The organism is Phytoactinopolyspora mesophila (assembly GCF_010122465.1).
GTDB classification, from domain to species: Bacteria; Actinomycetota; Actinomycetes; order Jiangellales; family Jiangellaceae; genus Phytoactinopolyspora; species Phytoactinopolyspora mesophila.
In genome coordinates this window covers 919,690-1,024,999 of sequence record NZ_WLZY01000001.1, presented here as the reverse complement: position 1 = coordinate 1,024,999, position 105,310 = coordinate 919,690, and the positions used below count along the sequence as shown (strand labels likewise).

The 105,310-nt window shown below is 66.8% G+C and carries 89 protein-coding genes (1 of these 89 cut by a window edge); 46 read left to right on the top strand and 43 right to left on the bottom strand.

Going from position 1 to position 105,310, the window contains the following annotated elements:
- Nucleotides 1–474: 474 nt before the first annotated feature.
- A complete protein-coding gene (locus F7O44_RS04600; RefSeq protein ID WP_222851057.1) occupies nucleotides 475–819 on the bottom strand; it encodes a DUF3099 domain-containing protein in 345 nt (114 codons plus the stop codon).
- A gap of 72 nt (nucleotides 820–891) precedes the next feature.
- Between F7O44_RS04600 and F7O44_RS04595 the strand changes: the two genes are divergently transcribed.
- From F7O44_RS04595 to fabI, 3 genes are all read left to right on the top strand, one after another.
- Entirely contained in the window at nucleotides 892–1,101 is a 210-nt protein-coding gene (locus F7O44_RS04595; RefSeq protein ID WP_162448941.1) for a dodecin, read from the top strand.
- 150 nt (nucleotides 1,102–1,251) lie between these two features.
- A complete protein-coding gene (gene fabG, locus F7O44_RS04590; protein WP_343073807.1) occupies nucleotides 1,252–1,956 on the top strand; it encodes a 3-oxoacyl-ACP reductase FabG in 705 nt (234 codons plus the stop codon).
- Between the two features lie 5 nt (nucleotides 1,957–1,961).
- Complete coding sequence (fabI, locus tag F7O44_RS04585) at nucleotides 1,962–2,726, top strand: enoyl-ACP reductase FabI (RefSeq protein ID WP_162449346.1); 765 nt, start codon at nucleotides 1,962–1,964, stop codon at nucleotides 2,724–2,726.
- A 75-nt stretch (nucleotides 2,727–2,801) separates the two neighbouring features.
- Here fabI and F7O44_RS04580 read toward each other — a convergent pair whose 3' ends face one another.
- A complete protein-coding gene (locus F7O44_RS04580; RefSeq protein WP_162449345.1) occupies nucleotides 2,802–3,887 on the bottom strand; it encodes a polyprenyl synthetase family protein in 1,086 nt (361 codons plus the stop codon).
- Nucleotides 3,888–3,996: 109 nt separating this feature from the next.
- Here F7O44_RS04580 and metF point away from each other — a divergent pair, with 109 nt between their 5' ends.
- Nucleotides 3,997–4,923, top strand: a complete 927-nt coding sequence (gene metF / locus F7O44_RS04575) for a methylenetetrahydrofolate reductase [NAD(P)H] (protein WP_162448939.1) — start codon at nucleotides 3,997–3,999, stop codon at nucleotides 4,921–4,923.
- Nucleotides 4,924–5,090: 167 nt separating this feature from the next.
- Here metF and F7O44_RS04570 read toward each other — a convergent pair whose 3' ends face one another.
- The gene (locus F7O44_RS04570; protein WP_162448938.1) at nucleotides 5,091–6,497 is read right to left on the bottom strand and encodes an FAD-dependent oxidoreductase; all 1,407 of its coding nucleotides are present in this window, start codon (nucleotides 6,495–6,497) and stop codon (nucleotides 5,091–5,093) included.
- A 101-nt stretch (nucleotides 6,498–6,598) separates the two neighbouring features.
- On the opposite strand from F7O44_RS04570, the gene F7O44_RS04565 reads away from it, so the two are divergent.
- From F7O44_RS04565 to F7O44_RS04555, 3 genes are all read left to right on the top strand, one after another.
- Nucleotides 6,599–7,126, top strand: a complete 528-nt coding sequence (locus F7O44_RS04565; protein ID WP_222851054.1) for an SAV_6107 family HEPN domain-containing protein — start codon at nucleotides 6,599–6,601, stop codon at nucleotides 7,124–7,126.
- Between the two features lie 90 nt (nucleotides 7,127–7,216).
- Nucleotides 7,217–8,125, top strand: coding sequence for a proteasome assembly chaperone family protein (locus F7O44_RS04560; RefSeq protein WP_162448937.1), 909 nt, complete (start codon nucleotides 7,217–7,219; stop codon nucleotides 8,123–8,125).
- A gap of 102 nt (nucleotides 8,126–8,227) precedes the next feature.
- Entirely contained in the window at nucleotides 8,228–8,539 is a 312-nt protein-coding gene (locus F7O44_RS04555; protein WP_222851053.1) for a DUF3817 domain-containing protein, read from the top strand.
- Here F7O44_RS04555 and F7O44_RS04550 read toward each other — a convergent pair.
- The gene (locus F7O44_RS04550) at nucleotides 8,505–9,383 is read right to left on the bottom strand and encodes an SURF1 family cytochrome oxidase biogenesis protein (protein ID WP_162448936.1); all 879 of its coding nucleotides are present in this window, start codon (nucleotides 9,381–9,383) and stop codon (nucleotides 8,505–8,507) included. The genes F7O44_RS04555 and F7O44_RS04550 overlap by 35 nt on opposite strands.
- A gap of 472 nt (nucleotides 9,384–9,855) precedes the next feature.
- Between F7O44_RS04550 and F7O44_RS04545 the strand changes: the two genes are divergently transcribed.
- Nucleotides 9,856–10,641 carry a hypothetical protein gene (locus tag F7O44_RS04545; protein ID WP_222851052.1) on the top strand — a complete coding sequence of 262 codons (786 nt, stop codon included), beginning with the start codon at nucleotides 9,856–9,858 and terminating at the stop codon, nucleotides 10,639–10,641.
- 55 nt (nucleotides 10,642–10,696) lie between these two features.
- Here the strand turns inward: F7O44_RS04545 and F7O44_RS04540 are convergent, their stop codons facing one another.
- The 5 genes from F7O44_RS04540 to F7O44_RS04520 all read right to left on the bottom strand — a co-directional run bounded on the left by F7O44_RS04540 (nucleotide 10,697) and on the right by F7O44_RS04520 (nucleotide 17,180).
- On the bottom strand, nucleotides 10,697–12,247 hold the full coding sequence (locus tag F7O44_RS04540; RefSeq protein ID WP_162448934.1) for an ATP-dependent DNA ligase: 1,551 nt from the start codon (nucleotides 12,245–12,247) through the stop codon (nucleotides 10,697–10,699).
- Between the two features lie 90 nt (nucleotides 12,248–12,337).
- Complete coding sequence (locus F7O44_RS04535) at nucleotides 12,338–13,585, bottom strand: S1C family serine protease (protein ID WP_222851051.1); 1,248 nt, start codon at nucleotides 13,583–13,585, stop codon at nucleotides 12,338–12,340.
- 40 nt (nucleotides 13,586–13,625) lie between these two features.
- Complete coding sequence (locus F7O44_RS04530; protein ID WP_187361017.1) at nucleotides 13,626–14,975, bottom strand: sensor histidine kinase; 1,350 nt, start codon at nucleotides 14,973–14,975, stop codon at nucleotides 13,626–13,628.
- 170 nt (nucleotides 14,976–15,145) lie between these two features.
- Entirely contained in the window at nucleotides 15,146–15,832 is a 687-nt protein-coding gene (locus F7O44_RS04525) for a response regulator transcription factor (protein ID WP_162448932.1), read from the bottom strand.
- Nucleotides 15,833–15,836: 4 nt separating this feature from the next.
- Nucleotides 15,837–17,180 carry a DNA polymerase IV gene (locus F7O44_RS04520; RefSeq protein ID WP_222851050.1) on the bottom strand — a complete coding sequence of 448 codons (1,344 nt, stop codon included), beginning with the start codon at nucleotides 17,178–17,180 and terminating at the stop codon, nucleotides 15,837–15,839.
- 155 nt (nucleotides 17,181–17,335) lie between these two features.
- Between F7O44_RS04520 and F7O44_RS04515 the strand changes: the two genes are divergently transcribed.
- The 5 genes from F7O44_RS04515 to F7O44_RS04495 all read left to right on the top strand — a co-directional run bounded on the left by F7O44_RS04515 (nucleotide 17,336) and on the right by F7O44_RS04495 (nucleotide 22,375).
- A complete protein-coding gene (locus F7O44_RS04515; protein WP_162448931.1) occupies nucleotides 17,336–17,785 on the top strand; it encodes a universal stress protein in 450 nt (149 codons plus the stop codon).
- The gene (locus tag F7O44_RS04510) at nucleotides 17,785–18,360 is read left to right on the top strand and encodes an HhH-GPD-type base excision DNA repair protein (RefSeq protein ID WP_162448930.1); all 576 of its coding nucleotides are present in this window, start codon (nucleotides 17,785–17,787) and stop codon (nucleotides 18,358–18,360) included. The genes F7O44_RS04515 and F7O44_RS04510 overlap by 1 nt, the downstream gene beginning before the upstream one ends.
- Before the next feature lie 47 nt (nucleotides 18,361–18,407).
- Nucleotides 18,408–19,991 carry a SpoIIE family protein phosphatase gene (locus tag F7O44_RS04505; RefSeq protein WP_162448929.1) on the top strand — a complete coding sequence of 528 codons (1,584 nt, stop codon included), beginning with the start codon at nucleotides 18,408–18,410 and terminating at the stop codon, nucleotides 19,989–19,991.
- Nucleotides 19,992–20,169: 178 nt separating this feature from the next.
- Nucleotides 20,170–21,699 (top strand): RNA polymerase sigma factor, encoded by a 1,530-nt coding sequence (locus F7O44_RS04500; protein ID WP_187361114.1) that lies wholly within the window; start codon nucleotides 20,170–20,172, stop codon nucleotides 21,697–21,699.
- A gap of 88 nt (nucleotides 21,700–21,787) precedes the next feature.
- Nucleotides 21,788–22,375 carry a rhomboid family intramembrane serine protease gene (locus F7O44_RS04495; protein ID WP_222851049.1) on the top strand — a complete coding sequence of 196 codons (588 nt, stop codon included), beginning with the start codon at nucleotides 21,788–21,790 and terminating at the stop codon, nucleotides 22,373–22,375.
- A 323-nt stretch (nucleotides 22,376–22,698) separates the two neighbouring features.
- On the opposite strand, the gene F7O44_RS04490 is transcribed toward F7O44_RS04495, so the two are convergent.
- Complete coding sequence (locus F7O44_RS04490) at nucleotides 22,699–22,914, bottom strand: DUF7455 domain-containing protein (RefSeq protein WP_174255876.1); 216 nt, start codon at nucleotides 22,912–22,914, stop codon at nucleotides 22,699–22,701.
- 382 nt (nucleotides 22,915–23,296) lie between these two features.
- Here F7O44_RS04490 and F7O44_RS04485 point away from each other — a divergent pair, with 382 nt between their 5' ends.
- Nucleotides 23,297–25,396 (top strand): DNA gyrase/topoisomerase IV subunit B, encoded by a 2,100-nt coding sequence (locus tag F7O44_RS04485; RefSeq protein WP_343073806.1) that lies wholly within the window; start codon nucleotides 23,297–23,299, stop codon nucleotides 25,394–25,396.
- Nucleotides 25,397–25,619: 223 nt separating this feature from the next.
- Here F7O44_RS04485 and F7O44_RS04480 read toward each other — a convergent pair whose 3' ends face one another.
- Nucleotides 25,620–27,059 (bottom strand): HNH endonuclease signature motif containing protein, encoded by a 1,440-nt coding sequence (locus F7O44_RS04480; RefSeq protein ID WP_162448926.1) that lies wholly within the window; start codon nucleotides 27,057–27,059, stop codon nucleotides 25,620–25,622.
- A gap of 219 nt (nucleotides 27,060–27,278) precedes the next feature.
- Here F7O44_RS04480 and F7O44_RS04475 point away from each other — a divergent pair, with 219 nt between their 5' ends.
- Nucleotides 27,279–28,400 carry a calcium/sodium antiporter gene (locus tag F7O44_RS04475; RefSeq protein ID WP_222851048.1) on the top strand — a complete coding sequence of 374 codons (1,122 nt, stop codon included), beginning with the start codon at nucleotides 27,279–27,281 and terminating at the stop codon, nucleotides 28,398–28,400.
- A gap of 26 nt (nucleotides 28,401–28,426) precedes the next feature.
- Here F7O44_RS04475 and F7O44_RS04470 read toward each other — a convergent pair whose 3' ends face one another.
- The 5 genes from F7O44_RS04470 to F7O44_RS04450 all read right to left on the bottom strand — a co-directional run bounded on the left by F7O44_RS04470 (nucleotide 28,427) and on the right by F7O44_RS04450 (nucleotide 34,284).
- On the bottom strand, nucleotides 28,427–28,933 hold the full coding sequence (locus tag F7O44_RS04470; RefSeq protein WP_222851047.1) for a beta-class carbonic anhydrase: 507 nt from the start codon (nucleotides 28,931–28,933) through the stop codon (nucleotides 28,427–28,429).
- Nucleotides 28,926–31,397, bottom strand: coding sequence for a DNA gyrase/topoisomerase IV subunit A (locus F7O44_RS04465; RefSeq protein WP_162448924.1), 2,472 nt, complete (start codon nucleotides 31,395–31,397; stop codon nucleotides 28,926–28,928). Before F7O44_RS04465 ends, F7O44_RS04470 begins: the two co-directional genes overlap by 8 nt.
- Before the next feature lie 125 nt (nucleotides 31,398–31,522).
- Entirely contained in the window at nucleotides 31,523–32,131 is a 609-nt protein-coding gene (locus tag F7O44_RS04460) for a hypothetical protein (protein ID WP_162448923.1), read from the bottom strand.
- 66 nt (nucleotides 32,132–32,197) lie between these two features.
- Complete coding sequence (locus F7O44_RS04455; RefSeq protein WP_162448922.1) at nucleotides 32,198–33,607, bottom strand: sensor histidine kinase; 1,410 nt, start codon at nucleotides 33,605–33,607, stop codon at nucleotides 32,198–32,200.
- The gene (locus F7O44_RS04450) at nucleotides 33,604–34,284 is read right to left on the bottom strand and encodes a response regulator transcription factor (RefSeq protein ID WP_162448921.1); all 681 of its coding nucleotides are present in this window, start codon (nucleotides 34,282–34,284) and stop codon (nucleotides 33,604–33,606) included. The genes F7O44_RS04455 and F7O44_RS04450 overlap by 4 nt, the downstream gene beginning before the upstream one ends.
- Before the next feature lie 197 nt (nucleotides 34,285–34,481).
- Here F7O44_RS04450 and F7O44_RS04445 point away from each other — a divergent pair, with 197 nt between their 5' ends.
- Genes F7O44_RS04445 through F7O44_RS04435 form a run of 3 tightly spaced genes read left to right on the top strand, consistent with a single transcriptional unit; the run spans nucleotide 34,482 to nucleotide 37,352 of the window.
- On the top strand, nucleotides 34,482–35,627 hold the full coding sequence (locus F7O44_RS04445) for a LolA family protein (RefSeq protein ID WP_162448920.1): 1,146 nt from the start codon (nucleotides 34,482–34,484) through the stop codon (nucleotides 35,625–35,627).
- Entirely contained in the window at nucleotides 35,624–36,553 is a 930-nt protein-coding gene (locus F7O44_RS04440; RefSeq protein WP_162448919.1) for an ATP-binding cassette domain-containing protein, read from the top strand. The genes F7O44_RS04445 and F7O44_RS04440 overlap by 4 nt, the downstream gene beginning before the upstream one ends.
- The gene (locus F7O44_RS04435) at nucleotides 36,540–37,352 is read left to right on the top strand and encodes an ABC transporter permease (protein WP_162448918.1); all 813 of its coding nucleotides are present in this window, start codon (nucleotides 36,540–36,542) and stop codon (nucleotides 37,350–37,352) included. Before F7O44_RS04440 ends, F7O44_RS04435 begins: the two co-directional genes overlap by 14 nt.
- Here the strand turns inward: F7O44_RS04435 and F7O44_RS04430 are convergent.
- From F7O44_RS04430 to F7O44_RS04420, 3 genes are all read right to left on the bottom strand, one after another.
- Nucleotides 37,349–38,212: an alpha/beta fold hydrolase gene (locus tag F7O44_RS04430; RefSeq protein ID WP_162448917.1), complete on the bottom strand. Its 864-nt coding sequence runs from the start codon at nucleotides 38,210–38,212 to the stop codon at nucleotides 37,349–37,351. The two genes, F7O44_RS04435 and F7O44_RS04430, sit on opposite strands and share 4 nt — an antisense overlap.
- Nucleotides 38,213–38,563: 351 nt before the next feature.
- Nucleotides 38,564–39,514 (bottom strand): hypothetical protein, encoded by a 951-nt coding sequence (locus F7O44_RS04425; RefSeq protein WP_162448916.1) that lies wholly within the window; start codon nucleotides 39,512–39,514, stop codon nucleotides 38,564–38,566.
- 464 nt (nucleotides 39,515–39,978) lie between these two features.
- Complete coding sequence (locus F7O44_RS04420) at nucleotides 39,979–40,158, bottom strand: hypothetical protein (protein WP_162448915.1); 180 nt, start codon at nucleotides 40,156–40,158, stop codon at nucleotides 39,979–39,981.
- 82 nt (nucleotides 40,159–40,240) lie between these two features.
- On the opposite strand from F7O44_RS04420, the gene F7O44_RS04415 reads away from it, so the two are divergent.
- The 3 genes from F7O44_RS04415 to F7O44_RS04405 are packed head-to-tail and all read left to right on the top strand — an operon-like array spanning nucleotide 40,241 to nucleotide 44,643.
- A complete protein-coding gene (locus tag F7O44_RS04415) occupies nucleotides 40,241–42,922 on the top strand; it encodes a GNAT family N-acetyltransferase (protein ID WP_162448914.1) in 2,682 nt (893 codons plus the stop codon).
- 37 nt (nucleotides 42,923–42,959) lie between these two features.
- A complete protein-coding gene (locus F7O44_RS04410; RefSeq protein WP_162448913.1) occupies nucleotides 42,960–43,541 on the top strand; it encodes a DUF5998 family protein in 582 nt (193 codons plus the stop codon).
- 4 nt (nucleotides 43,542–43,545) lie between these two features.
- Nucleotides 43,546–44,643, top strand: coding sequence for an alkaline phosphatase family protein (locus F7O44_RS04405; RefSeq protein ID WP_162448912.1), 1,098 nt, complete (start codon nucleotides 43,546–43,548; stop codon nucleotides 44,641–44,643).
- A gap of 19 nt (nucleotides 44,644–44,662) precedes the next feature.
- Here F7O44_RS04405 and F7O44_RS04400 read toward each other — a convergent pair whose 3' ends face one another.
- The 4 genes from F7O44_RS04400 to F7O44_RS31625 form a co-directional block, all read right to left on the bottom strand.
- Entirely contained in the window at nucleotides 44,663–45,157 is a 495-nt protein-coding gene (locus tag F7O44_RS04400; RefSeq protein ID WP_162448911.1) for a hypothetical protein, read from the bottom strand.
- Nucleotides 45,157–45,771, bottom strand: a complete 615-nt coding sequence (locus F7O44_RS04395) for an RNA polymerase sigma factor (protein ID WP_222851045.1) — start codon at nucleotides 45,769–45,771, stop codon at nucleotides 45,157–45,159. The genes F7O44_RS04400 and F7O44_RS04395 overlap by 1 nt, the downstream gene beginning before the upstream one ends.
- 668 nt (nucleotides 45,772–46,439) lie before the next feature.
- A complete protein-coding gene (sepH, locus tag F7O44_RS04390) occupies nucleotides 46,440–47,588 on the bottom strand; it encodes a septation protein SepH (protein WP_162448910.1) in 1,149 nt (382 codons plus the stop codon).
- A 226-nt stretch (nucleotides 47,589–47,814) separates the two neighbouring features.
- Nucleotides 47,815–48,717 carry a DUF6263 family protein gene (locus F7O44_RS31625; RefSeq protein WP_162448909.1) on the bottom strand — a complete coding sequence of 301 codons (903 nt, stop codon included), beginning with the start codon at nucleotides 48,715–48,717 and terminating at the stop codon, nucleotides 47,815–47,817.
- A 118-nt stretch (nucleotides 48,718–48,835) separates the two neighbouring features.
- On the opposite strand from F7O44_RS31625, the gene F7O44_RS04380 reads away from it, so the two are divergent.
- Entirely contained in the window at nucleotides 48,836–49,975 is a 1,140-nt protein-coding gene (locus tag F7O44_RS04380) for a ferrochelatase (RefSeq protein WP_222851044.1), read from the top strand.
- Nucleotides 49,976–50,069: 94 nt separating this feature from the next.
- Entirely contained in the window at nucleotides 50,070–50,882 is an 813-nt protein-coding gene (locus F7O44_RS04375; RefSeq protein WP_162448908.1) for an inositol monophosphatase family protein, read from the top strand.
- A 72-nt stretch (nucleotides 50,883–50,954) separates the two neighbouring features.
- Here F7O44_RS04375 and F7O44_RS04370 read toward each other — a convergent pair whose 3' ends face one another.
- Nucleotides 50,955–51,608: a DUF3159 domain-containing protein gene (locus F7O44_RS04370; RefSeq protein WP_162448907.1), complete on the bottom strand. Its 654-nt coding sequence runs from the start codon at nucleotides 51,606–51,608 to the stop codon at nucleotides 50,955–50,957.
- A 404-nt stretch (nucleotides 51,609–52,012) separates the two neighbouring features.
- Nucleotides 52,013–54,394, bottom strand: coding sequence for a tetratricopeptide repeat protein (locus F7O44_RS31620; RefSeq protein ID WP_162448906.1), 2,382 nt, complete (start codon nucleotides 54,392–54,394; stop codon nucleotides 52,013–52,015).
- Between the two features lie 105 nt (nucleotides 54,395–54,499).
- On the opposite strand from F7O44_RS31620, the gene F7O44_RS31615 reads away from it, so the two are divergent.
- The 5 genes from F7O44_RS31615 (at nucleotide 54,500) to F7O44_RS04340 (ending at nucleotide 60,974) form a co-directional block, all read left to right on the top strand.
- On the top strand, nucleotides 54,500–55,660 hold the full coding sequence (locus tag F7O44_RS31615; RefSeq protein WP_162448905.1) for a histidine kinase: 1,161 nt from the start codon (nucleotides 54,500–54,502) through the stop codon (nucleotides 55,658–55,660).
- Entirely contained in the window at nucleotides 55,657–56,322 is a 666-nt protein-coding gene (locus tag F7O44_RS04355; protein ID WP_162448904.1) for a response regulator, read from the top strand. The genes F7O44_RS31615 and F7O44_RS04355 overlap by 4 nt, the downstream gene beginning before the upstream one ends.
- A gap of 363 nt (nucleotides 56,323–56,685) precedes the next feature.
- Nucleotides 56,686–58,869: an MMPL family transporter gene (locus F7O44_RS04350; protein ID WP_174255874.1), complete on the top strand. Its 2,184-nt coding sequence runs from the start codon at nucleotides 56,686–56,688 to the stop codon at nucleotides 58,867–58,869.
- Entirely contained in the window at nucleotides 58,866–60,155 is a 1,290-nt protein-coding gene (locus F7O44_RS04345; RefSeq protein ID WP_162448903.1) for a cytochrome ubiquinol oxidase subunit I, read from the top strand. The genes F7O44_RS04350 and F7O44_RS04345 overlap by 4 nt, the downstream gene beginning before the upstream one ends.
- A 6-nt stretch (nucleotides 60,156–60,161) precedes the next feature.
- Nucleotides 60,162–60,974, top strand: a complete 813-nt coding sequence (locus F7O44_RS04340; RefSeq protein WP_162448902.1) for a cytochrome d ubiquinol oxidase subunit II — start codon at nucleotides 60,162–60,164, stop codon at nucleotides 60,972–60,974.
- Nucleotides 60,975–61,029: 55 nt separating this feature from the next.
- On the opposite strand, the gene F7O44_RS31610 is transcribed toward F7O44_RS04340, so the two are convergent.
- The 5 genes from F7O44_RS31610 to F7O44_RS04315 form a co-directional block, all read right to left on the bottom strand.
- Nucleotides 61,030–62,286 carry a histidine kinase gene (locus F7O44_RS31610; RefSeq protein ID WP_162448901.1) on the bottom strand — a complete coding sequence of 419 codons (1,257 nt, stop codon included), beginning with the start codon at nucleotides 62,284–62,286 and terminating at the stop codon, nucleotides 61,030–61,032.
- Between the two features lie 28 nt (nucleotides 62,287–62,314).
- On the bottom strand, nucleotides 62,315–62,689 hold the full coding sequence (locus F7O44_RS04330; protein ID WP_162448900.1) for a winged helix-turn-helix domain-containing protein: 375 nt from the start codon (nucleotides 62,687–62,689) through the stop codon (nucleotides 62,315–62,317).
- 86 nt (nucleotides 62,690–62,775) lie between these two features.
- Nucleotides 62,776–63,192, bottom strand: coding sequence for a peptide-methionine (R)-S-oxide reductase MsrB (msrB, locus tag F7O44_RS04325; protein WP_162448899.1), 417 nt, complete (start codon nucleotides 63,190–63,192; stop codon nucleotides 62,776–62,778).
- A 54-nt stretch (nucleotides 63,193–63,246) separates the two neighbouring features.
- Nucleotides 63,247–64,353: a non-homologous end-joining DNA ligase gene (gene ligD, locus F7O44_RS04320; protein WP_162448898.1), complete on the bottom strand. Its 1,107-nt coding sequence runs from the start codon at nucleotides 64,351–64,353 to the stop codon at nucleotides 63,247–63,249.
- Nucleotides 64,340–64,876: a hypothetical protein gene (locus F7O44_RS04315; RefSeq protein WP_162448897.1), complete on the bottom strand. Its 537-nt coding sequence runs from the start codon at nucleotides 64,874–64,876 to the stop codon at nucleotides 64,340–64,342. Before F7O44_RS04315 ends, ligD begins: the two co-directional genes overlap by 14 nt.
- 216 nt (nucleotides 64,877–65,092) lie before the next feature.
- On the opposite strand from F7O44_RS04315, the gene F7O44_RS04310 reads away from it, so the two are divergent.
- From F7O44_RS04310 to F7O44_RS04280, 7 genes are all read left to right on the top strand, one after another.
- Entirely contained in the window at nucleotides 65,093–66,163 is a 1,071-nt protein-coding gene (locus tag F7O44_RS04310) for an ATP-dependent DNA ligase (protein WP_162448896.1), read from the top strand.
- Between the two features lie 100 nt (nucleotides 66,164–66,263).
- The gene (locus tag F7O44_RS04305) at nucleotides 66,264–66,674 is read left to right on the top strand and encodes an excisionase family DNA-binding protein (RefSeq protein WP_162448895.1); all 411 of its coding nucleotides are present in this window, start codon (nucleotides 66,264–66,266) and stop codon (nucleotides 66,672–66,674) included.
- A 253-nt stretch (nucleotides 66,675–66,927) separates the two neighbouring features.
- Nucleotides 66,928–67,266, top strand: coding sequence for a hypothetical protein (locus tag F7O44_RS29550; RefSeq protein ID WP_222851042.1), 339 nt, complete (start codon nucleotides 66,928–66,930; stop codon nucleotides 67,264–67,266).
- 103 nt (nucleotides 67,267–67,369) lie between these two features.
- A complete protein-coding gene (locus F7O44_RS04295; RefSeq protein ID WP_162448894.1) occupies nucleotides 67,370–69,133 on the top strand; it encodes an ABC transporter ATP-binding protein in 1,764 nt (587 codons plus the stop codon).
- Nucleotides 69,130–70,944 carry an ABC transporter ATP-binding protein gene (locus tag F7O44_RS04290; protein ID WP_222851041.1) on the top strand — a complete coding sequence of 605 codons (1,815 nt, stop codon included), beginning with the start codon at nucleotides 69,130–69,132 and terminating at the stop codon, nucleotides 70,942–70,944. The genes F7O44_RS04295 and F7O44_RS04290 overlap by 4 nt, the downstream gene beginning before the upstream one ends.
- A gap of 308 nt (nucleotides 70,945–71,252) precedes the next feature.
- Nucleotides 71,253–72,284 carry a cell division protein ZapE gene (gene zapE, locus F7O44_RS04285; RefSeq protein ID WP_222851040.1) on the top strand — a complete coding sequence of 344 codons (1,032 nt, stop codon included), beginning with the start codon at nucleotides 71,253–71,255 and terminating at the stop codon, nucleotides 72,282–72,284.
- Nucleotides 72,285–72,708: 424 nt separating this feature from the next.
- The gene (locus F7O44_RS04280; RefSeq protein WP_222851039.1) at nucleotides 72,709–73,746 is read left to right on the top strand and encodes a LacI family DNA-binding transcriptional regulator; all 1,038 of its coding nucleotides are present in this window, start codon (nucleotides 72,709–72,711) and stop codon (nucleotides 73,744–73,746) included.
- Between the two features lie 9 nt (nucleotides 73,747–73,755).
- On the opposite strand, the gene F7O44_RS04275 is transcribed toward F7O44_RS04280, so the two are convergent.
- The 8 genes from F7O44_RS04275 to F7O44_RS04235 form a co-directional block, all read right to left on the bottom strand.
- Entirely contained in the window at nucleotides 73,756–76,041 is a 2,286-nt protein-coding gene (locus F7O44_RS04275) for a HelD family protein (RefSeq protein WP_162449333.1), read from the bottom strand.
- A gap of 321 nt (nucleotides 76,042–76,362) precedes the next feature.
- Nucleotides 76,363–77,175: an IclR family transcriptional regulator domain-containing protein gene (locus tag F7O44_RS04270; RefSeq protein WP_162448891.1), complete on the bottom strand. Its 813-nt coding sequence runs from the start codon at nucleotides 77,173–77,175 to the stop codon at nucleotides 76,363–76,365.
- 86 nt (nucleotides 77,176–77,261) lie between these two features.
- A complete protein-coding gene (locus F7O44_RS04265; protein WP_162448890.1) occupies nucleotides 77,262–78,281 on the bottom strand; it encodes an electron transfer flavoprotein subunit alpha/FixB family protein in 1,020 nt (339 codons plus the stop codon).
- Between the two features lie 91 nt (nucleotides 78,282–78,372).
- Nucleotides 78,373–79,125 carry an electron transfer flavoprotein subunit beta/FixA family protein gene (locus tag F7O44_RS04260; RefSeq protein WP_222851038.1) on the bottom strand — a complete coding sequence of 251 codons (753 nt, stop codon included), beginning with the start codon at nucleotides 79,123–79,125 and terminating at the stop codon, nucleotides 78,373–78,375.
- A 32-nt stretch (nucleotides 79,126–79,157) separates the two neighbouring features.
- Nucleotides 79,158–81,674, bottom strand: coding sequence for a GcvT family protein (locus F7O44_RS04255; RefSeq protein WP_162448888.1), 2,517 nt, complete (start codon nucleotides 81,672–81,674; stop codon nucleotides 79,158–79,160).
- A 32-nt stretch (nucleotides 81,675–81,706) separates the two neighbouring features.
- The gene (locus F7O44_RS04250) at nucleotides 81,707–83,404 is read right to left on the bottom strand and encodes a formate--tetrahydrofolate ligase (RefSeq protein ID WP_174255873.1); all 1,698 of its coding nucleotides are present in this window, start codon (nucleotides 83,402–83,404) and stop codon (nucleotides 81,707–81,709) included.
- Nucleotides 83,388–84,518, bottom strand: a complete 1,131-nt coding sequence (locus F7O44_RS04245) for a methylenetetrahydrofolate reductase (protein ID WP_222851037.1) — start codon at nucleotides 84,516–84,518, stop codon at nucleotides 83,388–83,390. The genes F7O44_RS04250 and F7O44_RS04245 overlap by 17 nt, the downstream gene beginning before the upstream one ends.
- Before the next feature lie 46 nt (nucleotides 84,519–84,564).
- Entirely contained in the window at nucleotides 84,565–85,803 is a 1,239-nt protein-coding gene (locus F7O44_RS04235) for a glycine cleavage T C-terminal barrel domain-containing protein (protein ID WP_162448887.1), read from the bottom strand.
- A gap of 488 nt (nucleotides 85,804–86,291) precedes the next feature.
- On the opposite strand from F7O44_RS04235, the gene F7O44_RS04230 reads away from it, so the two are divergent.
- The 9 genes from F7O44_RS04230 to F7O44_RS04190 all read left to right on the top strand — a co-directional run bounded on the left by F7O44_RS04230 (nucleotide 86,292) and on the right by F7O44_RS04190 (nucleotide 95,833).
- Nucleotides 86,292–86,546 carry a Smr/MutS family protein gene (locus F7O44_RS04230; RefSeq protein ID WP_162448886.1) on the top strand — a complete coding sequence of 85 codons (255 nt, stop codon included), beginning with the start codon at nucleotides 86,292–86,294 and terminating at the stop codon, nucleotides 86,544–86,546.
- A gap of 287 nt (nucleotides 86,547–86,833) precedes the next feature.
- Nucleotides 86,834–87,619: an ATP-binding cassette domain-containing protein gene (locus F7O44_RS04225; protein ID WP_162448885.1), complete on the top strand. Its 786-nt coding sequence runs from the start codon at nucleotides 86,834–86,836 to the stop codon at nucleotides 87,617–87,619.
- On the top strand, nucleotides 87,616–88,389 hold the full coding sequence (locus tag F7O44_RS04220; protein ID WP_162448884.1) for an ABC transporter ATP-binding protein: 774 nt from the start codon (nucleotides 87,616–87,618) through the stop codon (nucleotides 88,387–88,389). The genes F7O44_RS04225 and F7O44_RS04220 overlap by 4 nt, the downstream gene beginning before the upstream one ends.
- On the top strand, nucleotides 88,386–90,281 hold the full coding sequence (locus F7O44_RS04215; protein ID WP_162448883.1) for an AMP-dependent synthetase/ligase: 1,896 nt from the start codon (nucleotides 88,386–88,388) through the stop codon (nucleotides 90,279–90,281). Before F7O44_RS04220 ends, F7O44_RS04215 begins: the two co-directional genes overlap by 4 nt.
- A complete protein-coding gene (locus F7O44_RS04210; RefSeq protein ID WP_162448882.1) occupies nucleotides 90,278–91,177 on the top strand; it encodes an ABC transporter permease subunit in 900 nt (299 codons plus the stop codon). The genes F7O44_RS04215 and F7O44_RS04210 overlap by 4 nt, the downstream gene beginning before the upstream one ends.
- Nucleotides 91,174–92,385 carry a branched-chain amino acid ABC transporter permease gene (locus F7O44_RS04205; protein WP_162448881.1) on the top strand — a complete coding sequence of 404 codons (1,212 nt, stop codon included), beginning with the start codon at nucleotides 91,174–91,176 and terminating at the stop codon, nucleotides 92,383–92,385. The genes F7O44_RS04210 and F7O44_RS04205 overlap by 4 nt, the downstream gene beginning before the upstream one ends.
- 45 nt (nucleotides 92,386–92,430) lie before the next feature.
- Nucleotides 92,431–93,807 (top strand): ABC transporter substrate-binding protein, encoded by a 1,377-nt coding sequence (locus tag F7O44_RS04200; RefSeq protein WP_162448880.1) that lies wholly within the window; start codon nucleotides 92,431–92,433, stop codon nucleotides 93,805–93,807.
- A 395-nt stretch (nucleotides 93,808–94,202) separates the two neighbouring features.
- Nucleotides 94,203–95,339 carry a M14 family zinc carboxypeptidase gene (locus tag F7O44_RS04195; RefSeq protein WP_162448879.1) on the top strand — a complete coding sequence of 379 codons (1,137 nt, stop codon included), beginning with the start codon at nucleotides 94,203–94,205 and terminating at the stop codon, nucleotides 95,337–95,339.
- A 152-nt stretch (nucleotides 95,340–95,491) separates the two neighbouring features.
- Nucleotides 95,492–95,833: a MazG nucleotide pyrophosphohydrolase domain-containing protein gene (locus tag F7O44_RS04190; RefSeq protein WP_222851036.1), complete on the top strand. Its 342-nt coding sequence runs from the start codon at nucleotides 95,492–95,494 to the stop codon at nucleotides 95,831–95,833.
- Nucleotides 95,834–95,902: 69 nt separating this feature from the next.
- Here F7O44_RS04190 and cobA read toward each other — a convergent pair whose 3' ends face one another.
- The 3 genes from cobA to F7O44_RS04175 all read right to left on the bottom strand — a co-directional run bounded on the left by cobA (nucleotide 95,903) and on the right by F7O44_RS04175 (nucleotide 99,725).
- A complete protein-coding gene (gene cobA / locus F7O44_RS04185) occupies nucleotides 95,903–97,087 on the bottom strand; it encodes a uroporphyrinogen-III C-methyltransferase (RefSeq protein WP_187361104.1) in 1,185 nt (394 codons plus the stop codon).
- A gap of 131 nt (nucleotides 97,088–97,218) precedes the next feature.
- Nucleotides 97,219–97,914: a phosphoadenylyl-sulfate reductase gene (locus F7O44_RS04180; protein ID WP_162448878.1), complete on the bottom strand. Its 696-nt coding sequence runs from the start codon at nucleotides 97,912–97,914 to the stop codon at nucleotides 97,219–97,221.
- 146 nt (nucleotides 97,915–98,060) lie between these two features.
- Nucleotides 98,061–99,725 (bottom strand): nitrite/sulfite reductase, encoded by a 1,665-nt coding sequence (locus tag F7O44_RS04175; RefSeq protein WP_162448877.1) that lies wholly within the window; start codon nucleotides 99,723–99,725, stop codon nucleotides 98,061–98,063.
- 321 nt (nucleotides 99,726–100,046) lie between these two features.
- On the opposite strand from F7O44_RS04175, the gene F7O44_RS04170 reads away from it, so the two are divergent.
- The gene (locus F7O44_RS04170) at nucleotides 100,047–100,421 is read left to right on the top strand and encodes a hypothetical protein (RefSeq protein WP_162448876.1); all 375 of its coding nucleotides are present in this window, start codon (nucleotides 100,047–100,049) and stop codon (nucleotides 100,419–100,421) included.
- 261 nt (nucleotides 100,422–100,682) lie between these two features.
- Here F7O44_RS04170 and F7O44_RS04165 read toward each other — a convergent pair whose 3' ends face one another.
- Nucleotides 100,683–102,329: an acyl-CoA dehydrogenase family protein gene (locus tag F7O44_RS04165; protein WP_162448875.1), complete on the bottom strand. Its 1,647-nt coding sequence runs from the start codon at nucleotides 102,327–102,329 to the stop codon at nucleotides 100,683–100,685.
- A 106-nt stretch (nucleotides 102,330–102,435) separates the two neighbouring features.
- Entirely contained in the window at nucleotides 102,436–103,623 is a 1,188-nt protein-coding gene (locus tag F7O44_RS04160) for a PucR family transcriptional regulator (protein ID WP_162448874.1), read from the bottom strand.
- A gap of 231 nt (nucleotides 103,624–103,854) precedes the next feature.
- Between F7O44_RS04160 and pruA the strand changes: the two genes are divergently transcribed.
- Nucleotides 103,855–105,310: the 5' portion of an L-glutamate gamma-semialdehyde dehydrogenase gene (gene pruA, locus F7O44_RS04155; protein ID WP_162448873.1), read on the top strand. 164 nt of this gene lie beyond the right edge of the window; the window shows 1,456 of its 1,620 coding nt (coding positions 1–1,456); its start codon is at nucleotides 103,855–103,857; its stop codon lies beyond the right edge, outside the window.

Sequence of the window (105,310 nt, the reverse complement as noted above, 5' to 3'; positions counted from 1 at the left end):
GTGGTGGTCGGGACGCGGTGATGGTCCGTGGTTTGGGGTGGCGGTTCCGCGACCACAACCCACTGACGATCACCGAGAAAGGTGAGGGTGAAGGCGGGGGAGCGGGGGTTGGGGGGAGCGGGGGTTGGGGGGAGCGGTCCCATCCGGGGTGTGGCGGGCATCGGTGAGGACGAGCGCCAGCGAGGACGAGCAAGTAATAGTTAGAAGCCGCCATCGCCGCCGAGCGGGGACGAGGAGCTTGGGGCAGAAGTCCCATCCATGGTGCGGTGGGCATCAGCGAGCGAGGAACGAGCGAGCCGCGGGCAAGGATGGGATTTCTTCGCCGACCGCCACCCGAGAAAACCCCGAGAAGGCGGCGACGCCGGGCAGCCACGGGGGAAGCCGCCCGACGTCGTCGCTACGCAGCGCACCGACGGGGGAATGCGGAACGTGCGCGTGGGGAGTATTACACGTGAACGGAGCCCACCGGAAGAGCTAACTGCGGTGTTTTTGATCATTTAGTTTTCGGTTCGGCGTCGTTGCTGGTAATTGAGCACGTTGCGGAGGCGTTACCTCCTGGATGATCCCAGGAGCCGGCCGGCTCGCGGCATTGGCGATGACGACGGCGATATACGGCAGGACCACTGCGCCGGCGATGAAGAACCAACGCACCCAGCCGGTGGTGATCACTGCCAGTGGCAGGCAGGCGATCCGGATCCCCATCATCCACAGGTAGCGGTTCCGCCGGGAGCGCAGGTCGTGGCTGCGTCCCTGCGCTGCCGTGGTGACGGATTGCACTGGCTCGTCACGACGGCCGTGGGTTCGGTGAATCCGGTTCACACCTGCCACGGTAGGAGGAGAATCACCGTAGGGCCACTATTGGTCCGCCGTGCGAGCATGAGGAGGACGGACATGAACCGGACCTACCGGGTCACCGAGATCGTCGGAACCTCTCCGGAGGGAATCGACCACGCGATTCGCAACGGGATCGAGCGAGCTTCACAGACGTTGCGTCATCTGGATTGGTTCGAGGTCACGGAGATTCGTGGTCAACTCGTCGATGGCGAGGTCGAACACATCCAGGTTGGTATGAAGGTGGGCTTCCGCCTCGAGGATTCCTGACCCGAAAAGTCCTGATGTGAAGGCGGTGAGCGGCCTCGGCCGATGACCCGTTCTCGGGCGGGCCGGCACGCGTCGGCCCGCCCACCCACGTGGACCCACGGGTGCCATCAGGTAGCGTCGGCGCGTCTGGATGTGAGAGGAGCGCCAAACGTGAGTCGGTCTGTACTGGTCACCGGTGGCAACCGGGGAATCGGCCTCGCCATCGCCCGTGCCTTCGCCGAGAACGGCGACGCTGTCACCATCACCCATCGGTCAGGGGAGCCTCCCGAGGGCCTGACCGGAGTGCGCTGCGACGTGACGGACGGGGCCTCTGTCGATGAGGCGTTCGACACGGTGGAAGCCGCCCAGGGCCCGGTCGAGGTACTGGTTGCCAACGCAGGCATCACGCGCGACATGCTGCTGCTGCGGATGGGCGAACAGGACTTCACCGACGTCGTCGACACCAATCTGACCGGTGCCTACCGGGTCGCGAAGCGTGCCTCCAAGGCCATGCTGCGGGCGCGCAAAGGCCGGATCATCTTCATCTCGAGTGTGGTCGGCCTTCTCGGATCGGCCGGTCAGGTGAACTATGCGGCGAGCAAGGCGGGCTTGGTCGGTATGGCTCGCTCGATCGCCCGCGAACTCGGCAGCCGGTCTATTACGGCCAACGTCGTCGCTCCAGGTTTCGTGCAGTCGGATATGACCGACGAGCTCCCGGAGAAGCGGCGCGAAGAGATACTCGGCGGCATTCCGCTGGGCCGATATGCCTCGAGCGATGAGGTGGCGGGGGTCGTGCGATGGCTCGCCAGTGATGAAGCAGCATACGTGACCGGCGCGGTGATTCCGGTCGACGGCGGACTAGGAATGGGGCATTGACGAGCATGGGAATCCTCGACGGCAAGCGCGTGCTGGTGACTGGCGTACTCACGGAGTCGTCGTTCGCCTTCCAGGTGGCCAGACTGGCTCAGCAGCAGGGCGCGACGGTGGTTTTGACCGGGTTCGGCCGGATGAGTTTGGTGGAGCGGATCGCGAAACGGTTGCCCGAACCGGCGCCGGTGCTCGAGCTGGATGTTCAGAACGACGAGCAGTTGGAAACGCTCGCAGACCGAGTCCGGGAGCATGTCGACGGGTTGGACGGCGTCGTACATTCGGTCGCTTTTGCGCCGCAGACTGCCTTGGGCGGCTCGTTCCTCGAGGCGCCGTTCGAGGATGTGTCGAGGGCCTTCCACGTTTCGGCTTACTCGCTGAAGTCGCTGACTATGGCCACGTTGCCGCTGATGCCGAGCGGCGGCTCGGTGGTTGGCATGGATTTCGACGCGCAGATGGCCTGGCCCGGATACGACTGGATGGGGGTCGCGAAGGCCGGGCTCGAGTCCACATCTCGCTATCTGGCCAAATACCTGGGCGGGCAGGGGATCAGGGTCAACCTGATTTCGGCCGGACCGGTCAAGACGATGGCGGCGCGGTCCATTCCGGGCTTCGACGAGTTCGAAGGTGTGTGGGACAAGCGCGCCCCGCTGGGCTGGGACTTGAGCGACCCCGAGCCTGCTGCCAGGGGAGTGGTCGCGTTGCTGTCCGACTGGTTCCCGAAGACCACCGGCGAGATCGTGCATGTCGACGGAGGAGTGCACGCCGTCGGCGCGTGACAGTCGGTTGCGTCCTGCAGTGTGAGGCCTCTGGCGCTCGCTCTGCAGGACGCGATGCTGACGTCGTGGCGAGGCTCAGCGGGTGCGGGTCGTCGCGAGGGTGATGAGGGAGGCCAACGCCTGCTGGCCGGCGCCGTGTAGGGCGGCCCGTTTGAGCGCAGCCTCGGCATCCGAGATGAGTTCGGTGATGCGTGCCTCTACCCGGCCTACCGCCCCGGTGTCGACCAGCACCTGCCGAAGGTGGTCGACGCCCTTGATGTCGAGGTCCGGGTCACCGAGCAGGTCGGTCAGCATCTTGGCTTGCGCGCTGCTGGCGTGTTGACGGGCATAGGCGACGAGGACCGTCCGCTTGCCTTCGCGGAGGTCGTCTCCTGCCGGCTTTCCGGTCTCACGGGGATCACCGAAGACTCCGAGGATGTCGTCGCGGAGTTGGAAGGCCTCGCCGAGCGCGCCGCCGTACTTCGAGTACTCGTCGACGAGCTGCTCGGGTGCTCCTGCGATGCGTCCACCCAGCACCAGCGGATGCTCGACCGAATATCGCGCGGACTTGTGGACGATGACCCGTCTGGCCCGCTCGACCTGATCGGCCGGGCTGACCGCGGTGTCGGCCTGGGCGAGGATGTCGAGATACTGGCCGGCGCCCACCTCGGTGCGCATCCGCTCGAAGACCGGGCGTGCACGTCTGGTGGCGCTCTCGCTGAGTCCGGCCGTGGAGAACATCTCGTCGCTCCAACCGAGCAGCAGATCGCCGACGAGGATGGCGGTGGCCCTGCCGAAACTCGAGCCGTCGCCGTGCCAGCGCGCATCGAGGTGGTGGGTGGCGAAGCGCCGATGCGTGGACGGCCGGCCGCGACGGGTGTCGGAATCGTCGATCACGTCGTCGTGAACCAATGCGGCGGCTTGGAACAGCTCCAGGGCCGCGCCTGTGGTGATCACCACATCGTCGTCGGCCGCGAACTCGTCCGCTGCGCGCCAGCCCCAATAGCAGAACGCGGGCCGCAGCCGCTTGCCGCCGCGAAGCAAATCCGCGGCCGCGTCGATCAACGGGAGCAGCTCTTCACTGATCGGTTCTAGGAGGTCACGCTGCCGATCGAGGAACCGGTCCAGGGTCTGCTGAATCCGGGGTCGAAGCGGGCCGACAGGGTCTTCGGCGGAAGGCATCACGGGTGCAAGGTTATGCCGCTGAGCGAGGCTCCTGGGCGCCCGGTACCCATCCCATAGCCTGAGATCTGGCGTTCGAAAAATGAGCAAGTCGGCTATCGTGGCGGATATGTCTCAAGGATTGCCGACGACCACACAAGGAAACGGACCGACTATCCGAGAGCTCCTGGCCGCTGGAGGGCGGTCGTACTCGTTCGAGTTCTTCGCACCCAAAAGCCCAGAAGCCGAAGAGCTGTTCTGGCGGACAATGAGGGAGTTGGAGCGGCTACAGCCGACCTTCATCTCGGTCACCTACGGCGCCGGCGGCACCAGTAGGGAACAAACCGTCCAGGTGACCGGCCAGGTGGCTATGGACACCACCTTGACCGCCATGGGCCATCTGACCGCCGTCAACCACTCGGTTGCGGAGTTGCGCCACGTGATCGGCCAATACGCCGACGTAGGCATCCGCAACATCCTCGCGCTGCGCGGAGACCCGCCCGGCGATCCACAGGCTGACTGGAAGCCCCATCCGGAAGGGCTGAACTATTCGGAGGAGCTCGTCCGGCTCGTGAAGTCCGTGGGTGACTTCTGTGTTGGTGTGGCGGCGTTCCCCGAGAAGCATCCGCGCTCGCCCGATCTCGACACCGATGTCCGCTATCTCGTCGGCAAATTCGATGCCGGCGCCGATTTCGCGATCACTCAGATGTTCTTCAACGTCGAGGACTACCTGCGGTTGCGCGACCGGGTGACGGCCGCGGGCAGCGACAAACCGATCATCCCGGGCATCATGCCCGTCACCAATGTCAAGCAGATCGAGAAGTTCGCCCAGTTGTGTGGCGCGGCATTTCCGTCCAAGCTGGCCGAGCGCTTGCACGCGGTGGCCGACGACCGCGAGGCGGTGCGCGCCATAGGGGTGGAGGTCGCCACCGAGATGTGTGAGCGGTTGATGGAGGAAGGCGCACCAGGGCTGCACTTCATCACGTTGAACCGCTCCACCGCGACGCGTGAGATCTACGAGCACCTCGGCCTCGGCGCGGCGCTGACGCCCGCCTGACGGCGAACATACACAGCCTCGAGATGGGGCCGGGACCAGACCTCTGGTCCCGGCCCTTTTTCGATGATCGTGAGCGGATTCTTGTTCCACAAATGCGACATTTCGCAAAGATCTCCTGCCGATCACAACCAGAATCCGCTCACGATCACCGGGAGTGTGTGAGGGGCTCAGGCGCGGCCGATGAGGTCGGTGACCAGCATGGCGGAGATCGCGACCATCGGAAGGCCGGCGCCGGGGTGTGCGCTGGCGCCGGCGAAGTACAGGCCGTGCACGGGCGAGCGGTTGGCCAGCCGGCGCCGTATCGAGCTGCCGCCGTGCCACGGCATGCCGTAGATGCGTCCGCCGGGCGCGCCCAGCGTCTCCTCGAGGTCGTGCGGCGTGCGAGACCTCAGACTCATGGCCTGAGCCTTGAGATCGACACCTCTGGCCGCGGCGAGTCCGAGCAACTGCTGCGCGTGTGTGTCAGCCGCACCTGGGGCCGTCCAGTCGGTGAGCTTCGGCTCCGCGCCGTGAGCCGAGCAATCGGCGTGCAGGGCCAGCGCGCACGGCTTCGCCGGGTCGGTTCCTGCCCGGTACGTGAGTGTCACGTTGGGGCCGTCGTCGGTCAGCAGGACGGTCCGTTGGGGGAAGCTGGGACGAGAGCGAAGTGACATGAGGATGGTGAAGACTGAGCGGCCTTCCGCCGGAGGTGATGTCCAGCGCCGGCCGCGCACACCGTCGAGTTCGAGTTGTCCGGCCGGAACGGTGCACACGACGAACTCGGCGGGCACCCGCTCGCCGCCGGCGAGCTCGACCGCCTTCACCGCACCCGCCTTGGTGACAACGCGCGTGGCCTGGGACTCGAGTCGGATCTCCCCGCCGCGCTCGGTGAAACGTCGTTCCATCGCCTCGACGAAGGCAGGCAGCCCGCCGGCTACAGTCCAGGTGCCGAAGGTCTGTTCCACATACGCCAGTGCGGCCAGCGCGGCCGGGGTGCGCGAAGGTATGCCGCCGAGCGAGGTCGCGTAGGCCTCGAGCACAAGCTGCAGGTGAGGCTCGCGTAGATGCTGCGCGCCGAACTCACGCAGGCTCTTTCCCCGTTGGAGCGTTCGACGGGCCCGCGGGTGGAGTGCGAGCCAGGCGATGTCGCGCAGCGACGGGCAGTGATCGACCAGCCGCGGCCGGAGCACCTCCCACATGTTGCGAGCATCCTGGATCAGCCGGTCCCATTGCGCACCGACCCCGGTGCCGAACGCCTCGTCGATGGCTCTGGTGGTCTCGGCGCGGCTCGCATTGGGTATGTCCAGATGCGAGCCGTCCGGAAAGACGTACCGGACAGACGGCGTCAGTGGCACAAGATCCACCTCGCGGTTGAGCGGGCGGCCGGTCTTGCTGAAGAGATCGCGGAACACCGCCGGGAGCGTGAAGCTGGTGGGCCCGGTGTCAACGGGAAGCCCATCGATGGTCTCGATGCCTATCTGGCCACCGGCCTTCGAACTCTGTTCGAGGATTGATACCTGATGTCCGAAATCGGCGAGCCTGATGCCGGTGGCGAGGCCCGCCACTCCGGCTCCGACGACAACTATTCGTGCCACGGGGGGTGAGCTTATGCCGAGCCTTGACGGGCTGTCGGAGGGGGGTGCTAGGGTTCTTGTCAGTCGAACATTCGTTCGACGCGCGGTGAGGGAGGGAATCGATGACAAGGCAATACGACCAGGTCAGTGGAGCCAGGATTGCCAACGCTGGCGCACCACGGCGGGTTCGTCCGCCGATGGGCCACGCCACGCTGGATCTGGTCGATCAAGCGCGTTCTTGCTTGGCGGAGGCGGCAACGGCGAGTACGGTCAATGACCGGTTCGCTGCAGCGCATCTCGGAGCGTTGCGGGCTGCCGCGGCGGTTCTCGCCGCACGCGCGCACCCGGCAGCTCGTCGGACCCGAAACGGCAGCGGTAGGCGGCGCGGCCACGGGCCCCGCAACGTGTGGGAATTGCTTCCTGCGGTGGCTCCGGAGCTCACGGAATGGGCTGCGTTCTTCGCTGCGAAGGCGGGGCAGCGGGCGGCGGCGCTGGCCGGCCTGCCCGCGGCGGTGAGTCCGCGTGAGGCTGACGATCTGATGCGGGAGACGGAGACCTTTCTCGGCGTCGTCTGTGTATTGCTGGGCCTTCCCTACCGCGAGCCTGTCGATACCGCGGCGCCCGGGTATCTGCTACCACCTTCGGCGTGATCGGCTCCACGGGAAGGTCTGGGCTGTCGCAGGTGTTGTGCAGGGAGACCCTAGAGAACTCATGACACCGTGATCGAGGAAGTGGCCGATATGACTGACGCTCTGTACGAGCTGGTTGACGACGCGCCCGAGCTCGGCTCTCCCGTGCTGCTGTACAGCCTCGACGGGTTCATAGATGCCGGCCGTGCTGGTGGCGGGGCGATTGATCATTTCGCGAAGAGCCTCGAATCCCGTGAACTCGTGCGTTTCGACACCGACCGTCTCATCGACCTTCGGTCCCGGCGGCCGGAGATGTATTTCGCCGAAGGGGCCTTCAAACACTATGCGGCTCCCGAGCTGACCATCCGCGTCTACCAGGACGACGTCGGCGCGCCTTTCCTGTTGCTGTCCGGACCGGAACCGGACGTCATGTGGGAGGCCTTCGCGGGTGCGGTCATCGAATTGATCGAACGGTTCGGGGTACGGCTGACTGTCGGATTCCACGGCATCCCGACGGCTACGCCCCACACCAGGCCCATCGGCGTCAGCGCCCACGCCACCCGGCGCGGCCTGGTACCAGAGGAGCAGCTTCTGAACATGGAGCTGCGGGTACCCGGCAGCGCGGGGTCGTTACTGCAATACCGGCTCGGCGAAGCGGGCCTTGACGCTGTGGGCTTGGTGGCTCAGGTTCCGCACTACCTTTCCGATTCGGAGTACCCGCAGTCATCGTTGAGCCTGGTCCGGGCTCTGAGCACCCTCACGGGGCTGTTACTGCCGGTTCAGGAGCTTCAGACGGCATCGGAGATGGCAGAGCGCGCCGTTCAGGAGGAGGTCAACGGCAACGAGCAAGTGGCCGAGGTGGTCGAGGCTCTCGAGACGCAGTACGACGCGTTTGCCGGCGGCAACTCCCGCGGCAACCTGATGGCTGAGTTGAAAACCATGCCGACGGCTGACGAGATCGGGGCCGAGTTCGAGAAGTTCCTCTCCGAGGCCGACGACCCTGACGATCCTGCCGACTGACCCTGTACGGTGACGTTCCGGTGCCATCGGGCCGGCCTGCCGGTTTGCTTCGCGGGGCGGGCCGCTGTGTGCGCAGATCGGTGAGAGGAATACCCTCGATGTGTGCAGCGTGACGCTCTTCCGTTCTACCGAGTCATGGCTTACATCTCGGGCGTGTTCCTGATCATCCTGTGTGTGGCGATGTTCATTCGCTACGGACCGGCAGACGACCCCTCGATGAGCCACGTCGTATCGCCGATTCACGGCTGGCTGTACGTCGTCTATCTGGTTGCCGCCGGTCTGCTGGTCTACCAGCGACGCTGGACCGGTACGGCGGCGGTGCTCATCGCTCTCGCCGGCACCGTGCCGTTGGCGTCGTTCTTCTCCGAGCGCTACGTCGTCAAGAGGGCACGCGTCGAGGCCCGGGTGCGCTGATCCGGGCGTGCCGCTCGGTGTCGAGGCCGGTGGCTGAAGCGAGCTCCGCATCACCTGGCCCGCCGTCGCCCGGGCGGTCCGGCATTTCAGCTCCCGGACCCTCGGAGCCGGTGTCGCGCCGGGAACGGATGCCGGAGCGGATCGCCGAACCCCAGAACACCAGCGCGGCTAGCCCGAACACCCACCATTGAGCCCAGTAAGACAGGTTCTGCCAGGGGTTGACCTCCCTGATGGGGGCCACTTCCTGGATGTTCAAGCGGGCGATGCCGGCTGTGCTGGGATCCTCGGACGCGAGCACCAAGTACCCGTGGATCGAGGTCGCAGCGGACAGTCCCGTGTCCGCCTCGATGCTTTCGGGCGCGATGTAGGCGAGTTCTTCATCGTCAAGGACCTGATCGCTGCGGACGGTGGCATGCTCGGGCACTTCCGCCGGTAGCAGATGACCGGTGACTCGGACCGGCGTCGCCGGCGGCGTTTGCGCATCCTCACGCTCGGCGACCCACCCCTGGACCACCGGGATCACACTTCCGTCGTTGGTCTCGAGGGGAAGCAGCACGAACCACCCGAGTACGCCCTCGTGGATGCGGCCGGGCACGAACCGCCGGTGATCGGTGAGGTACGTTCCCTCGGCCACCACTGCTCGGTCGGCAGCTTCGCCCACCGCCTCGCCTGGATGAACCAGTTCGCTGACCGGAACAGGTGTTGCTTCGCGGTCGTTGTGCCTTGCCTGGCTGTCCTGGTAGACCCCGTACTGCCACCAGCCGGCTACCAAGCAAAAGGCGAGTGCCAGCAGGAACACGGCATGGAGTGCGAGCCAGCGAGGCGTGATCAGGAACCGCAACACGGTTCCACGGTAGTCGCTGCCCTGCTTCGCGCCGCGGACGGCCCTCGCCTATCATCACTTGTTGGTAACAAGTTCAGGCGTTTTCCGGATGCTTGACAAGCGTCGGCGGCGTGGTCATAGCAGGGAAACGAACTAAATGTGATCATTTCGGATACAACTGACACTTTTGGGTAGCGCACCATTCTCGTGTCGTCAGTTCGGGTAGCGTCGTGTACGTGATTTGACGGGCGATTGTGCTGGCCAGCTTTGATGCGCCGACCGGCTGAGACGGAGCTGGTCTCGTATACGTCGACCGGCCTCAGCGCAGCGGCGGGGCGCTGTCTGGCCAGCACGGTAGGGGCAGGAGACTTCTTCTGTCGGGTAGTGGGCGGGCTGAGGAGAAGCAGGACATGAGAGTAGGCTTCGTGGGTCAAGGGTGGGACCTCTACCGGGGATCCCAAGTCATGGAGTCGTGGAATTGACCATGAGGGAGATGAAGCTGCAGATGACTCGACCGCACCCGTTGACCGCGATGAAGGAACGGGAGTGGTCGCAGGCTTGGGAAGAGCAGCAACGGATCGTCGACGAGCAGCTGAAGTCCCAGCGAGGGAGTTGGCTGCCGAACGTGGTCGAACGCAGGCGCTGGGGTGCGATGCGATGGACGTCAGGGCGTCCTGGCCATGCCGCGAGCTCCGGACGCGCGGTCGCTGAGACGTTTGTTGTGCTGCGCCCAGACAGGATCGACGACGGCGCCACCGAACGCATCGTCGAGGCCCTGGAAGAGCCTGCGCCGACGGTCCGCGTGCTGGGTTTTGGGCTGCAGCGACACCATCTGATCGGGTTGGCTTCCGGAGCGGCGGTGGTGGCGCTCCTCGCGGTTCTCGTGGCGGCGGTGACGGGTATGGGCGCCGCGGGGATCATCCTGGGAATCGTCGTAGGCGGGCTGGCTGGTGCTGCTGGAGGAGCCTTCGCATCGCAGTACTACGTCGAACGCCAGCGTGCCGCCGTCCTCGCGGACGAGGAACTGCTGCGAACCGTACTTGGCCGATACGCGCCGAAGTCGTGGACCAGACTGGTGGAAGCCGCATCCGCGCTGGAAGCGGCTGTGCCGAAGAACGGCGGAACCCGGCTTGACGATCCGGACACGCAGACCGTGGAGGCGATCCACATCGCGATGTGGGAAGCCGCCGGGTTGTTGCTGAGCTCGTCGGATCACACCGGCATGGATGTGCTCGCCGAGGGTGTGGAACGCCTCGAGCGGGCCCACCGGGGGGCGTGAGTTCGGCCTCGTCGGGGTCCACAGTCCGAATTGCGGGTAGCCCGGTACGTGGCCGCTAGGAACCGGTGTACTGTGCCAAGGCCTGTACAGCCGCTACCGTGTCGGCTTCCGAGGCGGGTTTGTCAGGGCGATGGTGCAGCACTCGGGCGAAGCGCAGGGTGATGCCGGCCGGATACCGTGACGACGTCTGGACTCCGTCGAAAGCGATCTCGGCCAGCAGCTCGGGGCGTACCTGGACCACCCACTGGTCGGTGGCCCCCTCGGCCAGGCTCAGGAGCCGTTCAGTCTGCCACGTGAGCATCTGATCCGTGAGCCCTTTGAACGTCTTGCCCAGCATGACAAAGCCCCCTGCCGGGCCGTACTCACCTTCCGGATCCCGGGCGCCGAGGTGGAGGTTGGACAGCCAGCCCTGTCTGCGTCCGCTGCCCCACTCGGCGGCCAGGATAGCGAGATCCAGCGTGTGCCGCGGCTTGACCTTGAGCCAGCTGGCTCCGCGCCGGCCGGCTTCGTAAGCGGCGTCGAGAGACTTCGCGACCACACCTTCGTGTCCGAGACGCACTGCGTCGGCAAAGAACGCCTCGGCTTCGGCGGCGCTACCGGTGACGATGCGGGGCACCCGCTGTGTCTCCGGTACGACGCCGGCCAGCGCGGCCCAGCGCCGAGCGGCCGGCTCACCCAGCAGATCCTGCCCATCGAGGTGCAGGCAGTCGAAGAAGAAGACAGAAAGCGGGACCTCGCGGCGGGCACGAGTGACGTCGGTACGGTGCCCGACACGAGCCGATGTCCGCTGGAACGGAAGGGGGCGGTGCTCGTGTCCCAGGGCGATCGCCTCACCGTCCAGAACGGCGGACGTGACCGGTAGCGCCAGCGCGGCCTCGACGACCTCTGGAACGCGCGCCGTGATGTCGTCGAGGGTACGGGTGAAGACGTGTACGTCCGAGCCGTGGCGGTGGATCTGGACCCGGACGCCGTCGAGCTTCCACTCGACCCCGGATTCACCGAGCTGGTTCATCGCCTCGGTGATCCCCGCAGAGGGAGAGGCCAGCATGGGGCGTATCGGCGACCCGATAGCCAGCCGGAAGCGGCTCAGCGCCGCCGCTCCATCGGCCAGGACCGCGGCGGCGACCGGCACCAGGGCGCCGGCGACCATGACGGCCCGGCGGACCTGGCCGGCGGGCAGATTCGCGGCCGTGGCCACGGCTTCGGTCAGCACGCCGTCGAGTGCCCCTTGCCGGACCTCACCGGTGACCAGACCGGCCAGCAGCCGTTGTTCGGCCGGCGTGGCTCGGCTGAGCATGTCGCGCAGGGCTTCTCGCTTGGCTGTTGTGGAGCCTTTGCCGGACAGCTCGGCGATGCGCGTGAACTCGGCATCTACGTCGCGGAGAGTGAGCTCGGGCTGTTCAGCCGGCTGTGGCATGTCGCGTACCGCGGCGTACCCCAGGCCGGTGCGCCGCTGGCGCAGCTCCCCGGCCAGATAGCTGGCCGCGATCTCCGCTTCGTCCGGCTGGGCGCGGCGCAGACACTCAGCGAGTAGCTGGATCTTGGCCAAGCGCCCGGTGGTGCGGGCTACCTCGAGCGACGTATCGGCTACATCCGCAAAGCGCATGCCACCAGTCTGCCGCCCGGCTCCGGTGATCATGAACACATCTGCCGGGATATGTCACGTCAAGTGTTCTTGATCACCGGCGTGCGGGGCTCAGGTGATCTGGGCGTCGCTGCCCAGGACGAGGTCAACGGTCTGCTCGTCGCCGTCCCGGATGAACGTCAGCGTCACCTCGTCACCCGGACGGTAAGAGCGGACAGCGGCGATGAGCGAGATGTGGTCCTGAACGACGCGATCGTTGATCCTGGTGATGATGTCGCCTTCCTCGAGGCCGGCGTCGGCGGCGCTACCGCCCGGCTCGATCCGGCCGACGAGGGCGCCAGGGGTGTCTCCCTGAGGTGTTCCCACCTCGACACCGATGCGGGCGTGGGTGGCACTGCCCGTCTCGATCAGTTCCTCGGCGATCGGACGGGCCTGATCGATCGGGATCGAGAATCCCAGCCCGATCGATCCGCTGTCCATCCCGCTGGTGGCGATGGCGCTGTTGATGCCGATCACCTCGCCGGCCATATTGACCAGCGGGCCGCCGGAGTTGCCGCGATTGATCGGCGCGTCGGTCTGGATGGCGTCGATGACGGTGGTCGCGTCCCGCTCTTCGCCGATGGCCACCGGCCGCTGGAGAGCGGAAACGATACCGCTGGTCACGGTGCCGTCCAGACCCAATGGTGAGCCGATCGCGACAACCTGTTCGCCGACGAGCAAATCGCCGGAGTTGCCGAGCGTGGCCGGCGTGAGGCCCGAGACGTCTTGGGCCCTGATGACAGCCAGGTCGATCAACGGGTCGCTCCCGACGACCTCGGCGTCGGCGACGGTGCCGTCTTCGAACGTGACCCGGAGCTGCCCGCCCGGACCAGCAGCCTCCGCGACGTGGGCATTCGTCAGGATCTCGCCGTCGCTGGAGATCACGACGCCGGAGCCGGTGCCGCCTTGCCCTCCGAACTCATTGCCGATGGTGATCGACACGACGCTCGGCAGGATCTGTTCGGCGACACTCTCGACGCTGTCGAGTGAGACTGCCGGCTGGCGCTCGCCATTGTCATCGCTGGTGACGAGGCTGCTCTGTCCCGGCGACTCCTCGGGCGAATCGTCCAGCCATGCGGTGACCGCAGCACCGGAACCACCACCGATGATCGCGCCGATGACCAGCCCGGTTACGAGCATCCGTCCACGCTTAGGCTTCTGATCACCAGCGGAAGCCACCGGGGCAGCCAGCATCGCGGTGTCGGAATGGCCGGCAGCGGTGGACGGCGCCGGCGGGGGAGGAGGGGTATCGGCGCCGGGCGCTGGATGCCGGTCGTGCGGGTCCTGGGAAGGCGTGCTGCCGTGGAATGGTTCGCTCATGCTCCTACGGTTCCCTGAAACTCTGAGAACATCCTGAACTTCAGGCTAAGGATTCCGAAGAAGCACCAGGTATACGCATTGTCAGCAGGGCACCTCCGGATTCGGCCCGGCCCGCGGCGACGTGCCCACCGTGGCGTTCGGCCGCCGAACGCACGATCGCGAGGCCAAGCCCGGAGCCGGGCCGGGCGCGCGCCTCGGGCGAGCGGTAGAAACGTTCGAAGACGTGGGGACGGTCCTCGTCGGCGATACCAGGGCCTTGATCTTGGACCTGGAGCACGCCGTCGCGCAGAGTCACGGTGACGATGCCGTCGCCCGGGCTGTACTTGGCGGCATTGTCGAGCAGGTTGGTCACCGCTCTATCGAGCAGGCGGGACTCACCGTCGACGATCCACGGCCGCAGATCCGCGGTGAACGTCACTCCGGGCGCCCGCCGGCGGACGCGAGCCAACGCGTCGCGGACGACATCGGCCAGGTCGAGCCGTTCGTGGGACGCCGACGGCGCATCGTCCCGGGAGAGCTCGACGAGATCGCCCATGAGCTGGGACAGCTCTTCGGCCTGCGCCCGGACGTCGGCAATGATCTGAGCCCGTTCCTCCGCAGGCAGCCCGCCTTCACGGTCGCTTTGCGCCAGCAGATCGAGGTTGGTGCGCATGCTGGTCAGAGGTGTACGGAGTTCGTGGCCGGCGTCGGCGACCAAACGGGTCTGCCGAGCTCGGGCCTCGGCCAGCGCAGCGAGCATCGCGTTGAACGAGTGCGCGAGCCGGGCGATCTCGTCGTTGCCCTCGACCTCGATGGGATCCAGGCGCTGGGTGGCGGCGACGTGTTCGGCCGCCTCGGTCAGTTGCCGGACCGGCCGGAGCCCAGCTTGTGCGATCGACAATCCGGCCCAGGTGGCGATGACGATGCCCAGCGCGCCGACCAGGATCGACACCACCTGCATCCGGTCGAGTATGCGCTCGGTCTGCTCGGTGGACTGCCCGAGAACCAGGGCCAGCCCGCGGCCCGCTGGGACAGCCACTACCCGAAACGACTCGCCATCGAGGTCCGCGGTCCGGACGCTCTGCGGCTCCAGTCCTCGAGCGACGGCCAACTCGGGCTCACCCAGGGGCGGAGCGCTCTCCTCGCCTTCGGCGCTCCACCCCTCGCCGTCGTGGCGGATGATCGCCACCCGGAGGTCGGCCGCCAAGATCGCCTCGGCTGGCACGTCGACCAGCGTCGACGGGCTCCCGAGCATCGAGGACACGGACTTGTCGGCTCGTTCGAGCAGATTCTCGTCGACGGTACGGGTCAGCTGCGCGGACACGGTGAGGTACGCCGCCAGCGCGGTGAGGGCGACAACAAATCCCACGGTGAGACCGGCGAGTGCCCCGACTCGCGTACGCAAAGACAACCGGCGGATGACACCGTGGACGGTGTGGCTCCGGGGTCCCTCAGAGCCGGCGTCACCGGGAACCGGCGGCGGAGGCACCCGACCAGGAGACGGGGCTGAGCGCCCCGTTTGGTGGGAGCCGGGCGGAGGCGGGGGAGGAGAGCCCGGAGGCGGAGGTGGCGGCGGAACGCTCACGGTGGGTCTTCCCGCGCGACATATCCGACACCCCGAACCGTGTGGATCAGCCGGGGTTCGCCTTCGGCCTCGGTCTTGCGGCGCAGGTAGCCGATGTACACCTCGAGGGAATTGGCTGTAGTGGGGAAGTCGTAGCCCCAGACGTCCTCCAGGATGCGCTCCCGGGTGAGGACTTGACGAGGGTGTCTGATGAGCAGCTCGAGCAGTGAGAACTCGGTCCGGGTGAGTCTGAGCGGCCGCGCGCCACGAACCACCTCGCGGGTGACGGGATCCAGCGTGAGATCGCCGAGCCGCAGTGTCTCGGCTTCCGGATCTCCGGCCGCCGTCGCCCGGCGCAGTAGCGCGCGAAGCCTGGCCAGTAGCTCCTCCAGCGCAAAAGGCTTCGGCAGGTAATCGTCCGCGCCCGCGTCGAGGCCGGAGACCCGGTCGGAGACCTCGTCGCGCGCGGTCAGCATCAAGATGGGCACGTCGTTGCCGGAAGCGCGCAGGGCGCGGCACGTGGCCAGCCCGTCGAGGCGAGGCATCATGACGTCGAGGACAACGGCATCGGGGGGCGCCGTGCTGATCTGGCGGAGTGCGTCCTCACCGTCTTGAGCGAGGCGCACCTGATAGCCGTTGAACGTCAACGACCGCCGCAATGATTCGCGCACCGCGGGGTCGTCGTCGACCACGAGTACATCCATGGCTTCAGTCTGCCTCGCTGATGTGAGAAATCGCTGAGAGTTGGGGATCGTCGGCGGCAAACGTGCGGACCGGGCCGGGCGGCGTCGCCGATGTCTCGAACCGGACGGTGACACGTCCGAGTCCTCCACCCCAGACCCAGCCCGCGCCGTGCTCGGTGTGCATCACGTCCATCCCAGGCACCCAGCGGCGGTCGGCGTGGACGGCGGCGTCGAGATCAGGGCCGTCATCGTCGCCCGGCTCGCGGACGTCGCCGCCGGATGTGAACAGATCGTCCTGCACCCAGTCGGACAACCCGGAGATGCCAACCCCGAGCAGGCGCACACCGTTGGAGGCGTCGACGTCTTTCAGCAGCTGGACGGCGAGTCTCGACACCTCACGGGCATCGTCGGTGGGCCCGGGCAATGTCGCGGAGCGCGAGAGTGTGGTGAAGTCGTGCAGCCTGGCCTTCAGTGTGACGGTCCGGCCGGAATGCCCGGCGCGGACCAGGCGTTCGGTGACCTTGTCGGCCATCCGGGTCACCAAGGCAGAGAGGAGCGCTGGATCGGTGATGTCGCGGTCGAAGGTGTCTTCGACGCTGATCGACTTGGACGCCCGCTCTGAGCTCACCGGCCGCTCGTCGTGCGCGCGGGCGAGGAGGAACAAGTTCCGGCCGGATGCCTCGCCGAGCAAGTCCACGAGTTCGGACTCCTCGACCTGGGCGACATCGCCGACACTCTTCACCCCAAGCCGGGCGAGCCGGGCTGCCGTCGCGGGGCCGACGCCGGGCAGGACCCGAATCGGCAGCGGGTGCAACATTTCGGTCTCCGAACCCGGCTCTATGACCACCAATCCGTCCGGCTTGGCCTGTTCGGACGCGATCTTCGCCAGCGTCTTGGACGTGGCCGCGCCCACACTGGCGGTGATGCCGGTCTTGGTCCGGATGGTGTCGCGGAGGCGTTCACCGATGGCCCGGACACCGCTGACCGACAGATCGAGATCGTCGCCTGCTCCTAGATCGACGAACGCCTCGTCCAGCGAGAGCGGTTCCACCAGCGGTGACAGACGGCGCAGTTCGTCCATGACGACGGCGCTGACCGCCCGGTACGCCCCGAACCGGCCACCGAGAAACGCCGCGTTGGGACACCGGGACCGGGCCTCGGACATCGGCATCGCCGACCGTACCCCGAACCGTCTCGCCTCGTAAGATGCGGTGGAAACGACCCCGCGTGGACCCAAGCCGCCGACGATCACCGGGCGTCCGCGCAGGGAGGGCTTGTCCCGTTGTTCGACCGCGGCGAAGAACGCGTCGAGGTCCAGATGGAGGATGCTCGCCCGCGGCCGGGTGGTCATCGCGCGTCGTTCCCGCATGCCGTACACACGTTCTGATAGTGCCACGGCCGGGACTCACCGCGCTGGTCGCGCCATCGGGCCTGTCGCGGCGAGTCAGGATCAAGGTGCACTAGTCTCGGTCACGGTCTGTAGGTTTCTATGGCCAGTGTCGACCATAGGGAGGGCGAGATGTGATGACGACCATCGTTGTGGGTTATGTGGCCAAGCCAGAGGGACGCGCTGCGCTGCGTCGAGCAGCGGAAGAAGCCAAGCTGCGGGGCGCGCGCCTCGTCGTGATCAACTCCGAGCGAGGCGGCCGGAACTTTGACGCCGACGACGCGCGGCAGCATGAGGCCGAGCTCGAAACGGTCCGAACCCAGCTGGCCGACGCCGGAATCGAAGCCGAGGTGCGTCAGCTCGTACGCGGTATGGACGTCGCCGAGGACCTCATCGCCGTGGCCCAGGAGACCGTCGCGGATTTCATCGTGATCGGCCTCCGGCGGCGCAGTCCCGTCGGAAAGCTCATTCTGGGAAGCAACGCCCAGCGGATCCTGCTCGACGCACCTTGTCCGGTGCTGGCGGTCAAGGCCGAGGACGGAGACATCGACGGCGAGGAGCCAGCGGATGTGGAGGGCTCCCGGTAATGGCCGAGCTGTATCTGGCTGGAGACCCGGTCGCCGATGAGCTGTTGGCCCGGGATCCGTTCGCCTTGATGGTCGGGATGCTGCTGGATCAGCAAGTCCCTATGGAGTGGGCTTTCGCGGGACCAGCCACCATCGCCGCCCGCCTGGGTACTGAGGATCTGTCGCCTGCCGCGGTCGCGAATCACGACCCCGAGGCGTTCGCCGCGCTCATGGCCGAGAAACCGGCCGTGCACCGTTACCCCGGCTCGATGGCCAAACGTGTACAGGCGCTGGCCGCGTACGTTGTCGAGCATTGGGACGGCGATGCAGCGTCGATTTGGCGCAACGTCGATAACGGTCGGGATTTGTTGGCGCGATTCAAGGCACTTCCGGGGTACGGTGAGCAGAAGGCACGCATCCTGGTCGCGCTTCTCGGCAAGCAATTCGAGGTTCGGCCGGAAGGGTGGCGCGAAGCTGCCGGGCCATATGGGGAGGACGGAGCGCGTCGTTCCATCGCCGACGTCGTTGACGATCAATCGTTGGCCGAGGTACGTGCGTTCAAACGGGAAGCCAAGCGCAAAAGCTCGGGTGGATAACGCGTTCGTCCGGCCACGCGAACTTGTTGAAGCAAAGGGGTAAGCCTGTGCGGCCAGCGGATGCCCAGCGGCTGCTGGGAGCTCTGGCAGGCGCCGACGCGCCGGTGGGGTTCGCCGTCTTCGACGACCAGTACCGTTACCTCGCCATCAACGCTTTTCTGGCCGAACGCACGGGCAAGACCATCGCTGATCACCTGGGCCGCCGGCCGTCGGAAGTGCTGCCGCCGGAACTCTCGGCGCATACCGAGGCCATGATCGACCGGGTGCTTCGCAGCGGCGAAACGGTCAAGGCCGATGAGCCGCCGGTGCCGAACGCCACCGGCTCCGTGCCTTATCTGCGGTCCACGTGGTACCTCGTCAGTGAAGCGGATCGCCGGGAAGTCGCCATGTTCGTCGTGGATGACACATCTCAGCGAAGCGCTTTGTCGGCGTTGCGGCACAGCCGCGCCCGAAACGCCCGTCTGCTCGAGGTGGCCGAAGAGCTGGCCGAGGCGGTCACGGTGGCCGACGTGGCCGCCGCGATCACCGTGATCGGGCGGGCGACGGTGGGAGCTCGCTGGATCGGTCTCACGCTGCTCGGCGAGCCGGGCGACTTCGCACTCGACGGTCCTTATGTCTCCCATTGGCCTGACGACGCCGTCACCCCGATGGCCGAGGTGATCCGGACGGGGTGGCCGGTGTTCCTGCCGTCCAAGGCGCGGGCCCGCGATGAGTTCGCGCACGAGGGGTTCCGCGCGTTCCTCGACCAGACCGACGAAGAAGCGTGGGCGGTTCTCCCGCTCACAGCAGACTCCGGCCGTATCGGCGCGGTCCGGTTCGCCTTCAGCACTGAGCAGCCATTCGAGTCCGAGGTGTGCCGGTTCCTGCGTGCGGTGGCGCAGCAGTGTTCGGTGGCGCTGGAGCGAGCGCTCCTGTTCGAGCAGGAACGGACCGCCACCGCGTCGCTCACGGAGGGATTGAAACCTCCGATGCTCCCGATCATCGACGGTTTGGAAGTGGGCGCTCGCAGTCTTCCCGGATCGACCGATCACGTGGTGGGTGGAGACTGGTACGACGTGTTCGAACTGCCTGACGGCACGGTGTCCGTCGTCGTCGGCGACGTGATGGGCCACGGCCTGTCCGCCGCTTCGGGGATGGGCCAGCTGCGTGCGGCGCTGCGGGCGCTGGCCCTGACCGACGCCGATCCGGTGGCAGTACTGACCGGCCTCGACCGGCTGGTGGACGGCGGCGGAGCCGTCGAACTGGCTACCGTCGTGTACTTCGTGATCGATCCACGAGAGGGCGTCGTGCGCCTCGGTGATGCCGGGCATCTGCCTATGGTCCGGATTCCCCGGGACGACGAGCTCGAGCTGATCGACAGCGGCACGGACACCACACCCATCGGCGTCGCCGAACCCCGGTTCAGCCGGCGGATCAGGCTGGGCGCCGGGGAGATTCTGCTGGCATTCACCGACGGACTGGTGGAGAGTCGCAGCCGCAGTCTCGAGGAGGGCGTGACCGAACTCCTCGACTGCCTGGAAGAACATCGCCAGGCGCCGCTGGATGTCATACTCGATACGGTCGTCGAACGTTTGCGTACGGCCGGCGCATCCGACGATCTCACGGTTCTCGCGCTACGGTGGAGAGGGTGATCGGTCGGTGCTGCTCTCGATGCCATCTGGCATGCCCATGAGTCTGAAGGAGAACAAAGCGCCCTCCTCGTGTCACAATGTCTTGTTGCCGAAGCTTACGGTCTACTAGCCCCCCTTCAATGAGAGGTTGTTCGTGTCGCCAAGCCCGTCTCGCTCCAAGTACGCCCGGATCTTCGAGCTGCCACCCGTACAGGAGCTAGTGATACGAGGCCGGGAAGCCGGCTCTGTGGACGCACAGGATGTGCGGGCCGCGTGCGAGGCGGCGAACCTTCAAATGAAAGAGAGCCGCCTCGTCGTCGAGCATTTGAAGTCGACAGGTATTACTGTCGAGGTTGCGGCTTCGGACTCGCGGGTGAAGCGCAAGCGGGTTGTGGCGGCATCGTCGCGTCGTTCCTCGGCGACGGCAACCGCATCGGCGGACGTGGCCATCACATCGGCTGAGGCCAGCACAACGGCAATGAAGACGGGCAAGCAGGCGGCAGAGAATAGCGAGGGAACTGTGAAGACTGCGGTGAAAAAAACGACAGCGACAGCAGTTCAAGAGGACTCATCCGACGCGGCGGCTCCCACGGCGGAGGTCAGCACCTCCAAGGCCAAGCCGGCTCGGAAGCGGAAGAGCGCCAAGGCTGGCGCCAACGCCGCCGGAACTCCGGAGGACGCTGACGGCACAGCTGCGCCGGCCAGCCCAGCGGCGCCGGCGGAGGAGCCAGACCCAAGCGAGCTGACCGACGAAGGCTTCGTCCTCTCCGAGGACGACGACACAGATGAGCCTGAGCAGCAAGTCGTCGTGGCCGGGGCGACCGCAGACCCGGTCAAGGACTATCTGAAGCAGATCGGCAAAGTCCCGCTGCTGAACGCCGAGCAGGAAGTCGAGCTGGCCAAACGTATCGAAGCCGGACTCTTCGCCGAAGAGAAGCTGGCCAACGAGACCGAATCCATGGAGCCGAAGCTCCACAGCGAGCTGAACTGGGTAGCCGAAGACGGGCGGCGCGCCAAGAACCACCTACTGGAGGCCAACCTCCGGCTGGTCGTCTCGCTCGCCAAACGCTACACCGGGCGCGGCATGCTGTTCCTGGACCTGATCCAGGAAGGAAACCTTGGCCTGATCCGCGCTGTCGAGAAGTTCGACTACACCAAGGGTTACAAGTTCTCCACCTACGCCACCTGGTGGATCCGGCAGGCCATCACCCGTGCCATGGCCGACCAGGCCCGCACCATCCGGATCCCGGTGCACATGGTCGAAGTCATCAACAAACTCGCCCGGGTCCAACGGCAGATGCTTCAGGACCTGGGCCGTGAGCCCACGCCGGAAGAGCTCGCCAAAGAGCTCGACATGACGCCGGAGAAGGTCGTCGAGGTCCAGAAGTACGGCCGGGAGCCGATTTCGTTGCACACGCCGCTCGGTGAGGACGGCGACAGCGAGTTCGGCGACTTGATCGAAGACTCCGAGGCCATCGTGCCCGCCGAGGCGGTCTCGTTCACGTTGCTGCAGGAGCAGCTGCATGCGGTGCTGGACACCCTGTCCGAGCGCGAAGCAGGCGTGGTTTCGATGCGTTTCGGGCTCACCGACGGTCAGCCGAAGACACTCGACGAGATCGGCAAGGTCTACGGCGTCACCCGGGAACGCATCCGCCAGATAGAGAGCAAGACGATGAGCAAGCTCCGGCACCCGTCGCGGTCGCAGGTACTGCGCGACTACCTCGACTGATCCGGACTTGTGCTGGTGCTAGTCCCGTGCGCGTGATACGCGCGGGCGAGACGTGCACTCGCGCCACGGTTTACCTAGGGTGATAGACGTGAGTTCCTCCGGTGAAATCGAACGGCGCAATCTGCCGACACCTGTCGTCCTGGTCATCCCGGTATTCGTCATGCTCGCCCTCATGTGGGGGCAGGAAATCGTCGACCAAGTGCCCGGTGTCAACCTGGACCAGTACGGCATCCGGCCTCGTAGCGCCGAGGGATTGCTCGGCATCGTCACTGCCCCGTTCCTGCACGCCGGTTTCGACCACCTGATCGCCAACAGCGGTGCGTTCCTGATCCTCGGCAGCCTGATAGCTCTGACCACGCGGAAGTTCTGGTCCGTCACGATAGGTGTGGCACTCTTGGGTGGCTTGGCTACCTGGCTGGTCGCCGGTGCCAACACCAATCACATCGGAGCCAGCGGGCTGGTTTACGGGTTCGCGGCCTTCCTCGTCGCCTGGGGTGTGCTCACCCGGAAACTCCTGAGCATTCTCGTCTCAGTCGTCGTCGTCATCATGTACGGCAGCATCGCTCTTGGCGTCCTGCCGGGCCAGCCAGGTATCTCCTGGCAAGGTCACCTGTTCGGTGCGGTGGCCGGGGTTGTCATGGCGTTTGTCCTCCGCGATCGGGAAGCGCGCCGGTAGGGACGTGGGGGAAGAAATAGCCCCCATCCTTGCCCGCGAAAGGCTCGACAGGGACGTGGGGGATGAAAGAGCCCCCATCCCCGCCCGCGAAAGGCTCGTTCCTCGCCTTTCGATGCCCGCCGCACCATGGATGGGGGCTCTCTCATCCCCCACGTTGTCTGCCGGACCATGGGCGGGGTTCATTCATCACCCACGTTGTGCCGGTGTGTTCCGGTCGCGTAGGGGGTTCAGCAAAGGGGTGGATGTGCTGATGGGTGGGGACAGGGTCCCCACCCATCAGTGAAGGTGCTCGGTTATTCGTATGTCAGGCAGCTCTTGGTGCTTCAGGCAGTCGGTTCACTCGGAGTGTCGGTGAGCTTGGCGGTCTCGTCGTGCCATTCCACTGCCATCGGGCGAAGCTTCGCTTCGTACTTGCGTCCATGGTGGCCACAGAAGAGCAGTTCGCCTTGGTCGAGAACCGCACGGATGTAGGCCTGGGCGCCACAGCTGTCGCAGCGGTCAGCGGCGTTCAGCGGTTTGGTCGCGAGAGTAGCTGTCACGTCGCGCACCTTCCTGGTCGATGGGCCACCGGTTGCTTGGTGGTCGTGTCATTGCATCCGTACAAACATCAAACCATCCGATGTCGTTACCGCCACACGCGCACGGCCTGGTTCGCTATGCGCGTACAAGATGGGGCGTGGTGGTGGTCACATCGGGGCGGCTGTGAGAACGAGCCGGGCCGGCGCCGTTGTCGGCTGTCCACATTCTGACACGATGTGTCTCAAAAGGCACGTCGATCTTGCGGCAACGTGCCTGGCCGCCAGGCAAGGAACCGCCGTGCGGAACAGCGAGCCTGCGCGGCCGGCCGGTAACGGCGGATTATGCTGGGCTCGCGAGGCACGGCAGCACGTGCCGGCAACGATGCGAGGAGGAATTGCGCCTGTGACTGCGCAGACGGCCCGCTCCACCAGCCGTGGCAGTGACTACACCGCACGCCATCTCTCGGTGCTCGAGGGCCTCGAGGCTGTCCGCAAGCGCCCGGGCATGTATATCGGCTCCACTGATTCGCGGGGTTTGATGCACTGCCTGTGGGAGATCATCGACAACGCCGTTGACGAGGCGCTGGGCGGCCACTGCGACCGCGTCGAGGTCGTGTTGCGTGCCGACGGTTCGGCCGAGATCCGGGACAACGGCCGGGGCATCCCGGTCGACATCCACTCCAAGTCCGGGCTGTCCGGGATCGAAGTCGTGTTCACCAAGTTGCACGCGGGTGGCAAGTTCGGCGGCGGCTCGTATGCCGCCAGCGGTGGTTTGCATGGCGTCGGCGCCAGCGTTGTCAACGCGCTCTCGGGCCGGCTCGATGTCGAGGTGGACCGAGATGGTCGTACCCACCTGATGTCTTTCCGCCGGGGTGAGCCAGGGGAGTATGCCGGCGAAGGGCCGGACGCGCCGTTCCAGCCGTTCACTGACCATTCCAAGCTGCGCATCGCCGGCAAGGTCAAGAAGGGGGTCACTGGGAGCCGGATCCGGTTCTGGGCCGATCAGCAGATCTTCCTCAAGGGCGCGGACTATTCGTGGGACGACCTCGTGTCGCGCGCCCGCCAGACGTCGTACCTGATCCCCGGCCTCGAACTCGTGGTTCGCGATGAGCGCGGAGAGACTCCGGTCGAGGAGAAGTTCCGTCACGACGGCGGAATCAGCGAGTTCGTGGAGTTCTTGAGTCCGGGGTCGCCGGTGACGGATGTGCTACGGCTCACCGGCCAGGACACATTCCGCGAAACGGTCCCGGTACTAGACGAAGACGGCCAGCTCATCTCGAAGGACACCGAGCGTACGTGCGAGGTCGACATCGCTCTGCGATGGGACAGCGGCTACGACACGATCTCGCGCTCGTTCGTGAATGTGATCGCCACTCCCAAAGGCGGCACCCATGTCACCGGATTCGAGCAAGGCTTGATCAAAGCCATGCGTGATCAGGTGAAAGCGAACTCCCGCCGGTTGAAGGCAGGTAATGACAAGATCGAGAAAGACGACGTCCTCGAGGGCCTGACCTCGGTCGTCACCGTACGGCTGGACGAGCCGCAGTTCGAAGGGCAGACCAAGGAGGTACTCGGCACCTCCGCGGTGCGGGGGATTGTCGCCGCCGTCGTCGAACGCGAGATCAAGGCGGTACTGACCTCCACGAAGCGAGCGGACAAAGCGCAGGCAACCGCCGTGCTGGAGAAGGTCGTCTCGGCGGCCAAGGCGCGGGTGGCGGCGCGGCAGCACAAAGAGGCCGTGCGCCGCAAGAATGCTCTCGAAACCAGTTCGCTGCCCACCAAGCTGGTCGACTGCCGCTCCAGCAGCCTCGACAAATCAGAACTGTTCATCGTTGAGGGAGACTCCGCGCTGGGCACCGGGCGATCGGCCCGAGACGCCGAGTTCCAGGCTCTGTTGCCCATCCGGGGCAAGATCCTCAACGTGCAGAAGGCTTCCGTGGGCGACATGCTCAAGAACGCCGAGTGTGCGGCCATCATCCAGGTGCTCGGCGCCGGTAGTGGCAAGACATTCGAGATCGACCAGGCTCGATACGGCCGGGTCATCCTCATGGTCGACGCCGACGTCGACGGCGCGCATATTCGCACGCTGCTCATTACCCTGTTTTTCCGGTACATGCGCCCGTTCGTCGAGGCCGGTCGGCTGTTCGCGGCCGTGCCGCCGTTGCACCGCCTCGAGCTGACGAACCCGAAGAAGGGACAAGATAAGTACATCTACACCTACACCGACGCTGAGCTGCATCGGGTCTCGCTGGAACTCCAGCGAAAGGGTGTGCGATGGAAAGAACCTCCGCAGCGCTACAAGGGCCTGGGCGAAATGGACCCGGATCAATTGGCGGAGACAACTATGGATCCGCGGCATCGGCGATTGCGCCGGATCACGGCCGCGAACGCCGAAGACGCTGAGCGCGCCTTTGAACTGCTCATGGGCAACGAGGTCGCGCCCCGCAAGGAGTTCATCATCGCCGGCGCCGCAGAGCTTGACCGCGAGCGGATCGACGCCTGACGACCCCCAGGGTGGTCCTCGTCGCAAGATGCCGACGGCGATCCGCGGCGGCCGAGGCCGCGAGCCGGGGCCGGGTCGTTCAACAGGCTTGCCGGCCTGCCCCGGGCATTGTCCGGCGCCCCGACGAGGTGGCGGAGACGATCGTCTCCGCCACGCGGCAGAGTGTGGCGTAACGCCACGGTGTCCTCGTCGGGGTTAAGGAACCGGCTCTTAGGGCGGCTGCTTAGGCAGCGTCGGGTTTCCCGGTGTCGCTCTGGTCCACCGTGGTATTCCGGTCGTCTACGGCCCCACTGTCCGTACCGCAGGTGTGCCCACCGCTGACATTCCCACCATAGGCGTCGGCACCCTCGGTGTTCGCCCCGGAAACCGTGGCGTCGAGGCCGGTGGTCTGGACGTCGTTGTCTGGGCCGGCTCGCGGCGGTGAACCTCTGGTGGTGTGGATCAAATCAGTGAGGAGGTCGGTGGTGGATGGTGGTGGCTTGGAAGATGCCGGGTTGCCGTTGGGGTTGATGAATCTGAACTGGCCTGGCCCGAGGATCTGTATGGTCCAGCCGCCTTGGTGCACGAGGGTGTGGTGTTTGCGGCAGAGCAGGGCCATTTCGTCGATGTTGGTGCGACCACCCTGGATCCATGGGATCAGGTGGTGGACTTCGGTCCATTCGGGTGGGCGGCGGCAGCCGGGGAATACGCATCCGCGGTCGCGTAGGCGTAGCGCTTTGCGTTGTGCGGGGGTGGCTGTGCGCTGGGATCGGCCGACGTCGAGGGGTTGGGAGTCGGGGCCGGTGATGATCCGGCTGATGCGGGCGTCACAGGCCAGGCGGCGTACGGCGTCGCCGCGCAGGATGGCCCCGTTGGTGAGCTCGCCGAGCCCGCCGGTGCGGGTTTCGAGGGTGTCCAGGTTGGTGACCACGATCAGGTGGGTGGCTTCACCGCCCTGCGACGGGACGTCACCAGCAGCGAGAGCGCGGCGACAGAGTTCGACTAGGGCGTCGGCGCGGCGTTGGGATGGGGTGCGTTGATCGTCGGGGCCACTAGGTGTGGCGAGGGCGTCGATGGCGGTGTTGACGATGGCGCCGTCTTCTTCGCCGAGGACTCCGTCGAGGATGACGGCGCCGTCGAAGGTGGAGGACAGGTCGAGCCAGCGTCCCTGGTCGCGTTTTTCGGCGCGTTTGGCGGCTTTGGTGTCATCGACGGCGGCGCCGAGGCCGCGTAGCGCGGCGCGGAGCCGGGTGGGGTCGTCTGTGCTGGCCGCGGCGACGAGGGCGTCTTGGCAGCCGGCGATCACATCAGTGCCGAGCAGTTTCGCTGCCCGGGTGATGGCTTCGGCGTGCGGCACCCGGATCTCGCCGTTGATCAGGGCATGCTCGACGACGGGCAGGTCGGTTAGCATTCTGGCGATTTTCAATGCCCGCGATGTCTCGGCCGGGGCGACGTGCGACTTGTGCCGCACCCATGCACCAGTGGACAAGGCTGATGTGGACTCACTGATCCGACGCTTGTCGAAAACACGCAATCGGGTGAGATAGGCAGCCTCGGCGGCGTCGGCCAACCGGCGTAGCGCCAGTAGTTCATCACTGATCCGTGCCTCGGATAGGTCAGCGGCCGGCTCCGCTGCGACCTCACGCACCGCAGCGGTCAAACCGTCGAGCATCTCCGAACTCATGATCCAACGCTATAGTTCGCCACCGACAAGGTTGAGAGGAAAACATGTGCTATAGCTAGTAACCTGCGAGAAAGAGAATGAAAACACAGAAAAAACCCGTGAAGCTTGGCAACGTGGGGGATTAGCGCACACCACCGGGGGATGTGGACGAATCAGGTCCTCGTGCCGCAATGCCGGATACGGCGCCTTGGCGCACGAGAGGCCACGTATGGTGGCGGCGTGAGCGTGACAGCGGTGCTGATGTTGATCGCAGGCTTCGTTCTGCTGGTAGGCGGCGGCGAATCTTTGGTCCGTGGTGCCAGTTCATTGGCCCGCACGATCGGGATGTCTTCCCTTGTGGTGGGGCTCACCGTGGTGTCGTTCGCCACATCGGCACCCGAGCTGGCCGTCAGCACCGGCGCGGCGCTCGGCGGACACCCAGGGCTGGCCGTCGGTAACGTCGTCGGCAGCAACATCGCCAACATCCTTCTCGTGCTCGGGCTATCGGCGGTCTTCGTCCCGCTGATCGTGAAGTCGCAGATCGTCCGCGCGGATATCCCGGTCATGGTGGCGCTGTCGATCGGCCTGCTGCTCCTGGCCCTCGACGGGCACATCACCCGTCTCGACGGCACGCTGCTGCTGGCCGTGGTGGTGATCTACGTGACCATCACCATCGTGATCTCGCGGCGACGAAAGCTGCCCATTCCGATGCGCCACGGCCCGCACACCGGCGGATCAACGCAGGACGCGCAGGCACCTACACCCCAGCGGCGGAGCGTGCCGCGTGACCTGTTGCTCGTCTTGGTGGGGGTGGGGCTGCTCGTCGCCGGAGCACAGCTCCTGGTCCGCGGCGCCAGTGAGGTAGCGGCGGCCCTGGGCGTCAGCGACCTGATCATCGGCCTGACGGTGGTGGCTATTGGGACGTCCCTTCCAGAGCTCGCGACGAGCGTGATCGCTGTCATCCGAGGCGAGCGCGATCTCGCGGTGGGCAACATCGTCGGCTCCAACGTGTTCAACATCGGGGCGGTTCTCGGCATCACGGCAATCGTCGCGCCGGACGGGATCGAGGTGGCGAGCGCCGCGATCAGGTTTGATCTGCCGATCATGATCGCGGTGGCGCTGGCACTGCTTCCAGTGGCCTTCACCGGGCAGGCGGTGGCTCGCTGGGAGGGTGTGCTCTTCTTCATCCTCTACGCGGCCTACATCGCCTTCCTGTTGCTCCAGGCGACGGATCATGCCGCGCTTGAACCGTTCAGCGCCGTGATGCTTTGGTTCGTGGTTCCGATCACGGCGTCGTGGCTGCTCCTCCTGGCCGCGTACGAGATCGGCCTCCGGCGCGGCCGGCGTTCGCAGCGCGATTGACCGATAACCTCACACGGACGGGCCCGTCAGGTCACCCGCTCCACTCGGCCGGTGGCGACGTCGTACACGAATCCGCCCACCGCGATGCCCGGCGGGAAAAACGGCCACGAACGGATCTTCTGAACGTCGACCTCGAGTGTCTCGTGCTGATCGGACACCAGCCGGAAATCCAGACTGCGCACGTCGATTCCGGAGGCCTGTTCGACGATGTCGATCACCTGGTCGCGGGTGGCGCTGGCCATCTTGCAGTTGGTGTGCGCCACGACCATGATCCGCTCGACGCCTAGCAGGTGCGTGGCCAGCGCCAGGGTACGCAGCACGTCTTCGGTGACTCGAGCGCCAGCATTGCGGATGATCTTCGCGTCGCCCGGGGTTAGCCCGAGCATGTCCAGGGGCTCGATACGCGAGTCCATACAGGTGACGATGGCCAGACCGCGGGCGGCACCGGGGACCAGGTGCCCGAGGTCGAATTCGGCCGCATATTCCTGATTGGCGGCGAGCACGTCGGCGAACGCGTCATGTTGTTCAGGCATTGGCATATCCTCCAGGTACGACAGACGTTCCGCTGATCGCCGCGATGGGCTGCGGTGCCGGCATGCCGGAGCCGTCTCGCCGGCCGGGTTCGGCCGGCAGCTCTACCGGGACGCCACTGGCCGCGGCCGCACGTGCCGGAGCCGGACCGACCCACGCGAGCAACAGGGTGTCCTCGCCCTTGAGGAATCGGTGACAGCGCACCCCACCGGTGGCCCGGCCCTTGGCGGGATACTCTGCGTACGGAGTCACTTTCACGCTGCCTGCCTGGGTGCCTGGTAGCGCGGACGAAGAGCCCGCGATGGTGACCACACTCGCTTCGTCGCCTGGTTCGACGGCACCGAAGTACGTGACTTTCGCGCCGGGACTGAGTTTGATGCCGGCTACTCCACCGCCGGAGCGGCCTTGCGGCCGGACGACGCTGGCCGGGAAACGTAGGAGCTGCGCTTCGGAGCTGACGAACACCAGGTCCTCCTCGCCGGTTTTGAGCTGTACGGCACCGACGACGTGGTCGCCGTCCTCGAGCCGGATGACGTCCCAGGAGTCCTTGTTGGACGGGTGGTCGGGCACAACACGTTTGATGACGCCGTCCGCGGTGCCCAGGGCAAGGCCGGGGGAGTCCGGGTCGAACGAGGAGAGGCACAGCAGCCGCTCGCCCGGTTCGAGCTCGATGAACTCCTGCACCGGTGCTCCACCGGCCATGGTGGGAGAGCTCGTGGGCGGCAACGCCGGCAGTTCCAGTACCGACAACCGGATCATACGTCCCGCGCTGGTCACGGCACCGATATCGCCGCGCGCGGTGGTGGGCGCCGACGACACCACCAGGTCATGTTTGGCTCGCTTCTCACCAGGAACCAGCGGTTCCAGACCAGCGGTGCGGGCGAGCAGTCCGGTTGACGAGAGCAGTACCTGACAGGGGTCGTCGGACACCTCCAATGCGGTGGCCGGGAGTCGCGGGCTGGGAACACCGGAGTCCTCGAGCAAGACCGTGCGGCGCGGTGTGGCATGCGCGGCCGAGACCTCGGCGAGTTCGGCGGAGACGGCCTGGCGCATCAGCGACTCATCCTCCAGCAGCGCCGTCAGCTCGTCGATGGTCCGGCGCAGCTCCTCGGCCTCCTTGTCCAGCTCCAGGCGGTCGTACTTGGTGAGCCGGCGCAGGGGAGTGTCGAGGATGTAGCGCGCTTGGATCTCGGACAGATCGAAGACCTGCATCAACCGGTCCCGCGCGGCCGCGGCGTCGTCAGATGAGCGGATGACGGCGATGACCTCATCGATGTCGAGCAGGGCGACCAGCAGACCGTCGACCAGGTGCAGGCGGTCGGCGGCTTTCTTGCGCCGGAACTCGCTGCGCCGGCGTACCACTTCGAGCCGGTGCTTGATGAAGACCTCGAGCAGTTCTTTGAGCCCGAGAGTACGCGGCTGCCCGTCGACCAGGGCGACGTTGTTGATGGAGAACGAGTCTTCGAGGGGGGTGAGGCGGTAGAGCTCTTCCAGCACTGCCTCGGGCACGAACCCGCTCTTGAGTTCGATCACGAGGCGCAGGCTGGTGTTTCGGTCGGTGTAGTCGACGACGTCGGCGACGCCGTTGAGTTTCTTGCTCTTGACCAGATCGACGATGCGCTCGCGGACCCGCTCCGGGCCGACCATGTACGGCAATTCGGTGATGACGATGCCCTTGCGGCGAGCGGTGATGTTCTCGATGCGCGCGGTGGCCCGGGTCTTGAAGGCTCCCCGCCCGGACTCGTAGGCCTCGCGGACGCCGTCGAGTCCGACGATACGCCCCCCGCTGGGCAGGTCCGGACCCGGGACGAACCGCATGAGGTCGTCGAGCGTGGCATCCGGATGTACGAGCAGATGACGGGTGGCGTCGACCACCTCGCCGAGGTTGTGCGGCGCCATGTTGGTGGCCATCCCCACCGCGATGCCGCTGGCACCGTTGACCAGCAGGTTGGGGAACGCGGCCGGTAGAACCTCCGGCTGCTCGAACTGGCCGTCGTAGTTCGGCACCATGTCGACGACGTCTTCGTCGAGTGAGCCGGTGAGCAGCATGGCCGGCTCAGCCATCCGGCACTCGGTGTAACGGTAGGCCGCCGGCCCGGCGTCCAAGGACCCGAAGTTGCCGTGTCCGTCCACCAGCGGGACCCGCATGGCCCAGGACTGGGCCATCCGCACCAAGGTGTCGTAGATGGCGCCGTCGCCGTGCGGGTGCAGCTTGCCCATGACGTCGCCGACGACGCGGCCGCACTTGACGTGGGCGCGGTCTGGCCGCAGACCCATCTCATGCATCTGGAACAGGATTCGCCGCTGTACCGGCTTCAGCCCGTCTCGTGCGTCGGGGATCGCGCGGGAGTAGATGACCGAGTAGGCGTACTCGAGGAAGCTGCCGCGCATCTCCTCGGACACGTCTACATCGATGATCGTCTCTTCGAAGTCCTCAGGTGGGGGAGTCTTGGTTCCGCGTGCCATGCGCCCCATTCTTACCCCTGCGCTATCTCAGATCCGGCAGCGACCCACGATTTGAGGCTCCGGGCGCCACGCGGAGTAATGCGACGTATGGAGCGAGCCCTGGCCGGAACGTGGGCTGGGCCGTGCTACAGCGTCATCGCGACGACGAGCGCGATGACCACGAACAGGAGGATGACGAAGCCGAAGGTCAGCAGCACCATCTTGGCGAAGCTCAGTCTTTCGTACCAGGGCAGCGCTTTGGGGTATACCTTGGCGAACTCGGGTGGATTCACCAAGTCCGGGTGGACGACCGGTGCTATCCCCAGGCGGGCGACGAGCGCGTCGCGGTCCTCCTGCGCCCAATGGGTGCTGCGTAGACGAATGATGGTCCGCCCGGCGCGGTCGAGCAGAAACACGTTCTCCGCGCTTCGGCTGTCGACGATCGACAGGTAGATGTGGCCGACGACGATCGCGGCGACGTCGGTGCGGGGCCACATCTTGCGTCGCGAGGTGAATCCGGAGCGGCCGACTTCGGTAGGTGTGAGCACGACGTAGACGCCCCGGAAGTAGAAGTACATGATGACGACGCAGCTCAGCACCGTCGCCACGAGCAAGGCGAAAGCGGGCAGGCCCTCCCGCACGACGAGAGCCACCGCGGGCACTATCAAGAAGAGCGGCGCGGCCGCGACCATCTTCTTGTACTGCTTGGTGCACGGCCGGATGAGGAGTTCGTCGCTGCGGGAACTGATGGTCATGAGCGCCGAGCGTATCCCATGATCATTGGCACTTGACCACCGAATTCGGTGGTCAAGTGCCAATGATCACGAGAGGCGTGTGCCGGAGTGGCGGACCGGCAGCCGGACGGTGAATCGGGCACCGGGAAAGGCGTCGCCCACCGTCACGTGCCCGCCGTGCGCCTGGGCGATCTCGCGGACGATCGCCAAGCCCAGGCCGGTGCCACCGGCGTCGCGGCCCCGGGCGTCGTCCAGTCTGGTGAAACGTTCGAAGATCCGCTCCCGGTCGGCGAGTGGGACAGGCGGGCCGTCGTTGCTCACCCGCAGCTCAGTGAGGATGCCGAGGCTGCGGACGTCGACGTCCACCCCGGTGACGGCATGCCGGACCGCGTTGTCGACCAGGTTGCGGACCAAGCGGCCCAGCGCGTGGGGATCCCCGAACACCCAGGCCGACTCCGTGGCGTCGACACGTATCGGCACCCGGGGGTCGCGCAGCTGATCGACGACGTCGCGGGTCACGTCACGCAGGTCGACGTCGGTGGACGTCCGGCGCCGTGGCTCGTCGAGGCGAGCCAGAATCAGCAGGTCTTCGACCAGCCGCTCCATCCGCTCCACCTCGGCGAGCGCTTCACGGGCGGTTTCGTACGGGTCGACGGCGTCCGGATGGGCGAGCCCGACTTCCAGCTCGGTCCGCAGCGCCGCGATCGGGCTGCGCAGCTCGTGGGCGGCATCGGCGACGAACGCGCGCTGCCGGGCAGAGGCCGCCTCGAGGCGTTTCAGCATGTCGTTGAGGGTGGTGGCCAGCCGGTGCAGCTCATCCCGGGCGACCGGCACCGGCAGCAGACGTTGTTCGCCGGTTCCGGTGATCTCGGCGGCACCGCTGCGCAACTGCTCGACCGGCCGGAGCGTCCGCCCCGTGACGAACCAGCTCAGCAAACCCACAGCCGCGGCCACGACCACGCCGGCCCCGACGATCGCGAGCCTGAGCAAGTTGGCCGTACGCCGCTGCTCGGCCAGCGACACCGCGACGAGCACCGTCTGAGGTCCGTCCGGAGGGCCGGTCTCGATACCTATGGCCCGGAACGGCTCCGGCTGCCCGATCCGGGTGCCGGGCATGTCGATCGCCTCACCTGCTCGCACCACGGCCAGATCGTCCCGGCTCAGGATCGGCACCAGCCGGTCGCCGCCTGGTGTCGATGCCAGCACACGGCCTTGGGCGTCGACGACCTGCGCGATGGCGGCCCCCGAACTCGGTAGGGGGTTGGTGAGACGATCGGCCTCGACGAGCGCGGCGATGTCATGGCCGTGGCTGCGGGCGGACTCGTCCAGTTCCCGCAGCAGCGTCTGCTGGAGCATGATCAGCGTGAGAGTCCCACCGACGGTGAGGACCAGCGCGGCGACGGTGGTCGCGGCGATGGTGAGTTGCGCCCGCAGGGAGAGCTTGAGCCGGACGGACCAGGGCGAGCGGCCGCTCATCTCGGTCGGTCCCGGGGTCATGTCACGTGGTCGTCGATGAGGCGGTATCCCGCTCCGCGAACCGTCTTGAGGCTGTTCCGGTCGAACGGGGTGTCGATCTTGCGGCGCAGGTATCCGACGTACACCTCGACGATGTTCGGGTCGCCGTCGTAGTGCGGATCCCACACGTGCTCCAGCAGTTCGAGCTTGGAGACCACCTCGCCACGCTTGTACATCAGATAGTGCAGCACACCGAACTCGCGAGGCGTCAGCGCCACCGTTTCCGTGCCGCGGCGGACTGTGCGGGTCGCGGGATCGAGAGAGAGGTCGCCGCTGGTCAGTACTGCGGGCCGCTCCGGGGCGCCACGGCGCATCAGAGCCCGGAGCCGGGCTACCAGCACCACATACGAGAACGGCTTGGTCAGGTAGTCGTCTGCCCCGACGTCCAGCCCGTCGGCTTGATCGTATTCGCCGTCCTTGGCGGAGAGCATGAGAATGGGAACCCAGTTGCCTTCGGCGCGCAGCGCTTGGCAGATGCGGTAGCCGGAGAGCGACGGGAGCATGATGTCCAGCACGATCGCGTCGTAGGGGTTCTCCCGGGCCAGGTGGAGCCCTTCCATCCCGTCCGCGGCGAGTTCGACGGAGAACCCCTCGGCGGTGAGCCCGCGCTTCAGCGCGCGAGCGAGCCCGCGTTCGTCTTCGACAACCAGAATGCGCATCGAAAAAGGTCCCTCCTTGCCCGCACCGGCGCCCCGTTGCAAGCCCCGATTTCGGGAGCGGGTATTTCCGGTGAGGGCATTAGTGTCTCGCTCTTTATGTCATGGCGCGAGTTCCGGCGGCGGCCAACCTCTCAGGGTCTTCACAGCGCTGGGCCTGCAGAGTGAGTAGTGCGCTAACCTGCCAGAGGGAGATCTAGATGGCTACGAGAACGTTCCGATCCGCCTTTTTCAGTTCGTCCAAGCTGCCGTGGACGGTGCCGCTGACCATCGCCTCTGTGGTCTTGGCCACCGCCGTGGCGGTGCCGATGATCGCGGATGCGGATTCCGAGCTGCCCGAGCGGAGTGCGGGCGAGCTGCTGGTCGGGCTGGCCGAATCCGGCGACGTCCCGCTCGCCGGCACGATCGTGCACTCGGCTGACGTGGGGATCCCGGAGCTGCCGAGTATGGCCGGCGCGACCAGTTCTCCGTTGGCCCTGCTCAGCGGCGCCACTAGTGCTCGGGTGTGGTTCTCCGACGAGTCCACGTACCGGCTCGCTCTCTACGGCGACCTCGCCGAGACCGACCTGATCCGCCAAGGCGACGACGTCTGGTACTGGAACAGCGATCAGAACGTGGTCATGCACCAGACCGTCGCCGAGTTGGAAGACGCCAAGGAGCAGCACCCAGATCGAAAACCGATGGCGGAGCTTCCCACCAACGTGCTCGCCGAACTGGCGTTGCGGTTCGTCGAGCCCACCACCGACATCGAGGTCGACGGCACGGCTACGGTGGCTGGACGGGCCGCGTACGAGCTGGTGGCCAGTCCCAAGGACGATCGTTCGCTGATCGGCTCGGTCCGGGTGGCCATCGACGGCGAATACGGCGTGCCGCTGCGCGTCCGGATCTTCAGCGCCGACGGCGGCGATCCCGCTGTCGAGGTCGGTTTTACGTCGGTCTCGTTCGACGAGCCGGACCAGTCGGTGTTCGAGTTCACTCCGCCGCCTGGTGCCACTGTCGAGGAGTTCGATCTGGGGTGGCTGGCGGCCCATCCGGAGGGCGAACCGGCCGAGGAAGAACTCGACGCTGAACTGATCGAGGATCAGTGGATGTCGGTGCTGGTGGTGTCCGGCTTCGACCTGGACTCGCTCACCGCGCACATCGACGATCTGATGGCCGGCACGGACGAGTTCGGCGACCTGTCCGGGCTGGTCGAGGCGTTCATGGCGGAAATGCAGCCGGTGTCCGGGGCCTACGGCACCGGGCTGGGCTTCGAGAGCAGGCTGTTCTCGGCACTCTGGCTGAACGACGGCCGCCTGCTGCTGGGCGCCGTCGGGCTCGACGTACTCGAAGAAAAGGCGATGTGACCGCGGCGATAGCCACCGAGGGCCTGACCAAGAGGTTTGGCCGGCACACGGCCGTCGACTCGGTCGACCTGGCGGTCCCGGAGGGCTCGGTCTACGGTTTCCTCGGACCGAACGGCTCCGGCAAGACCACCACCATCCGGATGCTCCTGGGGCTCATCGCACCCACCGAGGGCTCGGTGACGATGCTCGGCTCGGAGATGCCGCTGTCCGGCGCAGACGTGTTGCCACGGGTGGGCGCACTGATCGACGGCCCGGCGTTTCACCCCTACCTCTCGGGGCGGGACAACCTCATCCGCCTCGACGTGGCCGACCGCACCACGCGCAGGACCGATCGGCGCACCCGCATCGATTCCGCCCTGGAGTCGGTCGGCCTCGGTGCGGCTGCCGGCAAGGCCTATCGGGTCTACTCGCAGGGCATGCGCCAGCGCCTCGGGCTGGCGGCTGCCCTGCTCAAGCCGCGTGAACTGCTGGTGCTCGACGAGCCCACCAACGGCTTGGATCCGCAGGGAACCCGTGAGGTGCGGCGGATCGTGTCCGAGGTAGCGGCGGCGGGCACCACGGTTTTCGTCTCCTCCCATCTGCTCGGCGAGATCGACCAGATGTGCTGTCACCTGGGCGTCATGCGGAACGGCCGGCTCGTGGCGCAGGACGACATCGGTTCGCTGCGGGCCGCCATGTCAGTGCGGATCCGGATCGACACCCCGGCACAGGAAGGCACCATGGCCGTGCTGCAACGGCTGAATCTGGCGAACATCGTCGCTCGTCCGGACGGTATCCGCGCCGAGCTGTCGGGTACGGCCTCGGAGGAGGTCGTCGAACACCTGGTCAAAGCCGGTATTCCGGTACGGCAGGCCGTCGTTGAACGAGCCGGCCTGGAGGAGTTCTTCGTCTCCCTGACCGGGGAGGGTTTCGATGTTGAGCACTAGCCTCGCTGCGTCCGAGCTCGGTATGGTCCTACGCCGCCGGCGAAACGTCATCATGCTTGCCGTGCTGGCGGCGGCACCGGTGATCGTGGGGGTCGCATTGCGGTTATCGTCGTCCCCGGGTGGGCCGGCGCGTGGTCTGCTGGCCGAGGTCTCGAGCAACGGCTTGTTTCTGGGTTTCTCCGCATTGATTCTGCTGACCCCGTTCTTCATGCCGCTGACGATGGCCGTCGTGTCCGGCGACTCGATCGCCGGTGAGTCAGCCAGCGGAACTCTGCGGTATCTGCTGACGGTACCGGTGGCGCGCGGGCGGGTGCTGGCGGTGAAATACACGTCCAGCGTGGTGTTCGGCGTCGTCGCCGCCGTAGTGGTGGTGACATCCGGGATGGTGACCGGCGCGCTGCTCTTTCCCGTGGGTGACGTGACGCTGCTTTCGGGCCAGACGATCGGGCTGCTGGAGACCGGCTGGCGCGGAATAATCATGGCCGGCTATGCCGCGCTGATGCTGGCGGGGCTGGCGGCGATAGGTGTGTTCATCTCGACTCTGACTGAAGTGCCCACGACGGCGATGGCTTCAACGGCCGCCGTTCCGGTCATCTCGCAAATTCTGGGGGCCATCCCACAGCTGTCCGGCTTGCACCCATGGCTGCTCACCGACACCTGGCGGGCGTACGCGGACTTCCTACGGGAGCCGATGATGCTGGAGACCGTCAACCGTGGTCTGCTCACTCAGGCCGCGTACATCGTGATTTTTCTGTCGCTGGCCTGGGCTCGTCTCACGACACGGGACGTCACAGCCTAGGTGGTGGTCGGCGGCACACGCGACGGACCCGTCTCACCGTCGCCGGCGAAGCCTGCGAGCAGATGGGAGAGCAGCTGCGCCGGCGCGTCTTCCTGCAACAGGTGTCCGGCATCGGCTACCCAGTGCAGCTCGGCGTGGGGGATCCGTTCATGCAACCAGGTGCCATACTCCGGCGGGAGGATCCGGTCCTCACGTCCCCAGAGCAGCTTGACCGGTACGGCGACCTGGTCGAGTAGAGCCTCGTACGGTTCCGTGTCGGACTGGGAGAGCTGACGGTATTGGCGGTAGAAGGCCGCCTGCCCGGTGGGTCCGAGCCAAGGAGAGAGGTGCGCGCTGATCACGTCGGGCGAGAAACCGCGGTGGGTGGCGTTGTTGAGGTGGCTGATGACGAGGGACTCGTGCGCGTAGCCGGGAAGCTGATCGAACACCGCGGGATGGGCGCGCAGTAGCTTGAACAGGCCACGTTCCCAGTCGCCGCCGCTGACCGCGTCGAAGATGGTGAGATCGTTGTAGGTGGCTCCGTCGAGGAGGAGGGCGCGCAGCACGATGGCGCCACCAATGTCGTTGGCGACCACGCTGGGACGATGTAGCTCCCAGTGCGCGAGAAGATCCACGAATCGGCGTGCCTGGGCGGCCAGGGTCAGATCCTGGTCCGCGCTCTGGTCGGATTGCCCATAGCCGAGCAGATCGAAGACGAAGACGGCGCGTTTGAGTGCGAGTGCTGGTGCGATGTCGCGCCAGACAAAAGATGAGTAGGGCGTGCCGTGCACCAACACGATGGGTTCCGGCCCGTCGCCAAGCCGCGCCCACCGGACGGTTCCGCCCTCGGTCTTGAACATCTCGGGCAGAGTCCAGGCCATCGGAGTTCCTCTCGCCGCCAGGTGATCATGCGCTGATGCTGGCGGTTACCCAACTCTTCGCTTGTCACACCGAAGACTGGCACCGACGCTCCAACTCGACCTGGCGCGGAACATCCAGATCCCTCGCCAAGAGGGCCTTGAGACGGGCTGAGAGGTTGCGCCGGCAACTGCCGCCGGGGACAAACGAACCCGTGCCCTCACCGAGGAGGGCCGGGCGTTGCCTTGGGGGCGATGGAGACAGCCGCCGACGCAACGTCCTCTGGCCTGTGCAGCCACAGGCAGGTGAGAAAGCCGTGCCCTGGACCGTCCGCTAGCCGCGCGGACGGTCCAGGACCAACAGCCGTGGATCTGTCAGTCGAAGGCCGGGCCGGCTTCTTCGGCCGCTTCTTCGCTCTCGGCTACCCGCTCTTCGATGGCGCCGCGCACTTCATCCTTGCGGTTCTGTGCCGTCTCTGCGGATTGCACGCTGCTGCGAGTGCTGAAGGCCGCCGCGGATGCGGAGTCGCACTGCTCCTCGCCCCGGATCCGGTTGTCGCTGACCACAGGCGCAGGACTGTTGTCGCTGCACACGAGGTCGCCACGGATCACGTTGTTGCTGACGAATCCGTCGGCGTTATTGCCGGTCAACGTGACGTTGCCGCCGAAGACGTTGGACCCGCAGTCCTGGACCGGAGCTTGCGCGCCCAACTGCACCAGACCGCCATTGCCGGTGAAGGTGGCGTCGCCGTCGATTTCGGAGAGACAGACGACGCTGCCGAAGTCGGTGCCGGCCACGGACACATTGCCCTCGACCACGGAGTCGTACAAGTCGGTCAGGTAGCCACCGTCGGAGTCGACGTTTCTGCTCACCCAGCCGGACTCGACGAACGTTTCGGCATTTGTCGAGTTGATGTTGCGGCCGTGGGTGGAACCGAGCGAGTAGTAGAACTCGGAATCAGTCGCGACCACGTTGAGGTCGTGGGCGCTGTCCTCGGAGTAGACGCCGAAAGCTTCGACGAGCCGGGTGTTGCCCTTGACGTGGGACTCGACGAGGCTGGCGAAGGCGTCGGCGTTGACGCGGAGGTTGCCTTCCACGGTCGAATCCGTGAGCAGCAGGCTGCCCTCGGCCCGGACCGTGGCGTTGCCGTTGATGGTCACGTTGGTGAGCTCACAGGAAGCGTCCGCCCGGACGACCAGATCACCAGGGATCGTGACGTCGGACGCGACGCCGTCACAGAACGTGGTGAGGTTGGCCTGGGACGGTACGGCGAGGCCTACCGCGACGAGTGCGGTGCCCGCGGTCAGGAGAGCTAGTCTTTTCAAGCGCATGGATGTTTTCCCCTTGGTTCGCTTGGTTGTCGCAGGTCCAGTCCTCGGTATGCCTCGAAGCCACCCATCCGGGTTACGGATGCCGGCTGGCGACGGGACATGACGCGATCGACCCGAGCGAGCCCCGCCCCCTGGCCCGGTGCTCACGATCGGTGAGCGTCCCTGGAAAGAAAACGCGACCCCCTGACCCCCGGTGCGGGGGCGAACCGTGCAGTTGGACTCTTTCTGGAATACGGTTGCCTGTCAAGGTTTTGCGAGATTTATCAAATGTCGGCGGAATATGTCGCGATCTGTACCAAGTGTCGTCACCGAATCGTTGCCTAGTTGATCTTCCCAAGTGGTGCCCGATCGCGGTATTGAGGGGCGATTCCGGCCTGGGGGCAGCCTCGGTGGCCCTCCACACCCCGTGCCGCACTATTGCCGCGAAGCCGAAGGCCGGGATCACTGAAGATCCGGCATCATTTCTGCCTGTCGTGTCGGCGGACGGCGCCCAGCACGAACCAGACCAATGCGGCGGCCAGGCCGCCCGCGAGACCAGCACCCGGGTTCGCCAAGACGCTGCCGAGAATCCCGAACACGAGCCCCATGACAACCGTTCCGCCGATCCAAAAGATGCGGTCTTCACGAGTCGGCGCCATGCCTGATGTCCTCCTGACTTCGCGTCACCCTGAACATTGCCTCATGCACCAGTATCGGGCGACGATGCTCTAGCCTCGGACTGTGGAGTCTGACCTGTCATACCCAGATCACTGGGAAGCCGACGTGGTGCTGTCCGACGGAGCCACCGCACATGTGCGGCCCATCCGGTCCGACGACGCCGAGCGATTGGTCGAGTTCTACGCCCGGGTCAGCGACGAGTCGAAGTACTACCGTTTCTTCGCGCCGTATCCCAGGTTGAGCGAGCGGGATGTCGATCACTTCACCCGGGTCGATCACGACACCCGGGTAGCGCTGATCATGCTGGTGGGCGACGAGATGATCGCCGTGGGCAGGTATGACCGCACTCGTGCGGGGGAGGCCGAGGTCTCGTTTCTCGTCGAGGACGGCCATCAGGGGCGGGGCATCGGCACCGTGTTGCTGGAGCATCTGGCCCAGGCTGCGCGAGAACGTGGCTTGCACCGTTTCGTCGCCGACGTCTTGCCGGCCAACCGGAAGATGATCACAGTATTCGTGGAGGCCGGGTACAGCGTCGACGACCATTTCGAGGACGGGGTCGTCCACGTCGAGTTCGAGATCGTCCCTACTGACCACTCACTGCAGGTGATGGCTGCCCGCGAGCATCGAGCCGAAGCACGTTCGATCGAGCGGCTGCTGACGCCGCGTTCGGTTGCCGTCGTCGGGGCCAGCCGGTCGGTGGGCAAGGCCGGACAGGCTTTGATCCGCAACATCAAGGACGGCCTGGATCAGGGGTTCACCGGGCGGCTGTACGCGGTGAACCCCGAAGCGACGGCGGTGGCGGGAGTCACGGCCTATCCGACCGTGCGTGAGATCCCCGGCGACGTCGATCTCGCTGTTCTCGCGGTGCCCGCGGAAGCCGTCAACGACGTTGTCCTCGAGTGCGCGGCCAAAGGCGTGCGTGGTGTGGTGGTCGTGGCCGCCGGGTTCGCCGAGCGGGGTGATCCGGAGGGCAGAGCGCGCCAGACCGAACTCGTGCGCGTGGCGCGCGCTCACGGCATGCGGGTGGTGGGCCCGAACTGTCTTGGCATCATCAACACCGATCCGCAGTATGCCTTGAACGCGTCGTTGGCCTCCGTTGTTCCACCACGGGGGCGGGTCGGCCTGTTCTCGCAATCAGGAGCTCTGGGCACGGCGATCCTCAGCGACGGCGCCGCTCGCGGCCTCGGCTTGTCGACCTTCGTGTCGGCGGGCAACCGGGCGGACGTCTCCGGCAACGATCTACTGCAGTACTGGCGTGACGACCCCGCCACCGAGGTGGTGCTGCTGTACCTGGAGTCGCTGGGCAACCCCCGCAAATTCTCCCGGCTCGCCCGGCGGGTGGCGGAGATCAAGCCGGTTGTGGTGGTGAAGGGGGGCCGCTCGACCCAGGGTGTGCCGCTCGGGCACACCGTGCGTCCGATCGAAGTCCCGCCCGCGGCGCTCGATGCCATGTTCCGCCAGTCCGGTGTGTTGCGCGTCGATACGATTTCGGAGATGTTCGACGTCGCCCAGGTGCTGGCTTATCAGCCGCTGCCGACCGGCGATCGGGTGGGTATCGTCGGCAACTCCAGCGCCCTGTGCATGCTGGCCAACGACGCTGTCGTGGCGGCGGGGCTCGATGTCGGATGCGACCCGGTCGATCTGGGCGTCACGGCCTCGGCGGAGGCTTACGCCTCGGCGCTGGCAGACCTGTCCGCGCGCACGGAGGTCGACTCATTACTGGTGGTCTTCGCCCCCGCGGTCGACGCGTCGAGCAGTGAAGAGGTCGCGCGTGTGCTGGCTGACGCGTCGTCGTCAGGGAACAAGCCGATGGTGACCACCTTCCTGGGTATCCGCGGTGTCCCCGAGGAGATGCGCCGGTTCGACGAACACGGCGTGCCCCGGCGCGGCTCCGTCCCGTCGTACCCCTCGCTGGAGGAAGGCGCTCGTGCCCTGGCCCACGTCACCTCCTACAGCGCCTGGCGCCGCCGGCGCCACGGTCACGTGCCCGATCTCGACGACGTCGATCCCGACGCCGCCCGCCGGCATGCCGAGGCGGTTCTGGCCACCGCCGCGGGCAACGAAGCGATAGACCTCACGACGGCTCAGACGATGGCCTTGCTCGCGGCGTACGGCATCCACCCGTTGCCGGTGATCGCTGCTCACAGCCTCGACGATGCACTGGCCGCGGCCGAACAGCTCGGTGGTGAGGTGGTCCTGAAAGCCACCGCGAGTCACCTCCGGCACCGGCCGGATCTGGCCGACGTCTGGCGCAACATCGATACCGCCGAGGAGATGCGCGACGCCTGGCAGACGTTGTCGAGCACGCTGGCCGATCCAGCCGAGGCCGGGTTCGTCGTGCAGCCGATGGCAACGGCCGGCGTACCCGTCGCCATCTGGGCCCGCGAAGACCCTATGTTCGGCCCCGTCGTGTCGTTCGGCATCTCCGGTGTGGCCACCGAACTTCTCGAAGACCGCGCCTACCGGATCCCGCCGTTGACCGACTCCGATGCGGCTGAGATGGTACGGGAGGTCAAAGCCGCGGCGCTGTTGTTCGGATATCGCGGCGGAGACATGGCCGATGTGGCAGCGGTGGAGGATCTCTTGCATCGAGTGTCGCGCATGTCGGATGATCTACCGGAACTGGAGGGGCTCGAATTGAACCCGGTGCTTGTCAGCGAGACCGGCTTGGCCGTGGTCAACGCCTCGGCTCGCCTTGCCCGGCCGGCGCCGCGCCCCGACTGGTACGCGCGACGGCTGGCGTGAGCAGCGAGCTGGCGAGAAGCGTGTAAGGATTGGACGTATGGTGGACATAGGGACGCGTGAAGGACTCCGCATCGCGATCCAACAAGCAGGCTACTATCCAGACCTGGTGGCGGAGACGCTCGAGACGGCCCTGGCTGGTGAGCCGGTCGAGTCGTTCGTCGTTCATCACGAGCCGCATTTCGACCGCGATGAGCTGCGTCGCCATGTGAGCGTGCTGGTCTTGACCCCTACCCGGCTGATAGTCGGCCACTCCGACGAGTATCCGTCCGACGACGCCCATGGCTCGCCGTATGCGACGACCTCCACCGAAGCGGTACCGCTGGCGCGGGTCTCTTCGGTGGTCGTGAGCCGCACAGTACCCTCGCCGGCGTCGCATCAGGTCGGAGACCGGCCGCTGGACGTCGTGCTGACCGTTGGCTGGGGTGCCATGAGCCGCATCGATCTGGAGCCGGCTACATGCGGAGATCCAGATTGCGAAGCCGATCACGGCTACACCGGGACTGTCACTTCGGACGACTTCACCTTGAGGGTCAGCGAGGCCGGTGACGGAATGACGCGGGTGGACGACATGCTGACCTTCGCTCGGGCGCTTTCAGCAGCTACCGTGCAGGTCCGGTGACAGTTTGACTCTCCTGCCCGAGTACGGGGAGCGATCCCTGGCTGACCTGATCCCCTCCGCGCTCGGAGCGTTGGGTGTCGCAGACGAACAGAATCCGCTTGGACTGCCCCCAGCAGCTCGCTACTGCGTGCTGCTGATCGACGGTCTCGGATGGAACCTGTTCCGTTCACACACCGCGCAGACGCCGTTTCTGTCGTCACTGCGGGCACAGCCGATCACGTGCGGGCTGCCATCCACCACAGCCACCAGCCTCACCAGTCTGGGAACGGGACTGCCTCCCGGCCGGCATGGTGTCCTGGGTTATACGTCCCGGGTGCCAGGGCGCAACGAGATATTCAACGCACTGAAGTGGCAGCCGGCCATCGACCCGCTCACCTACCAGCCCCACCCGTCCCTGTTCGAGCGGGCCCAGCGCTCCGGCGTAGCCACCAGGGTGGTCAACAAGCGAGAGTTTCACGACAGTGGGCTGACCGCTGCCGCTCTGCGCGGGCCCTACTGGTCCGCCGACTCGTACGGTGAGCGGATCGCGGCGGCGGCAAGCTCATCGGCGGCGAACCCGTCATTGGTTTATGTGTACGACTCCGACCTCGACCGCACCGGACACCAGCTCGGATGCCGGTCCGCGGCTTGGCGGCACCAGCTGGTGATGGTCGACCGATTCGCCGAAGAGCTCTACGACTCCCTGCCAGCGGACACGGTGCTGGTGGTGACCGGCGACCACGGCATGGTGGATGTGCCGGCGCAGGACCGCATCGACGTCGACGACCTTCCGGCCTTGCGCGAAGGCACGTCGTTGATCGCCGGCGAGGCGCGGTTCAGGCACGTCTACACCGTGGACGGCGCGACACCAGATGTCCTGGCGGCATGGCAAGCCGTGGTGGGGGAGCGAGGCGCGGTGCTTACTCGTGCCGAGGCCATCGAAGCCGGTTGGTTCGGTGCCGTCGAAGGGCGCGTGCAAGAGCGGATCGGGGACGTCGTGGTGTGTGCCCGCGGCAGTTTCGCCGTCTGTTACCGAAGCGTGTTCCCCACGGAGGTCAAGATGGTGGGCCTGCACGGCGGAATGAGCGAAGACGAGTTGCTCATTCCGCTGCTGGTCAGCTAGCCGGGTTCCCGGACGCGGGTCACTGCTGCCCGGGGCCGGTCCAGCGGGTGACGAACGGGTTGCGCTCGGGGTCGTCGAAACGGCACGAGAACGCGATGCTTCCGGCCGGCACGTCGGTGGCGCGAAAGCGCCCATGGGCATCGGAGCGGACCTGGACACGAGCGCCGTCGGTGCCCCTGACCTCCACGTCGGCGACACCCGGGGGCAGCAACTGGCCCACCACGCGCCTGCGCGGCTGCGCTCCGGACCGCTGTGTTTCGGTCAGGATCTCGACCACCAGCGTGGCGCCGCCGGCGTCGAAGGTGAGTACCCGTGGTGGCTGGGCCGCACGTATTGCCACTCCCGCCGCAACCGCGGAGTCCGCGACGAGTTCGGCCAGCGCGGCGTCGGCATCCATCCAATCGAGGCTGTTGTAAGCCGCGTCCAGCAGGTGTGCCGGCGGGGGGTCAAGGCGGTTCAGCGCGTCACGCAGGTCGGCCAGCAGCGTGTGGTCGGCCGCCGTCGGGTCATCCATCACGCGTCTCCTTCTGCCTCGGCGGCTTGGTGGTTGCCGGCCAGCAGCTTGCGCAGATGAGCAAGGCATCGGCCACGGTTCGGTCCCACACTGCCCACTGGCAGGCCGAGGATGTCAGCGATCTCGTTGTAGCTAAGGGGCGGCTCCGCCAGGTACAAGCGGAGCAATGCCTGGCACCGTTCCGGGAGCTTGCGATACGCGGCGAGGATCTCCCCGTCTCGCTCGCGGCGCAGGATCGCGGTGTCAGGGGCGGTGATGGTGTTCTCCGAGACGCCCAGCAGCATGGCTGCGGCGTTGTCGGCATCGGCCGACACGTCGACTGCTTCTGGGTCCGGGAACTCGCGGTCACGCCGTTTGATGTGCCGTAGGCACTCACGCCTGGCCGTCGTAACCAGCCACGCGGACAGCTGTTCGGGCTTGTTGAGCCGGCCGAGGCTTTCCACCAAGCGCAACCAGGTGGTTTGAAAGACATCGCCGGCGTCTGGGTCGGTAAGCCGATGGCTGCGGACCACGGACCACACCAGGCTTGCGTGACGGTCGACAATCTCCCGCCAGGCGCGTTGATCGCCTGCCTTGGCCTCGTGCACCAGATCGCTGATCGAGCGGTCCGCCAACCGTGCCCCCGGATGGGTCTGCGCCCCGGGCCTGTCCCGGAATGCTGCTGGGCGACATTATCCACGGCCAGCCCCTGGGGAACGAATGCCGTCGGCGACGGGCGCGTGCCCCCGTGCACGAAAGTTCGTGCTATACCCACGCGCCCGTCACCCCCGTTGTTGAACAATCCTGCGAGCAAAGCCCCCCGGCGCTCTACCCCCTCCGGACGACGCGATACCTTCCGCGTCGGCGCCGTTTGATCGTCAGGATCCCGACGGCGCGGGCCCTGTCCTGGGCCCGCTCACGATCCAGAGTGGTATTCGCGTCATGGCCCGATGGAGCGGAGACGACGACGGGTTGGTGCTCAGGGCGTGCCACCATCTCCGCTCCTCCCTCATCAGCATGACGCGACCGGGGTACCCGGACCGCGCTGGGCGCCGCAAGGTGGTCAACGACGCCCACTTATACAGAGCACGCCGGTGGCCGCCTGATACATGTTCGGCGGAAGTTTTTTCAGAACTTTTTTCCGATGCGTCCTACACCCACGGAAATGAGGCGTTTGGCTATCCTGTCTGGCGCCGCGCGTTCGGTGATTCGGCCTGCGGGACCAGCGGCCAGAACGGACAAGGGCGTCGGACCGTGCCGGCCCGACGCCCTTAGAACCCGCGGGTTCTTATCCGTGCGAGTTTTAGTCGTTCTTGCGGCGCCCGAACATGATCTCGTCCCAGCTGGGCACACTCGGCCGGCGCGAGCGTGAAGACGTGCTGCGCGGGGGAGGAGTGGGAGGCGGAGGCTCCTGAGCGGTGGGGGCGAGCTCCTCCGGCGATTCGGGTTCGTCCGGCTCTTCGACTTCGATACGAGTGGCGATGTCGCTGAGGCGCAGCCGGTCGGTACTGGCCACATCTTCGGCCGGCTCCTCAGGCTCTTGCTCTTCGGCCCACGGTTCGGACAGCTCGCGACGGCGCCGCTCGGGGCGGCCGTAACGGCCCGTGCGACGCGGTCGGCGAACCGGCTCGATCGGCGTGGTGTGTTCGTGATCCTCGGGGTCATCGAGGTCAGCCGGGTCGGCGTCGTTGCGTACCAGGGCGGTGATCGGGGCCTGAGCGGGCTCGGCCTCGACATCGAACGGGTCGTCGTGCAGGGACTCGTCGTCGTCATCGACCTCGTTGGCAGGCGGGTGGACGACGGAAAGTCGAGCGGGGCCGGCGGATACGGGCTCCGGGGCAGGTTCAGGCTCGGGCTCGGGTCGCGGCTCGCCGGCGACGACACGCGCGTTCACATCCAGGGGCGCGACCGACCTCCCAGAGGGGTCGAAGGTGAAGACCGCCGAGAATTCTGGGTCGTCATCAGGGGTCTCTTCGCCCTCGGCTGGCCAGGAGCAGCGCACTCTCCAGCGGCCGTCGTCGGCTCGCCATGCGTCCCAGGTGAGCGCTTCGGGCTGGGCGCCCACCGCCGCCGCGTGGTCGGCCGCGGCGCCTTCGAGAGTGCGTACCGGGCCTTCGCCGGTGATCCGGCGGAGGTTGGCCTGACGGGCACGCTGAGCGATGTGCTCGCGTTCGGCCAGCACAGGTCCGGCGAACCGCCGGACTTTCTCCAGCGGCATAGTTGCGGCCGCGGCGACGGACTCAACCGACTCGCCGGCCCGGATCCGGGCCTGGATATCCCGCGGACGCAGTTGGCTTTCGAGCTGAATATCCAACTGTCCCAACCTCGCTCGGTCGCCTCGGATCGCAGCGTGCACGCGCTCGTCGGCACGCAGTGCGAACTGCTCGTGGCCATCGGAGAGGATCAAGTAGGCGCCATCCTCGCTGACCGCGGTCACGCGAAGCTCGCGCATCGTCTACCTCCCGACATTACTGGCTCCATCGTCGCTTGTGCGGCTCTTTGTACCAAGCCGCCACGCCGGATGGAAGCCAGGTCTCCAACTAGCTTCCCTGCGCAGCGTCACACCGGCAGATCTGCAGGACGCAACGCAATGTCCTGCAAACCGAGTGTTGGAGGCATCGTCGTGCAGGACGCAACGTCACGTCCTGCAGTTTAGTGTCCGCCGGGCGTGAACGCGTTCAGCGCTGGTGAATGTCCAGCTCGAGTCTGACCTCGACGTCCTGGAACTGGGTCGAACCATTCCGCTCGATCCGCATTTCGGTGCGGGTGGTGGTGGTACTCGATCCGGACGCCGCGATCGGGCTGTCGAGGCTGCCGCTACTGCGGCCCGAACTGTTGCCTGAGCCGCGGAGAATCTCGATAGTGACGCCGTGTTCCTCGATGGTGGTCGGCTGAACCGTCTGCGTAGTTTCGATATCGAGGTCGTAGCGTTCACCGTCGAACTCGGCCAGTGTGTACGTCGCCTGATTGCAGTAGGCCACGCCGCCTGATTCGAACGAACTTGTCACTTCCCAAAGGCCGCCTGGCCCGACCGGCTCCGCCGGGAGCGCCACGGTCAGGTCGGCCAGCTGCTGCTCGGTCTGCTCGACCAACGACTCCGCCTCCGGGCCCAGCCCGTCGGTCGAGATGTTGCCGTCCAGAAAGGCACCGCTGTGGTCTGTGCTCAGCGTTCCCGAGATTCCGGTGAGGCTGTCCAGCATGTCGAGCAGTGCCGGCTCGTCGCTGTCGGCGCTGGCATGGTCATAGACGAACGACAACTCGATAGCGTCCTCAGCGACGTTCTCGACGGTGAACACGATCCCCATCACCATCAGTGGGCCGGTCTGGGTGGGGGCGCTGTCGCCGTCGACGCTGATATCGGTGACGACTGACATCTCGATGTCCGTCTCGACGGTGTCTCCGGCCGTCGGCGAGAACCGCATGACCTTGTGTGGTTCTCGGCCGGCATCAGTGACCGTCAGCTCCGTCGGGCCGAGTTCACACTGGCTGTCAGCCGCGGGCTCGTCGGTGTCGGTTCCGCCGCAGCCGGTGAGCGCGAGAAGGAAGACCGTGGCGGTCGTCAAGGTGTGGGAACGGCGCACGCGAATCCATTCGAGCTGAGAAGTATCAACGTCTCGATTGTGACAATAACAATCGCGGGCGACCTCTTAGTCGGACCCTGTGTCCGGCACTTGAGCGGCAATTTGGGAGGATCTTATTGTGAGTAGCTTGGATGCTGATGCCGCGGAAACCCGCCTCGCGCCTTACGACGCGCTCTTGGTGGTGTCGTTCGGGGGGCCCGAAGGCCAAGAAGACGTCATCCCGTTTCTCGGGAACGTCACCCGCGGCAAGGACGTGCCACGTGAGCGGCTCGAAGAGGTCGGTGAGCACTACCGCGCCTTCGGTGGCAAGAGCCCCATCAACGACCAGAACCGCGCTTTCGTCGCCAATCTCCAACATGAGCTCGCCGAAGCCGGGCTGTCGATCCCGGTGTATTGGGGCAACCGCAACTGGCATCCGTACCTCACCGACGAGGTCAAACGGATGGCCGCCGACGGCATGGGCCGGGTCGCGGCCTTCATCACCAGTGCGTACGCGTCTTACTCCGGTTGCCGGCAGTACCGCGAGAACCTGGCCGAGTCGGTAGCCGAGGTCGGGCCGGCGGCGCCGCGAATCGACCGTCTCCGGCATAGTTTCGACCATCCGGGGTTCGTCTCGGCTAACACGGACAGTGTGGTCGGCGCGTTGGGGGAACTGTCCAGGGACGCTGCCGAGCAAGCTCGCCTGGTGTTCGTCACACACTCCATCCCGGTGGCCATGGCCGAGACGTCGGGCGCGAACGGCAACGCTTACATCGAACAGCATGAGGCGGTCGCGCAGGCGGTGACGGCTCAGGTTTCCGCGCGCACCGGCGCCCAGTATGAGTACGATCTCGTCTACTGTTCGCGCAGCGGACCGCCGCACGTGCCATGGCTGGAGCCGGACGTCAACGACCACCTCGAAGCACTGGCCGCTCAGGGCACGCGCGCCGTGGTGATGGCGCCGATCGGCTTCCTGTCCGATCACATGGAAGTGGTGTACGACCTCGATACCGAGGCTTTGGACACGGCGAAGAAGTTCGGGATCGAAGCTGCCCGCGCGGCGACCGTCGGCACTCACCCGGACTTCGTCGCCGCCGTGATCGACCTGCTGCTCGAACGCGCGGCCGTGGAGCGCGGCGAGGCTGTTGACCGGGCCAGCGTCGGCCCACCTGGCCCTGACGCCGACGTATGCGCCGTCGACTGCTGCCGGAACCTGCGCGCGGCGAAACCTGCGCTGGGTGGCTGGGATGCCCCCGCCCACCCGTCCGCACCTAAATGATCATGTTTGGTGGGTTTTCTCGCGCCTCACCATGCCTACCGTCCTGTTGATGCGCGAGAAAACCTGGCAAGGGTCATCTGGTGAGGAGAATTGCGTGACGGTTGATGCGAAGAAACTGGTCGAGTTGGCGGCCAGTGCTGCCCGGGAAGCGGGCGCCTTAGCTCGTGAGCGCCGGCAAGCGGTGGACCGAATGGCCGTCGCGGCCACCAAGTCGACGCCGACCGATGTGGTGACCGAGTCCGACACCGCTGCCGAGCAATTGATCCGTGATCGGATCCTTTCGGTCCGGCCGGGCGATGCGGTTCACGGCGAGGAGGGCGGCCACGTCGACGGTAAGTCCGGCGTCGTGTGGGTCGTCGATCCGATCGACGGCACGGTGAATTATCTGTACGGGATTCCGCAGTACGCGGTGTCGATCGCGGCGCAGGTCGACGGCGTCGTCGAGGCCGGCGTGGTGCACAATCCGGCGAGTGGCGAGACCTGGACCGCCATACGTGGCGGGGGTGCGTTGCTCGACGGCGAGCCGATTGGGGTCACCGCTTGCGCGGACCTGTCGCTGGCGCTGGTAGGAACCGGATTCGGGTACGACGCCCGGCGCCGTGCCCGGCAAGCCGCCATCCTGGCCGACTTGGTCCCGGCGGTGCGCGACATCCGGCGCGCCGGTGCGGCCGCGCTGGATCTGTGTGCCGTGGCATCGGGACGGCTCGATGCCTACTACGAGCGTGGCCTGCAACCGTGGGATCTGGCTGCTGGAGCGCTGGTGGCGGCCGAGGCCGGCGCCGTCGTCAGCGGCCTGCACGGGGTCGAGGCCGGTGCGGAACTGGTCATGGCGGCAGCGCCGGGTATCGCTGAGGAACTGCGTGGGCTGCTCGAGCGCCTGGGAGCCGATCGCGACACGGCAGACTGACCTCACCAGGACCTCTCGCGCGTCACCAGGACTGTAGGCATGGTGAGGCGCGAGAAAACCCACCAAACATGATCATTCGGTGGGGTGGCGGAGGCCGGGGTGGGCGGGCGGCAGCGACCGCTGGATCACCCACCAGGACACCGCGATGCAGGCGGCGATCAGCGGCCAGGTCAGCGCGATCCGGGCGACCCCCAACGCGACGACCTGATCGGTCAGCCACAGCGGCGCGAACACCGCCACCCGGATGACGTACTGGAAGATCCACACGACACTGCCCCGGTTGTATGCGCGGAGCAGGTCCGGATCGCGGCGCCAACGGGTCTTCTGACCGAGAACCGCACCCACGACGACGCCGAGCAGGGGCCACCGCACCGTGATGCTGACCAGCCAGGCGAGCGCGCTGGCAGCATTGCTGGCCAGCTGGACCAGGAAGAAGTCGGCGGCACGCCCGGTGTACAGGACGACGAGCGCGGCGACGCACACACCCAGCAAACCCACGAGGGCGGCTCTGGGGCGTGCGCCGCGCCGCAGCCGCCATCCGGCGACGAGCAGGGCGACGACTACGGCGGCGGCCACACCAGTGACGATGGACTCGCCACCGGCAAGCCAGGCGATGACGAACGCGGCCGGCGGTGCAGTGGCATCGACTGTGCCGCTTCGGCCACCGAGCAGCGCACTCAGCGACTCCGGTTCGCGTTGTTTTGTAGCCGCATCTGCTCCGCTCATAGTCGTCATCAAGTGTAGATGTGTCAGCTGACGGGGTGACGGGCATGGGCCTACTTGAGGGCGCCCATGGATAGGCCACGGACCAGTTGCCTCTGCGCGGGCCGGCGGCCCGGCTGGTGACCGACACCGCACTCGCATCCCGGCTGCGCAACCGGGGTCGCCCCGTGCCCTGGACGCCCTTGTCAGGGGATTGTCAGGGTGCTGTCGCTGGGATGCCGGTCCAAGATCGATCACCCTTAGGGAACCGGGGGGAATGGCGCTGCGAAAGCGCTGTCGCGGGATGTTCCCACCCCGTTGGCGGTTGAATCCAGCACCTGATCCGGGTCGGTCACGCCCGTCCGGGGGGCATGGGCGCGACCGACCCGGTGGAACATTCCTCATCCAGCCGGATGACAGTCGCCGGGCTAAATCTGGTGAAGCGGCGTGTTCTGGCCGCTGGCCCAGGCCGCGCTGAACTGGTCTTCCCCCAGAGCGTCTCGAGCCGCCTGGGTCGTGTGCTCGTGTGCTGGCTGTTCGCACACCGGCACCGGTGCACCGATCTGGTTGCGCACGGCGGACGCGGCGCCGAGCAGAAACGCCGCGCGCCATGTCTGGCCGTGTGCGTGGGCGACGGCGGCGAGCGCTTCGAGCACGCTGGCCGCGCGCCACCTGTCACCCAGCTCGCGGTGCTCGGCCAGGCTCGCGTCGAGCAGTTCCGCCGCGGTGTCCAGCTGTCCACGGCTCCATGCGACAAGGCCAAGTTGATTCTGTGCCCAGGCGACACCTTCATGGAAGCCGTGTTCGCAGGCCTGATTCAGGGCGCGTCGCAGGCGGGTCTCGGCCGTGTCGAGGTCGCCGGTGTAGAGCGCTACCGCGCCGAGGTTGACCAGCGACCCGACGATGCCCTCGGTGTCCGAGACCCGCTCGAAGTGTTCGAGAGCCACCGTGGAGTATTCGCGTGCCGCCGTCCATTTTTCCTGGAGCCACGAGACGAACGCGAGATGGTGCCGGGCCCAGGCCGAGCCGGTGTCGTCACTGTGCTCGGCGTAAATGGCGAGACTCTGCCGGTGCAGGTCTTCGGCTTGTTCATACGCGCCGCGCTCGCGTGCGACACTACCGAGGTAGCGCAGGCTCACGGCGGTGCCTTGCTGGTCGCTATGCTGGCGGTACAACTCGACCGCGGCCTCCAGACGGGCAACGGCGACGTCGTACTCGCATTGGAGAAAAGCCAGATAGCCGGAGCCACACATCGCTTTGGCCAGCATTGCCGGTTCCGGCGACTGGGGCTGCGCGCGTGCCGCGGCAAGCGCGGTCTCCAGCCACGCGCGTCCGGTGCTGTAGTACCCGCGCAGATAGGCGAAGGGGTACAGCGCCCCGGCCAGCCGCAGCGCCTGTTCGTGCTGCTGGTGGGAGAGCGCGCGGCGCATGGCGGCGCGCATGTTGCCGAACTCGGCATCCAGCTCGCGAAGGCGTATCCAGCGATCCGGTTCGTTCAGCTCGGGCTCGGCATCGACGGCGAGCTGGGCGTAGTACGAGAGGTGGGCCAGCTCGGCCGGACTGCGCAGGCCGTTCTCCGTGAGGCAGTCGGCCGCGTACTCGTGGATCACATCGAACATGCCGTACCGGGCAGTGGCCTCGTCACGGGTGACGATGATGAGTGATTTGTCGGCCAGGCGCGCGCTGAGGTCGACGGCGTGCGCCCACGACGCGCCGGGACGGACGCTGGACCATACTGCGTGGGCCGCCGGCATCGTCCAGCCGCCCGAGAAGACGGACAGGACGGCGAAAAACCGCTGTTCCTCTGCATCGAGCAGGTCATGACTCCACTCAATCGCCGCGTGCAGGCTCTGGTGCCGGTGCGGCGCGGTGCGGACGCCGGAGCTGAGGATGCGGGTGGATGCGCTGAGCTCGTCGGCGATCTGCTCGATGGTGAGGATTCTGACCCGGGCGGCGGCCAATTCGATCGCGAGGGGAAGTCCGTCGAGGCGCTCGCAGATGGCATCGATGTGGGCGAGGTTCTCCTCCGGCGGGTCCACACCGTGACTGCCGGCCCGGGTGATGAACAGGCGGGCGGCGTGTGGTCGCGCCAGTGGCGGAACCGGTTGTATGACCTCGCCCGGCACTCGAAGCAGCTCCCGGCTCGTCGCGAGGATCGACAGCGCCGGACAGCGCCGGAGCAGGGTGACACAGAGCGTCGCGGCGACGTCGACCACGTGTTCGCAATTGTCGAGCACGACCATCATCCGGCGAGCGCCGATATGCTCAGCCAGCAGGTCGAGGCGCCCACTGTCGCGGGGGATGTTCAGCCCCAAGGCGGCGGCGATGGCGGCGGTCACGGCCGGTTCGTTCGAAGACGGGCTCAGCGAGACCCAGTGCACACCGTCGGGGAACGAGGCTCTCATCGCCGCGGCCACCTCGGTTGCCATTCTGGTTTTGCCCACGCCGCCGGGTCCGGTCAACGTGAGAACGCGGGTAGCGGTCTCGTTGAGCAGCCGGATCGACTCGGCGAGATCAGCGGCCCGCCCGATGAACTCGTCCGGCGTCAGCGGTGTCGGCCGCGGTGTCGGCCGATCGGCGGGCGCCGGTTGCCACGCGGCCTCCACGAAGGCGGCTCTGGCCTCGCCTTCCAGGCGCAACGCATCGGCGAGCAGCCTGACGGTCAGGGGACGCGGAGCGCGTCGTCGGCCCCGTTCGAGGGCAGCGACAGCATCTCCACTCAAGCCTGCCCGTTGCGCTAGCTCTTCCTGTGACAGCCCGGCGGTGGACCGATGCTGCCGGAGGAGGGCGGCGAACTCGAGCGGCGGCACTCGCACATCTAAGTGGTGTTTGTCCCACTGTGTCTAGGGGTGTCGGACATGACCTTGATCTTGACATCGTGCTGGAGCGACCGTCACCGCGTATGCTGTCGCATCGTGATCGAAACCGGGCGTATTCGAGCATGGCCGAGGCGGCAGCGGCCGATGGACGCGTTGCTGACCATCGCCGTCACCGTGGTTGTACTGGGCGCACCGGTTGTGACGAACCAGCTCGGTGACGTTTCAGCGGCCGGCTGGGCCATCCTCGTCATCGCATGTGGTGCCGTCTACTTCCGGCGCGCGGCACCGTTGACGGTGACCGTCATCACGCTGGTGTGTAGTACGACGTACCTCATCATGCCTGATCCCGACGGGCCTGTTGTGCTCACGTTCGCGATCGCCATCTACACATTGATGGCCACCGGGCGGCTGGCGTCGGGAATCCTGATCGGTGCGGTGGCCGTCGTCGCGTCGTTCTACGGCGAATACAGCACGGATCAGGAGAACCTCGGTGACCTGGGCGTCGTTTTTTTCGCCGGGTGGCTGATCACCGTGATGGCGGTCGGTGGTGCGGTCCACAGCCGGCGTGCCTATCTCCGCGAGGTCGACGAACGCACGCGGCAGTCGGAGGCGAACCGCGAAGAGGAACTGCGCCGGCGCACCACCGAGGAGAGGCTGCGGATCGCCCGCGAACTTCACGACGTGCTCGGGCACACCATCTCGTTGATCAACGTACAGGCGAGCGCTGCCCTGCACCGGATGCCGCGCGATCCCGACCAGGCCGTGGAGGCTTTGACCACCATCAAGCAGAGCAGCCACGAAGCGTTGCAGGAGCTTCGGACTACCCTCGGCGTGCTACGACAGGTCGACGAGGCCGTCCCGACAGCCCCGGCTCCGAGCTTGGCGCACGTGCCTGAGTTGATCTCGAGGCTCGAGTCGGCCGGCTTCGAGACTGATACCGATATCGAAGGTGAGCCCCCGGAATCACTCCCGCCCGCCGTGGATCTGGCAGGCTATCGGATTGTGCAGGAAGCCTTGACGAACGTGACCCGGCATTCCGGAGCCAGCGCGGTCACCGTCCGGATCCGATATGGAGACGACGTGCAGCTCAACATCATCGACGACGGCCGTGGCGGTGACCCGGAACGCCCGGGCGGAAGCGGCGTCATCGGGATGAAAGAACGGGCCGCATCCGTCGGCGGTCGGCTCGAAGCGGGGCCAGGACCCGAAGGCGGGTTCGTCGTGCAGGCTTGGCTCCCGCTCAGGGGGCAAGAATGATCCGGGTGGTGCTGGCCGACGACCAGCGCCTCGTCCGCGCCGGCTTCGGCTCGATCCTCGACGGCGAAGACGACATCGCGGTGGTCGGCGAGGCATCCAACGGGGTCGAGGCGCTCCAGAAGGTCCATGAGCTACGTCCGGACGTGGTTCTCATGGATATCCGGATGCCGGAGAAGGACGGGCTGGAGGCAACCAAGGAGATCACCGCGGCTGGCGATCTCACGGAGGTGAAGGTCGTCATCCTGACCACCTTCGACCTCGACGAGTACGTGTACGCCGCGCTTCGCGCCGGTGCCAGCGGCTTCCTGGTCAAGGACACCGAACCCCTGGAACTGATCCATGCCGTTCGAGTTGTCGCGCGAGGAGACGCGCTCATAGCTCCCTCGGTGACCCGACGGCTCATCTCCGAGATCGCCGGGCGCTCCCCGCAGCCCGAACCTAGCCCACAACTCAACGCGCTCACCGATCGCGAGCGGGAGGTCATGGTGCTCGTGGCCGCCGGGTTGTCCAACGACGAGATCGCTGAGCAGCTCGTGCTCAGCCCGGCCACCGCCAAGACACACGTCAGCCGCATCATGACGAAGTTGGCCGCTCGGGACCGGGCGCAGCTGGTGGTCCAAGCATATGAGTCGGGCCTGATCACTCCCGGTTGGCTGGACTAGGGGACTCGGCTGGGGCACTGGTCCGAGCGCCCGGGAGATGGAGTCTCTCCTCGCCCAGCAGACTCGGTCGGGGGAGAGGCTTCGCCATCGGCCTCCCTCGCTGATGCCCACCACGCCATGGAGAGACTCCATCTCCCGGGCGCTCTGGCGGGTCAGCCGAGTTCTTTCGCGTGCAGCGGTGATCCGGGTGCACTGGCCCGGGTGGCCGGCACAACTTGTGGGGTACAGCGGTGGGGGTGCCCGCAACCTGGGGTGTATCGCAGGTGTCACCCCCAGGCCGACGCGGTGACCAGCACTTTCAACCGATGCTGGACAACGTCCTAGTGGTGTGCCCGGCACACCCGACGTGTTCTTCGGAGGTTGATGATCGTGGCAACGACCACGCCGTACAGTCCGGCTGAGCTGAGCCGCATGCAGCGGCTCGCTGGATGGTCGCAGCGACACCGCTGGCTGGCCCTGGCGCTTTGGATCCTGGTGCTGGTCGGCATCACCGCTGTGGCGCAGACAGTGGGTGACGACTACTACGACGACCACACTCTGCCGGGCACGGAGTCGCAAGAGCTGATGGACACGCTGGAGGAGCATGCTCCAGCGCAGGCCGGGACATCGATCCAGATCGTCGCCCAGGACTCCGGCAGTCTCGACGACGCCGCGACGCGCGAGCGGGTCACCACCATGCTCGACGACGTGTCCACGATGCCGCACGTCGCATCCGTGACCAGTCCATATGAGGCAGAACACGCTGTCTCCGACGACGGCACCATCGGCTACGCCACAGTGACCCTCGACGCCGGCGCCACGGACGTTCCACAAGACGCTGTCGAGGACATCATCGACACGGCGCGCGCCGCCGGTGGTGACGGGCTTCGGATCGAGCTCGGGGGCGATGCCGTGCGTGGCGCCGAGGAGGCCGAAGGCGGCGCGGCCGAAGGGGCCGGGATCCTGGCCGCGCTGGTGATCCTCATCTTCATGTTCGGCTCGTTCCTAGCGGCGACACTGCCGGTGATCACCGCGATCTTCGCCGTCGGCAGCACCCTCGGGGTGATCATGCTGATGTCGAATGTCACGACGATCGCCAGCTACACCCCGCCGCTCATGATGCTCGTCGGCCTCGGCGTCGGTATCGACTACGCATTGCTGATCTTCGCTCGCTACCGCAGTGAACTGCTCGCCGGGGCAGACCGGCAGCAAGCTGCCCGCAAGGCGCTCGACACGGCGGGCCGCGCCGTCATCTTCGCCGGTGTGACGGTCGTATTCGCGCTGCTCGGCCTGTTCGCGCTCGGGCTCGGATCGCTGCAGGGCGTTGCCCTGGCGGTCGCGTTGACGGTCCTGGTGACCATGGTGGCGTCCCTGACGCTGCTGCCGTCCTTGCTGACCCTGTTCGGGCGCCGGATCGAGCGCCGGGTGATCCGGCACGCCGAGCGCACCAAACGTGACGAGGGGGACCGTTGGCGACGGCTGGCCGACGGTGTGGCGGGCCGGCCGTGGCCGCCGGTGGCGATCGCAGTGGTGCTGTTGGCCGCGCTGTCCATCCCGATGTTCGGCATGCGGCTGGGCTTTGCCGACGCCGGCAACGATCCTGAGGCGACGACCAGCCGCCAAGCCTACGACCTGCTGGCCGAGGGGTTCGGCCCCGGCGTCAACGGGCCGCTGTTCGTCCTCTTGGACGGTGTGCCGGAGCAGCACACCGGCGTCGTACACGAGACGCTCGCGGCGACGCCGGGTGTGGCCAGCGCCGCGCCGCCGCAACCAATCCCGGACACCGGCCTGGCCACCGCGATGGTGTTCCCGGACAGCGCGCCGCAGGATGAGGCGACGAGCGACCTCGTCTCCGATCTACGCGCCGACGTCCTGCCGGAGCTGGCCGAGCAGACCGGAGGCGAATACCGCGTCGGAGGATCCACGGCCGCGGCGGATGACTTCTCCGAAGCGGTCAGTGATCGGCTGCCGTTGTTCCTGGTCGTGGTCGTGGGTATGTCGTCGTTGCTGCTCATGGCTGTGTTCCGATCCGTACTGATCCCGCTGAAAGCCGCCCTGCTGAACCTGCTGGTCATCAGTGCTGCGCTGGGTGTGGTGACTCTCGTATTCGGTGAAGGCATGTTCGGAGTGCCGGCCGGGCCGGTGGAGGCCTTTGTACCGGTCATGATCTTCGCCATCGTGTTCGGCCTGTCCATGGACTACGAGGTGTTCCTGGTCTCGCGGATGCACGAGGTATGGCGTCGCAGCGGCGACGCTGAGCTGGCCATGCGAGAAGGACTGGCCCGGACGGGGGGCGTGATCACGGCCGCGGCGGCGATCATGATCGTGGTGTTCGGCGCGTTCATGCTCAGCCCGGACCGCATGTTGCAACAGTTCGGCCTCGGGTTGGCGGTGGCTGTGTTCCTCGACGCCATAGTGGTGCGCTGCCTCGTCGTTCCCGCGGTGATGCGGCTGCTCGGGGCTAAAGCCTGGTGGCTGCCGCGCTGGCTGGACCGCCTGCTGCCGACGATACCGGTGGAGCGGCCAGAGACCGCTGAGCACCGCGGCCGCACCTCTGTCGTCGCATGACCCCCGAGACTCTAGAGCTCGCGCGGCTGCAATTCGCGCTGACCGCGGGCGCTCATTTCCTCTTCGTGGCGCTGACCCTCGGGCTCGCGACGACCGTGGCCTGCTTGCAGCTGCGGGCGACGATCACGAACAGCCCGGTGCACACCCGGATGGTGCGGTTCTGGGGACAGCTCTACGTGATCAACTATGCGATGGGCATCGTCACCGGGCTGGTGATGGAGCTGCAGTTCGGCATGAGCTGGAGCGGTCTGACCCATTTCGCGGGGAATGTCTTCGGCGCGGCCCTGGCGATGGAGACCTTGGTCGCCTTCTTCATCGAATCGACGTTCCTCGGGCTGTGGATCTTCGGCTGGGGCCGGATGAGCCGGTGGCTGCACCTGGGCGTGATCTGGGTCGTCACCCTGACCGCCTACGCGTCGGCCTACTGGATCCTGGTCGCCAACGGCTTCATGCAGAACCCGGTCGGCGCCGAGATCGACGGCGATGGCAGCATGCGGCTCACCGACCTCACGGCGATGCTCACCAACCCGAGCGCGATCGGTGCGTTCTGGCACATCCTCGGTGGTGCGCTACTGACCAGTGGTTTCTTCCTGGCCGGGGTCAGCGCCTACCACTTGCGGCGTCGTACCGACGAGCGAGAGTTCTTCGGGCGTTCGCTGCGGATCGGGGTGTTCGCCTCAGTGCCGGCGTTGTTCCTCACCGTCGCTTCCGGCGGCATCCAGTTCTCCAAACTCGAGGACATCCAGCCGATGAAGCTGGCGGTGTTCGCCGCCGACAACGAGGAGATCGACGCCATCCAGGCAGCGATGATCGACCAGTTCGGCGCCGGCACCTATGAACCGCCAGGCCTGGCCCGGGCGGGGGGAACACTGATGCTGGTGGCCTTCGCCGCGATGTTCTGGCTGGTGATTCTCGGTGCGCTGCTGGCGATGTCGAAGAAGGTGATCGTGCGGGCCAGGGCCTGGCACGTCGTCCTGATGGCATCGCTCCCGTTGCCGTTCATCGCGATGATCTCCGGCTGGATCTTCCGGGAAGTCGGCCGCCAGCCGTGGGTGATCTACGAGATGCTGACTGTCGAGGACGCCGTCTCTGACATCTCAGACGGCGCGATGCGGGTATCCCTGCTCACCTTCACCACGCTGTTCGGGGTTCTGGTGTTCGTGACCATCTGGCTGATGGCTCGGCACGCCCGGCGCGGACCCGGCGCCGTGACGCTCGGTTCGCCGGCAACGGACGGAACAGCGCCAGAGCCGTCGGATGCCGTCCTGACCTTCGTGGGGAAGTGAGATCAGATGGAAACGCTGGCCATCGTCATCCTGGTTTTCTACGCGATCGGCTACTTCGTGCTCGGCGGGGCCGACATCGGGGCTGGCATGCTGATCCCGATCCTCGGCCGAGACCGTGGAGAGAGGCGGCTCGTGGTGGCGACCATCGTGCCGTTCTTTCTCACCAACGAGGTGTGGCTGATCGCGACTGCCGGTGTGCTGATCGGGTTGTTCCCGGTGCTCGAAGGTGATCTGCTGAGCGGACTGTTCCCGTTGTTCGTCGCCTTGCTGGCGGGCTGGGTGAGCCGGGACATCGGGGTGTGGTTCCGGGGGCGGGTAGATGGGGACGGCCGCGGAGCTCGCGCTTGGCGGGCCGGGTGCGATGCGGTGATCAGTGCGGGTAGCTGGATCGTGGCCGGCAGCTGGGGATGGATCTTCGCTGGGCTTCTGGCGGGCGTCACCGACCGCGTCGTGACCGAGCCCGTTGTGGTGGTCGCGGTGGTCGCCGTGATGACCGTCTTCGCATTACACGGACTGGCGTTCGTGGCGCTTCGAAGCGCTGGTGAGTTGCGACGGCGCTCGTTGCAGTGGTTCGGCGCATCGGGGGAGCAGCGGACCTTCGCCGTCACGTCGGCAGTGATGGCGGCTCTGACCGTCGTCGCCGGATCGAACCTCGCCCTGACCGAGACCGTAGCCGACGCGGGCACACTCGGGTGGCTCGTGCCGGCCATACTGGTGATCACCCCGTTCCTCGTGGCCGCCCAGGTGTGGGTGTGGAGGCTGTGCGCCCACCGGATCGTACTTTCGAAGGGTCATGACGGGGCGAAGATCAACATTTGAGGTAGCTGGCGGTCGGAGGTACACATCAGCGCGACAACTGCTCGACAGCGAACTGCTAACTCGGCCAGGGCAGATCCGCGGTGAGGGCGAAGCCGCCGTCGGCGGTGGGCCCGGATCTGAGGGTTCCGCCCGCGAGGCCCACGCGCTCGTTGAGTCCGACCAAGCCTGTGCCGGAGCCGGGGATGGGGTCGGCCGGGACGATCTCGGCGGGAGCTCCGTTGCGGACGTTGACCGTGAGCGCGTCGCCGGGTGTGCCGGCCAAGGCAATCGACACCGCTGCGCCGGGAGCGTGCTTGCGGGCGTTGGTGAGGCCTTCCTGCACGACCCGGTAGGCGCATCGGTCGACGGCCGGCTGCAATGGGGCTTCGGCGTCTCGCCAGTCGTCGACCGCGACGCGCATCCCAGCCCGGCGCGACTCGTCCACGAGACCGGCGATGTCGCCGAGCGTTGGCTGTGGTTCGTCCTCCGCCACCGGGTGGGCCGACGGCGCGCGCAGGACGCCGATGATCTCGCGCAGGTCCTCGAGTGCCTGATGTGCGCTCTCCCGGATGATGTTGGACACCCGCGCGACGTCCTCGGCCGGGGCGTCGCGGCGATACGCGAGCGCGTTGGCGTGCACGCTGAGCAGCGACAGCCGATGGGCCAGCACGTCGTGCATCTCACGAGCGATCCGCTGGCGTTCACGTTGCTGGGCCTGCTCGACGCGTAGCTGAGCTTCGGACTCGGCTTGGCGGGCACGTTCCCGCAGCGACACGACCAGCTGACGCCGGGCACGAACGAACATGCCCCAGACGACGGCGACGACGAACACCAACGTGGCGAACACGAACGACACGGTCCAGGAGTCCGATGGTGGGTGTATCCAGTAGTAGACCGCGGCGCTGAAGATGTTCGCGACTGCGATGGCCGCGGCCGCGGGAAACCGGCGGTGTACCGCGACCGTGAACAGCATGACGAGGGCCGCCCCGCCGCTGGTCGAGACGAATGCCGCTGTCACGGTGGCGGCTATCGCGAGCTGAATAGGCCAGCGCCGGCGGAACCACAAGCTGAAGCAGACGACTATGCCGATGACGAGATCGGTCGCCCGCCAAGCCGTGAATCCATCGCCGCGTCCGACTTCTTCGGCGAGTGTGGCCGCGCCGATCCCAGCGGCGATGAGAAACGACACGACGTCGACGATCCAATCACGGACGGATCTGCGGCGCACGACAGCAGGATGTTGTGGCTCGTCGGGGCGCTCAGCAAGCAGGAACCCCGGTAGCAGGCCGGGCAGATCAGGGTCCGACCTGCCTGGCGGAGAGGTCGTGGTCACGAGGCAACGCTAGCGTCCCGGGCTGACATCAGCGCCGAACGTATGTACCTTTCGCGGGAAGTGTCAGGATGAGGTCACGATTTCGCAGCTCGGCGGCAACCCGCCGGACTGTTCCAATGGAGACGCCGTACTGCATGGCGAGGTCGCGTTCGGCCGGCAACTGAGTGCCCGGTGGCAGATCACGCGCCTCGATGCGAGCCGCGAGATGATCGGCGAGCCTGAGGTAGACGTAGCCGTTGCCGCGGGCATCGGGGTCGAATTCCGGAATGGTGACGCTGGGTTGGGCGGCGGATGGCTCGGGCGTTTCGGTCAGCGTGGCGTCGAAGGGTGTGGTCTCGGAGGGCTGGGACGGGTCCGAAGCATCGGTTGGCACCGGTTGGCGACCGTGAGCAAGGTCCGACATGACGCCGATGCTAACCCAACTGAAATCGCTAAACAAGCAGGTCAGCCGTCTAGCTTGCTAGACACTTCTGCCGTCGGGAGGTTCTCTCAGCGCGCTTCTGGCGGCTCGATGCGGCGCATAGCCACCCCGTTGATGCAGTACCGCTGATCGGTCGGCGTTGGGAAGCCTTCTCCGGTGAAAACGTGCCCTAGATGCGATCCGCAACGTGCGCACCGGACCTCGGTACGGACTTGCCCGAGGCTTCGGTCTTCGATGTGCTCGACTCGGTCTTCGGCCAGCGGCGCGTAGAACGCCGGCCATCCGCAGTGGGCGTCGAACTTGGTGGCGCTCTGGAAAAGCTCGGCTCCGCAGCCACGGCACTCGTACATGTACGGGCGGTCATCCTGATGTTCGAGTGGGCTCGATCCAGGGCGCTCGGTGCCTGCCTGGCGGAGCACGTAATACTCCTCCGCAGAGAGTTCGGCCCGCCACTCGTCGTCGGTCTTCTCCACCGGGTACGTCATGTCTTCGACGTTACGCGCTCCACCACCCTGGGCGCATCCGTGTGGCCGGGTCCGCTACCCGTTGGTGTCGCGGGCGCGGCTGGGCTGCACTCGCATGGGTTCGCCGGGCATCTTCGGATACTCAGGTGGGTAGGGGAGATCGCCGAGGTCGTGGTCACGGGCATCACGTTCGGCCATCTCCAACAGCGGCTCGAGTGAGAACGCGTGCCCGTCCATCACCGCGTGTGGGTCGCCGATGTCGGAGAACCGCTCCGGCATGGTCGTGATGTCGAAATCCTCCGGTGTGACGTCGCCGACCTCGTCCCAGCTCAGCGGCGCCGACACGGTTGCCCGTGGATTCGGCCGGATGGAGTAGGCCGAGGCGATCGTGCGATCCCGAGCCATCTGGTTGAAGTCGACGAAGATCTTCTCGCCGCGCTCTTCCTTCCACCAGGACATGGTCACCGACGACGGGAGCCGGCGCTCCAGCTCGCGCCCGAAAGCGATCAACGCGCGCCGTACCTCGACGAAGTCCCATTTCGGCTCGATGGGGACGTACAAATGCAAACCGCGCCCGCCCGACGTCTTCGGGAAAGCATCCAGACCGAGTTCTTGCAGGAGCGCCCGGGCTTCCGGGGCAACGCGCGCGGCGTCGGCGAAATCGGTGCCGGGCTGGGGATCGAGATCGATGCGCATCTGATCCGGGTGATCGGGATGGTCGCGCCGCACCGGCCAGGGGTGGAAGGTGAGCGTGCCGAGATTGGCCGCCCATGCGACGACGGCGAGCTCGGTGGGGCAGACCTCGTCGGCGGGGCGGCCGCTGGGGAAGGTGATGCGGGCTGTCTCCACCCAGGACGGCGCGCCCTTGGGAACCCGTTTCTGGTAGAAGGCGTCTCCCCGGCTGTCCTGCCGGGTGGACAACCGCGCACCCTCGAACACGCCGCCGGGCCACCGCTCGAGGGTGGTGGGCCGGTTCTGTAACGCCCTCAGGAGGCCGTCGCCCACGGCGACGAAATACCGGACGACGTCGAGCTTGGTGAGGCCACGCTCGGGAAAGTACACCTTGTCCGGGCTGGACACCCGGACCTCGCGCCCGCCAATGTCGAGGAAGACCGGCTCATTCACCTTGGTGGCCCCGTTCGCTCGCTCCTGCGCTGCTTCCACGCAGTCAGGTGTCGTCATCTTCGTGGTTGCGCACCTCCGACTCCCAGTCCGGTTCGGACTGGGCGAGCAGGTGCAGCACCGGCACCTTGAGCTTACGCCGTGCGCGAGCCGTCCAGTCGATGTGGAACAGCTCGGCGACGACGTGCGGACGGGTCAGGATGATCACCTCGGCGGCGCCGCATTCCTGCACCAGCGATGCCAGGCGGTCGAGTGGATCGGAGGCGGTGACCTCGCCGGTCACCTGCGCTCCGAGATGGCTGAACGCGTTGACCGAGGCATCGAGTGCCTGCCGGCTGGCCTTGCGGATCTCTTCATGGACGCGTTCGAGATCGTCCTCATCGAGGTAGAGCGCGGCGGTTCCCATGACTTCGCTGGCGGCGAGCGAGCCGATAGTCGATTCGACGCGGCTCGCGGCGTCTTCGACCGGGATCAGGACGTAGTAATGGACGGGTTCGGGAGTATCGGTGTGCAGAGCGACGATCTGCCGGGCGTCCCATTCGGTGACGGGCTCTTCGACGAGGACAACGACTTTGTACGACACTGGCGTACCTCCCTGATGCCGGTCGGCGGTGCCGCCGATCCAAGGACTCTTACGTCATCGTGACACCAAATTCCACCAAAGCGGGGGAGTTGAGACCATGCGGTTAGGTCTTGTACCGGAAAGCGTTACATTCCCGGTGCAAATACTTCGACGCGGGCGGTGAGAGTTTCGGTCTGCCCAGCAGGCCCGGGCCGATTGGCACGCTACATTACTCAGGTGGACTTACCTGTGATGCCGCCGGTTTCGCCAATGCTGGCCAAGTCTGCGAAGAAGATCCCACCCGGCATGCATTACGAGGGCAAGTGGGACGGCTTCCGGGCCATCATCTTCCGCGACGGCGACGAGGTCGAGATCGGCAGCCGTAACGAGCGGCCGATGACGCGCTACTTCCCCGAGCTCGCGGAGGCGGCCCGCGCTCATCTGCCGCGGCGCTGCGTCGTCGACGGCGAGATCATCATCGTCACCGACCATCACCTGGACTTCGAGCGCCTGCTTGACCGGATTCACCCAGCTGACTCGCGCGTGCGTGAGCTCGCCGAGCGCACTCCGGCGAGCTTCGTCGCCTTCGACCTGCTCGCGCTGGACGATGTGAACCACATGGAGCAGCCGTTCGCGCAGCGTCGCGAGGCGCTGGCGGCCGCGCTGGCCGATGCGGGCGCGCCGATCTACCTCACACAGGCCACCACGGACGCCGGCGAGGCCGAGCAGTGGTTCGACCAGTTCGAAGGCGCCGGTCTGGACGGCCTCATCGCCAAGAAACTCGAAGACCCGTATCGCCCCGGTGAGCGCATTCTTACCAAGATCAAACATGACCGCACCGCCGACTGCGTGGTAGCCGGGTTCCGCTGGCACAAGAGCGGCGGTGTGGTCGGATCACTCCTTCTGGGTTTGTACGACGACGCCGGCGTCCTGCACTTCATCGGGGTCAGCGCGTCGTTCCCGATGAAACGCCGGGCCGAGCTGGTTGAAGAGCTGGAGCCATACCGGATGGGCGACGAGGTCTTCTCCGAGCACCCATGGGCCGAATGGGCGCGCGCCGAGGCACACCAGGATTCGCGACTGCCGGGCGGGCAGAGCCGGTGGAACGCGGGCAAGGACATGTCGTGGCAGCCTTTGCGCCCCGAACTCGTCGTCGAAGTCGCCTATGACCACATGCAGGGAACCAGATTGCGGCACACCGCGCAGTTCCGCCGCTGGCGCCCCGACCGGGACCCGCTCAGCTGCACCTATGACCAGCTCCAAGAGCCGGTCAGCTACGACATCGCCTCCGTCCTGTCCAGACCGTGACACCAGCGTGGAGGGTATGCGTACCCTGGGATGCAAGCTACTTGCGGATGTAAATGTAAGTACTTGCACTTGTGAGCGTAAGTATCTGGGGGAAGGTGCCATGTCTACGGTTACCGTGTCGGAACGCCAGGAGCGACTGGCCCGTGAGCTGGTCGCGCAGACCCCGGATCCCCGGTTCACTGCTATCGGTGAGGAGACAACGGTCGAGGTGCCTGCCGAGCTGGGCATTCTTCTGCGGGAGGTACTTCGGAGAGTCGCCGAGGGTGGGAGCCTGACGCTTAAGTCGCTCCCGAGTGAACTCACGACGACAGTTGCAGCTGGGGAGCTTGGAGTGTCCCGCCCGACACTCGTCCGGATGATACGCGACGGTGAGATCGCAGCTCACAAAGTTGGAAGCCATCACCGGCTCAAGCTCGCCGACGTCTTGGAGTTTCGCCGGGCTCGGCTGGAGCGTCAGCGGGCGGCGTTCGAGGAGCTTCGTCAGCTTGAAGATCAGCACGGCGTGGAGTAGTCACCTACCGCTAACGTGTCAGGGGTGACTTCCCGGGTACTCGTCGACGCGAACGTACTGTAGTCCAAGACGCTTCGTGACTGGCTGATCCTTCTGCAGCTGGAGTCGCGCGGGGGAATGTACGAGGTAGGACATCCTGGCCGAGGCCATTTACCACTATCGTCGCGACAATCCCACAGTTCCGGGTGGCGTCATCACCACTATCCGCGACCAGATCGCCAATTCGTTGGAGGGCGGGCGAATCGTCGATTTTGTGATCGACGGCTCGTTCCCTGGATCGGACCCACACGATCAGCACGTCCACGCCGCCGCGATCGCTGCAGACGCCACGTACATGATTACTGGAGACGGCGACTTCCGATCAGACGGAATCGATCTGGACAGCTTGGCGTATGAGGTGCACAGCGCTGATAGCTTCCTGGTTCTCGTGGACGACTCTGCTCCGCGTCATGTCCGAGCGGTCACGCGCAAGCAAGAGAAGTATTGGGCCCGCAAGCCGCGTGCGAAGAGCTTGGCCGACGCGTTGCGGGACGCAGGCTGCCCAGCATTCGCGCAGCGGGTACTCAAACATCTATGTCACCTGCCTGCCTAAGCCAGCATGCGCGACCTGCATGGCGGGCAACATTGTCGTCGCCAGAGTCGGTGAAAAATCCGTTGCCGGGTGCCGCGGGCGAACGTAGCATCAAGCCCCTGCCATGACTTCCCCCACAGATGCCCGTCGCACCGTCCTGAGCACGCTCCGGCCGGGACCTCGGGCAACCGTCGTGCTGATCGTTCTGGTGGCGGCCACCACCGTGCTGCCGCTGCTCGCGCCGTTGCTGACTCGCAGCTTCGTCGACGGCGCCATCGCCGGCGACAGCCTCCAAACGCTCACCTTGATCGCGCTCGGATACCTCGGCCTGGCGGTGTCCGGCCAGGTTGCCCGGCTGCTGACCGCGTGGTTGGCCAGCCAGCTGGCCTGGGACGGCACCAACCGGCTGCGTGAGCTGCTGGCCGCGCACGCGCTGGGTCTCGACATGGCCTACCACGGTCAGCGCACGCCGGGGGAGATGATCGAACGCGTGGACGGTGATGTGGACGCATTAGCTCAGTTCGTGGTGGCGTTCCTCCTGGATGTGGTCGTCAGCATCTTGTTGCTGCTCGGCGTGATCGTGGTCGTGTTCACCGTCGACGCGCGTATCGGCGGCGTTTTGCTGGCGTACTGCCTGCTCCTGGGCTTCGGCATGATGCGGGCTCAGCGGCTCGCGGTACCGGCCGCGACGCGGACGCGGGAACGGCATGCGGCGTTGTTCGGCAACCTGGAGGAGCGGCTGGCCGGTGCCGAGGACATTCGCGCCAACGGCGCCGGGGCACACGTGGTGAACCGCTTCCACCAAAGCAGCGCGCGGCTGTACCGCGCGGATCTGCGCGCCGAGAAGATCAGCGGTGGTCTGTATGCGGGGACGACACTGGCCTTCGCCGTCGGCACCGCGCTCATGCTCGGCATGGCGGCGTGGACCCAGCAGGCCGGGACGCTCACCGTCGGAACCGCCGTGCTGTTGTTCCAATACATGCAGATGGTGCGTACACCCTTCGAACGGCTCATCGACCAGTTGAAGAACTACCAACGGGCGCTGGCGGCCGTTGCCCGGGTCGGGGGACTGCTTGCCGAGCAGCGCACCCTGGCCGAACCCGACCAGCCGCGGGAGCTGCCGCCAGCCGGCCCGCTCAGCGTCGAGATGCAGAACGTGGGCTTCGCCTACCCGGACGACGACGAACAGGTCCTCACCGAGGTCAACCTCTACCTCGAACCCGGCGAAACGCTCGGTCTGGTCGGGCGCACCGGTAGTGGCAAGACCACCATCGCCAGGATGGTGCTCCGGCTGTACGACCCCACAACCGGCACCGTGCGCGTGGGCGGCGTGGATCTGCGTGATGTGGGCCTTGCGTCGGTGCACCGGAGGGTGGGCATCGTCACGCAAGACGTCCAGCTCTTCGCCGCGAGCGTGCGGGATAACCTCACCCTGTTCAGGGACGCGGACGAGGACCCGGACCACCTTGGTGACGATCGGCTGCGGGCCGTGCTCACCGATGTGGGCCTAGCCGACTGGTTCGCCGCCTTGCCCGACGGTCTCGACACGGTATTGGCCCAGCAGGGCAGCGGGGTTTCGGCGGGCGAGGCACAGCTGCTCGCGTTCGCCCGAGCGTTCCTCACCGACGCCGGGGTGGTCGTCCTGGACGAAGCGTCCAGCCGCCTCGATCCGGCAACCGAGCTGCGCATCGACGCGGCGATCGACCAGCTGCTGGCCGAGCGCACCGGAGTGCTGATCGCGCATCGGCTCTCGTCACTGGCCCGAGTCGACAAGATCGCGGTGGTCGACGACGGCCGGATCGTGGAGTACGGGCGACGTGATGACCTGGCCGCCGACCCCCACAGCAGGTTCGGCCAGTTGCTCGACGCGGCGGGGGTGAGCCGATGAGAGGGCCACGCGGGGTCTGGTTGGTGATCGGCCGGCTGATGCGCGTCAGCCTGCGCCATTACCTGGGAGGCGGCGTGTTGTGGGTGTCGATTTTCGTTATCCCGCTGCTGACCGGGTTGGTGTTGCAGGCGCTGTTCGATGCGATCAGCGGTCAGCGGGAGGCGTCGCTGGATGCCGCATTGTGGCTGTGCGCCGCCTTCGTGGCGGTGGAGCTGCTTCGCGGCGGGGTGTTCTGGCTGGCGATCACCGTGTGGCCGTATTGGTGGAACAGCGCCGAGACCACGTTGCGGACCAATACGTTGCGCTCGATCCTCACCGCGCGTGGACCGGCCGCGAGCCGGCTGCCACACTCCTCGGGCGAGGCGGTGGCCCGCTTCCGCGACGACGTCCGCGACCTGACCATGGTCACGGACAACATGGTGGACTTGATCGGCGCCTTCCTGTTCACCGTCGGCGCATTCGCGATCATGGCCAGCATCGACCCGGTGATCACCGTGGTGCTCGTGTTCCCGCTGACGGTGATCGCGGTGCTGAACCGGCTGATGCGTGGAATGGTCGCGCGCATTCACCGCAAGGCCCGCCAGCTGGGCGCGGCCGTGACGTCGTTCATCGGAGAGATGTTCGCCGGGGTGCTGGCCATCAAGACCGCGGGCGCCGAGGACGCCGTGCTGGAGCGGCTGCGGGAGCATAATCGTCGTCGTCGCGACGCCGCGGTCAAAGACCGGCTCACGATGGACATGCTCGACACCGCCACCAGCGCGACCGTCGAGGTGAGTATCGGACTGGTCCTGTTGCTAGCGGCCCCCGCGATGCGCACCGGCGAGTTCACGGTGGGCGACTTCGCGCTGTTCATCAACTACGTCGCGTGGCTGACGATGCTGCCGCGGATCCTCGGCCGGATGCTGTACCGCGTGCCCCAAGGCGCTGTGGCGACGCAGCGGCTGAGCCGGTTGATGGCGACCCACGAAGACGCCGACGACCTCTCCAAGCGCAACGGCGTGTGGCTGAAGGAAGACCCGCCGCCGGTCCGGACCCATGTCCCAGACCACGTGGACCCACTGGAGGTCCTGAAAACACACGGGCTGACGGCGACCTACGACGGCGCGGGAAGCGGCGTTCATGATGTTGACCTGCGAATAGAACGTGGCTCATTCACCGTCGTGACGGGCGCGGTAGGCGCCGGCAAGACAACATTGGTCCGGGCGCTACTGGGACTGCTGCCCCTGACCGCCGGCGAGGTGCTGTGGAACGGCCGCCGGGTTGATGATCCCGGGACATTTCTCGTGCCGAACCGGGCCGCCTACGCAGGGCAGGTGCCGCGGCTGTTCTCCGAGTCGCTGCGGGAGAACCTGCTGCTCGGGTGGCCGGCCGACGAAGAACAACTGGCCGCGGCGGTACAACTGGCTGCGCTCGAGGACGACGTGGCCGACATGCCGGAGGGATTCGACACGGTGGTCGGCTCCCGCGGCGTCCGGCTCTCCGGTGGTCAAGTGCAACGCGCGACCGCTGCCCGGGCGCTGGTCCGGGCTCCGGAGCTGCTCGTCGTGGACGATCTCTCGTCCGCGCTGGACGTTCAGACCGAGCAGCGCCTGTGGGACCGGATCGCCGATGCCGCTCTGCACGGCGACGGTCCGTCGACGCTGCTCGTGGTTTCTCATCGACGGGCGGCACTTGAACGGGCTGATCAGATCGTCGTACTCGATCGTGGACACGTAGCAGGTGTGGGCTCGCTCGATGAACTGCTGCGGACCTGCCCGGAGATGAACCGGCTCTGGGCCGAGGAGCTCGTCGTCGAAGCAGAGGAACTCTAGGACGCGCCCGGCACATCGAACCTCTCTCCGCCCGCAGACTCGGTCGGATCGAGGCTTCGCCCATCGGCCTCCCTCGCTGATGCCCACCACTCGGTGGAACTCCATGCGCCAGGAGCGTTTAGGGCCCCCGGTACATGGAGTCCCTCCTTGCCCAGCAGACTCGGTCGGATCGGGGCTTCGCCCATCGGCCTCCCTCGCTGATGCCCACCACACCATGGAGGGACTCCACAAACCGGGCGCCTGTGGTGGCTCCTGGCTCCCCTCGCCCCACACACTCTGTCGGAGGGTGGGTGCGTATTCTGTCAGGCGTGCCTGACCAGCTGACGGACCGCCGGCCCGACGTCTCGGTAACCCGGTTGATCGCGGAAATGGTTCCGCCGCCGCGGTTCGCCGGCGTCAGGTTCGGAACCTATGTGCCCGACGACGCACAGCCCAGCCAGGCCGAGGCGGTAGCCCGGCTGAATGCGTTCGCGGCGACCGTGGGTGCGGCGCAGCCGCGCCGCGGCTTGTTGCGCAGGCGGGGCGCGGCGGCCGACGCGGTCCCTGGGATCTACCTCGATGGGGGATTCGGGGTGGGCAAAACACACCTTCTCGCGTCGGTGTGGCATGCGGCAGACGTGCCGTCGGAGGAGAAGACCTTCTGCACGTTCGTAGAGCTGACTCACCTGGTGGGTGCACTCGGGTTTACCCGGGCTGTCGAGGCGCTGTCCACCCGGCGGCTGCTGTGTATCGACGAGTTCGAGCTCGACGATCCGGGTGACACGGTACTGGTCTCAACCCTCTTGTCCAGACTCACAGCGGCCGGGGTCCGGCTGGCGGCGACGAGCAACACGCTGCCCGACAAACTCGGCGAGGGCCGGTTCGCGGCGACGGATTTCCTGCGAGAGATCCAGGCGCTCTCGGCCCGGTTCAGTGTGGTCCGGGTGGACGGCGAGGATTACCGGCATCGCGGGCTACCGTCGGCACCGGAGCCGCTGAGCGACGCCGATGTGACCGTCCAGGCGCAGGGCGGGGCGGGGCACACGTTGGACGACTTCGGTGCGCTGTGCCAGCACCTGGCCGAGGTCCACCCCTCGCGCTATGGGCCGCTGCTCGACGGAGTGTCCCGCGTACACCTGCGTGGCGTACACCCGATCGATGACCAGAACGTGGCGTTACGGCTGGTGGTACTGGTGGATCGGCTTTACGACCGGGAAATCCCGGTGGTTGTCGGCGGGGTGCCGATCGACGGCCTGTTCGCGCCTGACCTGCTCACGGGTGGTTACCGGAAGAAGTACTTCCGGGCGGTCAGCCGGCTGATCTCCCTGGCCCGCGACGCCTCGCTCACCCCTCCCACCTGACTCGCACCTCTCCCACCTCTCCCCAACCTTCATCGGTGATCGACAGTGGGTTGTGGCTGCTCACAGAGGCGCTATGACCGATTTGTCGACGTGATCACAACCACAACCCACTGTCGATCATCGACAAGGGGCTGGGGCTGGGATAGGGCTAGGGGTAGGAGTGGGGCGTGGAGCCTGGGCTGGGGGTGGAGCCTGGGCTGGGGGTGGAGCCTGGGCTGGGGGTGGAGCCTGGGCTGGGGGTGGAGCCTGGGCTGGGGGTGGAGCCTGGGTGGGGGTGGGGTATCAGCCGCTTGGCGGGTACGTGCCGACCGATCGGGCGGTTGTGGTCATACCAGCCAAAGGTGGCAGACTTGGGCGGCGGCAACCGGTTGCCGACGGGGAACTACACACGAGGACGGGGATGCGGCGCAAGGAAGGCACTGGCGTGCCGACGATCTACGATGTGGCACGCGAATGTGGTGTCGCGCCGTCAACGGTGTCGCGGGCGTTGTCGCAACCCGGCAGGGTCAGCGCCGCGACGAGCGAACGGATCCACGATGTCGCCGCCAAGATGGGGTATCAGGCGAACCCACTGGCGAGGTACCTGCCCACCGGCCGTACCGAGACCATCGTGCTGATCGTGTCCGATATCGCCAATCCGGTCTATTTCCCGGTCATCAGAGGTGCCGAACAGGCTGCCGCGGCGGCCGGTTACACGCTGGTGCTCAGCGACATCGACGAGTCTCCTGATCGGGAGCGGCAGGTGATGGAGAAGCTCGTCCGTACGGTGGACGGGTTCGCGCTGGCGACCTCCCGGCTTTCCGACGCCGCGATCCGGGCGATCGCCCGTCGCCGCCCGATGGTGACGATGAACCGGGTCACCCAGCAGGTCCCGAGTGTGGTGCCGGACAACGAGCAAGGTATGCGGCACGCCGCCGAGCACCTGGCCGAGCTGGGGCACCGCCGCGTCACCTACGTGGCGGGCCCGCAGGCGTCGTGGGCGAACACCGTGCGGTGGCGCTCGCTGCGGGCCGTGGGGGAGCAGCTGGGTTTCAAGATCCGGCGGATCGGTCCTTATGCGCCGACGGTATCCGGCGGCTGGGCAGCGGCGGCCGACCTCGTCACCTGGGGGCAAAGAAGCGGCTCGGGCGGACGGGCGGGCACCGGCGCCCCGAGGGCGACCACCACCGCCGTGATCGCCTACAACGATCTGCTGGCGATCGGCGCTATCCAGGGACTCACCGACGTGGGACTGACCGTGCCACGCGATGTCAGCGTCGTGGGCTGCGACAACATCCTGGGCTCGGATTGGTGTACGCCGGCACTCACCACTCTGGCCGCGCCTTTGCGGGAGCTCGGCGCGGCGAGCGTGCGGCACCTCGTCGCCATGATCGCTGGTTCGGACACTCGGCCCCGGCGCCCGGTGGTGCTGCCGTCGCAACTGATCGTGCGAGAGTCGACGGCTGCTCCCCGGCCCGCTTGACCAGCCCGCCTAGCGGTGACGGGGCTGGAAGCCGGGTGCGCCGACGCCGTCCAACGACTCGGGAAGCGCACCGGTGTGGATCAGTCCGAGCCGCTGGGTAGGCCGGGTGAGCGCGACGTAGAGGTCGGTAGGACCGCGGGCGGAATCCGCCACGATGCTCGCCGGTTCGACGATGACGACGGAGTCGAACTCCAGCCCTTTGGCTTGCTGGACGGTGAGCACCACGGCGCGGGCATCGAGCGCGGCGGGATCGTCGGTGCCGAGTGCGACCTTCGGGGCTGGATCCCCGGACTCAGCCGCCGCCCCTGAAACACCGGCTACGGGAGCGCTGCCCAGGGTCTCGGTCAGCGCCGCATAAATGTCGGCGGCCAGCTCTGCGGGTGCGATGACGGCGAGGCGGCCTTGCTCGTCGGCATCGATCTCACCGGAGACCACGGTGGCCGTTTCGCCGACCAGCTTCTCCGAAGGCACCTGCAGTGCCCAGGGGCGCACTCCGGTCGTGCGCACCGAACGAGGCGGCTCCAGCTCAGCGTCGATCGTGGAGAGGACCCTGGCGGCGACGTCCATGACCTCAGCCGGAGTTCGATAGTTGACGCTCAGCGTCTCCTGCCGCCACCGCCCCTCGACGTGCGGGTCGAGAACGGCGGCCCAGGACCGGGCTCCGGCTGCCGCGGTGGTTTGGGCAATGTCGCCGACGATCGTCATCGACTTGCTCGGCACCCGGCGCACCACCATCCGCCATGCCATGGGGGAGAGCTCCTGCGCCTCGTCGACGATCACATGTCCGTAGGTCCACGTCCGGTCCGCGGCTGCCCGGTCGCCGACCGACGACGTGGTCTTGGTGCCGCGGTAGCGTTCGGCGACCTGGCCCGCGTCGACCGGGAAGCCGAGGTCGAGCCCGGTCAGCAGGTCGCGCGCGAACTCGGCCTCGGCCCGTCGTTCCTCGGCCTCGCGCCGCGCCTGGGCAAGCGCTGCCTCATCCGGCGGTTCGCCGAGCAGTTCGGCGGCCTCATCGAGCAACGGCACATCGGCCTCGGTCCACGGATGCTCTTCGCTGGCATAGCGCTGGTGCTGTAGCGCTGCCCGCTCCTCCGGGTCGAGTGCACGGGCGGTGGTGGCGAGCAGCTTGGGAGAGCTGAACAGCTCGGCCAGCAGCTGGGGTGCGGACAGGACCGGCCACAGTTCTTCCAAGACGGCACGGACGTCGGGTTCGTCACGCAGGTCGGCGCGGGCGTCGGCGACGTCGTCGTCATCGGCGACCTGGCCAGAGCGCTCCAGGTATTGCCGGGCGAGCACGGTCAGGATCTCGCGGGTGAAGACGGGACGGGCCTCGTTGTGCGGCCGGCGGGAACGGCGGGCCCTGGCCCGCGCCGCGCGGACGTCGGCCGGCTCTAGCGTGAGATCGGCGCCCTCGACGTGAAGCGGGATGGCGGTGCGAGGAATGCGCTGATGATGCCGGACCGCCGCGGCGATCACCGGAGCCATGCGCAGATCACCTTTGACGACGGCGGCCTCGCGGCTCTCGGGCCGGCTCGGATCCACCTCGGGCAGCATCCGGGCGACCGTGGTGAGTGTGACCCCGGTTTCACCGAGCGACGGCAGCACCTGCTCGATGTACCGCATGAAGGTGCGGTTGGGGCCCAGTACCAGGACTCCGCTGCGCTCAAGCCGGTCGCGATAGGTGTAAAGCAGGTACGCGGCACGGTGGAGCGCCGCAACGGTCTTGCCGGTCCCGGGTCCGCCCTGGACGACGAGCACGCCGCCGAGCGGCGAGCGGATGATGCGGTCCTGCTCGGCCTGGATCGTGGCGACGATGTCCGACATCCTGCCGGTCCGGTGCTCGGACAATGACGCCAGCAGCGCGGCCTCGCCGTGTAGGGCCGCGGCGGAGCCAGCCGGGGAGTCCGCGGGGGAGAACACTTCGTCGTCGACGCCGACCACCCTGCGGTGACGTACCTGGATGTGCCGGCGACGAGCGAGGTCACCGGGATTGGCAGCGGTGGCGCGGTAGAACGGCTCGGCCGCGGGCGCCCGCCAGTCGATCAGCAGCGGGTTGTACTCGTCGTCGGCGATGGCGATGCGGCCGATGTGGGAGACCGTGTGATCGCGAGTATCCAGGCGGCCGAAACACAGCCCGCGATCCACCGAGAGCAGCCGTTCGAGCCGTTCCACTTCGCGGTCTACGAACGCTTCACGTTCCCATACCGCCTGGTGATTGAAACCGCGCTGCTTGTACAACTCGGCCAGGCGTTTGGTGGTGCGGGTGCGGAGCAGGTCCAGCCGGTCGTAGAGCATCGACACGTACGCCTGCTCTTCTGCGACGGGATCGGCGGAAACGCCGTCTCGGAACGAGGCGCCGGCCTGGTGTTCGTTGTCGCTGATACTCGTTCCCTCTCTTGCTCACGCGAATCGCAAAGTATACCGATGCGATCCTCGTGTTTGAGGAGCGTGTTGCGCGACATGACCCGACCCGTGGCGTGATCGTGAGCAACTCCGTGCATCGCGATCTGTGATCAAGAGCGGAATTCTGCGGCTATAACGACAGATCACTGCTCACGATCACCGGCTGTGGGTGCGGGAAACCGCTCACGATCACGGACGTGATGGGGTCAGCGATCAGGCGCTGGCTTCGGTTGTGTCCTCGGATTCGTCGGCGACGTGCCCGAATCCCGCGGACGCCATCTCGGATGCCTCGCGCACCAGCGTCGCCGCGGCGAGCAACTGATCGCCCTCGAGGCGATACGAAGGACCGGACAGCCCGATAGCGGCGACCACCGAACCGTCGGCGGCGTACACCGGTGCGGCGGCCGCGCTGAGTCCCTCCTCGAACTCCTCGCTGGTGGTGGCGTAGCCGTTGGTTCGGACTTCGTCGATCTCAGCCGCGAGGATGTCCGGATCGACAATGGTGTATTCGGTGTAGCGGTCGTGCTGGCCGAAGATGATGGAGTTGCGTTCGGCGTCGGTGAGGTGGGCTAGCAGCACTTTCCCCGGAGACGTGCAGTGCAACGGGGTGCGCCTGCCCAGCCACGTCCGGCTGGCCACGGTGGATGTGGACAGGATCTGGTCGATGGTGACTGATTCGTAGCCTTCGAGGACCGACAGCGTGACGGTTTCCTCACTGTGCCGGGCCAGCCATTCGCAGCCTGGCTGCGCCTGGCGGGTGACGTCGGGCCCGACGGTGACCGCGTGGGCGAGATGCACCAGCCCGAAGCCCAGGCGGTATTTGCCACTCTGCAAGTGTTGTTCTACGAGTCCGCGACTCTCCAGGGTGCTGAGTAGGCGAAAGGCCGTTGACTTGTGTACGCCTAACGCATGTCCGACGTCAGTGACGCCGGCCCAGTCGGTGCGGGCCAAATACTCCAGAATGGCGATCGCTCGTTCGACGGATTGCACATGACCGGTCGGCCGGCCGTCTCTGGTTGACTCCACACAGCACTAGTCTACCGATCCGGGTCCTGTTGTGACGGGCCCCGGGGTCGACGTGGTGAAACTGTGATTCCGCCCCTGGACACAGCCTAGGCCGTCGCCGCGCGCCGCCGGATCTCGTCGACCACGGCCGGCAGCACCTCGCCGACGTCGCCGATCACCGCGTAGGTGGCTCTGGTGACCAGCGGCGCCTCCGGATCGGTGTTGATCGCCAGGATCGCCTTCGCCCCCATACATCCGACCCAGTGCTGGGTGGCTCCGCTGATCCCGCACGCGATGTAGAGATCGGGGTTGACCTTGGTGCCGGTCTGCCCGACCTGGTCGGTGTGTGGCCGCCAGCCGTTGTTGGTGGCCACGCGGGAACAGCCGACCGCACCGCCGGTCAGCTTCGCCAGTTCCTCCAGCGGCGCGAACCCGTCGGCGCTGCCGACTCCGCGGCCACCGGAGACGACCACCCTGGCACCGGCCAGGGTCACGCCGGCGGAGCGCTGAGCACGTTCGGTGAGGCGGCTGTGGACGAAACTTTCGCCGAAATCGGGTGTGAACGTGACGGAGTCCGCTGCTGCCGGTGCCGGGCCGGGCGCGGGCTCTACGGCGCCGGTTGCGACGGTGACTAGCCGGGTCGGCGCGGTGATCTGGGCGTCTTCGAGCAACATGCCCCCGCTGCGAAGGCGAGTCAGCTGCCAGCCACTTCCGTCGGCACCGGCGTCGACGGTGGTGCAGTTGGCCGCCAACGGCAGGTCGGCGCGGGCGGCGGCCTGTGCCATGATCTCGTTGCCGCGGTCGGATCCGGGTGCGATCACCGCAGGCGGCGCCAGTTGCCGGATCAGCTGGGCTACCGCCTCGCCCCAGCATTCGGGGGAGTAGTCCACGAGCAGCGGATGCGTCATCCGGTGGTATCGCTGGACGCCGTATGCCCGCAGCTCGGCATCAACGGTGCTCATGTCGCCTCGCGTGCCGGCGTCGTCGTCCGTCCCGTCGTCGCTGGTCACAACCACAGCCTCGACCGGCACACCCAACGAGCCAGCGACGTCACGGGCGAGCGTCAGCGCCTCCAACGACGACGCCTGCACCCCCGCTTCGCCGATCTCGACTAGCGCCAGCACCATAATCCTCACCTACACCTTCGTGTTGATCATGGGCAGATGAGACCTTTTGGGCCTCGAATAGGTGCCATGTGCCCATGATCAACAGGGGGACTCAGACGATTTCGAGTTCTTCGAGGAGGTCGACGACGGCCGGAGCGGCAGCCGCGCCCTGCCCGAGCAGCACGGTCTCCGACCGTTTCTCCTCCGGCAGCCGGAGCCGGATCTTGCGCAGCCCACCTGGCTCGGGTGCGGCTTCGAGCACCGCGAACTCGGCCTTGCGCGCCCGTAGACGGCCGCGCATGCTCGGGTACCGCGGCAGGTTGAGCCCTTCCTTGACCGCGACCGCGGCCGGCAACGGCGCGTCGTACACCTCGACACCGGTGGGCACATGGCGCCGCAACGCCGCCCGCCCGGCCTCGAGATCCAGCTCGATGCCCTTGACACCGGTGACCATCGGCCGATTCAGCGCGCAGGCAACCCGGACACCCACCTGGTAGTTCCCCGCATCCGGTGACTCGTTGCCGAACAGGATCAGATCGAAGGGACCGGCCTCGGCCTCCAGCGCGCGGGTCGCCTCAGTGATGGCCGCGGCGGTGGCCTGCGGATCTATCTCGTCCGGACCGGTGTCGACGAGCACCCCGTGGTCGGCGCCCATCGAGATCGCATACCGCAGCTGTTCGTCGGCTTCGGCCGGACCCGCCGTGAGCACGGTGACACTGCCGCCCAGGTCGGCGACGAGACTGACCGCCTCCTCGATGGCGCACTCCTCGTGTGGGCTGACCGTGAACGCGAGATGGCGGGTGTCGACGTCGCGCCCGTCAGCGGACAACTGGGGTGCGCCGCCGGAGGCCGGCACTCGTTTCACACAGACCAGGATCTGCATCACGCACCTCCGCCCTAAGCCTTCATGCGGGAGTCGTCCGGATCGAACAGTGGTGTGCGCCCGGTTCGGGCCACCGTCACCGGGTATCGCTCACCCATGTACTGGACCTGCAGCGACGCCCCTTCGACGGCGTGCTCCACCGGGAGATACGCCATCAGGAGGTAGGAGCCGACAGACGGCCCGGCACCAGCGGTGGTCACGTACGACGGCCGTCCGAGCCGGTCCACGATGCGCTCGCCGGCCAGAGTCAGGATCGGCTCGCCGCCCTGCGGGTAGCGCAGCTGCCCTGACGAGTCATGGTGGTCGTCGACGGTCAGCGTGCACATGGTGGCAGCTAGCGGACGTTCGCGAGCTGCGACATAGGCGGCTTTGCCGATGAAGTCCGCTTCCTTCACCCGGCGTGCGGCCAGCCCGGCCTCCACCGGGGTGTACTCGGACTCCAGTTCGGCGCCCATCAGCCGGTAGCCCTTCTCGATGCGCCCGGTGGTGCCGTAGACGCCGATCCCGGCTGGGACGATGCCCTGCGGGCGCCCCGCCTCGGCCACCGCGTCCCACAACTGCCGGCCTTGCTCGAACGGAGCGTGCAACTCCCAGCCGAGTTCGCCGACGTAGGAGACCCGTAGTGCGAGCACCGGGACGGTGCCGATGTGAATGTGCCGGGCGGTGGCGAACGGAAAGGCTTCGTTGCTGACATCGTCATCGGTGATCGCTTCGAGAACGGCGCGCGCCCGGGGTCCCCACAACCCGAGCGTGCACAGCGCCGACGTCAGATCCACCAGGCTGACCGAGCCGTCGTCGGGCAGGTGGGCGGCGAACCAGGCCCGGTCGCGGGCACCGTCCGCGCCACCGGTGATGACGCGGTAGCGGTCCTCGTCCAGCCGCACGACGGTGAGGTCGCTGCGGAAGCCGCCGTCCGGGCCCAGGACCGGCGTATAGATCAGCCGTCCGACGGGACGATCGGCCTGGCCGACGATCATCCGTTGCACATACGCCATGGCCCCGGGGCCGACCACCTCGAACTGCGCGAACGCGGTCAGATCGATCATGGCCGCGCGCTCGCGCATGGCGAGGTGTTCGGCGTTGATGATCGGCGACCACCAGCGGCGGTCCCACTCGTGCGGCCGGTCGGACACACCGAACTCGTCCACGAGGGCGGCGTTGGACTCGTACCACTGCGGCCGTTCCCAGCCGCCGACCTCGAAGAACTCCGCGCCGAGCTCCTGCTCGCGCTGGTAGAACGGGGAGAGTCGCTGCTGGCGCGACGACGCCCACTGCTCACGCGGGTGGATGATGCCGTAGGTCTTGTTGAACCCTTCCGAGGCGCGGGCGCGGACATGCGCCTGCGTGCGCTGGTGCGGGTAGAAGCGGGCGATGTCGGCGCCGTGCAGGTCGATCTCGGTTGCGCCGTCGGTCATCCAGTCGGCCAGCGCGCGGCCGACGCCCGGCCCTTCCTTGATCCACACGGCAGCGGCCGACCACAACCCCTTGACCTCGGGGGTCTCCCCGAGGAGCGGAGCGCCGTCGGCGGTGAGCGATAGCAAACCGTTGATCGCGTGCCGGACCCCGACGTCGTCACGGTCGAGGATGCTGCCGAACAGCTGTAGTGCGTCCTCCATCTGCGGATCGAAGTCCGCGTGCGTGAACGGCAGCTGGGTGGGGGAGAGCTGGGAAGCGGCAATGGACGGTATGTCGTCCGGGTCGTGCAGGATCGGACGGTGCGCGTACGAGCCCACTTCCAGGTCGGCGCCGCTCTGCCGCTCGTACATGAACGGATCCATGTCGCGCACGATCGGGTAGGCGATCTCGACTCCGGTCTCGGCGAGCTCCGGGATCGGTCCCGCATCGAGCATCTGATGTACGGCCGGGGTGAGCGGGATCGTCGCTCCGGCCATCCGCGCGATCCGCGGGCTCCACACACCGCAGGCGACGACGACCGTCTCCGCTTCGATCGAGCCGCGGTCGGTGACCACCTTGGTGACCCGGCCGCGGTCGGTCTCGATGTCGAGCACCTCGGTGTTCGCCGCGACCGTGAGGTCGGTCATCGCCGCCGCCTGCTCCCGCATCAGCGCGCCGGCCTGCAGCGGGTCCACGACCGCGACGGACGGCGTCCAGAACGCCGACCGGATGATGTCGCGATTCATGAACGGCATCAGCTCGACGGCGCGGGCCGCGCTGATCAGTTCGGCATCGATACCCCACGCCGTGGCCGAGGACATCCGGCGGCGCAGCTCCTCTTCGCGCTCCTCGGTCCGGGCGATTTCGATGCCGCCGCAGGTGGTGAGGACGCCGAGCTTCTCGTACTGGTTCATCGAGTCCAGCGTCAGCGCGGTGATCTCTTTGGAATGATCGACCGGGAAGATGAAGTTCGACGCGTGCCCGGTGGAGCCGCCGGGATCAGGCAGCGGGCCCTTGTCGAGCAGGACGATGCTTCTCCACCCTCGTTCGGCGAGGTGGTAGACGAGGGAGTTGCCAACGATTCCGGCGCCGATCACCACCACATCGGCACGTTCTGGCATGGTGTTCGAGTTCATGACCACGTCCTCCCTCCTTTCCGCCGCGCCCGTCATTTCAGCCCGACGATGTTGCCGTTGCCGTCGATGTCGATATGTTCCGCCGCCGGTGACGACGAGAGCGCCGGCATGGTGCGCATGTCGCCGCAGATCGGGTAGATGAAACCGGCGCCGACGGAGGCCCGCACCTCGCGTACCGGCAGCCGCCAGCCGCGCGGGGCGCCTTTGAGCGTGGGATCCGCCGACAACGAGAGATGGGTCTTGGCGATGCAGACCGGCAGGTTGCCGTATCCGTGGCGCTCGTAGCTGTCCAGCTGACGCTGCGCCGCCGGCGCGATGTCGATGCCGTCGGCGCCGTACACGCCCCTGGCAACGGTGTCGATCTTGCCGGTGAGCGGCAGGTCGTCGGCGTACAGGAGGCGGAACTCAGAGGGTTCCTCACAGGCTTCCGCCACTGCTTCGGCGAGCGGTACCGCGCCCTTGCCGCCATCGGAGAAATGAGTGCTGACCGCGGCGCGTACGCCTTCTTCCGCGGCGACGTCCAGGATGACCTGCCGCTCGCTGGGGTGGTCGGTGGGGAACGCGTTCACCGCCACCACCGGGGTGACGCCGTGCAGCCGGACGTTGGCGATCTGGCGGCGCAAGTTGGCTGCACCTTCGAAGACATCCCTGGGGTTCTCGTCCAGGAGATCCTCGGGCAGCGGTTTGCCGGCCACGATGCGGTAATTGCCGGAATGCGCCTTCAGGGCTCGCACCGTCGCGACGATCACGGCGGCGTCGGGCACCAGCCCGGAGGTCCGGCACTTGATGTTGAAGAACCGCTCCGCGCCCATATCGGCGCCGAAACCGGCCTCGGTGATCAGGTAGTCGCTGCCGCGGATGCCGATCCGGTCGGCGATGATCGACGAGTTGCCGTGGGCGATGTTGCCGAACGGACCGCAGTGCACCAGCACCGGGGTGCCTTCCACGGTCTGCATCAGGTTGGGCTTGATCGCCTCGCGCAGGATGACGGTCATGGCGCCCGCGGCGCGGATCGCCTCCGCCGTGACGGGTTCACCGTCGTAGGTGTAGCCCACCACCATCCGGCCCAGGCGCGCGCGCAGGTCCTGCAGTGAAGCCGACAGCGCCAGCACGGCCATGACCTCGCTGGCCGCGGTGATGTCGAAGCCGGTCTGACGGGGCGTGCCGTCGGCGCGTCCGCCGAGGCCGGTCACGACGTGCCGCAGGTGGCGGTCGTTGACGTCCAGCACCCGGCGCCAGGTCACCGAGTGCGGATCGAGGCCCAGCCGGTTGCCCTGGAAGAGATGGTTGTCCACCATGGCGGCCAGCAGGTTGTGGGCTGCCGTGACCGCGTGCATGTCGCCGGTGAGATGGAGGTTCAGCGCCTCCATCGGCACCACTTGCGAATAGCCGCCGCCGGCGGCGCCGCCCTTGATGCCGAACGTGGGGCCCATGGACGGCTGGCGGATGGCGATGACGCCGCGCTGGTTCAGGACACCGAATGCCTGCCCCAGTCCCACCGTGGTGGTGGTCTTGCCTTCACCCAGCGGGGTCGGTGTGATCGCGGTGACAACGACGTAACGGCCGGGCGGACGGTCGTGGAGTTCGCCGATCGCCTCGAGCGAGATCTTCGCCGTCGCCCGCCCGTACGGTTCGAGCAGATGGTCGCCGAGTCCCATTCCGGCGGCGATGTGGTCCAGCGGTTCAAGCACGGCACTACGGGAGACCGCGAGGTCAGACGGCATGGTCATCGGCGGCCACCTCCTCTCCTGAGCTGAGGCTCCGGCGGCGCTGTTCGAGCCAGCGCACGGTCGGGGCTATCTCGTTGAACGTGTAGATGTGCAGACCCGCCACCAGCGGCGATCGGGTGGTGGCCGGCCGGCGGTGCCTCCGGCCCTGGCCTTCGTCAGCAACCGCGGCATCGTCGGACGTCGCCGCCACCAACTTGCGCAGCAGTGCGTCGGGGCGATAACTGTGCGGCCTGAGCAGCCGACGGGCCACGGCCCGGTGCCTGCGGACGAACCGGACCGAGTCACCCACCCCGATGCGGAAGCTGACCCGCAGGAGCTTCGCCGCGGCGACGGCGCCGGGTATCCCGGCGATGATCGGCAGCGTGACGCCATGTGCACGGGCATCGATGGCGAAGCGGCGGACGAGGTCGGCGTCGAAGCACATCTGCGTCACCGTGTAGGTGGCGTAGTCCTGCTTGGCCACCAGGGTGGACCACAGGGTGTCGTCGTCGATGTTCGGATGGCCTTCCGGGTAGGACGGCACACCGATCTCGTCGAACCGGTATGGCGATGCGTCGATGGCCTTGAGCAGACTGAGTCCGTCGGGGAAGACGCCGGCCCGAGGCGGTCCGTCGATTGGGACCTCTCCCCGCCCAGCGGACTCGCTCGTTCCTCGCTCGCCGATGCCCGCCACACCATGGAGAGGTCCCAATCGACGGACCTCCTGGGGAGGGGCGTCGCCGCTCGGCATGCCCGCCACACCATGGAGAGGTCCCAAACGACGGACCTCGGGGGGAGGGCTGTCGCCGCCGACGACGAACAGATCACGGACGCCCGCAGCATGTAGCCGATGTAGCGCATCGGTGAGCTCCTCGTCGGTGAACTGTCGCGCCGCGAGGTGTGGAACCGCGTCGAATCCGCTCTTGGCTAGAGACTCGGCGAGCCCGACGGTGGCTTCCACGCCATGACGGGGCGAGGCCGTAACCGTGACCTTGGTCCCGGCCGGCAGATAGGTCAGCCGCTCGGCGACACCGGGCAACGGGATGATCTCGAAGCGCGGCCTCTCGAGCAACGCCTGCCAAGCCTGCCGGTTCCGGGCCAGCTGGCGACGTGTCCCAGGGATGGGCTGTTTCATCGTCGCACTCTCCGTTCTCCACGGGACGGTCGGCGTCCGGCCGGATCTATGACCGTGGAGTCTGCTTGCGCGGATCGACGAAAGGCTTCTCGACGACGACCCCGGCCCGCAGCCCGGTAGGCGTCTCTACGACGACGTTGGTGCCGAGCGAGGTGAACTCGAGCGAGAGCATCGTGAGCCCGATGTTGCGCTCCAGCCTGGGGGAGTAGCACGCACTCGTCACCGAGCCGATGACCTCACGGTGGGTGGCCGACGGCGCGAGCACGGTGAAGGGTTCGATCATGGAGCCGTCGTTGAACGAACCGAGCGGCTCGCCGTCGATCTCCAGGCCGACCATCAGCCGGGACACGCCGTTGTCACGGATCCGCTGGAGAGCCTCCTTGCCGACGAAGTCGGCCTCCTGGTCGAGATCGACCATCCAGCGGTAGTCGTAACCGACCTCCATCGGATTGGTGTCGAGCGTGATGTCACAGCCGTAGGACAACATGCCGCCCTCGATCCGGCGGATGTGGCACGGCCCGATGACCCGCATGTTGTGGGCCTGACCGGCCTGCCACACCGCCTGCCAGAGCCGGGCGGCGTTGGCGGTGGCGTTGTACAAGTAGATCTCGTAGCCGACCTCGCCGGTGTACCCGGTGCGGCTGACGACCACATCCATGCCGTCGAGGGTGTAGCTGCGCATGTAGTAGTAGGGCATGTCGAGGATGGACGGCCCGAACAGGTCGACCATGACGTCTTTGGACCTGGGCCCCTGCACCTGGACCGGCGCGACGTCGACCTCCTGGATCTGCACGTTCCAGCCGCCGGCCTGGGCGAGACCGAGTGCCCATAGCCGAACGTCGCTGTCCGCCAGCGAGAGCCAGAACCGGTTCTCCTCGACGCGAAGCAGAATGGGGTCGTTGATGATGCCGCCGTCGGGGGCGGTGATGAACACGTACTTGCACTGGCCGACGGCACATTTGTTGAGGTCACGGGGGACCAGGTAGTTGGTGAAGTCGAAGGCGTCCGGGCCGGAGATCTCCAGCTGGCGTTCCACGCCGACGTCCCACAGCGTGACGTCGCTGAGCAGATGCCAGTACTCCGCGACCGGGTCGCCGTAGTGGCGCGGGTGATATGTGTGGTTGTACACGCTGTACATCGCCACACCGTGGGCGCGGGACTGCCAGAAGTACGGAGACTTTCGCACCCTCGGGTAGAGCAGGATCTGTGGGCTGGTCGGTGTGCTCTTCACGGGCGGTTCAGTAACCGTCGTCTCCGTGAACTGGTGTCCGAGTAGATCGGTCATGTCGCCCCCTTCTGAGCAGCGTGGAGATGTCCCGGTTTGGGTGAATTGAAGTTAGAGTGACATCGAGTGATGCCAGGCATATGCGCAGGTTATTACCGGTAGGTTGCTTAATAAGCAACCGTTCTGTACTACGCAACCCAAGTGTTACGCGCAGATCACGGCCCCGTCAAGCATCTTGGTTGATCAGTTTGATCGTGTCTTTCCCGGGTTTGTCGCGGGGTGGCCGTGCGGTGGGGATGATCTTGCGCGTAGGCGTGTGTGCACTGATGTTCCGGAGTGCTTCGCGAGCGTGTCGGCGGCGGATGAAAGCGCCTGCTCAGCAAGCAGGTCCGTACCAGTTGGGCGGATTCGCGGGGTGGTGCGTGCCACTTCGATACCGCCAGGTTGGCTAGGTGGCCGGATGAACCGATTCAGAGGCATCTGGCGGTATCGAAGTCGGGGGTGGCTCCGCTTGCGGCGGCTCGTGTGCGCGGGGGACGATATGTCAGGTGAAGCTCAAGCTCGATCTGCACGACGTTTACAACCGCGGTGGGGAGATCGACCGCCAGCTACGCGACATCATCGACGAGGCTGTGGAGAAGAAGGCCAAACTCGTCGAGATCATCCCCGGCAAGGGGTCTGGTCAGTTGAAGAAACGTGTGCTGCGGTTCCTGCAGCAGAAGGAGATCAAGGCTCTCTACCACCGCGTGGAGAAGGACTCCGACAACTTCGGCCGGGTCTTCGTGCACTTCCGCTGGAAGTAGGCGCCGCCTTCCGACGTGCGCACGCCCGAGTGCGGCATGGCACGCTGGAGGCCGGTCGGAAATCGGTATCTCACCAAGGTCTACGTGTGCCCAGCGAGCCATGCCCGCAATGGCGCGTTGGTGCGCACACGTCGCCGATGTCGGAACGGGTACACATTTCCGAACAGCTTGGCCACAGCTGGCCGATAACCATTGACACCAAAGCTACTGGCGAGTAGGAACCTATCACCGCTGGTGAGTTAAGTGGTTGTCACGTGATGGTTGCCGGGCGACGAAACGAGGCCTGAGTGCTGGCGATCGAAAACCTGGACGTCGTGTACGAGGACGTCATCCTCGTACTGAAGAGTGTCACGCTCGAGGTGCCCAGGGGCGAGATCGTTGCGCTGCTGGGGGCCAACGGAGCGGGCAAGACCACAGTTCTGCGGGCGATCACCGGCCTGCTGGACATCCACCGCGGCTCGATCACGCGAGGCAGCGTGACCCTGGACGGCCGCCCGATCGACCATCTCGACGCCCCGGGGACGGTGGCGGCTGGTATCGGGCAGGTGATGGAAGGCCGGCGGATCTTCACCGAGTTCACTGTCGAGGAGAACCTGCGCATCGGCGCCCATACCGCGGACCGCGACACGATCGGGGCCGGACTGGAGCGTGCGTACACGCTGTTCCCCGTCCTGGCCGAGCGTCGCACTCAGGTCGCCGGCTACCTGTCGGGTGGTGAGCAGCAGATGCTCGCGATGGGCCGTGCGCTGATGGCCCAGCCGGACTACCTCCTGCTCGACGAACCCAGCCTCGGGCTGGCGCCGCTGCTCGTCCAGCAGATGAAAGACCTCATCCTCGAGATCAATGAGCAAGGCACCGCTGTCCTGCTGGTCGAGCAGAACGCGGCCATGGCGCTGTCCGTCGCCTCACACGGCTATGTTCTGGAGACCGGCAAGATCGTCATGGACAAGTCGGCGGAGGCACTTCGGGCTGACGACGACATCCGCGAGTTCTATCTCGGCCTCGCCGACGAAGGCGCGGTTTCCTTCCGAGATGTCAAGCATTACAAGCGCCGGAAGAGGTGGCTGTCATGACTGCCGCTCCGCTCCTCGAGGTGGACGACCTGACGCTGCGCTTCGGCGGCATGACGGCGATCGATCAGGTGGGTTTCACCGTCGACGACGGCGAGCTGTTCGCCATCATCGGGCCCAACGGCGCCGGGAAGACATCCATCTTCAACTGCCTGTCCGGCGTCTATCGCCCGCAGCAGGGCCGGATCCGGTTTCGCGGCGAAGAGCTGCTGGGACAACGCCCGGATCACATCGCCCGGCGCGGCGTGGCGCGCATGTTCCAGAACATCGAGCTGTTCGACAACTTGAGCGTTCTGGACAATCTGATGCTGGGCCGGCATCAGCACCTGAACTACGGCACGTTGTCCGCGCTCGTGTACGCCGGACGGGCGAAGCGAGCCGAGATCGAGAACCGGCGCGCGGTCGAAGACATCATCGACTTCCTCGAGATCGAGGCCATCCGCCGCAGCCTGGTGGGGATGCTGCCGTACGGGCTGAAGAAGCGGGTCGAACTCGGGCGGGCGCTGGCCATGGCTCCTCAGCTGCTCCTGCTGGATGAGCCGGTGGCCGGGATGAACGTCGAGGAGACCGAAGACATGGCCCGGTTCATCCTCGATATCCGGACCGAGCTCGGCATCACCATGATCATGGTGGAGCACGACATGGGACTGGTGATGGACATCGCCGACCGGGTGCTGGTTCTCGACTTCGGACAGTGGATCTCGCTGGGGCCGCCGTCGGCTGTGCAGAACGATCCCGCGGTCATCAAGGCCTACCTGGGTGAGACGGCATGACGACGACGCAGGCCAGCACCGTAGAGACCTGGCGAACCATCCCGCAACGGATCCGCGCGTGGGCGCAGCAGGATCCGGACCGGGTCTGCCTGCGAGAGAAGCGGTTCGGTATCTGGCAGGACATCACCTGGAGTGGCTACTGGGAGAACGTCGGGCTGGTGGCGCACGGACTGGCGGCGCTCGGGGTCGGGCCGGGGGACCGGGTGGCGATCCACTCGGAGAACCGTCCCGAGTGGCTCTACACCGATGTCGGGTGTGTGGCGATCCGCGCGATCAGCGTCGGCCTCTACTCGACCAACCCGCCGGCCGAGGTCGCCTACCTGCTGCGCGACTCCGGAGCCAGGGTGCTGGTCGCCGAGGACCAGGAGCAAGTGGACAAGGCGCTGGCCGTGGAAGACCAGTGTCCGGATCTCGAGTGGATCGTGTACCTCGAGCCGCGCGGGGTGCGTGAGTACCAGAACCCGAAGCTGCTGTTCTGGCCGGACTTCATCGAGCGCGGCCGGGAGCACCTGGCCGCGAATCCCACGCTGCTCGACGATGCCGCCGCAGCCGCCGAGCCCGACGACGTCGTCACCCTCATCTACACATCCGGAACCACCGGCCCGCCGAAGGGCGCGATGCTCACCGCACGCAACGTGTCCTTCGCGACTGACACGCTCGGCGCCGGCTCAGGCCTCTACGACCCGCCCCCGCACTCCAGCGACGTGACGTTGTCCTACCTGCCGCTGTGCCATGTCGTGGAGCGGGCGGCCACTATCTGGGTGAACGCGGCCGCGGGGACCACGGTCCATTTCGCCGAATCGATCGACACCGTCGCCGCGAACCTGCGCGAGGTGCAGCCGACGCTGTTCTTCGGTGTGCCGCGGATCTGGGAGAAGATCCACGCCGGAATCCAGATCAGGATGAGCACCGCGTCCCGTCTCAAGCGGCTTGTCTATGGCGCCGGAATGGCGCTGGCGGGACGGATCGCCGACGATCTCGTCCGAAGCGAGGGGCGTCCGACCGCACGGACCCGGCTGCTATACGCGCTCGGTTATCCATTGCTGTTCCGGGCTCTGCGCGACCGGATCGGGCTGCGCAAGGTCCGCGCGTGTGGTTCGGGTGCTGCCCCGATCGCCCCGGAGGTGCTGAAGTTCTTCTTCGGTATCGGCGTGGTGATCCGGGAGGCCTACGGCATGACGGAGAACTCGGCCGTGGCCACCGGAACTCGTGGCGACCGGGTGAAGCTCGGCACGGTGGGTGAGCCACACGCCGGCACGGAGCTGCGCCTGGACGAAGCCACCGGCGAGGTGCTCACCCGGCATCCGGCCAACTTCGCCGGCTATTGGAACAAGCCCGACAAGACGGCGGAGGTGCTGGACGCCGACGGCTGGCTGCACACCGGGGACGTCGGCGAGTGGGTGGACGGGTCACATCTGAAGATCGTCGACCGGATCAAAGACGTGATCATCACCGCCGGAGGCAAGAACATCGCACCGTCGGAGATCGAGAACGCGCTGAAGACATCCCCGTTCATCAAGGAAGCCGTCGTGATCGGGGATAGGCGAAATTACCTGACCGCGTTGATCGGCATCGAGTTGGAGACGGTCGGCAACTGGGCGCAGCGTCGGCGGCTCCCGTACACCACCTATCGCGACCTCACCGAGAAGCGTGAGGTCCTGGAGCTGATCCAAGGCATCGTCAAACAGGTCAACGAGAATTTCGCGCGGGTCGAGAATATCCGCCAGTTCCGGACCTTCCCCAAAGAGCTCGATCACGATGACGGCGAGCTGACTGCCACTCAGAAGGTCAAACGGGCCACACTGCACGACCGGTTCGGGGACCTGATCGAGGACATGTACGGCGGCACCAAGAAGTTCCCCGGCGGCGACCTGACGGAGGTCCACACGTGAGCGAGCTGATCTCGTTGGGGTTGATCCGCGGGCTGGGGATCGGCAGCACCTATGCGTTGCTGGCCGTCGGCTTCGTGATCATCTACCGCGCTACTGGTGTGATCAACTTCGCGCAGCCCGCCCTGATGATCCTGGGCGCCTACGTGACGTCGGTCTTCGCGACCAGCGTGGGGATCCCGTTCCCGCTGGCCGTCATCGCGGCGATGGCTGTGCTGGCGCTCGTAGGCCTGGCCACGGAACGGGTGGCGTTACGGCCCATGGTGGGCAAATTGCCGTTCGCCGCGGCCATGGTCACCGTCGGTGTGTTCATCGTGCTGTTCGTCGTCGCCCATCGCCTGATCGGTGCCCAGGTCCGAACCGTCGGCGACCCGTGGGGCCTGGAACGGATGTCGGTCTTCGGCATCGGGGTCGCGCAGGTCGACGTCGCGAAGATCGTCATCTCGATGGTGGCCATCGGTGCCGTCGGGCTGTTCCTGGCGAGGTCCCGGCTGGGGCTGGCCATGCGGGCCACCTCGATGGATCAGGAGGTCGCCCTTGCCCAGGGCGTGAACGTCGGCCGGATGTTCGGCCTGGCCTGGGCCATCTCCGCCGCGCTGGCCGCGCTCGCCGGGATGCTCATCGGCACCGCGGCGGGCGGGTTCGACGCGGTCCTGGCGCTGGTCGCGCTGAAGGCACTGCCGGTGATCATCGTCGGTGGGCTGGACTCCATCAAGGGTGCGGTCTACGCGGGGTTGTTCATCGGTGTGGCCGAGGCGCTGACGCGTACCTACCAGCCCCAATACGCGCCGTGGCTCGGCGCGAACTTCGACGTCGTCGTGCCCTACGTGATCATGATCGTCGTCCTGGTGTTCCGGCCGTACGGCCTGTTCGGCACCCGAGAGGTGGAGCGCGTATGACCGGAACCACCACAGCACCCGAACGTGGCCGCCCGGCCGGCGGCGGGCCGTCCGGGGGCCGCAGTGGGAGCTTCCTCGGAGGCCGGCGCGGAGGTCTGCGGGGGCGCCCGATGCTCTACACGTCCTACGGCGCTGATCAGGCGATCTGGAACACCCCGGCGAAGCGCGCGTGGACGCTGGCGCTGGTCGCCGTCGTGCTGATGTTGCCGTTTGTGCTCAGCCGCGACTTGACCAGCCTGCTCACGACGGTCTTCATCTTCGCGATCGGTGGCATCGGGCTCAACCTGATCACCGGCTACGCCGGGCAGGTGTCCCTGGGGCATGCGTTCTTCATGGGCCTGGGCGCATACACGGCGGCGATCTTCGGAGGGGAGGCAACCGACAGCGTCGTCGGTCTCGGCCTCGACATGGCGATCTGGCTGCCGATGGCCGGGATAGTGCCGGCCGCCGTCGGGCTGCTGGTGGCACCGCTGGCGGCACGGGTCCGAGGACTGTACCTGGCGATCCTCACCCTCGGCCTGGTCTTCATCGGCGAGCACATCTTCAAGGAAGCGCGCTCGATCACCGGCGGAGCCGGCGTCGGCCGGGCACCCGCGGAGCCGGTCCTGTTCGGCCTGGATCTACGCGCGCGTTACCACGTGTTCGGCCACATCCTCTCGCGCGAAGCGGTGTTCTACTTCGTCTGTTTCGCGATCTTCGTCGTGATGGCGATCGCCGCCCGCAATCTGACCCGGTCCAAACTCGGCCGGGCCTTCGCCGCTGTGCGAGACCGGGACGTGGCGGCCGCGGTGATGGGTGTGTCGCTGCAGCGCACCAAGACACTGGCATTCACGATCTCGTCGTTCTACGCGGGTATTGCCGGAGCCCTGCTGGTGCTGGTGATCGGCCGGGTCACCCCCACCAACTGGAACCTGTTCCTGTCCATCGACTTCCTGGCCGTCATCCTGATCGGCGGCATCGCCACGATCAGCGGATCCATCCTGGGAGCGGCATTCGTGGTGCTCATGCCGCGGCTGGTCTCGGAACTGGCCGACGTCGTGCCCTTCATCTCCACGAGCCCAGGCAGCGGTTTCCTGTCTGTCTTCCAGCTCCAGACGATGTTGTTCGGGGCGTTGATCGTGGTGTTCCTCGTCCTTGAACCTCGTGGGCTGTACGGACTGTGGATCAGAGTCCGCAACTACTGGAAGGCCTGGCCGTTCTCGCATTAGCGACAACCGACCACTGATCCGAACCGACAGAAAGAGGAGATTCCGATGAAAAGTACCAAGACACGGCGCTTGGTCGCCGTGCTCGGAGTGGTGGCGTTGATGGCGACGGCCTGTGCCGTCGATGACGACGACGGCGCCGAAGACGAGACCCCGGAGGTCACCGAAGAAGACGACCCCGCCGACGAGGACGAGCCGCCGGATGAGGGAGAGGCCGACGGCATCGCCTTCGACATCGGCGTCACCGAGGAGCCGTGCCCGGAGGCGGTCAATCCGGACAACGGCTGTATCTACCTGGGTGTGCTGTCCGACCTGAGCGAAGGGCCGTTCGCGGCGCTGGCGATCCCCATCACGGCCGGTCAGGGCGCCTTCTGGCAGCGGGTGAACGAGGACGGCGGCATCGGCGGCTTCGACATCGACATCGCGACGTACACTCGCGACACGTTGTACGACCCGCAGGAGCACAGCGCCCGGTACCGGGAGATCGAGCCGAACATCCTGGCGCTGGCCCAGACTCTCGGAACGGAACCCACCGAGGCGATCCTGTCCGACATGGACAGCGACGACGTCATCGGCGCCCCGGCGACGTGGTGGTCGGGCTGGCACTTCGAGGACAGCGACCAGGGTCTGATCCTGGAGTCGGGGTATTCGTACTGCATCGAGTCGCAGATCGGCCTGGATTGGGCCGCTGCGAATGTCGCGGAGCCGTCGTCGGTTCTCGCTGTCGGCTACCCGGGCGACTACGGAGGAGACTCCGCGGCCGGTGTCGAGGCGTGGGCCGAGGCGAACGACGTGGAGTTCGCCGGCTGGGTCGAGACCGCCCCGGACGCCGTCGTCGGCTCGCAGGACGCGGCGATCGGCCAGGTCGTGGGCAGCGGCGCGGACGTCGTCGTACTTGCCGTTGGCCCGGCCGAGGCGGCAGCGATCGTCGGCGGTTCGATCGCCAACGGTTTCGAGGGCCAGTTCCTCGGCTCGGTGCCTACGTGGAACCCCGCATTGCTGGACTCCCCGGCGGGTGAGGCGCTGAAGGCCGTCTACCTGCATATCGCTCCGTGGGAAGGCTGGGAGGCGGACACAGCCGGGCACGAAGCCATGCGTGAATCAGTTGGAGGCGACCTGCCGGACAATGAGGGCTTCATCTTCGGCTGGGTGTGGTCGTACCCGATCAAGGCGGCTCTGGAAGCTGCGGCCGCGAACGAAGACCTGACCCGGGCCGGCCTGCGGTCGGCGGTGGATGGGCTCGAGGTCGACTACGAGGGCATGCTGCCCACGGCTACCTTCGGCGGCGACCCGGACGAGACCGCCACGCGCACCGCGGTGATCAACCGCCCCGACGAAGACGCCCCGCTCGGTGTGTCGACGGTCGAGGCGGACGTCACCGGTGAGACGGCCGACGCCTACGAGTACACATCGGCCTGCGCCTGAATGCCGCCGGTGTGATGTGAACGCGACGTTGGCGCACGGGTTTCGCCCGTGCGCCAACGTCGTTTCACCAGTGACGGGGCAGTGGTGCGCGACTGAGCCGGAGGTGAGACATCTCCAGGCGCGATGACCTGATCAACACGTGGCCCGCTTAGAACCCGCGCGAATAGGGAGTCGCCGGGCTCGCGGGCCCGGGCATCCTGGCTAGCTGCGTTCTCGTCAGTCGACGCACAAACCCAGTGCGACTCCTTCCTCGGCCTTGCTATCCAGGCGCCCGACCCCGCTCCCTATCCGGCGCCCCTATTCGCGCGGGTTCTTATTGACTTTCTGTGACGACAGTGTGCTATACGTCATAGGGCCGACATTTCGTCGGTGCGCCGCCGGCAGAAGGGACGTCCATGAGCCGCCCACACCGTCGTCACCCGATCTTGTTCGTCTGCATGCTTGTTCTGGCGTTGGTGGCCGGCTCGGCCGGCGTCGCCGTTGCCGGCAAGCCTGGAGGTCCGCACGTCCCACCGGGGCAGGAGGACCCGAACCGGTCTGCCATGCTCAGCTATGAGGATGTCCAAGCTGAGCTGAAAGCGATCGAGGCGCGCAGCAAGGGCGCGGTCCAAGTGGAGGAGATCGGCCTGAGCGGCGAGAGCCGTTCGCTGAGCGTGGCCTACATCGGATCCGGAGATACCCGGGTCTGGGTCCAGGGCCGTATCCACGGCAACGAGCCGTACGGAGCGGAGGCTTCGCTTGCGTTCCTGAAGCAACTGGCGGCTGGCGGGAAGCATGCCCGCGAGGTGCTGGAGGAGATCACGTTCGTGGTGATTCCGTTGTACAACCCGGACGGCTACGAGGCCTACATCCGGCAGGACACTGTCCACGGAATCGACCTCAACCGGGATTGGGGCGTGGACCGGGACACGTTCGACCTGGTCAACTCGATCCGAGTGGACGGGGGCCTGGCGCCGCTGCCGGACTCCGTATTCGACAACTACACCCGGCACCGCGCCGTGGAGTCGCAAGCACATTGGTATCTGTGGGCCGACTTCCTGCCGCACTACATGATCGACATCCATCACCAGGGCACGTACTACTCGGGCGATTCCGACGACATGACCACTTTCTCGATGGGTATTTCGCTCGATCCGGGGATGCTGGAGGAAGCACAGTGGGACGCCGTACGGCAGATGGCCGTCGTGGCGGCCGACGCGGCCGGCAAGAACGGAGCGGTCAACGTCACGCGTTACCCGTACATCAACATTCCGGAGGGCGTCACCTCGGCGTCCATGCTGGATGCGCCCGGACCTGACGGCGAATACGCGGGATGGCGGACCAACGCGATGTTCTTCGAGACTCGCGGCGGCATCGGCCAGAAGAGCCGCGGCTACCTGGTCAAGCAGAACGTCGCCGGCCTGTGGGCCATTACCGACGCGATCGCCGACGGCACGCTGTCCGACGTCGACCCAGACCGGTGGACCGACATTCCGCCACGTGGCGCGCCGATCACTCAGTGCACCAAGTTCCCGCAGCAGTGCGCCTACTGATCGTCTCAGCGGTACGCCGCCGTCCGAAGCCCAACCCACCGCTCCCTAAATGATCATGTTTGGTAGGTTCTCTCGTGCGTCAAAGGGCCTGCAGGCATGGTGATGCACGAGGAAACCCACCAAACATGATCATTTAGCTGAGGTTGGTTGGAATGGGCGAGTCGATAACGCGCGTTGCGGACTTCCTGGAGCGCAACGATGCCTACATGAGCATCGAGGCGCGGAGTATGGACATCTGCAGCGAGGCTGGCGAGGTCGCGAAGGAGGTGCTCGCAGCCACCGAGTACGGGCGGCGGCCGTTCCAGGCTGCCGCGGCGCCAGGCCTGGCCGGCGAGATCGGCGACCTGCTCTACTCGGTGCTTGCGCTGGCTGCGGAGGTCGGAATCGACCCTGAGGCCGCCCTCGACGCCGCGTTGGACAAGTATCAGAAGCGCCTCGCCGGCGGCTCAATGGGTTCTGGTGGCTCCGCAGGCTCCGTCGGCGCGGCCGGCTGAGCGACTCGCCCTTGCGGTGCGCCCGCGGGGTGTCGTCGCCCGTCGTGGTCCGGGGCCACGACGGGCGGGTCAGGGCTTAGAGAGTTCGGTGGCGACGTTGACGACGTCGCCGACGACGATCACCGCCGGTGGCTTGGCGCCCACGGCGGCGGCGCGCTGGGCGATGTCGGCGAGGGTGCCGGTGGTCAGTCGCTGACGCGGGCCGTATCCGTCCTCGACGACGGCGGCCGGCGTCGAGGCGTCCATGCCCGCGTTCACCAGGTTGGTTGCCGTATCCGCCAGCAGCGAGACGCCCATCAGGAACACCAGGGTGCCCTCGCTCGCCGCCAATGACGGCCAGTCGAGGCCTTCATGTCCGGATACGACGGTGAACTGCTTGCAGATGCCGCGGTGGGTCACCGGGATACCGGCTGCCGCAGGCACCGACACCGCGCTGGTTACCCCGGGCACTACTTCGAACGGCACGCCGGCCTCGTGGCAGGCCAGCGCTTCCTCCCCGCCGCGCCCGAGCACGAACGGGTCACCGCCCTTGAGACGCACCACCCGATGGCCGGCTTGAGCGTGCTCGACCAGTAGCCGGTTGATCTCGTCCTGGGGGACCGGATGGTGTCCTGGTGTTTTACCGACGTCGATGACGACGACGTCGTCGTCCAGTTCATCGAGCAGGGAGCGCGGACCGAGGCGATCGACGACGACGACGTCGGCGCCGGCCAATAGTTGCCGTCCGCGCGTGGTGATCAGCCCGGGGTCGCCCGGCCCCCCTCCGACCAGCGCGACACTACCTGCGGTCTGTCCGGTGCGGACGTGGCGCAGCGGAAGCTCACCGTTCTCCAGGGCAGCCTGCACGGCGTTGCGCAGCGCCCGGGCGCGGCCGGGATCTCCGCCGCCGCTGACCGCGATGACGACATCGCCGAGGCGCGCGACAGCTGGCGTCCACGCCGGCGAGGCACTCGCGTCGTCGGCCCGGACACACCATACGCGCGCTGCTTCGGCTTCGGCGGCCACGGCGTCGTCGACCGAACGGTCGCCGGTGGCGGTGTGCACCAGCCAGGCGCCGTCGAGATCGGTGGACCGGTACTGCCGGGGCTGCCAGTGCACCCGCCCGGCGCTGATGAGCTCGGCCATCGGTTCGCACACGGCGGGGGCGACGACGACGAGGTCGGCGGCGGCATCGGCCAGCGCTTCAGCGCGTCGTGCGGCCACCGGGCCCCCACCCACGACCACCGCGCGCTTGCCCGCAAGGTCGAGCAGCAGCGGATATCTCCGGTGATCGTCAGTGGGTTGTGGTTGCTCCGCTGACTCGCGACCAGGGGTTTTCCCGACGGGTAACGACCGCGGCGTACTGTCGATCACCGGGGGGTTGTGGTCTTGCGACGGCGTGCCCACTAGAGGTGGATCCCGCACTCGGTCTTGGACGAACCCGCCCAGCGGCCGGCCCGGGCATCTTCACCGGGCGCCACCGGCCGGGTGCAGGGCTCGCAGCCGATCGACAGGTAGCCGATCTGCTTGAGCGGGTTGACCAGGATGTTGTACTTGGCGACGTACTCGTCGACGTCGTCGTCGGTCCAGGTGGCAAGCGGGTTGATCTTGACCTTGCGCCGCTTGGGATCCCAGGTGACGACGGGAGTCTCGGCGCGGCTGGGCGACTCGGCGCGGCGCAGCCCACCGGCCCATGCGTCGTACGGCGCGAGCGCGCGGTCCAGCGGCCACACCTTCCGGATCGCGCAGCACAGGTCCGGATCGATCTTGTACAGCTGACCGTACTCCGCCTCGTGCTCAGGGACTCGCAGCGGATGAGTGATGGTCTCGACGTCGATGTTGTAGGCGGCCGCGATCGCGTCGCGGGTGCCGATGGTCTCGGCGAAGTGGTAACCCGTGTCGAGGAAGAGCACCTTGATGCCGGGCACGGCCAGGGATGCCACGTGGGAGAGCACACCGTCAGCCATCGACGCCGTGACGGCGAACTTCTCACCGAAGGTCTCGTGGGCCCAGCGAACGATGTTGCCGGCGGACTCGTCTTCCAGGTTGCGGGCGGCGTCGAGGGCGAGTTCTTCCAGCGGTTCGGTCGTGGTGATGGTCATCTAGAGTCCCCTTCGCGTGGACAGGCCAAGCATCTTCACCGAAAAGACACGCAGACAAGAGCGGCATTCCCAGCCCCCATGTTCCTCAACCGGGAAGAGATCTTCCTCACCGCAGAACGGGCAGTGCAGGATCGCCGCTCGTGTCGTCATTGCAGAGCCGCCTCCTCAGCACGAGCGACCCACTGAGCAAAGCGCTCTCCGGGTTCGCGCTGGGCGAGAAAGCCTCGGACCAGCCGTTCCACATATTCCGGCAGCTCGGCAGCGGTGACCTTGTGCCCGCGTAGCTTGCGGCCGAAGCCGGCGTCCAGGCCGGTGCCGCCGCCCAGATGCACCTGGAATCCTTCTTCGCCCTTGACGATCTGGCCCTTGAGGCCGATGTCGGCGACCTGGATGCGGGCGCACGAGTTGGGGCAGCCATTGACGTTGAGGGTGATCGGCACGTCGAGCTGGTCGTTGACATCCTCGAGGCGCTTCTCCAGCTCGGCCACGGTGTCAGAGGCCAGGCCCTTGGTTTCCACGATGGCCAGTTTGCAGTACTCCAGGCCCGTGCAGGCCATGGTGCCACGGCGGAAAACGCTGGGCCGGGCCTGCAGACCGATGGAGTCGAGGTCGGCGATGAGCGGCTCCACGGCGTCGGCCTCGACGTCGAGGATGACGAGCTTCTGATACGGCGTGGCCCGGATCCGGGTCGAGCCGTGCCGTTCGGCCATGTCGGCCAGGGTCGCGAGAGTGGTTCCGGAAACACGTCCCACCAGCGGAGCCACGCCGACGTAGTAGCGGCCGTCCTTCTGCTCGTGGACGCCGACGTGGTCGAAGGGTTGCTCGGGGACCGGGGGAGCCGGGCCGTCGATCAGCTTGCGGCCCAGGTAGTCGTCGGACTCGAGCACTTCGCGGAACTTCTCCGCACCCCAGTCGTCGACGAGGAACTTCAGGCGGGCGCGGTGCCGCAGGCGGCGGTAGCCGTAGTCGCGGAAGATGCGGGTGACGCCGGCCCAGACCTCTGGCACCTCCTCCAGCGGGATCCAGGTGCCGAGGCGCACGGCCAGCTTCGGGTTGGTGGACAGTCCACCACCGACCCAGAGGTCGAGGCCGGGGCCGTGCTCGGGGTGGTTGACCCCGATGAAGGAGATGTCGCTGGTCTCGTGTGAGACGTCGGGCAGCCCGCTGATGGCCGACTTGAACTTACGTGGCAGGTTCGAGAATTCGTGCGAGCCGATATAGCGGTTCTGGATCTCCTCGATGGCCCACTCCGGGTCGAGGACCTCGTCGGCCGCGATGCCCGCCACCGGTGAACCGAGGATGACCCGCGGCGTATCTCCGCACGCTTCCATCGTGGACAGCCCGACGGCCTCGAGCTTCTCCCAGATGGCCGGAACGTCTTCGACACGGATCCAGTGCAGCTGGACGTTCTGCCGGTCGGTGACGTCGGCGGTGTCGCGCGCGTAGGTGGTGGAGATGTCCGCGATGACGCGCAGCTGTTCGGTGGTGAGCGCACCGCCGTCGATGCGCACCCGCAGCATGAAGTACTCGTCGTCTAGCTCGTGCGGCTCCAGCACGGCCGTGCGTCCACCGGGAATGCCGGGACGACGCTGGGTGTACAGGCCGTACCAGCGGAACCGGCCGCGCAGGTCCTGCGGGTCGATACTGGCGAAGCCCCGCTTGCTGTAGATGTTCTCGATGCGCGCACGCACGTTGAGGCCGTCGTCGTCCCTCTTGACCCGCTCGTTGGGGTTGAGGGGTTCGAGGTGGCCGAACGCCCACTGGCCTTCGCCGCGCGGTCGGCGGGGGATGTCAACCTTGCTCGGTGGCATTGAGAGATCTCGTCCTCGAGGGGTCGGGGACGCAGCGAAACGCGCGGGTCAGATCGACGGTGACCGATTAGCCGACACGTCCGAGCGCCCGGAATAGAATCGACGGGCGGGTCAGCTGGCCAGACACATCATGCTGGCGACGCGCCGGAAATCCACGTGGCGGCGGACCACGAGGTAGAGCATCGACGCGTTCAACATGCCAGCAATACTCGCACGCCTATGCGCGGACTACGAGGTGGTGTCCATAATCCGGACGAGACTGTCTCAAATTCTGTCGCCTCCACATGCGGCGTGACGATCATGATCGTCTATGCTGCGTTCGTGCGCAGGCTACTTGTCGTCCTCGTCCTACCGCTACTCGCGGTCACCGGCTGCTCCGAGATCACTGATCGGCTGTCCGGAAGCATCGACGCTGCGGCGTCCAGAGCCCTGGAGAAGGGCATCCAGGACCAGTTGGCCCAGGCGGGCATCGAGCTGCAAGGCAAGCCGGACTGTGCCACCGACCTGACGCGAAGCGGAACATCGCTGGCCGGCACGGCTCGCTGTGAGGCGCGCACCACGGACGGTCATGCCGCCACGGCTACCTTCGACGGCACCATGAGCAGCTCCGGATGCACCGGAACGGTCACCGTGGTGGTCGAGGGCCGCACGGTTGTCAACGCCGCCGAAGTGCCGGATTGCTCCGTCAGCCTCTAACCCCCAGCGGTGATCGTCAGCGGATTGTGGTTGCTGAGTTACAACCAGAACGCACTGTTGATCACCAAAACGCGACCACAATCCGCTGACGATCACCGAACCGTGCGGGGTGGCTATTCGGAGGCGTGGCCAGTCGCGGGCTCGGTGGGCTGGTTGGTGTCCTGGTGCTGGCAGTCGCACCATGACCGGCCCCTGGTGCGGGCCGGGCACTCGTCGTGACGGGTTTCGCGGCATTGGGAGCAGATCATGACGTGGTGTGTCTCATCGTGGGGGAGTGGCCCGGTCGAGAATCGTGCGGGTGTCGACGGCGGGTGGCACCATTCCGAACACTCCGTGCGAGGCGTCGAGCCGGGTGGCGCAGAAAGCGTCGGCGACGGCCGGAGGCGCGAACCGCACCAGCAGCGACGCCTGCAGGAGGACCGCCATCCGGCCCGCCAGAGTCCGGGCTTGGCGAGCGGCAGCGTCCGGTTCGGCGGCCACCGCACGCAGCAGCGATTCGACGTCGGCGACCGCCGTGCGGAGCTGAGCGCCGGCGCTGGGAGCGGCGTCGGCGGCGACGTCGACCTCTGCACGCCAGGCGTTGATCGCCTCCGGCTCCCGGGTGAGCACCCGCAGCAGGTCGAGCGCCTGGACGTTGCCGGCTCCTTCCCAGATGGAGTTGAGCGGCGCCTCGCGGTAGAGACGCGGCATGTCACTTTCTTCCACGTAACCGTTGCCACCGAGACACTCGAGCGACTCCGCGACGACGTGCGGCGTACGTTTGCAGACCCAGAACTTGCCCAACGGCAGCCCGATCCGGCGTAGTGCCTGCTCGTGCGGATCGCCGGCGTGGTCGACACACGACGCGAGCCGGATCGCGAGTGCGGTAGCGGCTTCGGACTCGACCGCCAGGTCTGCGAGCACAGCCTGCATCAACGGCGCGTCGTCGAGTTTGGTGCCGAACGCTGTGCGGTGCGCGGTATGCCAGGCCGCTTCGGCGACGGCGCGGCGCATCTGTGCCGCGGAACCGAGAATGCAGTCGAGGCGGGTGGCCGCGACCATCTCGATGATGGTGGGCACACCACGGCCTTCTTCGCCCAGCAGTTGTCCGTGGGTGCCGTCGAGCTCGATCTCGGCGGAGGCGTTCGCCCGGTTGCCGAGTTTGTCTTTGAGCCGCTGGATGCGGAAGACGTTGCGGGAGCCGTCGTCGAGAATCCGGGGAACGACGAAGCAGCTCAGCCCTTCCGGCGCCTGCGCGAGCACGAGGAAGACGTCGTTCATCGGCGCGGAGCAGAACCATTTGTGCCCGGTGAGCTCGTACCAGCCGTCGCCGGCCGGCTCGGCCCGGGTGCTGTTGGCCCGCACGTCGGAGCCGCCCTGCTTCTCGGTCATCGCCATCCCGGCCAGGACTCCTGCCTTGGCGCCGGGTGGGCGTAGCCCGGGCTCGTAGGGGCCGGTGAGCCGTGGCTCCCACACCGAGGAGATCGCCGGACTGACCCGCAGCGCCGGCACGGCCGCGTACGTCATCGAGATGGGGCACATGTGTGCGGCCTCGACCTGGCTCCACACCAGGAATCCGGCGGCGCGTGTCGCGTGCGCGTGCGGTTCGCCGAGTCCCCACGGGCCGGCGTGCAGGCCGTGCGACACCGCAGTTTCCATGAGCCGGTGCCAGGACGGATGGAAATCGACCTCGTCGATTCGATGGCCGTAGCGGTCATGGGTGCGCAGGACGGGGTGATGGGTGTCGGCCTCCCGGGCCCATTGGCGGGCCTCGGCAGAACCGGCGGCCCGGCCCAGATCATGGAGACTTTCACGCCGGGCGGCCGAGCCGTGGCGCTGGTAGGCCTCGACAAGGGCCGCGTCAGCGGCGAACGCGTCATAGTCGACCAGCGGTGGCGGCTGGTTGGTGACCTCGTGCGTGGCTGTCATCTCTCCACCGTATTGCGCATCCGCACACCTGACGAGACACACCGGATCAGCGGTCCGCCGAAGCGCGGCTGGGGCTATGAGACCGATCCCCAGCATGACCACGACGTCATCGCGACGGATCGCGCGTGAGCATCGAGTCGGCCAGCAGCGGAGCCATCGTCAGACCGAGGTGTAGCAGCAGCCGCTGATCGCCGCGGGCCAGGTCGAGACCGGTGATCTGTTCGATGCGTCCCAGCCGGTAATAGACGGTTTGGCGGTGCACATTAAGCGCCGCGGCCGACTGCTGCACATTGCCTCCGTGCTGGAGGTACACGGTCGCGGTGTCTCGCAGGTCGGTGTCGTCGTGCTCCAATAGCCGCAAGACGGCGGGGTCCAGGATCGCGTTGGCGAGGGAAGTGTCGGTGCCGCATCCCAAGAGCCGGTAAACGCCGAGGTCGGCCCAGGAGGCCACGGGCCGGAACTGTGGTAGCGCGTGACCTGCCCGGCTAGCGACGCGCGCTTCCTGCCAGCTCGCGTGGGCCTGGACCAGGTCGGCACGCGGAGCTCCGACACCGGCCGCCAGTTCCTCGCGATGCGGCGGTGCCAACCGCTGCCGGTACAGATCCAGGACCCGCTGCGCCATCGTCGTAGCTGGGGAGAGGTCAGTACCGGCCAGCGGCACGAGCACGACGGTATGCCCGCCCATGGCCGTGACCAGAATCGAACGGGGCAAGTCGGACAGACGCGCCGGCACCGGCTCGCCGGCGCCGGCTGCTTCCAGCCGGATATCGATGGCCGCGACCGGTGTCCCGCGCTGAATGACGCCTTGGTCGTGAATGTCCTGGGCGGCCTGTTCCGCCGTCTCGTGGTCAGTTGAGAGCAGATCCTGCAGCTTGTATCCGAGGTCTTCGCGGACACGGGAATCCTGTGCCATCAGCGCACCCGCTCGGCCCGCCAGCGCGACCGCGGCGGGGACGTCGGCGTCGCGCAGTTCGTTGTGTTCGTCGAGCAGCCACAAATATCCATAGGTGACGCCGTTCCAGCGGGCCGGCAGGCAGAGCCGCGCGAGGAGACCGCGGTCAGGTGAGGCCGGTATGTGTACCGGATGGTCGGTGGCAGCGATGCCGAACTGCTCGAACCATTCGCGGACATCGGCCGACGAATGCCGCCGCAGGATGGTGTTCTGGCGGACCTCGTCGATGGGGTCTTCGTGTGAGCAGAAGGCCACCAGGTTGAAGTTGCGATCTTCAAGTGTGGCCGGCCTCAGCAGGAGCCGGGACACCTCGTCGACGATGTCCTGAAGTTCGGGTCGCATGGCCGTCCTCCGGGTGCGCCACCGTGCACCGGGTCGTTGCAGGTCAGATACTCAATGTCCAGCATGGTTGAGCATATGTCCAATACGGATGCCGATCGCCGTGGCGGTTGTCCAGAGTGTTGGCGCGGGCACCCGCGTAAGTTCGCATCTACTAGTGCCCCGCGTGGCGTCGACATTCCCACGCGGGGCCTGACTGCCTCATGCACCGGTTTGGACGAGAGGACATCATCCGTGGACGCTGTGACCCAGGTGCCTGTGCCCGTGAACGAGCCGGTCCGAGCCTACGCACCCGGGAGCGCGGAACGCGCCAGCCTGGAGCGCAGGGCGAAGGAGCTGGATGCCGGGCCGGTGGAACTCACAGCGACGATCGGTGGGGAGCGGCGACCCGGCGGGGGACCGGAGCGGGCCGTGCGCCAGCCACACGCGCACAGCCGTGTCCTGGGGGTGTTGCGCGGAGCCACCCACGACGACACGAAGGCGGCGATCACTGCGGCGGCCGCGGCTGCGGGACCGTGGCGGAGCTTGAGCTTCGACGACCGCGCGGCGATCCTGCTCAAGGCGGCGGACCTGCTGGCCGGTCCGTGGCGGGACACCTTGAACGCGGCGACGATGCTCGGACAGAGCAAGACGTTTGTCCAGGCTGAGATCGACTCCGCCTGTGAGCTGATCGACTTCTGGCGGTTCAACGTGCACTTCGCCCGCCAGATCCTGGCCGAGCAGCCCGCGGCCAACAGCCCCGGTGTGTGGAACCGTCTCGATCACCGGCCGCTCGAAGGGTTCGTCTACGCGGTCACGCCGTTCAACTTCACCGCGATCGCCGGGAACCTGCCGACAGCGCCGGCGTTGATGGGAAACACCGTGTTGTGGAAGCCGGCGCCGAGCCAGCAGTTCGCGGCCCATTGGACGATGCGCCTGCTTGAGGAGGCTGGGCTGCCGCCAGGGGTGATCAATATGCTTCCGGGCGATGGCGTCGAGGTGTCCGAGGTGGCCCTGGCCGATCCGGCGCTGGCCGGCATCCATTTCACCGGGTCCACCGCCACGTTCCAGCATCTGTGGCGTACCGCTGCGGAGAACATCACCGGCTACCGCTCCTATCCGCGTATCGTCGGCGAGACCGGCGGTAAGGACTTCGTGGTGGCACATCCGTCGGCGGACCCTGACGTGGCGCGGACAGCGCTGATCCGCGGTGCGTTCGAATACCAGGGGCAGAAGTGCTCTGCGGCGTCGCGCGCCTACGTGGCCCGCAGCGTGTGGGATCGGATGCGCGATGACCTGGTGGACGTGACGCAGTCGCTGCCGATGGGTGATGTGCGGGATTTTGAGAACTTCCTGGGCGCCGTGATCGACGAGCGGGCCTTCACCAAGCTGAAAGGCGCGATCGATCGTGCCCACGCGGAGCCGTCCATCACGGTGCTTGCCGGGGGCACGTACGACGACTCGACGGGCTATTTCGTCCGGCCGACGATCGTTGAATGCCCGAATCCGGACGACGAGGTGTTCACCACTGAGTACTTCGGACCGTTCCTGGCCGTGCATGTGTACGACGATGCCGACTTCGAGCGCGTCGTCGATCAGATGGAAGGTGTCGCACCCTATGCCTTGACCGGTGCGATCATCGCCCAGGACCGGACCGCGATCGCTTACGCCACAGAGGCGCTGCGTTTCGCCGCTGGGAATTTCTACATCA

What these genes read in the sequence shown, in the direction of transcription:
- F7O44_RS04595 (WP_162448941.1), top strand. Translation starts at nt 892, where the DNA reads ATGAACCGGACCTACCGGGTCACCGAGATCGTCGGAACCTCTCCGGAG.
- fabI (WP_162449346.1), top strand. Translation starts at nt 1,962, where the DNA reads ATGGGAATCCTCGACGGCAAGCGCGTGCTGGTGACTGGCGTACTCACG.
- F7O44_RS04580 (WP_162449345.1), bottom strand. Translation starts at nt 3,887, where the DNA reads ATGCCTTCCGCCGAAGACCCTGTCGGCCCGCTTCGACCCCGGATTCAG.
- metF (WP_162448939.1), top strand. Translation starts at nt 3,997, where the DNA reads ATGTCTCAAGGATTGCCGACGACCACACAAGGAAACGGACCGACTATC.
- F7O44_RS04565 (WP_222851054.1), top strand. Translation starts at nt 6,599, where the DNA reads ATGACAAGGCAATACGACCAGGTCAGTGGAGCCAGGATTGCCAACGCT.
- F7O44_RS04560 (WP_162448937.1), top strand. Translation starts at nt 7,217, where the DNA reads ATGACTGACGCTCTGTACGAGCTGGTTGACGACGCGCCCGAGCTCGGC.
- F7O44_RS04545 (WP_222851052.1), top strand. Translation starts at nt 9,856, where the DNA reads ATGAAGCTGCAGATGACTCGACCGCACCCGTTGACCGCGATGAAGGAA.
- F7O44_RS04540 (WP_162448934.1), bottom strand. Translation starts at nt 12,247, where the DNA reads ATGCGCTTTGCGGATGTAGCCGATACGTCGCTCGAGGTAGCCCGCACC.
- F7O44_RS04535 (WP_222851051.1), bottom strand. Translation starts at nt 13,585, where the DNA reads ATGAGCGAACCATTCCACGGCAGCACGCCTTCCCAGGACCCGCACGAC.
- F7O44_RS04525 (WP_162448932.1), bottom strand. Translation starts at nt 15,832, where the DNA reads ATGGATGTACTCGTGGTCGACGACGACCCCGCGGTGCGCGAATCATTG.
- F7O44_RS04520 (WP_222851050.1), bottom strand. Translation starts at nt 17,180, where the DNA reads ATGCGGGAACGACGCGCGATGACCACCCGGCCGCGGGCGAGCATCCTC.
- F7O44_RS04515 (WP_162448931.1), top strand. Translation starts at nt 17,336, where the DNA reads ATGACGACCATCGTTGTGGGTTATGTGGCCAAGCCAGAGGGACGCGCT.
- F7O44_RS04510 (WP_162448930.1), top strand. Translation starts at nt 17,785, where the DNA reads ATGGCCGAGCTGTATCTGGCTGGAGACCCGGTCGCCGATGAGCTGTTG.
- F7O44_RS04480 (WP_162448926.1), bottom strand. Translation starts at nt 27,059, where the DNA reads ATGAGTTCGGAGATGCTCGACGGTTTGACCGCTGCGGTGCGTGAGGTC.
- F7O44_RS04470 (WP_222851047.1), bottom strand. Translation starts at nt 28,933, where the DNA reads ATGCCTGAACAACATGACGCGTTCGCCGACGTGCTCGCCGCCAATCAG.
- F7O44_RS04465 (WP_162448924.1), bottom strand. Translation starts at nt 31,397, where the DNA reads ATGGCACGCGGAACCAAGACTCCCCCACCTGAGGACTTCGAAGAGACG.
- F7O44_RS04460 (WP_162448923.1), bottom strand. Translation starts at nt 32,131, where the DNA reads ATGACCATCAGTTCCCGCAGCGACGAACTCCTCATCCGGCCGTGCACC.
- F7O44_RS04455 (WP_162448922.1), bottom strand. Translation starts at nt 33,607, where the DNA reads ATGACCCCGGGACCGACCGAGATGAGCGGCCGCTCGCCCTGGTCCGTC.
- F7O44_RS04450 (WP_162448921.1), bottom strand. Translation starts at nt 34,284, where the DNA reads ATGCGCATTCTGGTTGTCGAAGACGAACGCGGGCTCGCTCGCGCGCTG.
- F7O44_RS04445 (WP_162448920.1), top strand. Translation starts at nt 34,482, where the DNA reads ATGGCTACGAGAACGTTCCGATCCGCCTTTTTCAGTTCGTCCAAGCTG.
- F7O44_RS04435 (WP_162448918.1), top strand. Translation starts at nt 36,540, where the DNA reads ATGTTGAGCACTAGCCTCGCTGCGTCCGAGCTCGGTATGGTCCTACGC.
- F7O44_RS04430 (WP_162448917.1), bottom strand. Translation starts at nt 38,212, where the DNA reads ATGGCCTGGACTCTGCCCGAGATGTTCAAGACCGAGGGCGGAACCGTC.
- F7O44_RS04420 (WP_162448915.1), bottom strand. Translation starts at nt 40,158, where the DNA reads ATGGCGCCGACTCGTGAAGACCGCATCTTTTGGATCGGCGGAACGGTT.
- F7O44_RS04410 (WP_162448913.1), top strand. Translation starts at nt 42,960, where the DNA reads ATGGTGGACATAGGGACGCGTGAAGGACTCCGCATCGCGATCCAACAA.
- F7O44_RS04400 (WP_162448911.1), bottom strand. Translation starts at nt 45,157, where the DNA reads ATGGATGACCCGACGGCGGCCGACCACACGCTGCTGGCCGACCTGCGT.
- sepH (WP_162448910.1), bottom strand. Translation starts at nt 47,588, where the DNA reads ATGCGCGAGCTTCGCGTGACCGCGGTCAGCGAGGATGGCGCCTACTTG.
- F7O44_RS04370 (WP_162448907.1), bottom strand. Translation starts at nt 51,608, where the DNA reads ATGAGCGGAGCAGATGCGGCTACAAAACAACGCGAACCGGAGTCGCTG.
- F7O44_RS04355 (WP_162448904.1), top strand. Translation starts at nt 55,657, where the DNA reads ATGATCCGGGTGGTGCTGGCCGACGACCAGCGCCTCGTCCGCGCCGGC.
- F7O44_RS04350 (WP_174255874.1), top strand. Translation starts at nt 56,686, where the DNA reads ATGATCGTGGCAACGACCACGCCGTACAGTCCGGCTGAGCTGAGCCGC.
- F7O44_RS04345 (WP_162448903.1), top strand. Translation starts at nt 58,866, where the DNA reads ATGACCCCCGAGACTCTAGAGCTCGCGCGGCTGCAATTCGCGCTGACC.
- F7O44_RS04340 (WP_162448902.1), top strand. Translation starts at nt 60,162, where the DNA reads ATGGAAACGCTGGCCATCGTCATCCTGGTTTTCTACGCGATCGGCTAC.
- F7O44_RS04330 (WP_162448900.1), bottom strand. Translation starts at nt 62,689, where the DNA reads ATGTCGGACCTTGCTCACGGTCGCCAACCGGTGCCAACCGATGCTTCG.
- msrB (WP_162448899.1), bottom strand. Translation starts at nt 63,192, where the DNA reads ATGACGTACCCGGTGGAGAAGACCGACGACGAGTGGCGGGCCGAACTC.
- ligD (WP_162448898.1), bottom strand. Translation starts at nt 64,353, where the DNA reads ATGACGACACCTGACTGCGTGGAAGCAGCGCAGGAGCGAGCGAACGGG.
- F7O44_RS04305 (WP_162448895.1), top strand. Translation starts at nt 66,264, where the DNA reads ATGTCTACGGTTACCGTGTCGGAACGCCAGGAGCGACTGGCCCGTGAG.
- F7O44_RS04295 (WP_162448894.1), top strand. Translation starts at nt 67,370, where the DNA reads ATGACTTCCCCCACAGATGCCCGTCGCACCGTCCTGAGCACGCTCCGG.
- F7O44_RS04290 (WP_222851041.1), top strand. Translation starts at nt 69,130, where the DNA reads ATGAGAGGGCCACGCGGGGTCTGGTTGGTGATCGGCCGGCTGATGCGC.
- F7O44_RS04275 (WP_162449333.1), bottom strand. Translation starts at nt 76,041, where the DNA reads ATGCTCTACGACCGGCTGGACCTGCTCCGCACCCGCACCACCAAACGC.
- F7O44_RS04265 (WP_162448890.1), bottom strand. Translation starts at nt 78,281, where the DNA reads ATGGTGCTGGCGCTAGTCGAGATCGGCGAAGCGGGGGTGCAGGCGTCG.
- F7O44_RS04255 (WP_162448888.1), bottom strand. Translation starts at nt 81,674, where the DNA reads ATGAACTCGAACACCATGCCAGAACGTGCCGATGTGGTGGTGATCGGC.
- F7O44_RS04250 (WP_174255873.1), bottom strand. Translation starts at nt 83,404, where the DNA reads ATGACCATGCCGTCTGACCTCGCGGTCTCCCGTAGTGCCGTGCTTGAA.
- F7O44_RS04245 (WP_222851037.1), bottom strand. Translation starts at nt 84,518, where the DNA reads ATGAAACAGCCCATCCCTGGGACACGTCGCCAGCTGGCCCGGAACCGG.
- F7O44_RS04235 (WP_162448887.1), bottom strand. Translation starts at nt 85,803, where the DNA reads ATGACCGATCTACTCGGACACCAGTTCACGGAGACGACGGTTACTGAA.
- F7O44_RS04220 (WP_162448884.1), top strand. Translation starts at nt 87,616, where the DNA reads ATGACTGCCGCTCCGCTCCTCGAGGTGGACGACCTGACGCTGCGCTTC.
- F7O44_RS04215 (WP_162448883.1), top strand. Translation starts at nt 88,386, where the DNA reads ATGACGACGACGCAGGCCAGCACCGTAGAGACCTGGCGAACCATCCCG.
- F7O44_RS04205 (WP_162448881.1), top strand. Translation starts at nt 91,174, where the DNA reads ATGACCGGAACCACCACAGCACCCGAACGTGGCCGCCCGGCCGGCGGC.
- F7O44_RS04200 (WP_162448880.1), top strand. Translation starts at nt 92,431, where the DNA reads ATGAAAAGTACCAAGACACGGCGCTTGGTCGCCGTGCTCGGAGTGGTG.
- F7O44_RS04195 (WP_162448879.1), top strand. Translation starts at nt 94,203, where the DNA reads ATGAGCCGCCCACACCGTCGTCACCCGATCTTGTTCGTCTGCATGCTT.
- F7O44_RS04190 (WP_222851036.1), top strand. Translation starts at nt 95,492, where the DNA reads ATGGGCGAGTCGATAACGCGCGTTGCGGACTTCCTGGAGCGCAACGAT.
- F7O44_RS04180 (WP_162448878.1), bottom strand. Translation starts at nt 97,914, where the DNA reads ATGACCATCACCACGACCGAACCGCTGGAAGAACTCGCCCTCGACGCC.
- F7O44_RS04175 (WP_162448877.1), bottom strand. Translation starts at nt 99,725, where the DNA reads ATGCCACCGAGCAAGGTTGACATCCCCCGCCGACCGCGCGGCGAAGGC.
- F7O44_RS04165 (WP_162448875.1), bottom strand. Translation starts at nt 102,329, where the DNA reads ATGACAGCCACGCACGAGGTCACCAACCAGCCGCCACCGCTGGTCGAC.
- F7O44_RS04160 (WP_162448874.1), bottom strand. Translation starts at nt 103,623, where the DNA reads ATGCGACCCGAACTTCAGGACATCGTCGACGAGGTGTCCCGGCTCCTG.